The sequence below is a fragment of the Prescottella sp. D32 genome (genome assembly GCF_037287305.1).
Lineage (GTDB): Bacteria > Actinomycetota > Actinomycetes > Mycobacteriales > Mycobacteriaceae > Prescottella > Prescottella equi.
The window spans coordinates 225013-340355 of sequence record NZ_JARBSW010000003.1; the positions used below are offsets into that span (position 1 = coordinate 225013).

Consider the following 115343-nt stretch of genomic DNA (forward strand, 5'->3'; position numbering starts at 1 on the left):
AAGCGCGCCGCGGTGAGGCCGGCCCGGCCGACGTACCCGCGGGCCACGGCGTCGCCGGAGATGTAGATCTCGCCCTGCACTCCCGTGGGCACGGGGTGCAGCCGCGCGTCGAGCACGTCGACCCGGACACCCGGCAGGGGGCGGCCGATCACGGAGGCCGGGATGTCCGCGAGCACGTCCCGGTCGAGGTCCTCGGTGGTGTCGATCACGGTGGCCTCGGTGACGCCGTACATCTCCGCCACCCGGGCCCCACCCTGCGGAGACTGCGCGTACCAGCGTTCCACCTGCGCGGGGGCCAGTTCCTCGCCGCCGACGAACACGTACCGCAGCGCAAGCTCGACACCGGCGGCGTGATCGACCAGTTGGTAGAAGGACGCGGGCGTCTGGTTGAGCACGGTCACCGACTCCCGGCGCAGCAACTCGACGAATCGGCTCGGCGAGCGTGCGACCACCGGGTCGACCAGCACCGCGGTCGCGCCGATCGACAGCGGCCCCCACGTCTCCCACACCGAGACGTCGAAGGCGAAGGAGTGGAACAGCGTCCAGGTGTCGGTCGGCCGCAGGTCGAAGGTTGCGTGGCCGCCGGCCAACAACGCCACCGCGCTGCGGTGCGGCACCTGAACGCCCTTCGGCCGTCCGGTCGATCCGGACGTGTAGATCACGTACGCGGCGTTGTCGGGGTGCAGCGGGGCGGTGCGGTCGGCGTCGGTCACCGGCTGCGGCGACGCCGCGGCACAGGCCGCCCGCACCTCACCCGAGTCGACGAGGACGACGGGCGCCGGGAGGCTGCCCAGAGAGTGGGCCGTGTCCGTGGTGGTGAGCACGCACGTCGGCCGGGCCTCCCCGACGACGAAAGCGATTCGCTCCGCGGGGGATCCGACATCGACCGGCAGGTACGCCGCCCCCGCGAGCGTGGTGGCGATCATCGCGATCACCAGGTCGGCCGACCGGGGCAGCGCCAGCACCACCACGGTGTCCGGTCCCGCGCCGCGGGCGGTGAGCACCCGCGCCAGGCGGCTCGCGTCGGCGAGCAGTTCCTCGTACGTCGTGCGTGTCTCACCCGCGACGAGTGCCACGGTGTGCGGGTGCGTGGCGGCCGCCCGCGTGAACAGGGTGTCGAGCGTCGCCCCCGGCGCGCTCGCGGCAGCGACGTGTCCGGCCTCGATCGCCGACAGTTCGGCCTCGGTGAGTAGATCCACCTCCCCGACCGGGGCGTGTGGATCCGTCACGGCAGCAGCGAGGATCCGGCGCAGCCGTTCGGCGAACGTCTGCGCGGTCGATGCGTCCCACAGGTCGGTGGCGTAGGTGAGGTCCAGCCGCAGGCCCGCGGGTTCGCCGCGCCGCGTGAACGATTCGGAGACGCCGAGTTGCAGGTCGAACTTGGAGACCGCCGGCTCGCAGTCCACGGGTTCCACCTCGAGACCGGGCAGCCGCAGGTACCCGGACATGTCGGTCCGGTACTCGACGAGCACCTGGAACAGCGGCGCGTACGACGTCGACCGCTCCGGTGCCAGTTCGTCGACCAGGCGCTCGAACGGCAGGTCGGTACGGGAGAACGCGGTGAGATCGATGTCGCGGACCACGGCGAGGAGGTCGCCGAATCCGGCGCCGGTGTCGACAGGGGTGCGCAGCGGCAGCATGCCGACGAACATGCCGACGATGTCGTCGAGTCCCGCCTCACCGCGTCCGGACACCGGGGTGCCGATCACGATGTCGCGGGTGCCCGACAGCCGCGCGGCCAGCACCGCGAGCGCGGTGTGCGCGACCATGAACATCGTGGCATTGCCGTGGCGGGCGACCTCCGCGAGCCGGACGTGGTCGGCCGCGTCGATGTCGATGCCGACGACGGCGCCCCGGAACGACTGGCGCGACGGCCGGGGACGGTCGGTCGGCAGCGGGATCAGCTCGGGAATGCCGTCGAGTGTGGAGCGCCACTGCGCGAGCTGGCGCCGGTACAGCGACTCCGGGTCGTCGGGGTCGCCGAGAAGGTCGCGTTGCCACAACGCGAAGTCGACGTAGTCGAGTGCCGGTGGCGACCAGTCCGGTGGGCTGCCGCGACGTCGGGATTCGTACGCGCGCATCACATCCCGTGCCAGAGTCGTCATCGAGAACCCGTCCGCCGCGATGTGGTGGGCCACGACCGCCAGGACATGTTCGGTGCGCGACATCCGGAGCAGCTGCGCCCGCAGCGGCACCTCGCGGCTCACGTCGAAACCCCTACCGATCAGGCGCAGCAGGTGCGCGGGCAGGTCGGCGCCGAGCACCGACACCAGCTCGGGACCCGGCGCGGCATGGGGTTCGACGATCCGCTGCACGGGGCCGCCGTCCACGAGCGGGTACATCGTCCGCAGGGTCGGGTGCCGGACCACGACGTCGCGCACCGCGGCGACGAGCGCGCGTTCGTCGAGGTCACCGTGCAGGCGGACGGCCATCACGATGTTGTAGGCGTCCGACGCGGTGTCGAGCTGGTTGATCGACCACATGCGCGACTGCGCCGACGACAGCGGCACGACCTCCGGCCGGGGGTACGGACGCAACGGCGGACGGCTCTCGGACCGTCCGCCGTGGCGGATCCGCGCGGCCAGGCCGCGGACGGTGGGCGACTCGAACAGCGCACGCACGTCCAGGTCGGCGTCGAGGGCCGCGCCCAGCCGGCGCGTGACGCGGGTCGCCATCAGCGAGTTGCCGCCGAGGTCGAAGAAGCTGTCGTCCGGTCCGATCCGATCGATACCGAGCACCGCCCGCAGGTGCCCGGCGACGATCTCCTCGATCGGGGTGAAGGGCGCGGCGCCCGTGGCGTCGACAGCGGCCGGGAAGTCCGGTTCCGGCAGCGCCTTCTGGTCGAGCTTCCCGGACGGCGTCAGCGGCACCTCGGGTATCGGGACGATCAGCGCCGGGACCATGTGCGACGGCAACCGTCGCGCCACTTGTGCCAGCAGTTCGTCCGGCTCGACCGCCGGATCGTCCCCGGACCGCACGTACGCGACGAGGACGGTCTCGCCCGACGGCGCGGTCCGCCCGAGCGTGGCCGCGAAGTCCACCGCCGGGTGATCGGTGAGCGCCGCGTCGATCTCGCCGAGTTCGATCCGGAATCCACGCACCTTGACCTGGAAGTCGCTGCGGCCCAGATACTCGAGGGTGAGATCCTCCCGCCAGCGCACGATGTCGCCGGTCCGGTAGAGGCGGTCGCCCGGCAGGGTGCCCTCGTCCTCCGCGGTGGGCCGATCGGTGGGGGCGACGAAGGGACTCGCGACGAAACGTTGCGCGGTCAGCCCCGGCCGGTGGTGATACCCGCGTGCGATCGCGGGACCGCCGAGATACAGCTCGCCGGGCATGCCGATCGGCACCGGCTGCAGGTGCGCGTCGAGCACCAACTCGACGAACCCCAGCGTCGGACCGCCGATCGTGACGGGCTCGTCGGGCGCCAGAGGTCCGGCGATGTTGGACATGATCGTGGTCTCGGTGGGCCCGTACGCGTTGAACATGAGCCGCCCCGGCGCCCAGCGCCCCACCAGTTCCGGCGGGCACGCCTCCCCCGCGACGGCCAGCGAGGACAGCGCGTCGAGGTCGTCCGGTGGCAGCGAACCCAGGACGCTCGGAGTGAAGAACGCGTGCGTCGCGCCGCCGGTCGCCAGGCCGCGCGCCAGCTCCTCCCCGCCGTACACCTCGGGCGGCGCGATCATCAGGTGAGCACCGGAACCGAACGCCATGAGCAGCTCGAACACCGACGCGTCGAAGCTCGGCGACGTGAACTGGGACACGCGGGCGTCCTCGGTGACGGCAAGACTCTCCCGCTCGGCGGCAACGAGATTCGCCAGACCTCGGTGCGTCAGTGCGACACCCTTCGGGATTCCTGTCGAGCCCGACGTGTAGATCAGGTACGCGGGGTTGTCGACGCGGACGGGCGCACACCGGTCGGCATCGGAGAGCGGTTCGCAGGAGAGCTCGGCGACCTCGTGCCGGTAGCCGGCGGAGTCGATCGTGTGCCACGACACCGCGCCGGGCAACGTGTCGCGCCAGCGGTCGACCGTGAGCCCCACGCGCGCCCCGGAGTCGCCGAGCATGTGGTCGATACGCTCCCGCGGATACGTCGGGTCGACGGGGACGAACGCCGCGCCGGTCTTCGCGACCGACCACACGCCCAGCACGAACTCGATCGACCGCGTCACCCCGAGCGCCACGACGTCTTCCGGCCCGACACCGGCCGCGACGAGGTGCCTGGCCATCCGCGAGGACCGCTCGTCGAGTTCCCGGTAGGTGAGGACGCGGTCGGCGCACGACAAGGCCGCCGCGTCCGGGTCGATCCGGGCGGCGTCGGCGAGGATGTCGGGCAGTGTGCGGGGCCGGCGTCCGGCGCGGCCGTGGACAGGGGCGAGCCGGGCGTAGTCGGTGTCGGAGATCAGCCGCAGGCGCGCCAGTGTCCGGTCGGGCTCGGACGCGATCGCGTGGAGCACCCGCTCGAGACGGTCGGCGACGGTGTCGATCTCGTGCTCGTCGAACAGCGCAGGTGCGTAGTCGATACGGATCTCCAGCCCACCGTCGACGGATGCGGCCAACGCGAACGGGTAGTGCGTGGCGTCGTGGACGGCGACGTCCGCGACCCGCATCCCGGCGATGTCGGTGTCGGCGGTGAGCCCGCCCCGATCGATCGGGTAGGACTCGAAGACGGTGATCGTGTCGAACAGCGCCGCCGCCCCGGTCGCGCGCTCGATGTCGGCGAGACCGACGTGCTCGTGGTCGAGCAGGGCAGTCTGGTCGGCGTGGCAGCGAACGAGCAGTTCGCCGAGCGTCTCCGCCGGGTGCAGGGTCACCCGGACCGGGATCGTGTTGATGAACAGACCGACCATGTCCTCGATACCGTCCACCTCCGGGGGCCGGCCGGAGACGATCGCCCCGAACACCACGTCGTCGCGTCGGGTCCACGCGCCCAGCACGATCGCCCACGCCACCCGCACGATCGTGCTGAGCGTGACCCCGCGCACCCGGGCGAGCTCCTCGAGTCGCGCGGTCTCGCCTTCGGTGAGCAGCAGCCGATCGGCGCGCGGCACCGTCGGCAGCTGCCGGCCGCGCTCGAACGCGCCGACGAGCGTGGGTTCGTCGACCCCGGCGAGCTCCTCCACCCATCGCTCGATCGACGCCGCTCGGTCGACCGTGGCCAACCATGCGAGGTAGTCCGCGAACGATGCGGCCACCGGGACGTCGCGGGGGTCCGGTGTCGCGTACAGCGCGAGGAGTTCGCGGATCAACAACGGTACGGACCAGCCGTCGAGCAGGATGTGATGGTAGGTGAGCGCGAGTACGTACCGGTCGTCGGCGCCGCGAATCAGCAACGCCCGCAGGAGCGGTGGGATCGCCATGTCGAAGCGCCGGCGCCGGTCCTCGGCGAGCACCCGGTCGACGGAGGCGGGATCCGGCAGGTCGGCCACCGACCACGGCAACTCGACTCGATGCGGAACCGGTTGCAGCGGATCGCCGTCCGGCCCCGTGGCGAACGCGACCCGCAGGATCTCGTGCCGGTCGAGCAGCAGCTGGACCGCGCGGCGCATCCGGTCGCCGTCCACCCGCCCGCGCAGCTCGAGCGTCAACTGGACGAGGTAGGGATCGGTATCCGTGCCGGCGAGTTCGGTCTGGAAGAGCAGCCCGGCCTGCAACGGCGACAGGGGCCACACCGCAGCGAGATCCGGGTACGTGTCCTCGAGCTGCTCGATGGTCTCCTGGTCGAGGTCCACCAGCGGCACGTCCGACGGGGTCAGACCGCCGGCGTCCGGGGTGCGGGACGCGCTCGCGAGCTCCCGGCACGCCGAACGCCACAGGTCGCCGAGATCCTGAACCTCCTCGGCGTCGAACAGGCTCTGCGGGTACGCGATCGAGGCGCGCAGCGTCGGGCCGGTCGCCGTGTCGACAGTGAGGAGGTTGATGTCGAGGGCCGCCGCGACGGGCATCTCGGGATCCGCGGACGCCCCCAGGTCGCCCAGTTCGTCGACCGGCAGCCAGGCCCCGTCACCGCCGTCGGTCAACGTCGTACGCCCCAGATAGTTGATGCTGATCTGCGGCACGGGCGCTTCCTCGAGGTCTGCGCCGCCCCGGAGGTAGCGGAGCGCACCGTAGCCGATGCCGTGGTCGGGGGCCGCCCGCAACTGTTCCTTGACGACTTTCAGTGCCTCCAAGACGCCGCCGCCCGTGGCCCCGGTGGCGGCGGCGCCGGATGTCACGGCCTCGAGGTCGATCCCGGTGAGGTCCAGCCGCACCGGATGGACGGTGGTGAACCAGCCCACAGTCCGGGAGAGGTCGGCGCCTGGAATCACGTGTTCCTCGCGGCCGTGCCCCTCGAGCAGGACGAGGCACGACGTGGTCGCGACACCGCGGCGATGCCGCCATCGGGCCAGCGCGATCGCCAGCGCTGTCACGACGGCGTCGTCGACGCCGCCGTGCACGGTTTCCGGGACCGTGGTCGACAGCGCGGCTGAGACGCTCTGCGGCAGCTCGACGAGTCGGGTCGCGACGGCGGCGACGACGTCCCGGTTCGGGTCGAGGTCGCGACGGCCGGGCGGCGGATCGGATTCGCCGAGCACTCCACGCCAGTACCCGGTTTCGGCCGCTCGTTCCGGCGCCGTGGCCCACTCGGTCAACGCGTGCGCCCACGTCCGCATCGAGGTGCCGACGTCCGGCAGAGTCGGCGGCCGGGCGTCCCGCACCTGCTCCCACGCGGATGCTAGGTCCGGCAACAGGATTCGCCACGACACCCCGTCCACGACGAGGTGGTGGATCACGAGCAGGAGCCGTCCGGGCCGATCCGGCCCGACATCACACCACACGGCCTGCACCATCCGACCCGACGTCGGGTCGAGCCGACCGGTGGCGTCCTCGCGGGCAGCGGCGAGAACATCGGTGAGATTCTCCTCCGGGTCGACCGCGATCCGGCGGAGCACATCCGGTGCCGCGACGTTGCCCGGCGGCGGCACGTCGAACCCCGCGGTTTCGGTCCGGAACCGTGCCCGGAGCATGTCGTGGTGGTCGATCACGGCCTGCAGCGCACCGCGCAGATCGGCTCCCGAGATCCCCACCGGCAACGCCACACACACGGACTGCGCCAGGCGCGACCACGGTCCGCCGCGTTCGACCAGCCAGCGCACGATGGGCGTCGGCGGCACGTCGCCCACCCCGCCGCCCGGCAGCTCGGCGAGCACCTCCACCGGGTGGTCGACGGAGGTGGCGACCGCGGCGAGGCCGGACACCGAGAGTCGGTCGAACACGTCGCGGGGCGTCAGGGACAGACCGGCCTCGCGGGCCCTCGACACCAGCTGGATCGCCATGATCGAGTCGCCGCCCAACGCGAAGAACGAGTCGTCGGCTCGTACCGTCTCGACCCCGAGGACCTCCGTGAACAGACGCGCCAGCGCCTCCTCGACCGGACCGGCGGGCGCCCGACCCGCACCGGCAACAGTTCCGAAATCCGGTTCCGGCAACGACTTCCGATCGACCTTCCCGTTGATCGTCAGCGGTAGCCGCTCGACGACGGTGACGACAGCGGGAACCATATACGGCGGCAGGATCGCACCGATCCGCTCACGCACGGCGAGCGGATCGAGGACCGCACCCGCATCGGGCACCACGTACGCGGCCAGGCGCACCGCGCCGGCGTCCGACCAGCGCGGTACCACCGCGGCGTCGGCCACCCCCGGGCATTCGGCAAGCGTCGCCTCGATTTCCCCCGGCTCCACCCGGAACCCGCGCACCTGCACCTGGGAATCGCTGCGCCCGAGGAAGACCAGCCGCCCGTCCGCGTCCCACCGCGCGAGATCGCCCGAGCGGTAGAGCCGGTCGCCGGCGGAGAAGGGGTCGGCGACGAACCGTGCTGCGGTCAGTCCGGGCCGGCCGCCGTACCCGCGGGCCACTTGGCTCCCGCCGGCGTAGATCTCGCCGACCACACCGACCGGCACCGGGCGCAGCCGGCGATCCAGCAGGTGCAACCGCACCCCCGGCAGCCCGCGTCCCACCAGGTTGCCCGGCTGCTGCGCGCCGTCCGCGTCCATGACCACTTCGGTGAGGAAGACGGTGGTCTCGGTGATCCCGTAGACGCTCACGAGTACCGATGCGTCGTCGCCGTGGCGCTGCAACCAGGGCAGCATGCGGCGCTGGTCGTAGTCGTCGCCGCCGACACAGACCCGGCGCAGATCGGCCGGTGGCCGCGCCGCCGACTTCTCGGCCTCCGCGAACTGCAGGAACGCGGCCGGAGTCTGCCCCAGTACGTTAACGTGCTCGCGCCGCAGCAGGTCGACGAACGTGTCGGGAGATCGGGCGGTGTCCTGGTCGACCACGACGAGAGTTCCCCCGGAGGCGAGCGGCCCCCATATCTCCCACACCGAGAAGTCGAACGAGAAGGCATGGAACATCGCCCACACCGAGCCGTCCGCGGTGTCCAGCGCCTTCCGTGCGTTCGCCAGGAGCGTGCTCACGCTGGTGTGGGCGACCTGCACGCCCTTGGGGCGCCCGGTCGAGCCCGACGTGTAGATCACGTACGCGAGGTGCGCCGGGCGCAGGGGTCGTATCCGGTCGGCGTCGGCCACCGGCGCCCCGGAAAGTGTGCCGAGTCGCTCGGTGGTCGCGGCGTCGTCGAGCAGGACCACCGGGCCGACGACGGTCGACTCGGCGGCGACGTCGACGGTGGTCACCACGCAACCCACCGCGGCGTCGCGCAGCACGTAGTCACGACGCGAGGCCGGGGTGCGGGCATCGACGGGAACGTAGCTGCCGCCTGCGGTGACGACGGCCAGCAGTGTGACGATCAGATCGTCGGAGCGGTCCAGGACGACGCCTACCGGAACCTCCGGCCCCACCCCCAGGGCGATCAGCCGGCGCGCGAGCCGGTTCGCGCGAGAGGTCAACTCCGCGTATGTGAGCCGAAGGCTCCGCCAGACCACTGCGACCCGATCGGGGGACTCCGCGGCTCGGCGCGCCACCAGCGCGGGCAAGGTCTCCTCGACGTCGGCCCCCGGCCTCTGCCACGACGCCAGCCGGGCCGCGAGCGCCGCGGTGTCCACGAGCGGCAGTTCGCCGACGGGAGCCTCGGCGGGCGCGTTCAGCAAGGCGTGCAGCAGACGGGCGAACCGGTCGTGATGGGTGCGGAGGGTCGCGTCGTCGTAGAGTTCCGGATTGGCCTTGAAGTCGAGGCGAATCGGCCCGGCAGGCCCGTAGCGGTAGACGTTGACGAGCAGATCCTCGATCGGCCCGGAGGAGAGGACGTCGAGCGCGGTGCGGGTGTCGCCGAGGCGCAGTTCCTCCGGGAACAGCATGAGGTTCAGCAGCGGTCCCGCGAAGCCGCGGCCGGCGCCGTGCGCGCCGCGATCCCGACGCAGGTCCTCGTGCCGGTACCGCTGATGACGCAACGCACCGGACAGGGCCGCGGCCACCTCGGTCACCAGCTCCGCGACCGTCGTAGCGACGCCGACGGACACCCGCAGCGGCACGACATTCGCAAGCGTGCCGCCGGAGCGGCGCAGTACCGCCGTCGTGCGCGAGGAGACCGGCAGACTCAGCACTACGTCCTCGGCGCCGGTGTGCCGCGCCGTGTACGCAGCGATCGCCGATGCGACGAGAACCGCGATGCTCACGCCGTACCGGTCCTGGGCCTCGTGGAGAGCCGCTGCGGTGTCGGGCGCGACGACACCACCGACATCACGCCCGAGTGCCCGTGCCGGCGCGGACCTCTCCGCGAGACTGCACCTTTCGGGCATCCCCGACATCCGCTCCGCCCAGTAGTCGCGGTCGGTCCGCCAGCGCTCGGAACCGACGTACGCCGTATCCGCGGCATTGACGGCATCGAGATCGGCGGCCCGGGCGGAGGGCGGCTCCCGGCCCTCGACGGCCGCGTTGTACAGATCTGCGACCCGGTAGAGCATGGTCGCCGCACCCACCCCGTCGAGCGCGATGTGATGGGCCCGGGTGTACCAGAACCAGCGATCGTCGGCGATGCGGAGGAGTACCGATACCGAGAGCCGGTCACGCAGCAGGTCCAGAGGAGCCGTCACATCGGTCCGCATCCAGGTGTGCGCCGCCGCCTCCGGATCCGGCTCGCCGCGCAGATCGATGATCCGGGTGCCTGTATCGAGCCGGGGATCCAGGATCTGGTGCGGCCGAGAATCGATCAGTACCAGACGAATCAGACCCGAACCGAACTCGCGGGCCGCTCGAGAACCGGCCCGCGAGAGGAGGTCGACGTCGAGTCGGCCCGGCCCCTCGCCGATGTCCACGTACTGGGCCACGGACATCGGTACGGCCGGATCGAGCTGCTGCGCCAGCCACTGTCCGGTCTGCGCGGGCGAGAGCGGCATCGGCTCGGAGCACCCACCGCAACCGCTCTCGGGTTCCGGCAAGGCTCCGTCGGCGTCCGTCGTGCCGGGCGCTGCGGCGACTCGGAAGGGCAGTTCCATCAGCTCGGTACGCGGCGTTGCGTGGACTGGATGGTCCGACGCCCGCCGTCGCCTCAGTCCTGACCGGGAGAGTCGATCCTCGTCGCGCGAGCGCCGGAGGCGTTCGACGCGGAAGGAATTGCGTCGATGTTCGTCATTGCCCCAACGATACGACGGACGGTCACCGCCGAGCGAGTGACGATTTCGTGTAGATCACCACTGAGGTGCGGCGACGAGTACGAATATCAGTCCGGCGACGACGCCGAGGGCGCCGCTGAGAATGCCGAAGAGGGCCTCGAGCGACTTGGGTTCACTCTCCTCCGAACGGGACGCGACGACGCCCGCCGCGATGGCACCGAGCCCGAGCACGATGCCGAGACCGAACGTCCAGAAAGTGATGACGGACAGCGCGCCGAGCGCGATCGAGGTGTCGCTGCCGGACCGGCGCAGCCAGTCCGTGACGGCTGCGAGAGGCCGGGAACTGTCGGTGGTGGGGTCTGGATCCGGAACGGGACGATCGGCGACGACGGACATCACGGTGCTTTCTCGAACGAACTACTGGTTGACGCGTGGCATCGGTGGGCGCACCCTCCGATGGGTCTTTCGGTTCGAACCGGGCGAGCGTTTCCCTCGGCGGCCGCTGCCCGACCGGCGACCGATCGACCGTGACACGAAATTAGCACTCTTCATCCGTGAGTGCCAATCTTGCGTGAACCCGTGCAGTCCGGGCGATCACGCCGAAAGCGACTGGCGCGCAAGTGCACCGATCCCGAACCGGCGATCACTGTCGATCTCGACGGAAGAGCTTGTTGCCCAACCAGACGACCGGGTCGTAGCGCCGGTCCGCGACCCGCTCCTTCATCGGAATCAGAGCGTTGTCGGTGATGTGGATGTCTTCCGGACAGACGTCGGTGCAGCACTTCGTGATGTTGCACAGACCGAGGCCGAAGTCGTCCTGCGCGGCGTCTCTCCGGTCCGCGACGTCGAGCGGATGCATCTCCAGCTCGGCGACCCGCATGAGGTAACGCGGTCCCGCGAAGGCATCCTTGTTCTCGTCGTGGTCCCGCACCACGTGACACGTGTTCTGGCAGAGGAAGCACTCGATGCACTTACGGAACTCCTGCGAGCGCTGCACGTCGACCTGCTTCATCCGGTACTCCCCCGGCGCCAATCCGGGCGGCGGGGTGAACGACGGGATCTCCCGCGCCTTGGTGTAGTTGAACGAAACGTCGGTCACGAGGTCGCGAATGACAGGGAACGTCCGCATCGGCGTCACCGTGACGACCTCGTCCTCGGCGAACGTCGACATCCGCGTCATGCACATCAACCGGGGCCGGCCGTTGATCTCCGCGGAACACGATCCGCACTTGCCCGCCTTGCAGTTCCACCGCACCGCCAGGTCCGCGGCCTGCGTCGCCTGGATCCGGTGGATGATGTCGAGCACCACCTCGCCCTCGTTGACCTCCACCGCATAGTCCTGCAGGCCACCGCCCGACGCGTCCCCACGCCAGATCCGGAACTTCGCGTCGTATCCCATGTCAGGTCGCCCTCCCAGGATGAGCGTCGAGTTCGGCGTCGGTGTAGTACTTGCCGAGCTCGTCGATGTCGAACAGCGCCAGCAGGTCCGGACGCATCGGCAGCTGCTGTTCGCGGGTGACGATCACGTCGAGAACGGACGTGCCGTCCTCCGCGGCCCGGTCGTCGGCGACCGTGCTGCACACCAGCAGCGTCGACCGCCACTGCGGATCCATCGACGGGAAGTCGTCGCGGGTGTGCCCGCCGCGGCTCTCGGTCCGCATCAGCGCCGCGCGTGCCACGCACTCGCTGACGAGAATCATGTTCCGCAGATCCAGTGCGAGATGCCATCCGGGGTTGAACTGTCGATGCCCCTCGACCGTCACCCCGGGCAGGCGGGACTTGACGTCGGCGAGAGTGGCGATGGCCCGTTCGATCTCCGACTCGGTGCGAATGATGCCGACGAGGTCGTTCATCGTCTGCTGCAGTTGCGTGTGCAGCGTGTAGGGGTTCTCCCCCGCCCCCGGCACCGGCGGATCGAACGGCAGCAGTGCAGCCCGTGCAGCCGTCGCGACGTCGGCCTCCGCCACCGTCGGGCGCGCCTCCAAGGACTGGACGTAGTCGGCCGCGCCGAGGCCGGCCCGGCGCCCGAACACCAGCAGATCGGACAGCGAGTTGCCGCCGAGCCGGTTCGACCCGTGCATCCCGCCCGAGCACTCACCTGCCGCGAACAGCCCTGCCACCGTGGAGGATCCGGTGTCGGGATCGACCTCGATGCCCCCCATCACGTAGTGGCAGGTGGGGCCGACCTCCATCTGTTCCTTGGTGATGTCGACGTCGGCGAGTTCCTTGAACTGGTGGTGCATCGACGGCAGCCGCCGCACGATCTCCTCGGCGGGCATGCGCGACGCGATGTCGAGATAGACGCCGCCGTGGGGTGTGGAGCGACCGGCCTTGACCTCGGAGTTGATGGCGCGCGCCACCTCGTCCCGCGGCAACAGGTCCGGGGTCCGACGGTTGTTGTCGGGATCGTCGTACCACTTGTCGGCCTCTTCCGCCGTCTCCGCGTACTGGCCTTTGAACACCGCCGGAATGTACGAGAACATGAAGCGCTCGCCGTCGGAGTTCTTGAGCACACCGCCGTCGCCGCGGACGCCCTCGGTGACGAGGATGCCCTTGACGCTCGGCGGCCACACCATCCCGGTCGGATGGAACTGCACGAACTCCATGTTGATCAGGTTCGCGCCGGCGCGGAGCGCCAGCGCGTGCCCGTCGCCGGTGTACTCCCACGAGTTGGAGGTGACCTTGAACGACTTGCCGATGCCGCCCGTCGCCATCACCACCGCCGGCGCCTCGAACAGCACGAACCGGCCGGACTCGCGCCAGTACCCGAAGGCACCGGCGATCCGGTCGCCCTCCTTGAGCAGTTCGGTGACGGTGCACTCGGCGAACACCTTGACCCGGGCCTCGTAGTCCCCGGTCGCCGCGAAGTCCTCCTGCTGGAGGGCGACGATCTTCTGTTGCATCGTGCGGATCAACTCGAGGCCGGTGCGGTCGCCGACGTGGGCGAGCCGCGGGTAGGTGTGGCCGCCGAAGTTGCGCTGGCTGATGCGGCCGTCCTCGGTGCGGTCGAACAACGCCCCGTACGTCTCGAGCTCCCACACCCGCTCGGGCGCCTCGCGCGCGTGCAGTTCGGCCATGCGCCAGTTGCCCAGAAACTTGCCACCGCGCATCGTGTCACCGAAATGGACCTGCCAGCTGTCCTTCGAGTTGGCGTTGCCCATCGCGGCCGCGCAGCCCCCCTCTGCCATCACGGTGTGGGCCTTGCCGAACAGCGACTTGCACACGACCGCGACCGACAGCCCCCGCTCCCGGGCCTCGATCACGGCACGCAGCCCGGCACCACCGGCGCCGATCACCACCACGTCGTACCTGTGCCGCTCGACCTCGGCCATGCGCACTCCCCCTCTCGGTACATCCGTCCGGCGAGCGTCTCGGTGCCGACGCCGGAATCGGTGGAACTCAGTTGATCAATCGCAGGTCGGAGATCGTGCCGCTCGCCACCAGCATGATGTAGAAGTCGGTGACGATCAGCGTCCCGAGCGTGGTCCACGCCAGCTGCATGTGCCGGGTGTTGAGCCTGCTCACCCACGTCCACAGCCGGTAGCGGATCGGGTGCGCCGAGAAGTGTTTGAGCCGTCCGCCGGTGACGTGGCGGCACGAATGGCACGACAACGTGTACGCCCAGAGCAGGATCACGTTGCCGGTGATGATCAGACTCCCCACGCCGAGCCCGAAGCTGCCGTTCGGCCCCTCGTAGGCGCGCACCGCGTCGTACGTGTTGACGAGCGAGACCACCAGCGCGACATAGAAGAAGTACCGGTGGACGTTCTGCACGATAAGCGGAAAGCGGGTCTCACCCGAATACGTGGAGTGCGGTTCCGCCACCGCGCACGCGGGCGGCGCCAGCCAGATCGACCGGTAATAGGCCTTGCGGTAGTAGTAGCAGGTGAGCCGAAAGCCGAGCAGGAACGGCAGGACGAGGAATCCCAGCGGAATCCACATCGGCAGCTCGCCCACCCACGTCCCGAAGTGGCTGGCTCCCGGCACGCACGACTCGCTGATGCACGGCGAGTAGAACGGCGTCAGGTAGTGGTAGTCGTCGACCCAGTACGCGGTCCGCACGAACGAACGGACGGTCGCATACACGACGAAGACCGCGAGGCCGAGGGTGGTGAGCAGCGGCGCCAGCCACCACCGGTCGGTGCGCAGGGTGCGCGCACGGATGTTCGCCCGAGCCGGCGGCGGCGCGCCGATCTCGGTCACCCGCGGCGCCCTCACGTGTTCTCGTGGGGGTTGCCGCCGAGTCCCTCGTCGTCCGCGCCCTGCCACAGCGAGCGGTCGTACGGGGTGTCCGGCACCTGCACTCGCTCGGCGGTGGCGCCGGACGTCGGACGCGGCGGCGATTCGCTCAGATCGTGGGCGTCGATGTCGAGTCGATCGACGTCGTTGGCCAGTCGCCGCACGGCGGACGCGTCGCCGTACCTCTCTCGCAACGATCCGACGCACTGACGCAGATGCCCGATCGTGCGCTGCAAATCCATCACTTCGGTGGTGGTCATCCGTACCTCCGCACAAACGTCGGTCGGATCGGGTGGCGGCAGGGCTGCCTGTCGCGCCCGATCTGCCTACACGGTGTGATGCCACTCACAGTACGTCAGCCTCCGCGTCGACGCCGTCGATCGATCGAGATCCGCCGACGAGCTCCCGCGAACACCTTCCCACGCAGCGGGAGGAGCGCTGACATGTGATGCAGACCACTCCAGGATGGTGCGTCGGGGCGAACCCCGCCCCGGCACTCGATCGAAGGAGCCCGTCCGTGCGATTCACCTATGCCGAGTCCATGACCGATCCCGACTTCTACGTTCCGCTCGCGCAGGCGGCCGAGCGCGTCGGCTTCGACTCCATGACCATCGCGGACAGCATCTGCTACCCGGAGGAATCGGACTCGGTCTACCCGTACACCCCGGACGGCAGCCGTGAGTTCCTCGAGAACAAGCCGTTCATCGAGGCGATGATTCTCGCGATGGCGCTGGGTGCGGCGACCAGCACGCTGCGGTTCACGACCTTCGTACTCAAGCTCCCCGTCCGCCCGCCGGTGCTGGTTGCCAAGCAGGCCGCATCCGTGGCGTACCTGACCGGCAACCGCCTGCGCCTGGGCGTGGGTGTGAGCCCCTGGCCCGACGATTTCCAGATCATGGATGTGCCGTGGGAGCGCCGCGGGCGCCGGACCGACGAGGCGATCGACATCGTGCGAGGACTGACCGGTGGCGGATACTTCGAATATCACGGCGAGATCTTCGACGTACCGTCGATCAAGATCAATCCCGTTCCGACGCAGCCGATTCCGATCCTGATCGGCGGCCACAGTGACGCAGCACTGCGCCGGGCCGTGGTGCGTGGCGACGGCTGGACCCATGCCGGCGGCGATCCCGAAGAACTCGACCGGATGCTGGACCGGCTGCAAAAGATCCGGGCCGCCGAGGGCAAGTCGGACACTCCGTTCGAGATCCACGTCGCCTCCGCCGAGGCCTACACGGTGGACGGGATCAAGCGCCTCGAGGACAAAGGCGTCACCGATGTGATCGTCGGCTTCCGCAACTCCTACGACGTCGCCCCGGACGCCGAACCGCTCGCGCAGAAGATCGCGAACCTGGAGAACTACGCGGAATCGGTGATCGCCAACGTGCCCTGACGAGGCAGGACCGTCGACTCTCGCCGCCCGGGCGCCGGGCGGCGAGGATCGACGTCGACGCGCCGGTTTTGCCCGAAACCCCGCCTTCAGCATTGATAGGTAAAGCGTATCTATGAAATAGACCTCATAGATTGGAACTATCTATGATTCTTGGCTAACCTCTAGAACGTCTGGTATTCAACTTCGACCGAACAGAGGTTCAAATGGCCCTGATCAACAAGCAGATCAAGCCCTTCTCCGCGACCGCGTACAAGAACGGCGCATTCGTCGACGTGTCCGACGAGGACATCAAGGGCAAGTGGGCGATCTTCTTCTTCTACCCGGCCGACTTCACCTTCGTCTGCCCGACGGAGCTCGGTGACCTCGCCGATCACTACGAGGAGCTGCAGCGCCTCGGCGTCGAGGTCTTCTCGGTGTCCACCGACACCCACTTCACGCACAAGGCGTGGCACGACTCCTCCGAGACCATCGGCAAGATCCAGTACGCGATGATCGGCGACCCGACCCTCGAGATCAGCACCAACTTCGAGGTGCTCCGCGAGAACCAGGGCCTGGCCGACCGCGGTACCTTCCTCGTCGATCCCGACGGTGTCGTCCAGTTCATGGAGATCACCGCGGAGGGCATCGGCCGCAACGCCGCCGAGCTGCTGCGCAAGGTCAAGGCCGCTCAGTACGTCCGCTCGCACCCGGGCGAGGTCTGCCCGGCCAAGTGGGAAGAGGGCGAAGAGACCCTCGCTCCGTCGCTGGATCTCGTCGGCAAGATCTGACGTAAGTCGAATCAGCTGACGTAAGTCGCCACGGGCGGCGCGGGCCCGGACACCACGGGCCCGCGCCCCACCCCGCTTCCGGCTCGACCAGCACCACCTCGCACCCTGTCCGGACCGCAGGAGTAACAAGGTCCGCTTCCCCGATCACAGCCTTCCCCACGGATGGAGTAGATCCGCATGCTCGACGCCCCCCTCGCCGCCCAACTGAAGTCCCTCCTCGCGCGGTTGACCCTGCCGATCGAGCTCGTGTCCTCCCTCGACGACGGAGCCAAGTCGGCCGAACTCGCCGAACTGCTCACCGAGATCGCCGCGATGTCGGACAAGATCACCTATGAGCGTCTCGACGACGACGCCCGTCGCCCGTCGTTCGCCATCCGCCGCGTCGGCACCGACATCGAGGTCCGTTTCGCCGGCATCCCTCTCGGTCACGAATTCACCTCGCTCGCACTCGCATTGCTCCAGGTCGGCGGCTACCCGTCGAAGGAAGCCCCCGAGGTGCTCGAGCAGGTCCAGGGGCTCGAAGGCAAGTACCACTTCGAGACCTACTTCTCGCTGTCCTGCCAGAACTGCCCCGACGTCGTCCAGGCACTGAACCTGATGGCCGTGCTCAACCCCGGTGTCAGCCACGTCGCGATCGATGGTGCGCTCTACCAGGACGAGGTCGACGGCCGGCAGATCATGGCGGTGCCCACCGTGTACCTCAACGGTGAACTCTTCGGCTCCGGTCGGATGAGCCTCGCCGAGATCGTCAACAAGCTCGACGACGGCGCTGCCGATCGCGCGGCCGCCGCGATCGCGGAGAAGGACCCGTTCGACGTGCTCGTCGTGGGTGGCGGCCCGGCCGGAGCTGCGGCCGCGATCTACGCTGCCCGCAAGGGGATTCGCACCGGCATCGCCGCCGAGCGCTTCGGCGGTCAGGTCCTCGACACGATGGCGATCGAGAACTACATCTCGGTCCCCTACACCGAGGGCCCGAAGTTCGGCGCTGCACTCGAGAACCACGTGCGCCAGTACGACGTCGACCTCATGAACACCCAGCGTGCCGCGAAGCTCGTGCCGGCGGCCACCGAGAACGGCCTCGTCGAGGTCGAACTGGAGAGCGGCGCTTCGCTTCTCGCCCGCACGGTGATCCTGTCGACGGGTGCGCGCTGGCGCTCGATGAACGTGCCCGGCGAGACCGAGTACCGGAACAAGGGCGTCACCTACTGCCCGCACTGCGACGGTCCGCTGTTCAAGGGCAAGCGCGTCGCGGTCATCGGCGGCGGCAACTCGGGTGTCGAGGCGGCCATCGACCTCGCGGGCATCGTCTCGCACGTCACGCTCGTCGAGTTCGACTCGGTGCTGCGCGCCGACGAGGTGCTGCAGCGCAAGCTGCGCAGCCTGCCGAACGTGACCATCCTGCTCAGCACCCTCACCACCGAGGTTCTCGGCGACGGCAGCAAGGTCACCGGCCTCACCTACACCGACCGCACCACCGACGAGTCGCACACCGTCGACCTCGAGGGCGTGTTCGTGCAGATCGGCCTGCTCCCCAACACCGAGTGGCTGGACGGCAGCGTCGACCTGTCGCCGCGCGGAGAGATCGTCGTCGACGACCGCGGTCAGACGTCGGTGCCGGGCGTGTTCGCCGCGGGTGACTGCACGACGGTTCCGTTCAAGCAGATCGTGATCGCTGCCGGCGCTGGAGCGACGGCTGCCCTGTCCGCGTTCGATCATCTGATCCGCACCAGCGCTCCGGAAGAGGAGTCGGCGGCAGCGGTCGGCTGACGCTCTCCCCTGACGACCCCCCGGGTCCGGTGCCGTTTCGGTGCCGGACCCGGGGGTCGTTCAGGCCGACGGGCCGTAACCCTGTTCGGATAATCCATAGCTTCCGTCTCGCCCGAAGTTCCGTGTCGAGCTGCCGGCCCGACCAGTCGGTCGGCTGTGCGACGATGCCGACATGTCCGCTATCACCGACTATTTCTCCGCGCCGTCCGACGAGGCCGCGACGGCGGCTCTCGACGATCTGCTCGACCTCGATCCGGACGACATCGCCGCGACCGAGGAGCTCTACCGCACCTCGCCGGACGAAGCCACCCGCCCCCGGGTACGGACCGCCGCGAGCGGAACGCCGGTTCTGCAGGCGAAGGGGATCGACCCGAAGGTCTCGCTCGGGCAGCTCGAGGCGGTGCTCACCGGCCGCAGCTATGACGACGTCAAGACCGGCCCGAGGCGCGGATCCATGGTGGCGGACAGCGAGGACGGTGACGCGTTCGTACTGTCCGTCGCCGACGAATTGCGCACTGCACTGGCCGCTTCCGATCCGAGCGCACTGATCGCCGCGGCGCGCCAGTGGATCTTCGACGAAGATGCGGAGCCGTCGGAGGAGTCGGTCCCGTTCGTCGTCGCGCTGGCCGAACTGGCCAGCACTGCGGCATCCCGCGGCGAGCGGCTCTACTGCCGCATCATCGTCTGATCAACAGCGAGTCGAGCCAGTCGGGCTCGAACCACGTGGGCGCGGTCGCGGCGAATCCGGCGGCGTCCGAGCCCGCGACGCCCTCGGGCACGCGCCCGACCACCGCGGACCCGGTGACGGCGGGCAGATCGTGGAGGTTGCAGCGGGCCGCGAGATCCGGACGCCGAGGCCAGGATCCGACGACGAACCCGCTGCACTTCACGCCCGCAGCGGCAAGCGCTTCGGCCGTGAGCGCGCAGTGATTGAGGGTGCCCAGACCGGCAGCGGCCACCACGACGACGGGGGCACCGAGTTCGGCTGCCACGTCGCGCACGGTGAACCCGTCGACGCCGAGGCGCACCAACAGCCCGCCCGCGCCCTCCACCAGCGTCACGTCGTGTCGGGCGTCGAGATCGCGTGTCGCGGCGACCACCTCGGGTTGCGTCAGCATCGGCAGCGCAGCGCGGCGCGCGGCGGTGTCGGGAGCCAGCGGTTCCGGGTATCGCGCCAACTCGACGGTCGCGGTCACGCCGCTGAGCCTGGTCACCTCCGCCAGATCACCGGGTTCGTCGACCGTGACGCCGGTCTGTGCGGGCTTGCACACCCCAACCGACTGACCTGCGGCGCGCAACGCGGCGGCGAGCGCGGCGGTGACGACGGTCTTGCCGACGTCGGTGGACGTTCCGGAGATCACGAGAACACTCATGCCGGCACCCCTGCGCGACGCTCCGAGAGAACTTCTGCCAGAACGGATTCGATGACTGCCATATCGGCGGCATCGATCGTCGCCCGCGCCGTCAGACGCAGGCGCGACGTTCCCTCCGGGACGGACGGTGGGCGGAAACAGCCCACGTGCAGGCCGCGATTCCGGCAGGCGGTCGCGGCCGCGACCGCCACCTCCGGATCGCCCAGCACCACCGACACCACGGCCGACTCGGGGGCGGCGGCACCGGTGATGCGGGCGAGGTCGCGGGCGCGGTCCAGGACGGCGGTCGCCCGCTGCGGCTCTCGCCTGAGCACCGACAGCGCCGCCCGGGCAGCGCCCACCGCGGCGGGCGCCAGGCCGGTGTCGAAGATGAACGTGCGTGCCGCGTCGATCAGGTGTGCACGGACTTTCCGCGACGCGAGTACCGCACCACCCTGGCTCGCGAGAGACTTCGACAGTGTCGCGGTGACGACGACGTCCGGTTCCCCGGCCAGGCCCATCTCGTGGACGAGTCCGCGACCACCGCGGCCGCGCACGCCGATGCCGTGCGCCTCGTCGACGAGCAGGACGGCGCCGTGATCCCGGCACACCCGGTGCATGTCGGCCAGCGGAGCGAGGTCGCCGTCGGCGCTGAACACCGAGTCGGTGAGGACGAGGGCACGCTCCTCGGCTCGCTCGGCGAGTGCGCGGCGCAGGAAGTCGACGTCGGCGTGCGGCGCCACGACGACGCGGGCCCGTGACAGCCGGCACGCATCGACGAGTGAGGCGTGACAACCGGCGTCCGACACGATCAGCGCATCCTGGCCCGAAAGCGCGGTCACTGCACCGAGATTGGCGGCGTATCCGCTTGCGAACACCAGCCCGGACTCGGCTCCCACGAAGGAGGCGAGCTCGCGTTCGAGGAGTTCGTGGTCGGACGTCGTGCCGGTGACCAGGCGCGATCCGGTCGCTCCCCCGCCCCAGCGCCGGACGGCGTCGACAGCTCCGTCGACCACCTCGGGGTGCCGGACGAGACCCAGATAATCGTTGGACGCGAGGTCGACCACCCGATCGATCTCGCTGCGGGCCCGCAGCTCGCGGCGCAGTCCTGCCGCCCGCCGCGCCCTTTCGACGTCGTCGAGCCAATCCAGAGCCGCGTTATCGGTACCCACCCGCAGCACCATACAAGCTCACTTGAACGGTGTTCAAGTGAGCTTGTATCGGACCTCGTCGTCCGCGTTCGACCGCCCACCGCACCACCCGGATTCCGCCGCCGAGTGCGCCGACGGCGCCGACCGATGCCGTCACAGTGCACACCCGGACTGGAGCGACGAAGATCACATTTCGGCGCGACTCCGGGACTGGCTGCTCGCCGCCGCGACCATTCCGGCGGCGATGCGGTCGATCTCCTCGGCGGTGCACACATAGGGCGGCATCGCGTAGATCAGATTCCGGAACGGACGCAACCAGACGCCCACGGCGACCGCCGCCGCAGTCACCGTCGGCATGTCGACGGGTTCGGCGAGTTCGATCACGCCGATTCCCCCGAGGACCCGCACGTCCACCACGCCGGGCACGTCCCACGCGGGAGCGAGGCCGCGCCTCAGTCCCGTGTTCAGGGCCCCGACCTCCGCACGCCAATCGCGCGAGAGCAGCAACTCCACCGCGGCGACCGCCACCGCGCACGCCATCGGGTTCCCCATGAACGTGGGCCCGTGCATGATGCCGCCGCCCTCGCCGGCGCTGATCACCTCGGCGACCGCGGTGGTGCACAGGGTCGCGGCGAGCGTGAGGTAGCCGCCGGTGAGCGCCTTGCCCACACACATGACATCCGGCGCCACCCCGGCGTGGTCCCCGGCGAACAGTTCTCCGGTGCGGCCGAAGCCCGTGGCGATCTCGTCGAACACCAGCAGCAGACCGTGCTCGTCGCACATGCGGCGCAGTTCGCGCAGGTAATCGGGGTGATGGAACCGCATGCCGCCGGCGCCCTGGACGACGGGTTCGACGATGATCGCGGCGAGTTCGTCACGATGCGCCACCACCAGGGCCTCGAAATCGGCGACGTACCCGGGATCGAAGTGGCGCGGCGGGGCGGGCGCGAACAGTTGCCGGGCGAGCACGTCGGTCCACATCGCGTGCATGCCGCCGTCCGGGTCGCAGACGCTCATCGGTGCGAACGTGTCGCCGTGGTATCCGCCGCGCCACGTGAGCAACCGGTGCTTCTCGGGACGTCCGCGGCTGCGCCAGTACTGCAGGCACATCTTCACCGCGACCTCCACCGACACCGAGCCGGAGTCGGCGAGGAACACCTTGTCGAGTCCGGCGGGGGTGATCTCGACCAGGAGTTCGGCGAGGCGCGCGGCGGGCGCGTGGGTGAGGCCGCCGAACATCACGTGACTCATCCGTCCGAGTTGGTCGGTGACGGCGGCGTCGAGCACCGGGTTGCGATACCCGTGCACGGCCGACCACCACGAGCTCATCCCGTCCACCAGTTCCGTGCCGTCGGCGAGCGTGAGCCGTGCCCCTTCGGCGGACTCGACGACGAGCGACGCCGTCGACGCAGGAAACGCGCCGTAGGGGTGCCACAGATGGGTGGTGTCGATTTCGACGATGCGGTCGGCCGTCAGATGCAGGGAGTTCACGGCGCTCGACTGTAGGTGTCAAGCATCACGGGCGGGTCGGCAGGTACGTTGGACAGGTCCCCGCCGGCGGAATCCGCCGCGGTCGACCCCCTGTCGTCTGCCCGGGAAGATTCGCGTGTCCGTCCGCTCCACCGACCGAACCCTCTTCGGCGGGCCGTCGGCGTCGGCAACTCGTGGCCGCGCCGCGCACCGCCACGATCTCGACGGACTCCGCGGTCTCGCGATCGGTCTCGTCGTCGTCTACCACGTCTGGTTCGGTCGGGTGTCCGGCGGCGTCGACATCTTCCTCACGCTGTCGGGGTTCTTCTTCGTCGCCTCGCTGCTGCGGGCCGCGGAATCCGGCGGCCGGCTCGATCCGGTCCCGGTGGTCCGGCGGGTCCTGCGGAGGCTGCTGCCGCCGCTCGTTCTCGTGCTGGCGGCGGTGGTGGCGTTCACCGTCACGATGCATCCGGCCACCCAATGGTTCGACACCGCGCGGCAGGTGACGGCGTCGTTGACGTTCCTACAGAACTGGCACCTCGCCGACAGCGCGAGCGACTATCTCGCCGCCGACCCGTCGGTCAGCCCGCTGCAGCATCTGTGGTCGATATCCGTCCAGGGGCAGTTCTATCTGGCTGCGCTCGTCCTCGTGTTCGGGCTCGCGTGGCTGCTCCGCGCACGTGGCCTCACGGTTCGCGGACCGCTCGCGATGCTGCTCGGTGTTCTCGCGATCGCCTCGCTGACCTACGCGACGACCAGCGACCTGCCTCAGACGTGGCTGTACTACGACACCGCTGCCCGGATGTGGGAACTGCTCGTCGGCGGTCTGCTGGCCTGCGCGGCCCCGTATCTGCGGGTGCCACGGGTGTTGCGGGTGCTCCTCGCGGTCGCCGGGCTCGCGATCGTCGTCGCGTGCGGCATGGTGCTCGACGGACGAAGCCAGTTCCCGGGACCGTGGGGCCTCGTCCCCGTCGGTGCCGCACTCGCGATCATCGTCGCCGGGGCGCGGGGAGACGACGTCGATCCCTCCCCCACCCGACTGCTCGCGTCACCTCCCCTGCTTCGGCTGGGGTCGATCGCGTACGCGCTGTACCTGTGGCACTGGCCGGTCCTCATCGCGTACCTGGTCTGGCGCGAGGAGCCGGATGTCGGTTTCGCCGGCGGCGTCGTCGTCATCGGCCTCTCCCTTGTGCTCGCCGAACTCACCACCCGCCTGATCGAGACGCCGATCCGGCAGACGTCGGGCCCGCGCGCAGTGCGTGGCACGCTGATCGGCGTCATCTCGCTGATCACGGTCGCGCTCGCCGCGGCCTCGGTGACGTGGACCGGGTTCGTCGACCGCCGCACCGAGGAGTGGGCGCAGCAGACATCACTCGACTCCGCGGCGTACCCCGGCGCCGCCGCGCTGCTGTCCGGCGCCGACGTCGAGTTCGCGCGCGAGCAGCCGTCACGCTTCGTGGCGCACGCGGACCTGCCCGCGACCACCCTCGACGGATGCATGTCCCAGGACGGTCAGACCGAAGCTCTCAACTGCACGTACGGCGACACGGAGGCAGACCGCAGCATCGCGTTGATCGGCGGCTCACACGCCGAGCACTGGCTACCGGCGCTCGACGAGCTGGGCCACAAGCACCGTTTCCGAGTGGAAACGTACGTGAAGGTGGGATGCCCGGCAGTGCTCCCGCCGGGACCGGACGCCCCCGTCGGCGAATGCGAGGAGTGGACGTTCGACGTTCTCGACGCGGTGGCCGCCTCGCGCCCCGACATCGTGTTCAGCACCTCCACCCGTCCCCGCCCGGGTGCGGCCGGCGACTACACCCCCGACACCTACCTCGCGTTGTGGCAGGCCCTGACGGACCTCGACCTGCCGACGATCGTCGTGCGCGACACCCCGTGGCTGGAATCCGACGGCGTTGCCTACCGCGCATCTGACTGCCTGGCCCGACGCGGCGGCAACGCCGACACGTGCGGTATCGACCGGGCGCAGGCCCTCGACCCGATCGATCCCGCGCTGGACGCCTCGGCCCCGTTCCCCACCGTCTTCCCTCTCGACCTCTCCGATGCCGTGTGCCGGGAGGATCGTTGCCGGGTGATCGAGGGCAACGTGCAGATCTACCGGGACTCGAACCACCTCACCGCGTCTTACGTGAGGACCCTGACGCCGGTGATGGAGGACCGACTCGGCCCTCTGACGGGATGGTGGTCGGACGCGCCGGCGGACTACTGACTCCGGTTGTCAGTGCGCCACCGGGCACTTGCCGGCGTAGTCGACCTGTAGTTCCTTGATCCCGTTGATCCACCCGGACCGCAGTCGGCGCGGGTCGCCGAGCTTGGTGATGTCGGGCATGTGATCCGCGATCGCGTTGAACATCAACTCGATCTCCATCCGCGCGAGGTTCGCACCGATGCAGAAGTGCGCACCGGTGCCTCCGAAGGCGAGGTGGTCGTTGTCGGTGCGGGTGATGTCGAACCGCATCGGATCCTCGAAGACGTCCTCGTCGAAGTTGGCCGACGAGTAGAACATCACGACACGGTCGCCCTTGCGGATGGCCTGCCCGCCGAGTTCGGTGTCCACCAACGCCGTTCGCTGGAATCCGACGACCGGCGTGGCCCAACGGATGATCTCGTCCACTGCTGTCGCCGGACGCTCACGCTTGTAGAGCTCCCACTGGTCGGGGTTGTCCATGAACGCCATGATGCCGTGCGTAATGGCGTTGCGAGTCGTCTCGTTCCCGGCGACCGCGAGCAGAAGCACGAAGAACCCGAACTCCTCGGACGCCAGCCCGTCGCCGTCGACGTCGGCCTCCACGAGCGTGGTGACGATGTCCTGCGCCGGGCACTTGCGTCGCTCCTCGGCCATCGCGTACGAGTACGCGAGAATCTCGGCGGACGCAGTGGCGGACTCCTCCGCGAACTCGGGATCGTCGTAGCCCATCATCTGGTTCGACCAGTCGAAGATCTTGTGCCGATCCTCCTGCGGCACACCGATGAGCTCGGCGATGGCCTGCAGCGGCAGCTCACACGCCACCTGCTCGACGAAGTCCCCGGACCCCGCGGCCACGGCGTCCTGCACGATCTTCTCCGCCCGCGCCTTCAGCGCCGGACGCAGACCCTGGACAGCGCGCGGCGTGAAGCCACGGGCGATCACTTTCCGGAGCTTGGTGTGCTCGGGGGCGTCCTTGTTGATCAGCAGGTGCCGCATCAGCTCGACCGTCTCCCGCGGCATGTCGTCCGAGAACCGCGCGATCGCAGTGTTCTCCCAGGTCGAGTAGACCTCGCTGTTGCGGGAGACCTCCTTGACGTCCTCGTGCCGGGACACCGCCCAGTAGCCCTCGTCCGCGTACCCGCCCTTGGTCGGCGGCTGTGCCACCCAGTGCACCGGCGCCGATTTGCGCAGCGCCGCGAACTCGCTGATCGGCAACCGCCGCTCGTACACGTCAGGGTCGGTGAAATCGAAACCTTCGGGGACACCGGGAACTGTCACGCCGCACACCTTCTCTCGGGATCGAGGCGGACCGTTCGGCGATCCGCGTGACCATGATCACACGATCGCGCAGACCGCCGCTTGGGCATTCGGCACAGCACGGCGGTTGCGAATTGTGCTGTCGGCACAAACGCCACGCACGTCGATCGCGGCGAGCACCGATGGAGAGCACCTACCGGATTTCGCCGACCGGATCCTCGGGTGCGAGGCTGGGACGCATGGCGCCAGATACCCGCTCAGAGACTCTCCCGGCCGGGCGATCGGACTCCGGCGCACTGCTCGCGCAGTGGCAGGAGACCGACGACCAGGTGCTCGATCACCCGGTCCACTTCTCGCTGACCGGCGCTCACGCCCACCTCTCCCGCACCGTCGGTCGGGCGAATGCGTACGCCGACGAGGTGTCGACCTTCTGCTCGGTTCCGACCGACCCGCGACCCGAGGATTGGGAAGATCTCGCCCGCCTGCTCGGGGCCGGCGGCTTCGCCGATCTCTTCAGCTGCCCGGAACTCCCACCGGCACACTGGGAGCCGGTTTTCGTCCTCGACGGGTTGCAGATGCTGGCTCCGCCCACGGGCGTGCACCCTGCTACTGCCGAGGACGGGCTTGCCGCCGGATTCACGCTCGTCGAACTCGGTGACGCGGATCTGCCGGAAATGCTCGCGCTCGTGACGGAAACGCGTCCGGGTCCGTTCTGGTCGCGCACACCCGAGTTCGGAACCTACCTCGGGATCCGCCGGGACGGCGCACTGGTGGCCATGGCCGGTGAGCGCCTGCGCCCGCCGGGCTGGACGGAGATCAGTGCCGTCTGCACCGCACCGGACGCGCGCGGCCACGGCCTGGCCGCGCACCTGGTCCGAGCGCTCGCCGACCGGATCGCGGCCCGCGGCGAACGAGCGTTCCTGCACGTCGCCGCCACCAATGCCCAGGCGATCAGCGTGTACACCCGTCTGGGGTTCAGGCAACGGCGAAACGTGACGTTCCGCGGATTCCGAGTTCCCTGAGTAGCGCCGTGCATCGGGTGTCGCCGCCATAATCTCCGGATGGGCATTACGCGGTGTGCCGACCTGACGGTCGCGCGGTGGCTGGAGCGGTCGGACGAAGATTGGCGACATCTGGCGGCACGAGGTCCACGCGACTTCGAGAAGCACGCGCGCCTACGGTTCATTCCCGACCCGAGCTTTCCGGGGCAGTCAGAGGGCGACGTCCGGCGCGCCCCGGGCGCGCTGTCCGACAACGAACAGCTGGGCGTGACTCTCGCGGAGTTGACGCCCTACACGGCGACGCCCGACGACTGCTATTTCTGCATCTGGGAAGGATGGCCGAGCTTCTCCGGGGACGATCCGATGCCGAAAATTTCGATCCCGAACCGCGCCTACTTCCTCTTCCGCGGATCACTCGCCGACGTCGCCGACTGGGACTCACAGGTTTCGGAGCTGCTCCAGGACACGGTAGCCCCCACGCCCGCGTTCGTCTGGCCGGCCGATCACGCGTGGTGCGTCACATGCGACGTCGACCCACACTTCGCAACGATCGGCGCAAGCGCCGACGCGATCGCGCGGCTCGTCGCGGACACCCGCGTAGACGTCGTGGTCGACGATCCCGACACCGAGCCGCCGTACTACGGCTGAGGGCGCGCCTTTTCGACCTATCCTCGGAGGATGGCGTGCGAAGCGAGGCCGGTCCACGACCGAGGCTCCCTCGGCTGGGTTGTGTGGGTCAACCTCGCGGCGGCGGTGGCCGCGGCAGCGGTGATGACTGCCGTGGCGTGGCACCTCCCGTGGCCGTCCCCTTCCGACAGCGCTGTCGCACGCGCGAGTGCCCGCACCGCACTGGCGCTTTCAGCCGTGGTGGCGACCGTCGTCGCAGCCCTCATCGTGACGCGGCGTCGGCGCTGGACGTGGGCAATCGTGGCCTGGCTTCTCGTTGCCGGGTGCGCACTCGGCGCATCCACATTCGGCCGTCCCACCTTCGCGGACCATCGACGAGAGTTCGAAGAGGTTGCACACCAACTACTTCGCGAGCCCGAGAATCTTCGCGGCGGCCGCTACCAGCGCGACCTGAGAATCGGACGATTCGACGTCGCGTACGCCCATGTCGGCGGCGATGGCTCGGTGTACTTCCACGATGCACGAACGGGACTGTCGCCGTTCGACAATCCGGGATGGATCTACGCACCTCACGGCCTCTCCGAAGCCACCCTGAAACGCACGGCCTCACGCAACATCGGGGACGGCTGGTACACCTTCCCTAATCTCGTCGTCGACGACTACTGAGTTCGGCACAGAAGGACCGTGGGGTGATTCGAACCGAGGTCGACCTACATCCGCATCTTCACCTCGAAACGGGACCTTCGTCCGTCGCGACCTCGCCATACGCCCACCCACGCCGGCTCGCGTCCCGGCTCTTCAACGCCGGGACCTCCCGGAAAGTCTGGCGCAGGAGAAGCCCCATTGACTCGAACATATATTCGAACTAAACTCGTGTCATGAATCCGGGGGGACTCAATTCGCTGGTAACGGTCACCGCACCGCGACCGGAAGACGTGCACACGCTGCCAGAAATCCTGCTGGTACAAACCGGCCTCGACATCTGCCACGCGATCGAACAACTCGAAGCACTACGTGTAGCCACCGTCGCCGAAATCGACGAGCGCGCAGTCTCGTTCGACACCCTCGGATTTCGCAGTGTCAAGCAGTGGCTGGCCGCGAACACGTTGCTGGAAGTGCCGGCCGCCGCACGGATCCTCGCATTGGGCCGGATGCTGAGCCGGCAGCCCGAGATCGCCGACGCCTTCAATGCCGGCGATATTTCGGCCGAGCATGCTTCGTTGATCGGGAAGTTCTGCGAGACCCCGCCGCGCGGCATGCCGAACGAAGCGTTGGATTCTTGCCGGAAAGTGTTGCTGGACGCCGCATCCGATCCCGCCGCGACCACCACGACCGTTCGCACCTGCATCTCCCGGTTGGAGCGAATCTTCGAATCCGACGAACTCCCAGCCAGCGAAGACACCGAACGCAACGAATTCCACGCCTCGAAAACACTGAACGGACGCGTCGCGGTCAAAGGTGACCTCGATGCCGTGACCGGCGAGATGCTGTTGACGGCACTGTCATCACTGACCAAACCGAGGAATCCGGTCGACGACCCCGCCGAAAAACGCACCCCGGCACGGCAGCGAGCCGATGCCTTCGCCGAGATCCTGCGCCGCTACCTCGACTCCGGCGACGCCCCCACCGAGGGCGGCGAGCGGCCCCACCTGTCACTACACGTGAACGCCGCCGACCTCGCCCGCAGCGAAGCAGCGCACGAGTGGGTGAATCCAGACGGCGATTCGGACCTGTTCGGCGACAAAGACATCGCACGCCTACCCCACACCGGGCCACTGTCGATCGCGACCGCACGACGGATCGCCTGCGACTGCCACCTCACCCCCATCGTCATGGACGACGGCGTACCCATCAACCTCGGCCGCAGCAGCCGGACTGTGTCGAAGAAGCAGCGTCGAGCGTTGATCGCCCGCGACCACGGCTGCGCCTTCCCCGGCTGCGGCGCACCACCCGCCCACTGCGAAGGCCACCACATAAAGCACTGGGCAGACGGCGGACCCACCGACCTCGACAACCTCGTCCTACTCTGCCGCTACCACCACCAACTCCTCCACCACAGCCACTGGGACGTGAAAATCGGCGCCGACCGGCACCCGTGGTTCACACCACCGAGCACCGTCGACCCCTACAAGAAACCCGTCCCCGCCCACAACCGCGCCGGACCACACGCCGCATGACACGGCAGCCGGCACCCGAAACAGGGTGCCGGCTATCGCCGGATGAACAAACGCAGCTCGCCGTGTTGTGCTCTTCCTTCTCGCCGCTGCGCTACTGGCGGCGATTCTCGGATCACGTGCCGACCGAGCTCGGCATCCCGAAGCGGCGTCCGACCGGCAGTGAGTGTTTCATCGCGTGCCACCGGACAGCGATCTCCGTTATCCGCCGAATGCCTCGAAACACTCCAAGGCGAGTTCCAGTTTCAGCCTGCGCGCCAGAAGGTCGCCGCCGAGAATTTCTTCCGCCCGCTGCATGCGGTACCGGACGGTGTTCTTGTGGATTCCCAGCCGACGGGCTGCGGCCTCATGGTTGCCGTGACAGTTCATCACGGCGCGCAGGGTGTCCCGTAGACGCTCGGACGCGGCATCCTCACCGAGGAGACCGGCCAGCTCCCGGGCGACGAGGGCGCGCATCGCGTCGGGATCGGCCGACAACATCGAGACCAGTTCGACGTGGGTGTAGCTGGTCACGGCCTTTCGCTGCTTGCCGACCTCGGCGATCCGCTGCGCCGCGAGCGCCTCACGATGGCTGCTGCGGAATCCCTCGATTCCCGGAGCACGCTCACCGACCGCGAGGCGGACGCCGTCCGGAATCCGACACTGGTCGACGACCCACGGGTCGTCGCTGTCCTGCGCGATCCACGACCACACGCCGTGCGCACCCGACGGCACCGACAGGGTGCGCCGGCCGGCCGCAACTCGTGACATCACTCGGTCGAGGGAACCGGCGAACACAGTCGAGTCGTCGACCCACGCGACCACGGCGGTGTGTGTGAGTCGCAACGGGTAGCCGAGCAGTCCCGACGACTGCGCGACGCCCCCACCGCCGTCGAGGACCTCGCGCACCGTGGTCACGCGGGACGCGAAAGCGCCCTGCAGCAGCCGCTCCCGCTCGTCCGCGTACGTGACGGCAAGTTCGTCGAGCATCGCGTTGAGCAGTTCGCTGGTCTGCGACCACATCGTGGTGAGGACCTCGAGTTTGAACTGGGCGTCGAGGTCCTCCTGCTGCAGGAACTCGGTCGCGAACGACAACATGGCTCGGTGACCGGCGTGATAGAGCTGAGACAACACCCGCAGCTCGAGTCCCCGCTGTGCGACCGTGCGGGCGAGCGCGTGGGCCTCGACGGAGACCGGCGCCTCGGCCGATCCGTCGGCGGACTGTCCGGACGCACCGAGGAACGCGCCGAGCTGACTGCGCACCGCCGCTCGTAGGTCGCGTTGAAGTTCGGCGTCCGCGGCCAACTCGGGAATGTCCGTGGTGAACGACTCCTCGAGGCCCGACAGGAAGAGATCGAGGTCGTGCTGCGTCAGCGTGCTGGTGAGGTAGTTGCGCAGCCAGCGGTCTGCCGGTTCCCGCGCGTTCACTCGCCATCACACCTTTCCGGATCGAGCTCGCCGCCGACGATCGGCGGCATCCACCGTAGACGCGGCACCTGTAGTGCACAGCGACGAAACGCCGCGGACGGGCCGCTAGCGCAGATCTGCACCGGTCAGCCGCAGTGTGACGTAGTCGCTGTCGACCAGAGAAGAGTCGAACACGCGGTCTCCGTTCGCCAGCGATCGACGTCCCCCCGGCTCGAGGGCGTCCCACCAGGCGTCCAGACACTGACGGCGGACGAACAGGTAGTCCGACAGTGGGCCCTGGAAGATCGCGAAGTGCGGCACGTCGTCGTCGGAGGTGACGTAGCAGACGCTGTCGTCACCGCAGACACTGATGACCTGGCCGATGAACTCCGGGGGCACGAAGCCCTGCGGATTGCGAAGCAGCGCAAGTCGCGCCCGCTCCGACAGGCGGCCGTAGACGTGTTCGGGTTCCGGGATCGCGTCCCCCATGTCCTGCAACCTAACGCCCGGGAACGGGGCCTGTCCCCCGAGTCGGCGGATCCGTGCGATGCTCGAGGCGCGACACGTCCTCGACCGCGAGTGCCCATCGAACGCGAGAGCCCATCGAAGGAGTGCATTGTGAAGGCGATCCAGTACACCCGTATCGGGGCGGAGCCCGAACTCGTCGACATCCCGACGCCCGAGCCGAAAGCCGGTGAAGTGCTGCTCGAGATCACCGCTGCGGGCGTGTGCCACTCGGACGAATTCATCATGAGCCTGCCCGCCGAGCAGTTCGGCTACGAACTGCCGATGACACTCGGTCACGAGGGCGCCGGCCGGGTGGCCGCCGTCGGCGCAGGCGTCACCGACCTCGACATCGGCACGAACGTCGTCGTGTACGGGCCGTGGGGTTGCGGACGTTGCTGGCACTGCGCGCAGGGGCTCGAGAACTACTGCTCCCGCGCAAGGGAACTCGGCATCGCCCCACCTGGCTTGGGCGCGCCGGGCGCAATCGCCGAGTACATGATCGTCGACTCGCCGCGTCACCTGGTCCCGATCGGTGACCTCGACCCCGTCACCACTGTGCCGCTGACCGACGCCGGGCTCACCCCGTACCACGCGATCAAACGGTCGCTCGGCAAGCTCCGCGCCGGCTCGTACGCAGTCGTGATCGGCACCGGCGGTCTCGGACACGTCGGCATCCAGCTGCTCCGCCACCTGTCCCCTGCACGCATCATCGCCCTCGACGTCAACGACGAGAAGCTTGCGTTCGCCCGCGAGGTCGGCGCGCACGAGACCGTGTTGTCGAACGCCGACGCCGCTGCGAACGTCCGGAAGATCACGGGTTCGGCCGGTGCCGCGCTGGTCCTCGATTTCGTGGGTGTGCAGCCGACGCTCGACGTCGCGACCGCAGTGGCCGGAGTCGGGTCCGACGTCACGATCGTCGGGCTCGGCGACGGGAAGTCCGCGGCCCGGGTCGGCTTCTTCACCGGTGCGTACGAGACGAATGTCGCGTCTCCGTACTGGGGTTCACGCAGCGAGCTCATCGAGTTGATCGACCTCGCGCACCAGGGTGTCCTGGACATCGCGGTCGAGCGGTTCGCGCTCGACGACGGCGTCGAGGCGTACCGCCGACTCGCGGCAGGAACGTTGCGCGGTCGGGCTGTCGTCGTGCCGTGAGCCGTGCTGCGGATGTGCTCCGCAGGCTCGTCGGCGGTCTCTTCGTATTCACCGCCGGCATCCACGTCGGCATCGTCGCGGCAGACCCCGAGTTGTACCGACCGTTCGCCGATCGGACGTATCTGCCTCTCGTCCGGACTGCGTGGCGAGACGTCTTCATGGCCCACCCTGCCGGGTGGGGTCTGGTAGTCGCGGCCGGAGAGCTGGCGATCGGCGTGCTGACCCTCGCGGGCGGTCGGTGGACCAGGATCGGACTGATCGGCGCGATCGTCTTCCACGTGGCACTCATGATGTTCGGCTGGGGATACTGGATCTGGAGTGTTCCGATGCTCGTCGTGCTCGGATATCTGCTCCGGGAGAACCTCCGGCAGCCTCGGCGTCGTAGCGTGTAGGGACTAGCGCTCCGACCCGTCGAGCAGGGAAGCACCGGAGGCACCGTTGGACGTCGTGTTCCCGAGCACCCGGACGATCGCGCGTGAGGCCGTCCCCTCCGTCCTCGTGGGTGTCGCGGCCGCGGTCATCCCGATCGCGATGGTGCTCGTCACCGACCGGGTCACCGACCTGCTCTACAGCTGGATTCCCGATCTGATCGGGTTCGACGGTTACGCCCGATGGTGGATCTTCGCGGTACTCACCGGAATCGGACTGCTGGTGGGTGTGTTGGTGTGGAAACTGCCCGGGCACGGTGGACCCGACCCCGCCACCGCGGGGCTGGTAGGACCGCCGATTCCGCTCAGGTCGCTACCGTCGCTGGCGCTCGTCGTGGCGCTCGCGCTGGGCGCCGGGGTGAGTCTGGGTCCGGAGAATCCGCTCATCGCGATCAACGTCGCGGTCGCTGCCTGGATCCTCGGGCGGCTGTGGCCGACGATGCCGACCAAACGCGTCGTGTGGCTGACGACGTCCGCGACGATCGGTGTGCTGTTCGGCACCCCACTGGCAGGGCCGTTGGCGTTCGTCGAACTGGCCGGCCGCCGCCCGAAAGGCGAGCTGTGGGAGAACATGTTCGCGCCTCTCGTCGCGGCCGGCGCGGGCACCGCGACGATGTTCCTCCTCGATCGCCCGATGCTCGTCGTCGACGTCCCCGCATACCGCGCACCCACCATCGGGCACATCCTGATCGGCACGCTCATCGCAGTCGGTACCGCCGCCTTCTTCCTGATGGGCGTCCCCGCTTTCCACCGGATGCATGCGCTGTTCCACGCGCTGCCGAACCCGGTTCTCGCGATCGGGCTCGGCGGTGCGGTTCTCGGCGCGCTCGGCGCTGTGGGCGGACCCGCAACACTCTTCAAGGATGCCGAGAACATGGGGCGGGTCACCGCGAGCGCTGCCGACGAGTCGGTGGGCCGCCTCGCGCTCTACGCGCTGATCAACCTCGTGGCGCTGCTCGTCGCGTCCAGCTGCGGCTTCCGCGGCGGCCGGACGTTCGCGTCCGTATTCGTGGGCTTGAACGTCGGATTGCTGGTGCATGCCATGTTCGACACCGTCCCGCTCGCACTGTCGATCTCGTGTGCGGTCCTCGGCGCGCTCGTGGTGGCGGTGCGCAGTTGCTGGCTGGGCCTGTTCATCGGTGCGACGATGGTGGCGTCGTTCGGGGTGATTCCGGTGTTGTGCATCGCGGTGCTACCAGTCTGGCTGCTGGTGGTGCACCGCGGCCAGCTGGTCGTGGGTCCCAACACCGTACCGCTCGAGAAGCACGTCAGCTGACGGGGTCCTCGTCCGTACGGGCTTGTGGCGAGAGCGGTTCCGCGGCCTGCTGCACGTACCCCTCATGGCCTCCGATGGTGTCGGAATCCAGTGCGTCCAGCACACGCTCGACGTCGGTGTCCCGGACCAGCACCTCCACCTTCAGTCGCTGCGCGAGCGCGAGTTCACTGCGCTGGTCGCGCATCACCACCGTGTCGCGATGGGTGGAGGGGGCGTGAACTTCCGTCACGACGATCGACCGGGCTCCGGCCTCCCGCAGCGCGCTCTCGAGCGCTCCTGCGTCGATGGCCCGCACGAGCACCGTGACGAGGCGGTACTGGACGCTCGACGGCGCTGCGGCGATCCGCGTCGCCGTCAACGGCGGCTCGTCGACAGCACCCGACGCCAGCCCGGCCCCGGCAACGAACGACGGGGCGAACCGGTACGCGTCCATGCCCTGACGGCGGCGGTCCGAGCCGAACTCCTCGTCGGCGGGCAGGCGCAGGCCCACGGTTCGGTCTGCCGCGAACGCGATCACGAGTGTGACGACGAAGGAGAACGCGACCACCGCGACGACAGCGAGAGCCTGATTCCCCAGCAACGAGAAGCCCCCACCGAAGAACAACCCGTCCGCTCCGATCCCATTGATCGCCTTCTTCCCGAACAGGCCCAACAGGAGGGAACCGAGTACACCACCGACGAAGTGGACGGCGATCACATCCAACGCGTCGTCGAAACGGAACAGCACTTTCAGCCCTAGCGCCACCTGGCACACGAGCCCGGCGACCGCCCCGATCAGCAGCGCCGACGCAGTGTCGACGTATCCGGCGCACGGTGTGATCGTGGCAAGCCCGGCCACCGCCCCGGTCGCCGCACCCACCACGGTCGACCGCCCCTGCCGAAAGCGTTCCGCTATCGACCAGATCACCATCCCCGCTGCCGCCGCGACATGGGTGTTGATCAGGGCCTGCGCGGCAATTCCGTTTGCCTGCAGGACATCTCCCGCATTGAATCCGAACCAGCCGAACCACAGAATTCCGGCACCGATCATCGTGAGCGGCACCGAGTGCGGAACGGTCTCGGTGCCGGGCCAACCGGTCCGCCGGCCGACGACCAGGAGGATCGCCAGTGCGGCCGCCCCCGCCGACGCGTGGACCACCATGCCGCCCGCCCAGTCCTGCGCTCCCCGGACCGCGAGCCATCCCTCGGGGTCGAACAGCCAATGCGCGATCGGCGCGTACACGACGACAGGCCACACGGCGAGGATCACCACCCAGCCCGCGATCTTCAGCCGATCCGCCGTCGCGCCGGTGATCAGCGCGGGAGTGATTACCGCGAACATCATTTGATAGGCGACGAAGGCCAGGGTCGGGATCGCGATGCCCGGGACGACGACATGCAATGCCGGGCGCGGCGCTTCGTCCAGATTCTGCAGGGCGAACAGCTTCAGATCGCCGAACAATCCGGCACCGGTGTCCTCGCCGAACGCGATGCTGTGGCCGATCAGGATCCACACCACCGTCACCACGCCGAGCGCGACGAAGTTCTGCTGGATCATCACCAATGTGTTGCGGCTCTTGACCATTCCGGCGTAGAAGAATGCCAGTCCGGGAACCATGAACAACACCAGTGCGGCGCACACCAGCACCCAGGCGGTGTCGCCTCCGTCCATCGGATTCGACGCGGTCACCGAAAAGCACCTCCGGAGAACGACTCCGGTCGCCCCTTCGTCACGGAACAGGTTGCGGGACAATCCGTTCAAACGACACAGCCGAAGCGCCGGGTCGCCGGATCCTCAGTGTAGAGCGGCCACCGTGCGGCGGTAACCCCCGCGATCGACACGCGGTAGGGAGACGCGAGTCGTCAGCCCGGCAATGTCGAGGCCGGTGCCGTCGCCTCGTCGTCCGGCTCGTCCTCGGTGATCAGGCCGGTCTGCAGATCCACGTCGATCTCGCGCCGCTCGCCCTGCAGATTCACGTAGTCGATCTCCACCGTGGGGCGACCGTCCTCCTCGTCGAGTTCGACGCCCAGGATCGCAGGTCCCGGCGGCGTCTCCTGCGCCGCGGCGGTGCCGGCGCCGAGTACGAGTGCGCCGGATCCGACGACGGCGGAGCAGATCACCGCGATGGCCGACCCGGCTCCCCGAGAAGCTGCACGAGAATGGGAGAACACAGGACCTCACCCCTCCACTGGAAGTGCGACTTCGTCTCCACGCTAGACCGAACCACTCACCAGCGACAGGGTGAACGAACCTGCGATCGAACCCTTGTCACAATCCGGGTGCACCGGTCGGCTTACAGCTAGGGTTCAGCAGCATGGAGCGCAGCGGGCCCGGCGTAGCGCCGCCGATCGAGACGTGGCCGGGAGCCGCGTATCCGCTCGGCGCCACCTACGACGGGGGCGGCACCAACTTCTCACTGTTCTCCGAGGTCGCCGAGGCGGTGGACCTGTGCCTGATCGCGAGCGACGGCACCGAGACCCGCGTCCGGCTCGACGAGGTCGACGGCCACGTGTGGCACGTGTACCTGCCGTCCGTAGGACCTGGGCAGCGGTACGGGTTCCGGGTCCACGGGCCTTTCGACCCGGAGGCCGGGCTCCGGTGCGATCCATCCAAGTTCCTGCTCGATCCCTACGGCAAGGCTTTCGACGGCGTGTTCGACGGCCACCCGTCACTGCACGCGTTCGGCGAGGACACGCTCGGCCACACGATGACGACTGTCGTGATCAACCCGTTCTTCGACTGGGGCGCGGACCGGCCGCCGCGCACGCCGTACCACGAGACCCTCATCTACGAGGCTCACGTCAAGGGCATGACCGCGACCCATCCGGAGATTCCGGCCCAGCTGCGCGGCACCTACGCCGGGCTCGCGCACCCGGTGGTGATCGATCACCTCCGTGCGCTCGGGGTCACGGCGATCGAGCTGATGCCGGTACACCAGTTCATGCACGACCAGATCCTGCTCGATCAGGGGTTGCGAAACTACTGGGGCTACAACAGCTACGGATTCCTGGCACCACATGTCGAATACTCGTCGGCCACCGAGCCGAGCGGCGTGGTCACCGAGTTCAAGGCGATGGTGCGCGCGTTCCACGACGCCGGTATCGAGGTGATTCTCGACGTCGTCTACAACCACACCGCCGAGGGCGACCACCGCGGCCCGACCGTCGTCTTCCGCGGCATCGACAACGCCGCGTACTACCGACTCGACGACGACGATCCGTCCCGCTACAAGGACTACACGGGCACCGGTAACAGCCTCAACGCCCGGCATCCGCACACCCTTCAACTCATCATGGACTCGCTGCGCTACTGGGTGACCGAGATGCACGTCGACGGTTTCCGTTTCGATCTGGCGTCGACCCTCGCCCGCGAATTGCACGACGTGGACCGGCTTTCCGCGTTCTTCGATCTGGTGCAGCAGGATCCTGTGGTGAGCCAGGTGAAGCTGATCGCCGAACCCTGGGACGTCGGCGAGGGCGGCTACCAGGTCGGGAACTTTCCCGGGTTGTGGACCGAGTGGAACGGCAAGTACCGCGACACCGTCCGCGACTTCTGGCGCGGACAGCCGGCCACCCTCGGGGAGTTCGCGTCCCGCCTGACCGGGTCGTCGGATCTGTACGAGGCCACCGGGCGTCGCCCCAGCGCGAGCATCAACTTCGTGACCGCCCACGACGGTTTCACTCTCGCCGATCTCGTGGCGTACGAGGAGAAGCACAACGAGGCCAACGGTGAGGACAACCGGGACGGTGAAAGCCACAATCGGTCGTGGAACTGCGGCGTCGAAGGGCCCACCGACGACCCCACAGTCCTCGCCCTTCGGGGCCGGCAGCAGCGCAACATCCTCGCCACGCTGCTCCTCAGCCAGGGCACCCCGATGCTTGCCCACGGCGACGAGATGGGCCGCACCCAGAACGGCAACAACAATGTCTACTGCCAGGATTCGCCGCTGTCGTGGATGGACTGGTCACTGACGCGAACACACTCGGATCTGTTGGCCTTCGCCCGTCGTGCGTCGGCATTGCGGGCCGCGCACCCGGTCTTCCGCCGACGGCGCTTCCTCGCCGGCCGCCCCGTCCGCGACGAACACCGCCCCGACATCGCGTGGCTCACCCCGACCGGCCGGGAGATGACCACCGAGGACTGGGACAGCGGATTCGGCAAGGTCCTGGCGGTGTATCTGGGCGGTGATGCGATACCCGAACCCGATCACCGCGGGCGCCGTGTGGTCGACGACTCGTTTCTGCTGTTCTTCAACGCGCACGATGCCGACGTCGAGTTCGCGGTTCCGTCGGGCCCCGAGGAGAGCCGGTGGGTCGGCGAGCTGGACACCTGCTCGCCCACCGGGGCAACGGATTTCGCTGCCCACGCAGGAGACACGCTCACCGTGCCGTCCCGATCCCTGCTGGTGCTGCGGCGGGACCGGCCGTCATGAGACCGATCACCGCGACGTACCGACTGCAACTGCGAGGTGACGCCTTCACCCTCGACGACGCACGCCGACTCGCCGACTATCTCGATCGGCTCGGCGTCTCGCACGTCTACCTCTCGCCGATCCTGACGGCGATGCCCGGATCCACCCACGGCTACGACGTCGCCGACCCCACATCGGTGTCGTCCGAACTGGGCGGGCGTCCCGCACTGGTCGCGCTGTCCGCGGAACTGAGCGAGCGCGGCATGGGACTGGTCGTCGACCTGGTGCCCAACCATCTCGGAATCGGCCGGCCGCAGCACAACCGCTGGTGGTGGGATGTATTGACGAACGGCCACCGCTCCCCGTTCGCCCGGTTCTTCGACATCGACTGGCGGGACGACAACGGCACCGACGGGCGGATCGCGCTGCCGGTGCTCGCCGACGAACGTGATCTGCTGGCCCTGCAGGTCGATCGCACGGGCGGCACTCCCCTGCTGGCGCTGGGCGAGCAGCGCTTCCCGATCGCCCCCGGCACCGACGACGGCGACCCCCGGGAGATTCACGCACGACAGCCGTATCGGCTGGTGCCGTGGCGGGACGGCCGGGTCGGCTATCGGCGCTTCTTCGCGATCAACGATCTGGCCGCGCTCCGGCAGGAGGATCCGCGGGTGTTCGACACCACCCACCACCAGTTCGCATCGTGGGTACGCGACGACATGGTCGACGGTGTCCGGGTCGACCACCCTGACGGGCTGAGCGATCCCGCCGGATACCTGCGCAACCTCCGCGGGCTCATCGGACCCGATCGTTGGCTGGTGGCCGAGAAGATCCTCGCGGCAGGGGAACCGCTCGATCCCACTCTGCCGATCGACGGCACCACCGGCTACGACGCCCTCGCCGAGTACGGTGGCGTGTTCCTCGATCCGGCCGGGACGGCGGCGCTCACCGAGTTGGCGGCCCGTGCCGGCGCGGCCGGGGACCGTGCCTGGTTGGACGAGAACGGAACCGAATTGCGCCGCAGCGTCGCTCGCGGCGACCTCGCTCCCGAGTTACGCCGGCTGACCCGGGCGGTGCTGCGGGATTCACCCACGTTCTGCAATCCGGAGCAACTACGCGACGCCCTGGTGGAGGTCCTCGCACACATGCCGGTGTACCGGGCCGATTACGCGCCGCTCGCCGGCATCGTGCCGCGCATCATCGGCGAGACCGTCGACCGGCACCCGGAATGGCAGACGGCCCTGACGACGCTCGCGAGCGCCCTCGTCGACGGCTCCGAGTCCCGGATCCGATTCCACCAGGTGTGCGGTGCCGTCACCGCGAAGGCGGTGGAGGACTGCCTGTTCTATCGGACCGCTCGCCTCGTGTCGCTCCTCGAGGTCGGTGGCGACCCGGGTGTCGTCGGCTGCTCTCCTGCCGAGTTCCATCTGCGTGCCCACGAACGTGCACGCTTCTGGCCGCGCACGATGACCACCCTGTCCACTCACGACACGAAACGCGGGGAGGACGTCCGTGCCCGCATCGGGGTGCTCTCGCAGGTGCCGGAACTGTGGGCCCGCTGCGTCGCCGACTGGGAGATGTCGGCCCCCAGCCCGGACGGCGTCCTGGGACTGATGATGTGGCAGAACATGTTCGGGGTGTGGCCCGTCGACGGACCGTCCCCCGACGGTGCGGACCTGCGGCCGCGTCTGCACGCCTACGCCGAGAAGGCCGCCCGGGAAGCAGGGGTGCGCACGTCGTGGACCGCGATCGACACGAAGTTCGAGGACGCCCTGCACGAGTGGATCGACCGGGTTCTCGACGGTCCGGTGGGCCGGAGCATCGGTCGGATCGCCCAGCACCTGGCACCGCACGGTTGGTCGGACGCGCTGGGCCAAAAGCTGCTGCAACTGTGCGGGCCGGGCATCCCGGACGTGTACCAGGGCACCGAACTGTGGGAGGACTCGCTGGTCGACCCCGACAACCGGCGTCCCGTGGACTTCGCCGTCCGACGCGCCGTCCTGAAATCGATGGACACCCCCGGTGTCGAGGCCCCGCCGATCGACGCGTCGGGTACCGCGAAGCTGCACGTGACGCGCATTGCGTTGCGACTGCGGCGGGAGCGCCCCGACAGTTTCGTGGGCGGACACTACCGCCCCGTCTTCGGGGTCGGTCCGGCCCGGGACCACCTACTCGGGTTCGCGCGCGGGCCCGTGGGCGCTCCCTCGGACGTCATCGCACTCGCGACTCGGCACAGCGTGCTGATCCACGAGAACGGTTGGGGCAGTTCGAGCATCGCACTTCCGACCGGAAGCTGGTTCGACCGGCTGACAGGGGAACTCCACACCGGGTCGATCCCGCTGGCGAAGGTCTTCGGCCGGCTACCCGTCGCCCTGCTGGTCCGGCTCGACCGGCCCTGAACGACGCTCGGCCGCCGCTCGTCCTCCCGGTGACCGGGACCGCGCCGACACCGGTCGCCGCCGCTTCATATGGTCCAGATCACACGATCGTCGAAGACTGGAGGCAGTACCCATGAGCGCGAACCGTTTCGTCGGCAAGGTTGCATTCATCACCGGAGCGGCGCGGGGCCAGGGCCGCGCCGAGGCAGTGCGGCTGGCATCCGAGGGCGCCGACATCATCGCGATCGACGCGTGTGCCGACTTCGACTCCACCGCCTACGACGGCGCCACCGAGGCGGACCTCGCCGAGACCGTCGCACAGGTCGAGGCACAGGGCCGAAAGATCGTCGCCACCAAGACGGATGTTCGCGACTTCGCCGCGGTGTCCGAAGCGCTCGCAACCGGCATCGCCGCGCTGGGCCGACTCGACGTCGTCGTCGCGAATGCCGGCATCTGTTCGGGCGCCATGTCGTGGGAGATCACCCCCGAGCAGTGGCAGGAGACGCTCGACGTCAACCTCACCGGCGTGTTCCACACCTGCAAGGCCGCGATCCCGCACCTGATCGAGCAGGGCGAGGGCGGTTCGATCGTCATCACCAGCTCCGTGGCGGGTCTGCGCGGGCTGCCGTTCCTCGGCCACTACGTGGCCAGCAAGCACGGCGTCACCGGGCTCGCGAAGACGCTCGCCGTCGAACTCGGCGCGCACAACATTCGCGTCAACACCGTTCACCCCAACGGCGTCGACACGGGTATGCAGGTCAACGACATGCACGCGCTGGTGCAGGAGTACGCGACCACGCTGGCCCCGATCTTCATGGGCAGCCTGCCCGACCAGATCAGCCGGCCCGAGGACATCGCCAACGCCGTCGCGTGGCTGGCGTCGGACGAGGCCCGGCACGTCACCGGCATCCAGCTGCCCGTCGACCTCGGGACTCTCATCCGCTGAGAGACTGAGCGGCTGATCGACACAGGTCGGCTGCGGTGTGCACGCGATCGGGGCATGCTGATCACGTGCACACCTTCGAGGTCTGGGCCCCGATCCCCCGCTCGGTGCGCGTCCACGTGGACGGATCCGAGCACGAGATGACGCGCTCCGCCGACGGCTGGTGGCACGCCGACGTCGCCGCCGCGCCGGGGGCGCGGTACGGGTACGTGCTCGACGACTCCCCCGTCGTGCTCCCCGATCCACGCTCCCCGCGTCAGCCGGAGGGCGTACATCTGCCGTCCCAGCTGCACGAACTCGACCCGAACCGGTGGACGGACGCGGCGTGGACGGGCCGGCAGTTGGCCGGCAGCGTCGTCTACGAACTGCACATCGGCACGTTCACGCCGGAGGGCACGTTCGACGCCGCGATCGGCCGCCTCGATCACCTCGTCGACCTCGGCGTCGGCTTCGTCGAGCTGATGCCGGTTGCGGCCTGGGGCGGCACCCACAACTGGGGCTACGACGGCGTGCTCTGGTACGCCGTCCACGAACAGTACGGCGGCCCGGACGGGTTGCAACGGTTCGTCGACGAGTGTCACCGGCGCGGGCTCGCGGTGGCTCTGGACGTCGTCTACAACCACCTCGGACCGTCGGGCAACTACCTCGACAGATTCGGCCCGTACCTCGCCGATGGCGCCAACTCGTGGGGGCGCGACGTCAACCTGTCGGGTCCCGAGTCCACCGTGGTCCGCCGCTACGTCGTCGACAACGCGCTGCGCTGGTTCCGCGACTTCCACGTCGACGCCCTGCGGCTCGACGCCGTACATGCCCTGGTCGACAACTCGGCGACACACCTGCTCGAGGAGCTGTCGATCGAGGTCCACCGGCTGTCGGCTCATCTGCGACGCCCACTCACGCTCATCGCCGAGAGCGACCTCAACGACCCGCGGATCATCACGGCACGGGCCGCCGGCGGACTGGGTCTCGACGCGCAGTGGGACGACGACATCCATCACGCGATCCACGCCGCGGTGTCGGGCGAACGTCAGGGCTACTACGGCGATTTCGGCTCGCTGCAGGCCCTCGCCCGCACCCTCACCCAGGGCTACTTCCACAACGGCACGTACTCGACGTTCCGCGGGCGAATCCATGGGCGCCCCATCGACATCCGGAGGATCCCCGCCGACGCGCTCCTGGCATACACGTGCACGCACGATCAGATCGGCAACCGCGCCACGGGCGACCGCCCGGGCACGTACCTGTCCGACGGGCAACTCGCGGTCAAGGCGGCGCTGGTCCTGTGCTCCCCCTACACGCCGATGCTGTTCATGGGCGAGGAGTGGGGCGCCCGAACACCGTTCCAGTACTTCACGTCGCACCCGGAGGCCGACCTCGGTGCGGCGACGGCGGAGGGACGTCGCCGTGAATTCGCCGAGCACGGGTGGACCGCGGACGCCGTGCCGGATCCGCAGGAGCCCGCGACGTTCGAGCGCTCCAAACTCGACTGGAACGAGCCGACGCGTCGCCCGCACGACCGCCTGTTGGAGTGCTATCGGGCACTGATTGCGCTGCGGCGCAGACGATCCGAGATCAGCGACCCGTGGCTCGAGCACCTCGGCATCGAGTACGACGAGGACACGCAGTGGATTGCGATGATTCGCGGGTCGCTGCGCGTGGTGTGCAACCTGGGTCCCGACCCGGTGACGGTGCCGATCGGCGGGATCCCACTGCTGTGGTGGGACGAGCCCACCGTGGACGCGACAGCCTCCGCGGTGGTGTTACCGGGACATTCGTTCGCCGTCCTGGACGCCGATCCGGTTGCCCGGATCAGAACGGGACGGCGGTGACCACCACGTTCTCGAGGTAGGTGCCACGTCCCTGGGCGTCCTTCACGATCTCCCCGCCACACGTGACGACGTGCAGTTCGCGCGGGCCGCCCGGACCCTGGAACGCCCAGTCCGGCAGCGCCTGCTTGACGAACCGCTCCATCTTCGTGATCTTCCAGCGCGTCACGACGCCGTCCTTCGTCACGTACACCGCGTCGCCGGGATACAGCGTGTGCATCCAATACAGGGCACCCTCACCCTGATTCGCGTTGTCGACGTGACCGGCCACCAGGATCCCTCCGTCCGGGGCATCGATCGGCGCCGAACCGGTCCAGTACGTCACCTGGCTCACATCCCGCGGCAGCAACAGGCTCTGATCCGGCGCCAACCCGAGCGGATCGAGCGTGGTCTGCACCCCGATCGCCGGGATCACCACACTGTTGTCGGGCAGCGGTCCGGCGGGCACCTGTGGTCGGTCCGACGGATTCTCCGCCGCCGGTCCGGGTTTGCGCGTCTGCCCACCGGCACCGATCCCCGGCAACGCGCCGTCGACCGGATCCGCGACGCCGTCGGGGGGCAGTTCGAACGTCGATCGCGGTACCGGCGCGGCCGCCGCAGGATCTGGCTGCAACCCACGGAAGACGAGGAATCCGCCACCCGCGAGCAGGACGAGCGCGACGACGACCATCAGGATCGTCCCACCCCGACCTGCTCGTCGCGCGGCCTCGTGCCTACCCATGAACGCCATCCTCCCTAGACGGTGACGTCAGAGTAGGGCATCTGCGCCGACACCCAGGGGAAGACGACTTCCATGAGGAGCAGCACGAGCGCGACCGCGATGAGGATCGCGAGCGCGGCCTTCACCGGACGGGGTCCGGGGAGGGCGCGCCAAAGGTAGCCGTACATCTGTCTACTCCTGCAATGCCGCGGGGAGGGTTCCCGCGGACTTCGACACGGATTCGACGCGAACCGCGTGCACGATCATGCGTTCGGTGTTCGAGAACAACGGATGGCACGTGGTGAGCGTCAGGGTGCTTTCGAGCCCGGAGTGCGGTTCGACCCACGGGGCCCCGGGCAGCGGGTTGACGACCTCGACGTCGTCGGGGGTGGTGATGTGCCGCCCCACGACGTGGGCATAGTCGCCGTCGGCGACGCGATCGACCTGCTCCGGGCTCAGACAGGCAGCCGCCTCGGCGCGGCGCCCGAGCTGATCGTTTCCGAGTGGGAGAACCCGATACGTGATCCATCGGAACTCGGTCTCCACGACCACGGCATCACAGGTGTCGAGTCGATCCAGGTGCTGGAATACCGCACCGGTACCGATGCGATGCCCGGCGAGCGCGAAATTTCCCGGCTCGCCGGGCATCTGGGTGTCGACGTAGTGGCCGGGGCCGGCCCGCAGGTCCTCGTTGCGCGTGCCCTCGACGACGGCGTAAGCGGCATCGAGGGCGGGAATGTGCACGCGCGCAAACCCTTCGCCCAGCGCGGGAGGCGCCGGGGCGACCGACTCGTCGCCGGTCGCCCCGTTGCTCCAGGACTCCGTCAGGCCGCTGTCGACCTCGTCTTGCAGCCGCGCCGAGACGATATTGGTCCAGAACGCCTCGTAGAAGACGTACAGCAGGAGGACGGCCCCCGCAGTGAGGAGCAGTTCGCCGATGACCCGGCCGCTGTTCGGCCGGGCCCGTTCCGGACCCGGAACTTCGGTGTCGCGCATGGGCCGGAGCCCCTTCCACAGGTGTCGAACCGGCTAGCTACCCACGTTGATCGCAGCGCTGCCGGCGCCACCGAGCAGGTCGTAGAGAAGCACGGACAGCCGACCGAGCCCGTCGATCACGGCAGAGCCGGTGGTCTGGACGTCGAAGGTGAGGGAGAGCGGGAGGACTAGCACGGAAGTTTCTCCTTTTCGAGGGCGACCGAATCATCGGCCGCGATATTCCTGGTCCGCTGTGGAGCGGTGTTCGATTCGAGCGAACTGCGGCGCGGGGCGGATGCGACAGACGAGGTCGCACCCGCCCCACCAGCCGGGTGCCCGAGGGAACTATCCCTCGCCGGACACCCTCCTGCGGCTACGCAGAGTCAGCCATCCACCACCGGCGATCAGCGCGAGCGCTGCACCGGCGAGCCAGACGACGTTCGCACCCGTCACGGGCAGCGACGACGACTGGTCCGGCGCCGGCTTGCTCGGCGCAGGCTTGCCCGGAGCACCGTTGTGGCCGGTCTCCCCCGCATTCTCCGGCGAGGCAGGTCCACCCGGTTGCGCCGGCCCGCCCGGCTCACCCGAGACCGGCGGCGTCGGCCACTCGGAGCCCGACCCCGGCGGGGTCAGCGATCCGTTCCACGGCGGCAACGGAATCGGGAGCGGGATGATGATCAGACCGTTGCTGCTGGTCTTGTTCTCGAGTCCCAGCACCACCGGCTCGTTCGAGTCACCGGTAAGGGTGACCGAGACTCCGGTCGGCTTGCCGTCGATCGCCGCGACGTCCGCACTACCTTCCTCCACACCCCAGACGACCTCGCCCCACTTGACGTTGGTCACGTCGGTGTAGGCGCCGGTCTCGGCGAAGGTGATCTCGGTGCCCAGCGGGAACTGCACCCGGCCGTCGACGACCGGAGCGTCACAGTCCGCCGTCGGGGTGGCCGGAGCGCCCGGCTTCACGTCGAGGACACAGGAACGGTTCTCGTCGTCGACATCCGTCCACGAGGCCGTGACCTGGAAGATCGTCGAACCGTCCTTGGCGACCTGATTGCCCTTCGGACCGCTCACGATCTTGTCGATGTCCACGTCCGCCGTGGGGATCGGTCGGTTGCGGATCTCCACCACGGATTCGTCGCCCGCAACGATCTGGACCGTGTTGCGGTCACCGGGCTCACCGGCATCCGCGGCCACGTAGTAGAACGGCCGCGCCCAATCCATTCCGGGCAGGGCGGCGGGATCGACCTCGGAGAAGGTGATCACAGTGTTCCGCGGCAGAACGTCGCCGGACTTCCAGCTCCAGCCGTTTGCGGCGTCGAGGGTGATGGTCTCACCCACGGCCGGGAAGTCGGTTCCTCCCGGAAGTGCCGGATCGATGCCCTCGATCCGGACCTCGAACGCCGCACCGTCGGGCAGGTCGGCCTCTGTGGCGGGGACGGGATCCTCACCGTCGAAGACGAACTTGGTGAACTCGACGGAGCCGTTCTTCCACAGCGCCTCGTTCGACAGCGTGATCAGACGGCCGTCCGTCGGGTCGTCGGAGACGATTCCGGTCGCGGTGCCACCGGGATTCGTGACGAGCCACGATTCGCCGTTCGGGTCCGTGCCCCACGAGATCGTGCCCCATTCGACTCCGGCGATCTCGGGACGCCCGGTCTCGGTGAAGGTCACCTCGGTACCGACGGGGAGGTCGACACCGAGCGACGTGGCCGCGCCCTGCTTCACGGTCAGGTCCTTGGTGACGTACTCGGTGCCGTCCTTCCAACGTGCCTGCACCGTGAACTCGGCGTCGTCACCGACCGCCTCGGCGGCCTCGCCGCCGACCTGCTTGGCGATGCGCAGGGTGCCGTCGTTCTTGTCGACGTAGTTCGTCACCTCGACCTTGCCCGCGTCCTTGCCGATGGTGACCGCGGCCGAGCCGTCGTCACCGATCGTCACGTTCCCGGAGTACGAGGGCACGCCCCACGCGAGGCCGTTGCCGTTCGCCGGAACCGTCTCGGTCAGCGTGACTTCGGTACCGCCCGGCAGATTCGCACCGAACGGAACCGCGGTGCCGTCGGCCGGGAGCGTGAGCGTCTTGGACTGCGGCGCTCCGTCCGCGTTCCAACTGGCGATCACGTCGAACGTCTTCGGCACGGACTTGTCGAATGCCTCGGGACCCGTGAGCTTCTTGCTGACCGCGAAGGTGCCCATGGTGACCTTGGCCTCGTTCGTGACGGAGACCCTGTTCGCCGTGGCATCGGTGCCGATGGTGAGCGTCTTCGGCTCGATCACCGGTGCCGACCACGTCACCCGATCGGTGTTCAGCGGCAGTACCTCCGAGAAGGTGACCTTCGCTCCGATAGGTAGATCTGCCAGCTCGAAGTGCTGGCCGTTCCGCAGGGTGAACTGGCGCACCTCGTCGCCGGTGGTGTCGTCGTCGTCGGCGATGTGTGCGTCGATGACGAAGGACTCGTTGCCGGTGAGACCGCCGAGCCCGTCACCCACGACGGCCTTGGTGATCGTCGCCTTGCCCAGGACGGCGTTGTTGACCAGGGTGACACCGATGTTGGTCTTCGGTGCAATGGTCACGACCGCCTGGGTCTGATCCGCGTTCAGGGTCACGCCCTCTGCCGGACGGAACTTGCCCTGCTCGAAGTAGACGCCGTCGACGGTGGGCAGATCGATCTCGGACAGGCGGATCTGCCAACCGGTACCGCGGGGGTTGACTCCGCTGACGGGTGTGCCGTCCGCCTTCACCTTGACGTTGTACGAGCTGTCCGGCTTGTCGGTCGCCGGGTTCTTACCGGGGGCGAACTCCTCGACCTTGACGGTGAACTCGGTTCTCTGCGGGAACGGCTTGGAGAAGGACGCGACCTCCTTCAACAGCGAGAACGAGCCGCGCGACACGCCGGTGCCGGTGCCGCCGCCACCCCACTCCTGTCGGACGCTGCTCGTGATGGCATCGCGGCCCTGGTAGGTGAGCGAGTTTCCGTACACCGTGCCACGCCCGTCGAGACCACCGCTGGCGGTGCAGAGGGTGTAGTCGATGTAGTACCGGGTCTCACGGTCGTACTCCTCCAACGGCAGGGTGAAGTCGACCCCGCCGGCCGTGCGCACGACGCCGGTGGTGGCGGTGAGGTCCCGCTCGGCAACAGCCTTGTCGCCGAGGAAGTCCCGCGCGATCACCCGGAGATTGAGGTTTGCCTTGATGTCGTTGCCGACGTCGCAGACGGTCAGGGTGCCCGAGAAGGTGTCACTGATGACCGCCGGTTCCGTCAGGCCTTCGAGGTGACGTCCGGGAATCTCCACCTTCCAGTCGAGGGTGGTGCCGGCCGGCTGCTTCTCACCGGCGACATCACGCTCGGTGGTGTTGAGCTGGCCGCTCTTGCCGCTCTTGAACTCGGGGCCCCTCACCGAAGCGGTGACCGGGGGGCGGCCGTTGAGGCTCGCCGAGTTGGCGAAGACCTCGGTGTTGTCCGGGACCCTGTCCTCGGTGAGGCAGGTCCGGTAGCTCACGTAGTAGTACTGCTCCGGGTCGAACGCGGCGACGTCCTTCGGCGTGATCGTGACACTGATGTCCTTGGCGCCGGGGGCGGCATCGACATCGATCGTGAACTGGCCGGTGACATCCGTCCGCCCGGGGCTGTTGCCGCTGGCGTCGGGCAGGTAGTTCGCCTTGGCGATCTTCACGACGAGCCCCGTCGCGCAGACGGCGTGGTTGCCCGTGAGGGTGTCGGCGATGGACACCGTATGGTCGGCGCTGCCGGCGATGAACGTGCCGGGGACCATGATGGTCCAGGCCGCCTCCTTGTAGCGCTTGGCCTTGTCCAGGCTGCCGGACTTCGACGGCGCGGTCTGCGGCGTCCAGTCCTGGCCGACGCCGGTCGACGGCACGTCCTTGTTGCCGATCGTCACGGCGTTGTCGTAGACGGTTCCGACCGGGTCCACCTGTCCACTGGCCGTGCACGAGGTGTACTCGATCCGGTACAGCAGGTTGCTGTCGAACGCCTTGCCGTTCGTGAGCGCGATCGAGACGGGTTCGCCCGCGGCATTCTGGGTGACGGTGACGCCACCGCTGACCGCCTTCAGGTCGCCCGGGCGACCGGACTGCAGCGTCGCGTTGAGCCGACCGGTGTCGCAGAGCTTCATGTTGGCCGAGAGCGCGTCGTTCAGGGTCACCGAACCGGTACCGGCTGCGTCCAGAGCGGCCAGGTCCTTGCCGGGAATGTCGATGGTCCACCGCACGGCCTGCTTGTCCGACTGCAGCTTTCCGGACTTCTTGGCAGCGCCGAGATCCTTGCCGTCGCTGATGCCGCCACCGCCGGGCAGCGGGTACGACTGCGTGAACTCGCCGTTGAGGACGAAATCGATGTTCTCGGCCGTGGTGTAGGCAACTGCCTTCGTGTAGACCTCGAAGTCGCCGTAGACGTCTTCGGGCCTGTCCGCCACCGCATCGGTGAGCACGCAGGTCATGAGGTTGGTGGCGGCCACCAACTCGCAGGTGCCCCAGACAGTGCCGTCGCCGACCAGATCGATCCTGGGGTTGGCGTCGAGTTTGAGGACCTCAGGGAACCGGACGGTGAACTGGTCGCCGGGCTGAGGAGCGGCGGTCCGCGCGTCCCACTTGCCCTTCACCGAGACGGAATCGCCGACCTTGATCTGCTGGCCGTTCGCCCCCTCGACCTGGACGTCGGTGATCTCGACGGTGATCTTGTCGTTGACTCCGCGCGGGGTGACGGCTGCGGCACGCTGCTGCGCCGTCGTGGTCGGCACGCTCGTCGTGGTCACCGGCGACGTCGACTCGGCCGGGGCCGTCGTCGTGGTCACCGGCGCCTGCGACGTGGTGGTCGTCGGCGCCTTGGTCGTGGTCGTCGGTGCGATCGGAGCGGAGCTCTGTCCCGTCGTCGAGGGCGAGCTCTCGGCGGTGCGCGTCGGAGCGGAGGTGGTCGATGTTTCGCTCGGGTTCGCCGAGGCCATCGGGGCGATGGAGAACGAGGATAAGACCAGAGTCAGAACCGCAAAGATCATCCCGAGCGCCGCCCACCGTGACACCACCTCCCCTCCGGCACGACGCAGGAACACACGTTTACGCATGAAGGACACCTCTCGTTCGACACATCCGATTTGCCGCACGCCTGACGAGGGGCCGGCGACCGACTACGGAAACAGGACAAACACCTCATATACACGAAGTGATGACACGAAAAGTGACACAGAAACTCGTTCACACCGGGGATGGGGCCTCGGGCGCGAGCGCGCAGTCATAACGAAATGGCATGCGCTGCTGACCAATTCGGAGTTGCGCCGCGATCCGATCGACACGGACCGGCGATGACCGGACACTTGCGTGCCGATCGGAATCTCACCCTCGAAATCATCCACCTCTCGGCCGAAAGGTGACCCACCGCACACCTTCGCGGTCCACCGGAGACCCCCCGTTCCGAGGGCGGTCGATGCACGCGAAGTGTGTCGTACACCACTGTGCCGCAACCGGTCCGCAGCCGCCAGCCGAAGCGGGGCGAAGGCGCCACCCGATTGCCCGACGGGGCCGAGCCGAAGCAAGGGTGGCCCGAGACGATTCCGTCTCGGGCCACCCCGTCAATCGTCAGGGTTCATCACAGGTCCGTGACATCACCGTCCTCGGCCCTGCGCCTGCGCAGTGCCACAACCAGCACACCGCCTGCGGCGATCAGCAGTGCCAGTCCGCCGGCGACGAGACCGGAGTTCAGCCCGCCGTCACCGTCGGCGCCCAGACCGGAGTCGATCAGCCCGCCCTTGGGATTCGAGGCCTGGGTCTCGGCGTCCGTGCCCGACTCCGTGCCCCCCTGTCCCGGCTGGTTGCCTTCACCGGTGGGGTTGCCGTCGATGACCGGCGTGTCCGTACCCGCCGGCTCGCCCGCAGGTCCGGTCGACCCGGTCGAGCCGAGCGAGCCCGTCAGGAGCCCCGGGATGATCGGGATGATGATCAGACCCGGGAAGCTCGACTTGTCCGGTGTCACCGTCTCGTTCGACGGCTCCGACTCCACCTCGTCGCCCTTCGGGTTCGTGCCCGACGCGGTCGCGACGTTGTCGATGCGTCCGTTCTTCACGTCGGCCCGCGTCACGACGTAGGTCGCGGTGCATGCCACCGAGTCCTTCGGCGCCAGCGACTTCGCCTCGTCGGGGCAGGTGATCGCCGACATCGTGCCGGTGCCCGTGAAGTCGCCCTCGTTCACGGTGACGTCCTTCAGGGTCACGTCTCCGACATTGGTGATCACGAACCGGTAGGTCACCTCCTGCCCCAGCTTCACCTTCTCGCGCGGGTTCGCCTTCTTGACGATGCTGATGCCCGGGTGCGGATGGCCCGGCAGCGACACCTGCGACTCCGGCGACTCGATCGGCTCCTTGCCCGGCGGGGTGCCGGTCGCGGTCGCGACGTTGTCGAGCGTGCCGGCATCGATGTCGGCCTGCGTCAGCGTGTAGTTCGCGGTGCAGGTCACCGCGTCGTTGGGCGCCAGTGCGCTCGCGCCCGCCTCGCAGACCGGATCGGACATCGGCCCGGATCCGGTGAACGACTTCTCGTTCGGGCGAACGTCGGTGAGCGTGACGTCACCGGTGTTCGTGATCACGAACGAGTAGGTGATCTCCTTGCCCACCGTGAACTCGGACGAGTCGGAGATCGACGCAGTCTTCACGATCGACAGGTCCGGGTTCGGGTTGCCCTCGATGCCGCCGTCCGACGGCGGGGACTCGATCGGCTCCTCGGTACCCGGTGGCGTGCCGATCGCGGTGGCCGTGTTCTCCACCTTGCCGGCATCGACATCGGCCTGGGTCAGCTCGTACAGCGCCGTGCAGGTCACCTGCGCACCCGGAGCCAGCGACTTCGCCTCCTCCGGGCACGAGAGATCGGTGATCTTGCCGGTACCGGAGAAGTCGCCTTCCTTGATCGAGACGTTCGCCACCGTGACGTTGCCCGTGTTGGTGACCGCGAACGAGTACTTCACCTTCGCGCCGGCCTTGAAACCGTCCAGGCTCGTCAGTGAGGCCGACTTCACGACCTCGAGCTGGGGCGCCTGCGCACCGGTGACGTCGACGTCCGACGGATCGGACTCGATCGGCGTTCCCGACGGCGGGGTACCCGTCGCCGTGGCAGTGTTCTCGACCCTGCCCACGTTCATGTCCTCGACCGTGAACGTGTAGGTGGCCTCGCAGGTCACCGACTTCCCGGGATTCAGCTCCTTCGCATCGTCCGGGCAGCTGATCGCGGACAGCGTTCCCTTGCCGGAGAACTCGTTCTCCTTGACGCCGACGTCCGTCAGGGTCTGATCACCGGTGTTGGTGATCGTGAACTTGTAGGTGACGGTGTCGTTCACCTGGACGTTCTCCCGCGGTTCCGCGGTCTTCTCGAGCTTCAGTCCCGCCTGGGGATCACCGGCGAGGTTCTCCTCGTCCTGCGGGGACTCGATCGGGGTGTCGGCGCCCGGGGGCGTGCCGACCGCGGTCGCGACGTTGTCGAGCTTGCCGGCGTCGATGTCCTTCTGCGTCAGCTCGTACGTTGCGGTGCACGACACCTCGGCACCCGGCGCCATGGACTTCACTTCCTCCGGGCAGGACACGTCGGAGAGCTCACCGCTGCCGGAGAACGCTCCCTCGACGACCTTGACGTCCGTCAGGGTCTGGTTGCCCGTGTTGGTGACGTCGAATGTGTAGGTGACCTTCTGGCCGACCTTGAAGTCCGAGACACCCTTGGGCGACGCTGTCTTGACGATCTCGAGGTTCGGCTTCTGGTTACTCGTCAGCTTCGCGTCGTCCTCGTCGGACGTGACAGGACCACCCGATGGCGGGGTGCCCGTCGCCGTCGCGGCGTTGTCGAGCTTGCCCCGGTCCACGTCCGCCTGGTCGAGCGTGTACGTGGCGGTGCACGTCACGGATTCGTTGGGTGCCAGCGACTTCGCGGCATCCGGGCAGTCGAACGCCGAGATCCTGCTGCTCTCACCCGTGAAGGCGGTCTCGTTCGGACGCACGTCCTTCAGTGTCACGTTGCCCGTGTTGGTGATCGTGAAGCTGTAGGTGACGGTCTCGCCCACCGCGAACTTGTCCGGGTCCGTCGGCGACGCCGACTTCTCCAGGGCGATCGCGGGCTTCGGCTCGCCCGAGAGCGTCTTGTCCGACGGCTTCGAGGTGACCGGCTCACCCGACGGCGGCGTACCCGTCGCGGTCGCGGTGTTCTCCAGCTTGCCGGCATCGATGTCGGTCTGCGTCAGCGTGTACTTCGCCGTGCAGGTCACCGACGCACCCGGCGCCAGCGACGCCGCCCCTGCGGGGCAATCGAACGTCGACATGTCGCCCGAACCCGAGAACTTCGTCTCGTTCGGATGCACGTCGGTGAGCGTCACGTCGCCCGTGTTCTTGATCAGGAAGGTGTACGAGATCTCCTGGCCCACCTTGTAATCCGCGGTGGTCGACGGCGATGCGTCCTTCACGAGAGACAGTGACCGGGCTGGATTGCCCTCGACGATCTCCTTGCCCGGCGGGGACACGATCGGCGTGTCCGTGCCCGGCGGCGTGCCCGTCGCGGTCGCGGTGTTCTCGATCCTGCCGTTGTCGATGTCCTTCTGCGTCAGCGTGTACTCCGCGGTGCACGTCACCGATGCCTTCGGCCCGAGCGCCTTCGCCGTGTCGGGGCACTCGACCGCCGACAACGGACCGGCGCCCGTGAACGCGCCCTCGTTCACCCCGACGTTCCGCAGCGTCACGTCACCGGTGTTGGTGATCTTGAAGCTGTACTTGATCGTCTGACCGAGCTTGTAGCTCTCTGCATCCTTCGGCGACGCGGACTTCACGATCGAGATGCCGGGCGTGGCCGGACCACCCTTCAGCGGCACCTTGGACTCGGCGGAGTTCACCGCCTTGCCACCCGGATCGGTGCCGGTCGCGCTCGCGGTGTTGTCGACGGTGCCGCGGTCGATGTCCTCCTGCTGGAGCACGTACGTCGCGGTGCACGTCACGGAAGCCCTGGCGGCCAACGATTTCGCGCCCTCAGGGCACGAGAAGTCGGACATCTTCGCCTTACCGGAGAAGTCCTTCTCGACCGGCTTGACGTCCTTCAACGTCACATCGCCGGTGTTGGTCATCTTGAAGCTGTAGGTGATCGTGTTGCCGACCGTGAAGTCGGCTGCGGTGTTCGGCGCAGCCGTCTTCTCCAGCGCGAGACCGGACTTGCGTGAGCCGTTGGTGAAAGTGCAGCTGATGCTCTTGCCGGCGGAACCACTGGGAACCGCCACGGTGCCCGTCGCGCCGTCCCCACTCGAGATCGTGGCCGACGTCTTCGCGTCGACGCACTCCCACGTGGTGCGGTAGTTCGAGAGATCGGCTCCGCTCTTCGCAGTCTCCTTGATCGTGTACGACTTGCCCGAGAGTCCGAGCACCGGCCCCGCCACCGCGTCCTGAAGCCCCTTCTTGTCGCCGGACGTCGTTGCCGTGTTTCCGGTGCTCAGACCGTTGCCGGTGATCTCGAGGCCGAATTGGTCACCGGATGCGACGCGGCCGTCGGGGAGGTTCTTGTGAAGCTCGATGGTGACCGGATCGGTGCACGAACCCATGTCGGTCATGTCTCCTGCTTGGGAGAACGACGCCACCTGGCCGCCGGTGCTCGGATCGACGCGCACCAAACTGCTGCTGCTGCCGACGTACAGGTAACCGCTGGGACCGAAGGCGATCGAGTTCGACTTCTTGAACGCGCTGGTCTGCTCGGTGACAGCAGTACCCGTCAGGTTGTTCGAGCTCGGAGTGATCGGCCCCGCGATTCGGTACACACGGCCGTTGGAGTCGCCACCCGCGACGACGTACATGTTGCCCGTCGCATCGAAGGCCAGGTCGCCGTTGCCTCCGGGTGCACTCGGCAGCGATGCGGTGATGATCGAGTTCGACACCACACCGGTGCCGGGGTTGTAGGAACCGAACTTGAACGTGTCACCGCCGTCACGACCGCCGAAATAGAAGATTCCGGTGGTGGGGTCGATGGCGCCGTGGGTCCCCGAAAGGCTCAGCTTGTGTGTGGCGCTCGTGGTCTTCTCCGTCAGGGCGTCGTACTTGTAGATCGTCTTCCCGGAGGTGTAGACGGCGTACGCGCCGCCCGGCGCGATGCCGAGCTGGTTCGCCTCGTTGCCCGACACCGGGAAGGATGACGTCGCAGCTCCGGTGTTCGGGTCGATCCGCTTCGCAGCATTCGAACCGTCGTCTACCGAGTAGAGAACGTCGCAGCTCAGCGGTGTTCCCGCTGCTGCCGCCGTCCCCGCCCCGACCGTTGCGGTCGTAATCGTGACCATGGCGGCCAACATGGCCATGACCACAGTTCGGATGACGCCCCTGCGCAGGGCGCCGCTCAACCTCACCATTTGAGGCCCTTCTTATGGACGCCCGGCCGGATTCGGCTGCGAGCGATGGATGACATGGACAATCACCCCGACGCGGGACATACAAACACAATCGGTAGTACACGTCCTTCATCCCCGGAGCGCCTCGAACTGCTTCACCCGAGCGTTCACCCCCGCGAAAACACAAGCACCGCAGCGTCTTTCATGCAGGGCATGTACCGAGGGTGAGAAGCCAGGGTGATAGCGCAAGATTCAACCATTTCACCCGCAGATTCATACCTTTGTACTGCAGTCCAAAATCGCTGCGCACCAGAGGTATTCGACCGGAACGACGCGGACCGGTGCACGACTGCGGGCCGGCCCCCTACTCTGCTGTGACGCTTGATAATTCCCGTTACTCGTGTGACTCGATGCGCACACGAGAACGGCCCGCTCGATCATCAATCGAGCGGGCCGCTGTGGCGTTACGGATCAGCGACGGCCGAGCATGCGCACCACGAGGATTGCCGTGATCAGGAGCACGATCGCAGTTGCGCCGGCCGCGATGTGCATGCCGTCGACGAAGGCCGCCTGCGCCCCGTCGACGAAGGCCTCGGCTTGCGGCGCCGGCATCCCCTTGGAGACCTCGACAGCGCCACCGAGCGTGCCCTGCGCGACGTGCGCCTGATCGGGGGTGAGTGCCGAGACGTCCATTCCGCGGCGGAAGATCGCCAGTACGACACTGCCGAGGATGGCCACACCCAGCGCCACGCCGAGTTCGTATGCGGTTTCGGAGACCGCGGACGCTGCACCGGCACGTTCCGGCTCCACCGAGCTCACCACCAGATCCGACGTCAACGTGAGCGCCACACCGACACCGGCGCCGGCGAGCACGAATCCGATCACGAAGGCCTGCGGGCCGCTGTCCGGCTGCAGTGCGATCATGACGGCGGCACCGATTGCCGCGATCACCAGACCGATGCTCAGCACCCGGTTGGGCGCCCAGCGGCGGACGAGCCACGCCGCAGCCAGCGAGGCGAACGCACTGACCAGGGTTCCCGGCAGCATCAGCAGTCCGGCCTCGAGCGGCCGGTAGCCGAGCACCAACTGCAGGTACTGCGACCCGAAGAACAGCACGCCGGCGAGCGCGAAGATGGACAGCAGGTTCGTCAGGACGGCCGTCGAGAACGCGGGCCGGGCGAACAGCGTCAGGTCGATCATCGGATCGGCCAGCGTCTTCTGCCGGCGCACGAACGCCCAGCCCGCGGCGAGTCCGACGACACCGACAGCGGTGAGTACCCAACTCGGCCCGTGGACCGCGGTCTCCTTGACCGCGTACACCATCGGCACCATGGCCAGCATCGACAGTCCGGCGCTCACCAGATCGAAGCGGCCCGGGGCCGGATCCTTCGACTCGGGAATCACCAACGGCCCGAGAGCGATGAGACCGATCATGACCGGGATGTTGACGAGGAAGACCGAACCCCACCAGAAGTGCTCGAGCAACCAGCCACCGACCAGCGGTCCGGCCGCCGCGCCGCCACCGGCCATCGCGCCCCACACGCCGATCGCGGTGGTCCGCTGACGAGGGTCGACGAACATCGTGCGGATGAGCCCGAGGGTCGCGGGCATCAGCGTCGCACCCGACACACCCTGGAGCACACGCGCCGCGATCAGCATCTCCGGACTCGACGACCACGCCGCGATCAACGACGCCAGGCCGAAGCCGGCCGCACCGATCAGCAGCAGGCGGCGGCGCCCGATCCGGTCGCCGAGGGTGCCCATCGTCACCAGCAGACCCGCCAGCACGAACGAATAGACGTCGATGATCCACAGCAACTGCGTGCTGCTCGGCTCGAGGTCCTCACTGATGAACGGCAGCGCGAGGTCGAGGACCGTCGCGTCCACCGAGATGAGCAGCACGGCGAACGCGAGCACGACGAGGCCGAGCCAGTCCTTCCGGCTCGCCGTCACGTCGTGCGAATCCCGCACGGTGCCCACAGACATGCTTCCACTCCCACACGAACTGGTTGATGAACAGGAACCGACCGGGGAGTTAACCGTCCAGCCGGTACAGTAGTGAACTCCAGAATAGCAGTCGACCGTCCAGCCGGTACAGTGATTTTCATGGCATCCGACACACGCGATCGCATCCTCGACGCACTCGAGAGCCTTCTCCTGACCCAGGGACTCGCGCAGGTCACCCTCGAGGCGGTGGCGGCGGAGGCAGGCGTCTCCAAGGGCGGTCTGCTCTACCACTTCCCCAGCAAGGAAGCACTCCTGGCCGGGATGGTGCGACGACTCGGCGACCGCTCCGACCAGCAGCTGGCCGACGCCGTCGCCTCCGGGCGGACCGTCTCGGAGATCTATCTGCAATACCCGCCGGCCGAGTCCGCCGACGAGATGACGCTGTATCGGTCGATGCTGGCCGCGATGCGCAGCGCCGACGGCCGGCACGACGAGGTGCAGCAGGCAATCGCCGACGTGATGCGGTCGTGGGACGACGGGCTGCTGGCCGAGATCGACGACCCGGTGCATGCCGAGATCGTCCGCCTCGTCGGCGACGGCATCTATCTGGCGGCCCTGCTCGGACTCCCGGAATCCGACCCCGATCTGCACCGCCAGGTCGTGAACCGACTACTCGGCACCGACCCGGCGGGCAGAGATCGTTCGGACGAGACGCCCGCTACGTGAGGTAGCGGTACGCCGGCGAGCCCGGCTCGAGCTGCTCGACGACGATGCGCGACGTGCGCATCCGATCGAGCAGATCCGACAGACCGTCGGCCGACCCCAGTTCGATACCCACGAGCGCGGCACCGGTCTCACGGTTGTTGCGCTTGACGTACTCGAACAGCGTGATGTCGTCGTCCGGGCCCAGGACCTCGTCGAGGAACCGGCGCAGCGCGCCCGGCTCCTGGGGGAAATCGACGAGGAAGTAGTGCTTGAGCCCCAGGTGAACCAGCGATCGTTCGAGGATCTCGCCGTAGCGGGACACGTCGTTGTTGCCACCCGAGACGAGACACACCACGGTGCTGCCGGGCGCGACGTCGAGCTGACCCAGCGCGGTCACCGAGAGCGCCCCGGCAGGCTCGGCGATGATGCCCTCGTTCTGGTAGAGCTGCAGCATCGCGGTGCAGATCGCGCCCTCGTCGACCTGCGTCATGGCGAAGCGCTCGGGTCCGCGCCCCGCACGAGTACCGGCGACCAGGGGCAACGACGCGTGCGAGACGACGCTCGCCCCCAACCCGGCAACCACGGCGTACGGCAGATCGCCGACCCGCTTGACCGCGGCACCGTCCACGAACGGGTCGACCTCGGGTAGCGTGACCGGCCCGCCCGCCACCAACGCGGCGGTCATCGACGCGGCACCGGCCGGCTCGACGCCGATGATGGTGGTCTCGGGCGCACGCTCGTGCAGGTAGGTGGCGATACCGGCGATGCAGCCGCCGCCGCCGACCGGTACGACGACACTGTCCGGTGCCTCTCCCAGCTGCTCGAGGATCTCGGCGGCGATGGTGCCCTGACCGGCGGCGGTGCGGGCGTCGTCGAACGGCGGCACCATGGTGGCACCCGTCCGCTCGACATCCGCGGCCGCGGCCGCGGCCGCGGCATCGTAGGTCTCGCCCGTCGGGATCAGTTCGACGAACCCGCCGCCGTGCACCATGATCCGGTCGCGCTTCTGCTTGGGGGTGTTGGCGGGCACGTAGATCCGGCCACTGATCTCCATCGCCCGGCACGCGAACGCGACACCCTGGGCGTGGTTCCCGGCGCTGGCCGCGACCACGCCGGCGGCGCGCTCGGCGTCACTGAGCTGCATGATCAGGTTGTAGGCACCGCGGAGTTTGTACGAGCGCACCACCTGCAGGTCCTCCCGCTTGAGGTAGACCCGGGCTCCGGTCAGCGCCGACAACCGCTCACTGAACTGCAGCGGTGTCGCATCGATAATGTGTGCAATTCGCTCCGCAGCGGCGTCGATCTCGTCCGCGGTGAGCGCGGGCGAGGTTACCTTCAGATCTGCGAGTTCCGGCGAATTAGACACCCATGCATTTTCCCACTACAGGCGGGCGGGCGCGCAACCGCCCCACCGTTCGCCGGACGCGATGTCCGCGCAGTCACCCTCGCGGCGAGAACTGGGACGGTCGCGGCACGTTGCGCAGATTCGACTTGGCCATCTGAACCGCTTCGGCCACACCGCCGTTCATCACCATCTTGGACATGGCCAGTGCGAACCCTCGGACCTGACCGCCGGTGATCGAGGGCGGCAGCGACAGCGCGTTCGGATCGGTCACGATGTCGATCAGAGCGGGTCCGTCGTGCGCGAACGCCTCTCGGAGCCCCGACTCCAGATCGGCAGGATCCTCGATCCGGCGTCCGTAGAGCCCCAAAGCCGTTGCAACAGCGGCATAGTCGACGGAAGGGACATCCACTCCGAAATCGGGCAAACCATCGACGAGCATCTCGAGCTTGACCATGCCGAGGGTGGAGTTGTCGAACACGACGATCTTGACCGGCAGTCGGTACATCGCGACGGTGATCAACTCGCCCAGCAACATCGACAGCCCGCCGTCACCGGACATCGCGACCACCTGCCGACCGGGTTCGGCGAACTGCGCGCCGATCGCGTGCGGCAACGCATTGGCCATCGACCCGTGCAACGCCGACGACAGGAACCGGCGACGGCCGTTCGGGTTCAGGTAGCGCGCAGTCCACACGTTGCACATTCCGGTGTCGGCGGTGAAGACCGCGTCGTCGGCGGCGATATCGTCGAGGATCGAGGCGGCGTACTCGGGGTGGATCGGAACGCGCTGTTTCGCGGGTTCGGTGTAGGCACCGACGACCTTCGTCATGAGCTTCTCGTGCCGGTCGAGGGTCTTCTCGAGGAAGGTGCGACTCGACTTGCGGTGCACGAGCGGTTGGAGGGCGCGCAGCACGGAGCGGGTGTCCCCGTGAACGGGGAGGTCGACACCGGTGCGCCGGCCCAGCGTCTGCGCCGCGACGTCGATCTGCGCGGTCCGCACGTCACCGGGCAGGAACTGGTCGTACGGGAAATCGGTGCCCACGAGAATCAGCAGGTCCGCGTCATGGATCCCGTCGTGCGCGGCCCCGTACCCCAGCAGCCCGGTCATGCCGACGTCGAACGGGTTGTCGTACTGGATCCATTCCTTGCCACGCAGCGTGTGACCGATCGGCGCCCCGACGGTGTCGGCGAGGGCGAGAAGTTCGTCCCGGGCACCGCGCACTCCTGCACCAGCGAAGATCGCGACGGCGGAAGCCTCGTTGACGGCGTCCGCGAGAGCCTGGACGTCCTCGTCCGCCGGAACGAGCGACGGGGTACCCGTGCGGGCGAGCGGGGGCGCGGTGCCCTCGGCCGGCTCCTCGGCGATATCGCCCGGCAGCGTGATCACGGCGACGCCCGACTGTGCGATCGCGTGCTGTATCGCGCTCTGCACCACCCGCGGGGATTGCGCGGGAGTGCTGATCATCTCGGTGTAGCGCGAGCACTCGACGAACAGCCGGTCCGGGTGGGTCTCCTGGAAGTAGCCCATCCCGATCTGGGTGCTGGGGATGTGGGAGGCGATGGCGAGCACGGGCGCTCCCGAGCGGTTCGCGTCGTATAGACCGTTGATCAGGTGCAGGTTGCCCGGTCCGCACGATCCCGCGCAGACCGCCAGTTCGCCGGTGACCTGCGCGTCCGCTGCGGCCGCGAAGGCGGCAGCTTCCTCGTGCCGGACGTGGATCCAGTCGATGCCACCCTCAGCCGCCCCGCCTGTTCTGCGGACGGCGTCGACGACCGGATTGAGACTGTCCCCCACGATGCCGTAGATCCGCCGCACGCCCGCTTCGACGAGTTGGGAAACCAATTGATCTGCAACAGTTTTCGACGCCATCCCAAGCCTCCGGCCACGGTTCCGAGTGTGGTTGTTCCTGCTTCGCAGGCTACTCGGAACCGGGCCCGACGGCTGGGGGACGGCGACGCCGCCCGCTACTTCTGGGGGGACAGAACGAAGACCGGGATCTGCCGATCGGTGTTCTGCTGGTACTTGGCGTAATCCGGCCACGCCTCGACCGCACGCTCCCACCAGACGGCCTTCTCGTCGCCGGTGACCTCACGCGCGACCATGTCCTGCTTGACGGGGCCGTCCTGCAGTTCGACGCGGGGATCGGCCACGACGTTGTAGTACCAGACCGGGTTCTTCGGGGCACCGCCGAGCGACGCGACGACGGCATACTCGCCGTCGTGCTCGACGCGCATCAGCGGCGTCTTGCGCAGCTTGCCGGACTTGGCACCGACGGTGGTCAGGATGACGACGGGTTTGCCCTCCATCGTCGTTCCCTCGGTTCCGCCCGAGCGTTCGTAGAGGTCGACCTGGTCCGCGGCCCAGGACGAGGGGCTGGGTTCGTATTCACCGGTGAGAGGCATGCCCTCAAGTGAACACCCCACACTTGATCTTGACCACCCGATCGGCCGGACGACGGGATTTCCGTCACACGTCGCAAATTGTTCGTTGCGCCGAACTTCGCGACGTCGGTAAGCTGAACACACCGGCAGGATGACCCGAAACCACGCGAGAGAGGTGCACGCAATGACCACCGCTGCACTCCCCCGCCGCTCCCGCGGCCGGTCCGGCGCCACCGTCGATCTCGCCGGCACCGCCTGGCCGCTCTACAAGCTCGAAGCCCTCGCCGCGGGACTACTCGTCTTCGTTCTGGTTCTCGCCGTGACGCAGGTGCTGCAACCAGCAGTTCTGACGGCGGCGGGCGTGGCCGTCGTCGTGTGGTGGGGGCGGCGCGTCATGCTCGCGCGCCAGTCGACGACACCTCTCCGCTGAGCTTCCCCGGACCGGTTTCTCGGACCGGTTTCCCGGACCGACCGGACCCGTCCCCACGCGACGCGGCCGGCGCCGTGACCCCCTCGCGGATCGCTTCGTCCGGCGCGGTCGCCGTCGACGCCCTACGCTCGGGCGATGCGCACACGCCGATTGCTCGCGCCCCTCGTCGCTGTCGGAGCGGCCTTCACGCTCCTGAACCCCGCTCACGCCTCGGCCGACACCGCGGTGGCCACCGCGTGCGGAACGCCGTTGAGCTCGAACGAGATCGACGCCATCGTCGCTCTGAGCGATACGTCCACATTGTCCGGCACCGGTCTACCGCGACTCGAGTCCGCGATCGACCGACACCACCGGATCACCGAGATCCTCGTCGACCACCGGGACCGGCGCGGGCTGTTCTCGATCGGGCTGGACGCCGTCGAGTACGCGGCGGTCCTGCCTCTCCAGCGCGACCCGGTCGCGTTACCGGACCGCACCTGGTCGCCGACCATCAGCTACAACCTGCTCACACGCTATCTGCGCAATCTGCACGCCGAGTTCACCGGCGCGCCGGTCGATCCGGCGTGGTTCCACTACTTCGCCCTGACCCGGCAGTGCGCGCAGAGCCCGGCCCGGGTCGCGATGGCCGGCTACAACTCCCACCTCACCGTCGACCTCGCGCACGCAGTCGACACCAGCGGCACCCGACCCGAACATGTCCCCGACTTCTATCGGATCGTCGATTCGATTGCACTCGAAGGCGATTCGATCGTGACCCTCACCAAGGACCGGTACGGCGCCGACCTCGGACCACTCTGGCGCTTCTACTTCGTAGGTGAGGGCCTCGATCGCCTCGCCGGCAACGACCAACCGTCGCGGACGCTGCTGCGTGCCGCCGACAGCGGCTACAACACCGTCACCCTGGCGAACGGTTTCGCGCTCCAGAACCCGCAGGTGCGGCCGTCCGCCGAACAGGAGATCGACGGCCTCTGGCGAGTGACGGACACTGCCCTGCAGACCCTGTCCGACCTCGGCGGCCTCTGACCGATCGGAGGTTTGCGGGCACCCGGGTCGGATCCACCGCCACCTTCTACCAGGAGGAAGTGCTGCGATTTCGTAGTGCCGTCCGTAGCCCACTCCGGCGCGATTCTGCACTCGACGAAGCGGATCGCACACCCGCTCTCGACTGCGCGCGAAACTTCGACTCGGAGGCCGTCTCCGGTGCGTCGTCGGCGGTTGCGACCAACAGGCAGTCCGGGAGTGCCAACTTCAGGATCGTCCGGAATGTCTGCCAGTACTGTCGCGCGAGCGGACCGGTCGTGTACGGCAGATCGTACTTCTCACACAGCGGCCGCACGCGAGCGGCGATCTCGGCGTACCTGTTACTCGGCAGGTCCGGGAAGAGGTGATGCTCGATCTGATAACTGAGGTTGCCGCTCAGGAACGCCAGCACCGGGCCGGCACGAAAGTTCGCGGTCCCGAGCATCTGCCGCAGATACCACTCCGACGATGTCTCCCGCTCCAACTCTTCGAGCGTGAACTTCTCCGCCCCGTCCGGGAAGTGGCCGCAGAAAATCACCAGATACGCCCACACGTTGCGCAACAGGTTCGCGGTAGCGTCTGCGGCGAGCGTCCGTCGCCACCGCCTCCCGCTGAGCGCGGGGAACAGCACGTAGTCCTTCGCCGATTGCCGAGCAATCTTGACCGCGACGGCGCGGACACCGCTGCGTTGGTGGATATCGACGTCATGCACGGCCACCCCCCACTCGAACGTGGCGGCCAACACCAGATTCTGGATCGGTTGCAGCAGGTGTCGAGGACGCCAGCGCTGATCCCTCGTCACCCTCATCACGCCGAAACCGACATCTTCGTCCATACCGACGACATTGGTATACCGATGGTGGACGAAATTGTGGGCGTACTTCCACTGCGTCGATGTGCCGGCCATGTCCCATTCCCAAGTGGTGGAATGGACTTCCGGATCGTTCATCCAGTCCCATTGGCCGTGCGACACGTTGTGCCCGATTTCCATGTTCTCGATCGACTTCGCGACGCCCAGGCCAGCCACGCCGAGGACCCACCCGATCCGCCCGCGACTCAGAGCGAGCAGCAACCGCGACGACGCGTCGAGCGCTCGCTGGAACGCGATGGTGCGTCGGATGTATCGGGCATCGCGCCGACCCCGCGAATCCTCGACATCCCTGCGAATGGTTGTCAGTTCCACTCCCAGCGCCTCGATGTCATCCCTGCTGAGGTGTGCGTACTCGTCGATGTTCGTAATAGCCACCGCGTTACTCCCGTCCTGAGCCGGGCAGGACGCGTCGACATCCGATACGGCGGCCCGTATCAGCGTGCCGACGCTCCACCCTCGCCGTCCCACCGACTTTCCGCGAGCTCACGGTCCGCCCGACTCGTGGCGCGGCGGACGTCGGCCATCAGAAGATCGTCTGCGGTGGTCGCGTTGTTCGGCGCGGCGGCACGCATCATGGTCCGATGCGAGTACCCCGGATCGGTTTCCGGCGCCAAGACCAGCAGGGTCAGCCGGTCGCGATTGACTCCGACCACATACACCGTGTTCATCGGCTGGTAGTGGTATCCGTCCAGGCGAACCGAACGACCCAGTGCCACAATTCGATCGGGCGTCCGAAACCAGTTGGCCAGGCTGTAGACCACGCGCTCGATCGGCCCGAGTCGCACCGAGAGCACGGCCAGAAGATCCGGGAGCTCGTCGACGAGACTTCGCGAGTGCGGCCACCACGCACCGTCCACATACCCGGTGCCCGGCGCCTTGGGCTTCAACCTCAAGCGCGGCGTGTACCGCGGACCGTCCACCCCTCGATGCATGGCCGGTCCGGGCCGGGACTCCGCCACTGGCTCGAACTGGGCGCGCTGCAGCGTCATGACGACGCTCCTACCTCGGCCGAGAAATAGGCCGGATCATTTCAATCGACAGGCGACGCAGTCTCGAATGCCCACGTGCGAAATGCCGTCGATACAGTCCAGCCTACGCTCCCACGCGCCGGCGGAGAGAATCGCCGAAGCGTGGACGCGGGTTCCTCGTCAGCCCGCCAGGCAGCTCGGCCCGAGCAGTGCTTTGAGGTCACCCATCAGCGACGACGACGGCTCCACCCGGAGCACCTCGTCCACCTTCCATAGTGTGGTGCCCCGCGATCCGATCAGCTTGACGTGCACGTCCGCCGTCCCGGGATGCTTCGACAGCACCTGCCGCAGGGCACCGAGCTTCTCCTTGGTGCACTGGCGCACCGGCAGGCTCACCGACACCGGCTTCGCCACGCCGATCGCCGACAGATCGGGCACCGCGAGATCGTTGGCGATGAGGGACACCCGGTCGTCTCGAATCGACACCCTGGCCTTGACCAGCACGACCGAGTCCTCGACCACGTCCATGCCGTACACCGAGTACGCCTGCGGGAAGAACAGCACCTCGATGCCACCGGAGAGGTCCTCGAGCTGAGCGGACGCCCAGGTCAAGCCGTTCTTGTTGATCCTGCGGTTCACCGACGCGAGGATGCCGCCGACGGTGACCTGGGTCCCGTCCTTGATGTCTCCTTCGAGGATCACCGGGATGGACGTGTCGGACTGCGCCGCCAGCACGTGCTCGACGCCGTTGAGGGGATGACCGGAGACGTACAGGCCCAGCATCTCCCGTTCGAGGGCGAGCTTGTGCTTGGTGTCCCACTCCTCGTCTGGCACCTTGACGTTGAACACCGAGGTGATCGACTCGTCGGCGTCGTCGCCGCCGAACAGGTCGAACTGACCCATCGCTTCGGCCTTCTTGGTGCCCATGACCGCGTCGATCGCGTCGGCGTGCACCAGCATCAGACCCTTTCGTGGATGCCCGAGTGAATCGAATCCGCCTGCCTTGATGAGGGATTCGGTGACCTTCTTGGAGCAGGCGAGCGCGTCGATCTTGTTGAGGTAGTCGGAGAAGTCGGTGAAGCTGCCCTTCTCCTCGCGGGCCGCGATGATCGACCCGACCACGTTGGCGCCCACGTTGCGGACCGCACCGAGGCCGAACCGGATGTCCTCTCCGACGGACGCGAAGTCGACGCGGGATGCGTTCACGTCCGGCGGCAGCACGGTGATGCCCATCTTCCGGCAGTCCGAGAGGTACACCGCGGCCTTGTCCTTGTCGTCACCGACCGAGGTGAGCAGGCCCGCCATGTACTCGGACGGGTAGTTCGCCTTGAGGTAGGCGGTCCAGAACGAGACGAGGCCGTAGCCGGCGGCGTGCGATTTGTTGAACGCGTAGCCGGCGAACGGCAGAACCGTGTCCCACAGTGCCGTGATCGCGGCCTGGGAGAAGCCGTTGGCCTTCATCCCCTCCGCGAAACCGTCGTAGGCCTCGTCGAGGATCTCCTTCTTCTTCTTACCCATCGCTCGGCGGAGCAGGTCTGCCTGTCCGAGCGAGTAGCCGGCCACCTTCTGAGCGATCTGCATGATCTGCTCCTGGTAGACGATCAGACCGAAGGTGTCGGCCAGGATCTCCTTGAGCGGCTCCTCGAGTTCCGGGTGGATCGGCTTCACGTCCTGCCGGCCGTTCTTGCGGTCGGCGTAGTCGTTGTGCGCGTTCATGCCCATCGGGCCCGGGCGGTACAGCGCCAGGACGGCGACGATGTCCTCGAAGCCGGTGGGCTGCATGCGCCGCAGCAGATCGCGCATCGCGCTGCCGTCGAGCTGGAACACGCCGAGCGTGTCGCCCCGCGCGAGCAGTTCGTACGTGGCCGGGTCCTCGAGCGGCAGCGTGTCGAGGTCGATGTCGATGCCGCGGTTGGCCTTGATGTTCTCGATGGCGTCGCCGATGACCGTGAGGTTGCGCAGACCGAGGAAGTCCATCTTGAGCAGACCGATGGCCTCGCACGACGGGTAGTCCCAGCCGGTGATGATCGCGCCGTCCTGCGCGCGCTTCCACACCGGAATCGCGTCGGTGAGCGGCTCCGACGACATGATGACCGCGCAGGCGTGCACGCCTGCGTTGCGGATCAGGCCCTCGAGGCCCTTCGCGGTCTGGTAGATCTTCGCGACGTCCGGATTGGAGTCGATGAGGGCGCGAACCTCGACGGCTTCCTTGTACCGCTCGTGCTCGGGGTCGGTGATACCCGACACCGAGATGTCCTTCGCCATGATCGGCGGCGGCAGCGCCTTGGTGATCTGGTCGGCGATGGCGAAACCGGGCTGGCCGAACTGGACTCGCGCGGAGTCCTTGATGGCGGCCTTGGTCTTGATGGTGCCGAACGTGATGACCTGCGCCACCTTGTCGCTGCCCCACTTGTCGGTGGCGTAGCGGACCATCTCGCCGCGGCGGCGATCGTCGAAGTCGATATCGATATCGGGCATCGACACGCGTTCGGGGTTGAGGAACCGCTCGAACAGCAGCCCGTGCGGGATGGGGTCGATGTTGGTGATGCCCATCGCGTACGCGACGAGCGAGCCGGCCGCCGAGCCTCGACCCGGGCCGACGCGGATCCCGACCTCGCGGGCGTGGTTGATGAGGTCGCCGACCACGAGGAAGTAGGCGGGGAAGCCCATCTGGTTGATGACGCCGATCTCGTACTCGGCACGCTCGATGTACTCGCGCGGCGGCCCGGCCGGGAAACGCCGGTCAAGGCCCCGCATGACCTCCTTGTGCAGCCAGCTCGCCTGCGTCTCGCCCTCGGGCACCGGGAAGATCGGCATCCGGTCTCGGTGCTGCCACACGTCCTCGTACGGCTGCACTCGCTCGCCGATGAGCACGGAGTTGTCGCACGCGCCGGGAACCTCGGAGTCCCAGATCGCCCGCATCTCCTCGGCCGACTTGAGGTAGTAGCCGTCCCCGTCGAACTTGAAGCGGGTGGGGTCCGAGAGCGTCTTACCGGTCTGGATGCACAGCAGTGCCTCGTGGTTCTCGGCGGCGTCCTTGGTGACGTAGTGGCAGTCGTTCGTCGCGAGCGGCGGGATCCCGAGCTGTCGGCCGATCGAGAGCAGGCCCTCCCGGACGCGGCGCTCGATGGACAGCCCGTGGTCCATCAGCTCGAGGAAGAAGTTGTCCTTGCCCCAGATCTCCTGCCATTTCGCGGCGGCCTCGAGCGCCTCGCGGTCGTGGCCGAGCCGCAACCGGGTCTGGATCTCGCCCGACGGGCAGCCGGTGGTGGCGATGATGCCCTCGGCGTGGGTGGCGATCAGCTCCTCGTCCATGCGCGGCCACTTGCCGAGCTGGCCCTCGATCGACGCGAGCGACGACAGCTTGAACAGGTTCCGCAGACCGGTCGAGTTCTCGGCGACCATCGTCATGTGGGTATACGCGCCGCTGCCGGAGACGTCGTCCGACTTCTGGCTCGGGTCGCCCCACAGCACGCGCTTGGTGTTGAACCGCGACTCGGGCGCGACGTACGCCTCGATGCCGATGATCGGCTTGATGCCGTGCTTCTTGGCCGAGTTGTAGAACTCGCTGGCGCCGTACATGTTGCCGTGGTCGGTCATGCCGACCGCGGTCATGCCGAGGCGTTCGGCTTCCTTGAACAGCGGGCCGACTTTTGCCGCACCGTCGAGCATCGAGTACTCGGTGTGGTTGTGCAGGTGAACGAACGAGTCAGCCACGCGTGCCTCTCTGTAATTCGGTAGATCCCAGGCAAGCCCAGAGTCTATGCCCTGTCACCGACGGTCTCGGGCAGCCGTGACCCGGCCCTGCGCGTCCGCCGTGCACGAGCCAGTGCGTCCGTGGTGAATACCACCAGGGCGACCCAGATCAGGGCGAATCCGACCCACCTCGACGGTGGCATCACCTCGTGCATCACGACCACTCCCCAGACCATCTGCAGGGCTGGGGTCAGGTACTGCAACAGGCCCAGCGTCGTGAGGGGAATGCGCTGCGCGGCGAGGCCGAACAGCAACAGAGGCGCCGCCGTGACCGGTCCGGCCGCGACGAGCAGCAGGCTGTGGCCCACGCCGTTACCGAGGAACGACCCGGTGCCGGAGACCAGGAGAACGACGAGGTAGACGATCGCGAACGGCGCCGCGACCAGACCCTCGGCCGTCAGACTCGTGCGCGGATCCAGCGGGACCACCTTCTTGACGACCCCGTACAGCGCGAACGACAGCGCCAGAGTCAGTGCGACGACCGGTGGCCGGCCGTAGTCGACGGTGATGATCACCACGGCGATCGCTGCCAGGACCAGTGCCGCGATCTGGGCGGCACGGATCTTCTCGCGGAAGACGAGCACCCCGATCAGCACGCTGACGAGCGGGTTGACGAAATAGCCGAGAGCGGCCTCGACGACATTGCCGGAGACGACCGCGTAGATGTAGACGCCCCAGTTGACGGCGATCGCGACGGTGGCCGCCGTCACGAGCCCCCACGTCCTCGCGGACAGGCCGCGCAGCGATCCCAGCTTGCCGAGGACGAGCAGGACGGCGAGCATCAGCAGGACTGTCCACACCATCCGGTGCGCCAGCACCTCGAGGGAACCGGCGGGGTCGAGGAGACCGAAGAAGATCGGGAACATTCCCCAGATCAGGTACGCGCCGAACCCGGCCGCCAGTCCGGTGGAATCCTCGGTTCTACCCTGCGGTGTCACGTATGCCGACGATAGCCCTCCGGCTACTGTGACTCGTCACACGCCGAATCCCCCGAGCCAGGAGGACTGCACCTTGACGATCGGTGACCGGACGCTCCGACGGATCCTGGGCGCGGCCGGCCTGCTCGCCGGCAGCGTCGTCGCGTTCGCCGCCGGCCCGTGGCCCGGGGCGCTGGTCGTGCGCACCGTGTTCGGCCGGGACGCGCGCAGGACGACGGAAGCCCTGCGCAAGCACGCTCCCGGAGGAGTCGCGTCGATCACCGCGCAGCGGTACCGGGCGGGCGACGACGACGCCCACCTCGACGTGTACTTCCCCGCCGAATCGGGAGGCGCCACGCACGCCCTGCCCACGGTGATCTGGACCCACGGCGGCGCCTGGATCTCGGGGCACCGGACGAACTGCGCGACCTACTACGAGCTCATCGCCGCGGCGGGCTTCACCGTCGTCTCGCTCGACTACTCCCTCGGACCGCGCCACCGGTACCCGACGGCCGTCGAGCAGTTGCGCGACGCCCACGCCTACATCCTCGCGAATGCCGAACGCCTGCACGTCGATCCGGACCGAATCGTCCTGGCCGGTGACTCGGCCGGCGCCCAGTTGACGAGCCAGCTCGCGACGATGGCCACCGACGCCGCCTACGCCCGCGCGATCGGGATCGAGTCGGCGCTGCGACCCGAGCAACTGCGCGGCGTCGTCCTCAACTGCGGCATCTACGAGGTGACCGACATGGTCGGCGGCCCCGGCATCCTGGGCTGGGGCACCTCCGAGTCGATCTGGGCCTACACCGGCACCAAAGACGTCGCGAACTCGCGCGCCGTCGCCGAGATGTCGACGCTGCGCCACGTCACTGCGGACTTTCCGCCTACCTACATCTCGGGCGGCAATGCGGACGGGCTCACCGAGAAGCAGTCGAAGGCGCTCGCGGTGAAGCTCACCGATCTCGGCGTCGACGTGACGACCCTCTTCTACCCGGACGACCACGAACCGCCGCTGGCACACGAGTACCAGTTCGACCTCGACAACGCCGACGGCCGGCACGCACTGGATCGGACGATCGAGTTCCTGCGAAAGCACACCGGCGACGCCCCGGTGGACTGACGAGCCGTCAGCCGGAGACCGCGCCGCACACCGACCGCAGCGCCCGCACCAGACCGGCCAGATGCAGCACGTCCGGTCGCTCCGCGCCGACGACTTCGGCCGCACCGGCGACGAGGTCCGACAGGCACCGCGGATCGGCCAGTACGTCCTTCTCCTCACCGGTCCGCGTCACGATCTCGGCGTTCAGGCGATCCAGCACAGGCCGCACCGCTGCGAGGTCGGGCCGCGGCTCGGGCACCGCCTGTGGCACGACGTCCCAGTACGCGAACAGGCCGCGCTGCACGTCCTTACTCGCCTCGATCTGATCGCGGAAGATCTGCGTGACCCGGGCCGGGTCGAGGCCCTGGCCCCGCGCCTGCTCGGCGACCGCACGGAGCACATCGGCCTCGCGTGCCGGGTCGTCGATCGGCTTGCCGGTCCCCCACTTGGCCGCCGCGACCGCATCGGCGATCGCCAGGCGTTCGGAGAGCGCGGAGATCAACGGGACCAGGTCCGAGCTCGGCGCCGCCGACGACGACTCGGCCGCAGCCGTCGCCGTCCCCACCGACGACATTGCGGCACCTACGGCGAGCACCACCGTCAACGCTCGTATCGACATGGATTTCCTCGGCATTGCGACATTGTGCCGCCGCCCCCACGCGGGTGGTCGGATTCGACCGAGGGCGGGCGCGTCAGCCGAGGGCGGGCACCGGGCCGTCGTCCGGCCCCGGAACGACAGAGGTGGACTGCGTCGGCAGCAGTGGGTTGACCGAGAACGCCCCCGCGATCGCGTCGGCGGGCAGGGCCTCCACCGCCCGCACCCCCGGGACCGCCGCGAGCGCGCGCAACCGGTCCAGCGAGCCCCGCACCGTCGCGCCCACGACGCACGCACAGTCCGCGGACAATCGGCTCGCCGAGTAGGCCGCGATCTGGGCACCGCGATCGTTCCCGACGGCTCCGGCCTGTAGACGTGCCGCCGCGACCGACGGCGCGCGGTGCACCGCGACATCGTTGGCGGGGACCGGTACCGCGACGATCGGTGTCTGGACTCGATCGACAGGGACCCGGAAGAGCACCTGGGACACCCGCACGTCCGGCGTGTCGGTCAGCAACTGCGAGGTTGTCACCGGGGCGTCGAACGACACCAGCGCCCACCGTGGCCCGGCGTCGGCGGAGTCCGCGGCAGAGGCGTCGGTGAGCGAGGCGGCGGCCCGCGCCAGGTACTCCGCGACCAGTTCACCCGATTCGGGACCGAGTGCATCGGTCCCGACACGCCCCGGCTGCGGCGGATTCGCCACCCCCAGGCCCACCACGACAGCCGCCAGCGCGACCGTCGCGGCGACGGCCGGCCACGTGCGCGAACTCATCTCACGCGCCCCGCAGGACTCCGAGCGCGTGCTGCAGGTCCTTCGGGTAGTCGCTCGTGATCTCGACCCAGTGCCCGTCGGCCGGATGCGCGAATCCCAGCGAGCGGGCATGTAGCCACTGCCGCTCCAGGCCCAGCCGCTCCGCCAGGCGCGGGTCGGCACCGTACGTGAGGTCACCGCAGCACGGGTGGCGCAGCGCCGAGAAGTGGACACGGATCTGGTGCGTGCGGCCCGTCTCGAGGTGGATGTCGAGCAGACTGGCCGCCTGGAACGCCTCGACCGTGTCGTAGTGCGTGACGCTGGGCTTGCCGTCCGCCGTCACCGCGAACTTCCAGTCGTTGCTGCGGTGGCGACCGATGGGCGCGTCGATCGTGCCGCTGCTCGGATCCGGGTGTCCCTGCACCAGTGCGTGGTACCGCTTGTCGATGGTGCGCTGCTTGAAGGCGCGCTTGAGGACGGTGTAGGCGCGCTCGGACGTCGCCACGACCATCACGCCGGACGTGCCGACGTCGAGGCGGTGCACGATGCCCTGGCGCTCGTGCGCACCCGACGTCGAGATGCGGAACCCGGCGGCCGCGAGGCCACCGATCACCGTCGGCCCGGTCCAGCCGACGCTCGCGTGCGCCGCGACACCCACAGGCTTGTCGACCGCGACGATGTCGTCGTCGGCGTAGAGGATCTCCATGCCCTCCACCGGCTCGGCCTCGATGGTGAGCGGGCGAGGCGGCTCGGGCAACTCCACCTCGAGCCAGGTGCCGGCCGAGAGCCGATCCGACTTGCCGGCGGCGGCGCCGTCGACCAGCACCGCGCCCTCCTCGGTGAGGGTGGCCACGGCGGTCCGCGAAAGCCCGAGGAGCCGCGCGAGGCCGGCGTCGACCCGCATGCCGTCGAGCCCGTCGGGCACCGGCATCGATCGTGTCTCCCTCATTCCGCATCTCCCTTCCGCGAGACCTTGTCGCCACTGGGTTCGATGCCGAACAACGTGAGCGCAACCAACAGGACGGCGCCGCAGACGATCGACGAGTCCGCGACGTTGAAGACCGGCCACCAGCCGACCGAGACGAAGTCCACGACGTGACCCTGGAGCGGACCCGGCGAACGGAATATCCGGTCGATCAGGTTGCCCAGCGCACCGCCGAGAACGAGACCGAGGCCCAGGGCCCACCACGGCGAGCGCAGGGTCCGCCCGATTCGGATGACACCGATCACGACACCGACCGCGACGAGCGTCAACAGCCAGGTCATTCCCGTCGCCATCGAGAACGCGGCACCGGGATTGCGGATGAGGGTCAGGGTGACCGTGTCGCCGATGATGCGGACCGGATCCCTCGGGTCGATCAACGCGACCGCCAACACCTTCGTCAGCAGATCCAGCGCGAGCACGACGACCGCGATGACCACGAGCATCCGCATGCGCCGAGGGCGTGCCGCCACGGTGCCGGAGCCGGAATCGGCGGGCGGCACGGAGGCGTCACCGGGGTCGGGGACGGGTGGATCGGGAATCGGTTCACCTTTCACGGCGGCGTCGTCGCTGTCGGTGCGGTCGTCACTCACCACGCCATCATCCCTTACGCGGGAGACAGACCGGTCATGCCACCCGCGCCGACTAACCTGTTGGCGTGCCAGTTGCGTCGAAAGTCTTCCGTTCGGGAACCGCGGTCGTCGCGGCCACCCTCTCCCTCACTCTCCTCGCCGCGTGCGGCAACGGCGGCGAGGCTGCGCCCGTGAGCCCCGACGCGGTCGGGGCCGCCTCCGACGAGGTCACCGTGCCGGTGACAGCCGCGACGACCGAGATCGTCGACGCCGGCGCCGAACCGCGATCGGTGGTCCGGTTCCGGCCCGCGCAGGGCACGCGCCAGGAAGCACAGCTGGTCACGACCGCGACGGTGATGCAGCAGATCGACGAGCAGGCCGTCCAGGACGTCTCGACGCCCGCCCTGACCATGCCGCTGACCGCACTCGTCACGCAGGGCGCATCCGACAGCACACCGGCGACGACCGTGGACCTCACGCTCGGCGAACTGAGCACACCCGACCCGGACGTCGACGAGGTACTCGCCCCGGCGACCGGCTCGCACGCGGGGTTCACGATGAACCTGTCCGGCGCCGTCACCGCACTGCGCCTGCGCCCCGACCCCGATGCCCAGAACAAGGCGCGGGCCATGATCGAGCAGGCGTTCTACCAGGCGGTGTATCGCACGGTCGCGTTCCCCGAACAAGCGATCGGCGTGGGCGCCGAATGGAGGATCCGCCAGCAGGTGATGGGCGCGATCGCCGTCGACCAGGTGACGACCGCCAAGCTGGCCGCACGGGACGGCGACCGTCTCACCATCGACGTGCAGGTGGAGCAGACGCCCACCACGGCGCTCTTCCAGCTGCCCAACGGGGCCGGGGCGCTGGACGTCGACTCCTTCGCCCTCCGTGGGTCCGGCAACGTGGTGGTCGACCTGAGCGTGCCGCTGCCGGTCGCCGGATCGATCACCGCCGAGGGCAGCCAGTCCTTCAGCGATCCGACCGACACGATGCACCTGCGCCAGACCACGAGCGAGCGGGTCGAATGGAACGGCTGACGCGCGTGGTCGTCACGGCCGCTGCCATCGCGCTGGCCGGCGGGCTGGTGGCATGCGGATCGTCCGACCCGGAACCCGGATCGTCGACCGACGCCTCGCCGTCGGCGCCGTCGGATCTCGGTCCGGCCGTGACCGCGCCCGCTGCGCCCGGCGCGGGTCCGATCACCGACCCGGCCGCGCTGCGGGCCGCGCTTCTCGCCGCCCCCGACCTACCGGTGGGCTTCGTCGCACTACCCGCCGCCGAGAGCCCGGACGAGACGACCGGCGCCGGCACTGCGCCGCCGACGACCAACCCCACCCGGTGCGCGAACGTGCTCGACACGGTCGCCCGCCAGGCTCGCGGTGCGGTCGCCGACGCCGAGTCGAACTTCTCCGGGCCCGACTTCACGAGTATCGACATCGATGCCGCGAGCTACCCGGGAAGCGGTGCGGCCGAAGCTTTCTCGACGATCCAGGCCACAGCGCGGCAGTGCACCACCTACTCCGGCACCGACGGCGAGGGCGTCGGGGTCGACTACCGCGTCGAACCGCTCGCGACTCCCGCTGTCGGTGACGCGTCCACGGGAATCCGGCTGATCACCACGAGCGACGGATTCTCCCTGGTGTCCGACGCGGTGCTCACGGTCGTGGACTCGACCGTCGTACAGGTGGTCGCGACGGGACCCGAACCGATCGACGCCGGGGTTCTCGCGGGCATCGCCCGCAGTTCCGCCGAGCGGATCCACGCGGCGGCGCCGACGCGCTGAGCCCGGAACCGACCGGGACCGAACACGCCGATGCCGTCGTCACACGGGGTGACGACGGCATCGGCGCAGGGACCGTGAGCGCTTACGCGGGGCAGGCCGGCGAGGAGAGCTGAGCCATGGTGACGAGCTGGCAGGCGTACGACTTCGACATCTTCCAGACGCCGTCCTCGGCGACGAAGTCGACCGTGGCCGGGTTGTTCTGGCCGTTGATGACGAGCTCCACACCGGCGGTGACGGTGTCGTCACCGGTGGGGGTCACGTCGACGACGTTGATCGTGGCGCCGGCATCCTTGGCGGCCTTGGCGACCTGGTTGATCAGCTCCGGATCGGCCTCGGCGCCCTGGACGAGCTGCGCCTTCTGCTCGACCGGCACGCTCTCGTCGAATGCGGTGGCCAGAGCGGCGTTGAGCTCGGCGGCCGTCGGCGGTGCGAGCGTCGGCGTGGCCGCCGCGGTCGTCGTGGTCTGCTGCGCCGTGGTGCGCTCGGTGCTTCCGCTGTCGTCCGAGCAGGCCGTCATGGTCAGAGCAGCGGCGATCGCCACACCAGCGATGGTCATCTTCCGGAGCTTCAAGTGCTTGTCCTTTACATTCTCGGTCGAACACATTCTCGGGTCGAACACGATTCGGGTTTGGCCGGGATGCGGACGACGATAACCGCCCACCCCAGCTGTCACGTACGTTCACAGCAACAATACCGGCGGTGAGGACGACCTCACGCCAGGCTGTCGATCACGTCCGCGACGACCAGATCACAATCGGTGTCATCGAATGTACGTGACGGCCCCCGCCCCGTGCTGCGCGTCTCGAACCGGACCGTCACCACACCGTGGCCCGCGCCCTGCACCCAGCCGTGCCCGTACTCCGGGTGCGAGACGTCCATGCCGGGCCGCCAGCGGACCGTCGTGTCGGAGCCGTCCTCGGCGATGGCGTCCCCCTCGGCCTCGGCTACGTCGTCCTCGGCGGGCACTGCCTGATCGAGCTCCGGGAACAGCGAACCCTGGCTCACCGCCGACAGGCCCCCGAACCCCACTCCGACGAGGCGGATCGGACCGAGCTCGAGCGGATCGATCACCTGCCGTTGCGCTGTCGCGGTGAGGATCTGCAGATCGGTCGTCGCGTACGGCAGCGTGAGCGATCTCGTGACGATGCTCATGTCCGACTTACGGAGCTTGAGGACGACGGTGCGGGCAGCGCGCCCGTCCCGGTCCAGGCGACGGTGCGCGGCCGCGGCGCTCGCGTCCACCGCACGGCGCAGCCCGGCCAGCGTGACGATGTCCTCGGCGTACGTGGTCTCGGCACTGACCTGCTTGGCGTCGGCGCGTTCGGCGACCGGCCTGTCGTCGATCCCCCGGGCGAGCCGGTGCAGGCTCGGCCCGATCGTTCCGCCGAGCACCGACACCACTTCGGCGTCGGGAAGCGCGGCGAGAGCGCCGATCGTGTCGATGCCGAGCCGCTTGAGTTTCTCCTCCGCCACGGGCCCCACTCCCCACAGCTTGCGCACCGGCAGCGCACTCATCAACTGCTGCTGGACATCCGGGGACACGACGGTGACGCCGTTGGGCTTGGCGAGCCCCGACGCGATCTTGGCCACCTGCTTACCGGCCCCGGCGCCGATGGACGCGACCAGTCCGGTCTCGGCCAGCACGAGGGCCCGCAACTCCTCGCAGTAGCGTTCCACCTCCGCCTTGCCCACGCCCGCCAACTCGGCCGGCTCACCGAACGCCTCGTCCATCGAAAGCTGTTCCAGCACCGGCATCCTCACGCGCAGCGCATCGAACACCTGACGGCTGACGTGCCCGTACAGGGAACCGCGCGGCGGCAGCACGACAGCGGCGGGGCCGACCAACCGTCGCGCCTGGTGCATCGGCATCGCCGAATGCGCCCCGAACACCCGAGCCTCGTAGCTGGCACCGGCCACCACTCCCCGACCGCCCAGCCCGCCCACGAGGACCGGACGGCCGCGCAACGTGGGACGGGTCAGTTGCTCGACGGACGCGAAGAACGCGTCCATGTCGAGGTGCAGGACCCACCGGCGGCTGCGGGTGGGGTCGGCGGAAACCATGTCTGAAAACTACGCCGGGCGGACGACAGGAATTTCGTCGTCCGCCCGGGGCGCCTCGTCCGGTCAGGCCTTGACGATCACGGCGCGCACACCCTCGCCGAGATCGACGACCGCGTCTCCGCTGACGGCACCGAGCTCGAGCGACGTCGCGAGGATCTCCCCCGCGATCAGCTCGCGGTGCCGAGCGGCCCACTCCAGCCGGTCCACCGGGACCTCCAGCGTGACCGAGATGCGGTCGGAGACGTCGAGTCCCGCGCTGCGGCGGGCGTCCTGCAACTCGCGGATGCGGTCCTTGGCCCAGCCCTCGGCCTCGAGCTCCTCGGTCACCCGCGAGTCCAGCACGACCAGGCCGGCGCCGTCCGGCAGTGCCGCCGTCGACTCGGGCTCGGCCGCGACCAGACGCTGGGTGTACTCGGACGGCAGCAGGTCGATGCCCGCGGCGCTGACGACGCCGTCGGTCTCGGTCCAGTCGCCGGCCTTGACCGCCTTGATGACGGTCTGCACGTCCTTGCCCAGACGCGGACCCGCGGCGCGCGCGTTGACGACGAGCTCGAAGCGGCCGTGCACGTCCACGTCGTCGGTGAGGTCGACCTTCTTGACGTTGACCTCGTCGGCGATCAGACCCAGGTACGGCCGCATCTTCTCGGCGTCCGGCGCCGCGACCGTCACCTCGGGCAGCGGCAGGCGCACGCGCAGGTTCTGTGCCTTGCGCAGTCCGAGCACCGTCGAGCAGACGCTACGGACGTCGTCCATCGCGGCGACCAGCTCGGCGTCGGCCGGCAGCTCGGTCTCGGTCGGCCAGTCGGTCAGGTGCACCGACCGCCCACCGGTCAGCCCGCGCCAGATCACCTCGGACGCCATGGGCAGCAGCGGCGCCGCGAGCCGGGTGACCACCTCGAGCACGGTGTGCAGCGTGTCGATCGCGTCGCGGTCCTCGTCCCAGAACCGGCTGCGCGAGCGGCGCACGTACCAGTTGGTGAGCGCGTCGCAGAACGTGCGCAGCTCGTCGCACGCTCCAGCGATGTCGGTCACGTCGAGCGCCTCGGTGATCGCGTTCCGCGTGGCCACCAGCTTGGCGAGGATGTACTTGTCGAGCACGTTCGGCGAATCGGTGCGCCACTGGCCGGGCTTGGACGCGTACAGCTGCAGGAAGCTCCACGCATTCCACAGCGGCAGCAACGCCTGGCGGACACCCTCACGGATGCCCTGTTCGGTGACGATCAGGTTGCCGCCGCGCAGGATCGGCGACGACATCAGGAACCACCGCATGGCGTCCGAGCCGTCGCGGTCGAAGACCTCCTTGACGTCCGGGTAGTTGCCCTTGGACTTGCTCATCTTGAGACCGTCGTCGCCGAGGACGATGCCGTGCGCCGCAACGCATTTGAAAGCCGGGCGGTCGAACAGCGCGGTCGCCAACACGTGCAGCGTGTAGAACCAGCCGCGGGTCTGGCCGTTGTACTCGACGATGAAGTCGCCCGGGTAGTGCGAGTCGAACCAGTCCCGGTTCTCGAACGGGTAGTGCACCTGCGCGTACGGCATCGAGCCCGACTCGAACCAGCAGTCCAGCACCTCGGGCACGCGACGCATCATCGACTTGCCGGTCGGGTCGTCCGGGTTGGGGCGGACCAGCTCGTCGATCATCGGCCGGTGCAGGTCGGTCGGGCGGACACCGAAGTCCGCCTCCAGTTGGTCGAGCGAACCGTAGACGTCGACTCGCGGGTACGACGGATCGTCCGACACCCACACCGGGATCGGGCTGCCCCAGTAACGGTTACGGCTGATGTTCCAGTCGCGGGCGCCCTCGAGCCACTTGCCGAACTGGCCGTCGCGGATGTGCTCCGGCACCCAGGTGATCTCCTGGTTGAGTTCGACCATGCGATCGCGGAACTTGGTGACGGCCACGAACCACGACGGCACCGCCATGTAGATCAGCGGCTGGCCCGAACGCCAACTGTGCGGGTACGAGTGCTCGATCGTCTCGTGCCGCAGCAGCTTCCCGGCGGCCTTGAGGTCCTTGATGATGACCGGGTTCGCGTCGAACACCTGCAGGCCCTCGTACGGCGGAACCATCGAGGTGAACTTGCCGCCCGGATCCAGCGGCTGCACGATCTCGATGCCGTTGGCCGTCGCGCACTCCATGTCCTCTTCACCGAATGCCGGCGCGAGGTGCACCACGCCGGTACCGGAGTCGGTGGTGACGTAGTCGGCGGACAGCACGCGGTGCGCTTCCTCGTGTCCCTTGCCGGGGCCGTGGAAGAAGTCGAACGGGGGAACGTACTTCAGCCCCACCAGGTCGCGGCCCTTGTACTCGCCGAGCACCTCGGGCGCCTCACCGAGTTCGCGCGCGTAGTGCCCCACCCGCGCGGCGGCCAGCACGTAACGCTTGCCCGCGCCTTCAGACCCTGCCGCCCGCACCTGCACGTAGTCGACATCCGGATGGACCGCGATCGCGAGGTTGGACGGCAGCGTCCACGGCGTGGTGGTCCAGATCAGTGCGTTCGCGCCGTCGAGCGGCGAGCCGGGCGCGGTGAGCAGCATGTCGACGGTGACCGCGGGGTCCTGACGCATCTTGTAGGCGTCGTCGAGCCGGGTCTCCTGGTTCGACAGCGGCGTCTGCTCGTACCAGCTGTACGGCAGGACGCGGAAGCCCTGGTAGATCAGGCCCTTGTCGTACAACTCCTTGAAGGCCCACATGACGGACTCCATGAAGTCCAGATCGAGGGTCTTGTAGTCGTTGTCGAAGTCGACCCAGCGGGCCTGACGGGTGACGTAGTCACGCCACTCGTCGGTGTAGCGCAGGACGGACTGCTTGCAGTAGGCGTTGAACTCGGCGAGGCCCATCGCGTCGATCTGCGACTTGTCCTTGATACCGAGCTGCTTCTCCGCCTCGAGCTCGGCGGGCAGGCCGTGGCAGTCCCAGCCGAAACGGCGGTCGACCTTCTTGCCACGCATGGTCTGGAAACGCGGGACGACGTCCTTGACGTAACCGGTGAGCAGGTGCCCGTAGTGCGGCAGGCCGTTGGCGAACGGCGGGCCGTCGTAGAAGACGAAATCCTCGGCACCGTCGCGATTCTCGATGCTGGCGCGGAAGGTGTCGTCCGCCGCCCAGGCCGCGAGCACCTTCTGCTCGAGGTCCGGGAAGGAGACGGATCCGGTGGCGCGTCCGCCGACGATGTCGACGCGCGGGTACCCGTCGTTCGTCCGGGGAGAGGTGGATTCGTTACTGGTCACCGTTTGGCTCCTCGTGCCCTACTACCGGCACGGGGACGACGACGGCGCCCTGTGCGCCGTGACCGCGGTACCACCCCGCTTGCCCGCCGCGCGGACGCGGCGAACCTCTCGACCTCGGGCTGTGACGGGCCCACCCGTTCGGTTCTAGTGAGCCGGAACCCGGTGGCGCTTGCGCCCCCACCGAGTACCGACCGTTCTTCCGAAGGCTCCCCGGTGATGGCCGGATCGACGCCGAATGTGCGTTCAGTCTAACCCTGCGTCGAATCGCTTCCGGAATCGCCGTGGTCGGGCAGATCCGCGGTCCCGGTCTCGCCGGGGGGATTCTGCGCCCCCGTCTCGCCGGGCACCGCCTTCCTGCTCGCCAACGCACTGACGAGCAGGAGGACGGCGCCTGCGACACAGACCAGGATGCAACCCCACGCCCAGATGACGGAACCCGTCATCAGAGCGATCACCAGCAACGCGAATCCCGCCGCGGCAAGGACCAACGTCATGACCAGCACGATTCACCCCCTGCTCGGGAGCCGGCCGGGCGTCGACTCGGGGTCAGTTGTTTCCTTTGGCGTACGACTGGGTGAAGCCGGCCTGAGAGCCCGGACCGAAGGTGTCCTGGCCGCCGTCGACCGGAACCGCCGAGCCGCGCTGCTCGAGCTCCTCGAGCTGAGACTCCAGGTACGACTTGAGACGCACCCGGTACTCGCGCTCGAACGTTTTGAGCTGCTCGATGCGGCCTTCGAGGACCGAACGCTGCTGGTTGATCGTCGCCATGATCTCGGTGTGCTTCTTCTCGGCGTCCGCCTGCAGCGCGTCGGCCTTCTCCTTGGCCTGACGCAGCTGGGTCTCCGAGCGGGTCTGGGCATCGGACAGCAGCGACTCGGACTTCTGCTTCGCATCCGCGACCATCGTCTCGGACTTCTGCTTCGCGTCCGCAACCATCGTCTCCGACTTGGTGCGCGCGTCGGTCACCAGTCGCTCGGAGTTGGTGCGGGCATCGCTGAGCAGCTGCTCGGCCTCGGTCTTGGCGTCGCCGGTGAGGCGGTCGGCCATCTCCTGGGCCAGACCCAGCACCTTCGCGGCCTGCATGTTGGCGTCCTCACGCGGCGCGGCCGCGGGGGCCGGTGCAGGCGCGGGCTTGGGGGGCTCGACGACGCGAACCGGCTCGGGCTCCGGCGCCGGAGCGGGCGCGGCTGCCGCCGCGGGACGCGGGGCCTTCTTCGCCTCGGCCAGCTCCTGGTCGAGCTCGCCGACACGCTGACGGAGGTCTGCGTTCTCCTCGATGAGGCGCGACAGCTCCTGCTCGACGAGGTCGAGGAAGGCGTCTACCTCGTCCTCGTTGTAGCCACGCTTCCCGATCGGAGGCTTACTGAACGCAACGTTGTGCACATCAGCTGGAGTCAGCGGCATGGAAGGATCCCTTCACGCATCTTTTGGCGGTCTAGCACGCATTCGGTTCTAGCGCGTTGCGCGTACTCGTTAACCATTTCGTTACCAGTCACACTGTAACTGCGGGCCATTCTGTCACACGAAACCTGCGGGTGAAGCCAGTCCTGCGACCACCTGCATCAGGATGAAGAGCAGGAACAGCAACACCATGATCGAGAGATCGAGCCGGACTCCGCCGAGCGAGATCGGCGGGATCAGTCGGCGCAGGAGCTTCACCGGTGGGTCGGTGACCGTGAAGATCGCCTCGAGGACGACCACCACGAAGCCCGTCGGCCGCCAGTCACGGGCGAAGACTCTGATGAACTCGACGATGATCCGCCCGATGAGCAACAACCAGAAGATGAACAGGATCACGTAGATCACCGAGAACACGGCCACACCTTCACTCTGCCTGACAGGAACCAGTCGATCAAAACCAATGGGGAAGCCGAGCCGCGTGTCACAATCCCGCGAAGCAGCCGACCGGGTCACACGATCCGGCCGACCGCGCCCAGGTCACTTCTGGTTGTAGAAGCCGGTCTCCGCGATCCGGCGGCGCTCCTCCGCGGAAACATCGATGTCGGCGGGCGAGAGCAGGAACACCTTGGTGGCGACCTTGTCGAACGATCCCCGCAGCGCGAAGGCGAGACCGGCGGCGAAATCGACCAGGCGCTTCGCATCGGCGTTGCTCATCTCGACCAGGTCCATGATCACCGGCGTGCCGTCACGGAAACGCTCGCCGATGGTGCGCGCCTCGCCGTAGTCACGGGGACGGAGCGTCGTGATCTTGGACAGCGGGCCGCTCTCGTCGACGGCGGAGCGGCGGCTCTCGACCCGATCGAGCCGCGGGTCGACCGCGAGTGAACCTCGGGTCGGTCGCGGAGCGACTCCGCGCGGCGCGATCGATTCGACGCGCTGATGGGACGGCCGGGGCGCGGGCTCGTAGCGATCGAAGTCGCTGTCGACGTCGTCGCGACGCGCCGACGCGTAACCCGGTTCCGCGTATTCGCGACGGCCCTGACCGGGCTCGTCGATGTAGTCGTCCTCGAAGTCCTCGAGGGGAACCATGCCGAAGTAAGCCTTGAACTTGTGCAGGCTGCTCATTGATCGACCTTCCTGGGCGCGGCGGACTGGTACTGGCTAATCCTGCGGTCGACCGCAGAAATCCGGGTGTGACTGGTGTTCCATGTGTGACTGGTGATCATTTCGAGACTATCGGTCGAGAGCCGAGCAGCGCAGTTCCGACACGCACGCACGTCGAACCGTGGCGGACGGCGGACTCCAGATCCCCGGTCATCCCTGCCGACAGCGTCCCCGCACCCGGATACACGCGCATCAGGTCGGCGTGCACCTCGTGCAACTGCGCGAACGCAGCATCGGGGTCCGCGCCGAGCGGCGGAACCGCCATCAGGCCGGCCAGTTCGAGACCGGGTGCGGACGCCACCCGATCCGCGAGACTCTCGAGGTCCGCGACCGGGACACCACCACGCGACGGATCACCGTCGAGACTGACCTGGACGAGAACCTCGACGGCACGTGAACGCTCCCCCGCGTCCAGCGCGGCAGCGACGGCGCCGGACAGCGCATCGGTGAGCCGGCCGCTGTCGAGCGAATGGACTGTGTCGGCCCAGCGCACCACGGACTTCACCTTGTTCCGCTGGAGCCGGCCGATCATGTGCCAGCGCACGGGTTCGGTGACGGCGGGATCGGCGGAGAACTCGGCGACCTTGGTACTCGCCTCCGGTTCCCGCGACTCACCGAACGCCCGGCACCCGAGGTCGTAGAGAACCCGCACATCCGATGCCGGGAAGAACTTGGTCACGGGCAGCAGGGCGACCTCGGACGGCTCCCGACCGGCGTCCCGGCAGGCCGCATCGAGCCTGGCGCGCACGCGCGTCAGGGCCGACGCAACTTCTTCGTGCCTACCCATCCCGACAGTCAACTCTCTTCCGTCACTCCGACCCGGACGGATCCATCCAGATCACGGCGGCCAGCCTTCCGGTCGGTGCGCCCCGACGATGGCTGAACAGTGTCGGATCCTCGATCGTGCAGCGCGGGTCCTCCGCGACCCCGGAGACTCCCGCGGCGAGAAGCTGTCGCCGCAGGCCCGCCCGCAGATCGAGGCCCGGGGTGCCCTTCGCCGTCCGCGTCGCGCTGCCCGGAAGGAACTTCTCGACATCTGCCTGCATCGCGGCCGGCACCTCGTACTGGCGGCCACTGGCCGCGGGTCCGAGGAACGCTCCGATCCGCTCGGGACGCGCGCCCTGCTCGATCATGGCGCCGAGCACCTTCGGGACGATGCCGATGCGGGCACCGATGCGGCCGGCGTGCACCGCGGCGATCACGCCCGCCTCGTCGTCGGACAGCAGGATCGGGACGCAGTCGGCACTCAGCGTCACCAACGCCAGGCCGGGCACCTTCGTCACCAGCGCATCCGTCGCCGGCACGGGGCCGTCGACCGGCCCGTCGACGACGGTCACGTTGCGACTGTGGATCTGCTCCATCCAGACCAGCCGCTCGAACGGCAGGCCGATGCCTTCGGCCAGTCGACGGCGATTGGCCTCGACCGCCGCGGGATCGTCGCCGACGTGGTCACCGAGATTGAACGAATCGTAGGGTGCCGCGGAGACCCCGCCGGATCGACTCGTGACGACCCGCCGGACCCGAACACCCGTCACAGCTGCCCCGCTCAACGGCGCATGAAGGAAGGCACGTCGACGTCGTCGTCCTCGCCGTCCTCGTTACCGACCGGCACGGCACGCGACCCCGTGGATCCGAGCGGCGGAAGGCTGGATCCGGTGGGCGTACCGACCGGCTCACGCGGGGCCACCGGCGGGGCCGGCGCCGGCTCGGCGGGCGCCGCCGGAGCAGCCGCGGCGGGGCGCTCGGACTGGCCGACCTCACCGGCACGACCGGCACCGATGTTGCCGCGACCGATCGCGGACTGGACCTCGAGCGGACGCTTCACGGGAGCGCCGCCGTCGAAGCCCGCCGCGATGACCGTGACCCGCACCTCGTCGCCGAGCGAATCGTCGATGACCGTTCCGAAGATGATGTTGGCGTCGATGTGCGCGGCCTCCTGGACCAGCGACGCGGCCTCGTTGATCTCGAACAAGCCGAGATCCGAGCCGCCCGCGATCGACAGCAGCACGCCGCGTGCACCTTCCATCGACGCCTCGAGGAGCGGCGAGTTGATCGCCGTCTCCGCAGCCTTGATCGAGCGGCCCTCCCCGCGGGAGGAGCCGATGCCCATCAGCGCGCTGCCGGCACCGGACATGACGCTCTTGACGTCCGCGAAGTCGACGTTGATCAGACCCGGCGTGGTGATGAGGTCGGTGATGCCCTGGACACCGTTGAGGAGAACCTCGTCGGCGCTCCTGAACGCGTCCATCAGGCTCACCGCGGCGTCGCCGAGCTGGAGCAGACGGTCGTTCGGGATGACGATCAGCGTGTCGCAGGACTCGCGGAGCGCGGAGATACCGGACTCCGCCTGCGAGCCACGACGCTTGCCCTCGAACGAGAACGGACGAGTCACGACACCGATCGTGAGAGCACCGAGCTTGCGGGCGATGCTCGCGACGACGGGCGCGCCACCGGTGCCCGTACCGCCACCCTCACCCGCGGTGACGAAGACCATGTCGGCGCCCTTGAGGACCTCTTCGATCTCGTCCTTGTGATCCTCGGCGGCCTTGCGGCCGACCTCCGGGTCGGCGCCGGCGCCGAGGCCGCGGGTGAGCTCGCGTCCGACGTCGAGCTTGACGTCGGCGTCGGACATCAGCAGAGCCTGGGCGTCCGTGTTGACCGCGATGAACTCGACTCCCTTGAGTCCCTGCTCGATCATGCGGTTGACCGCGTTGACGCCGCCGCCGCCGATACCGACGACCTTGATTACGGCGAGGTAGTTGTGCGGGGGCGTCATGGGCTCTCGCCTTCCGTGAGTGGGTTTCGCGCTCGTACTAAGGGGGTGATTGCCGGAAAACCCTCAACCTCAACCACAGGGTCAAGGTTATGTCAAGTAGTCCCTCGAAGCGAAACGCTATGCAGTGGCACAGCGATCCGCCAGCAGGCGCGCCGACACGCGCCAAGTTTTTGCGGGCGTTGGTTGCCGCTGACCTGGATTGCGGTGTGCGGCCCCAGGATCACCCATCACTTTACTGTGGGCAACTCGGGACTCGACACATCGAAGATCCGGCCGGGCTGCGTCAACAGCACGGACACCACCGCCGACTTCCTCTCGGAGCCGTCGGCACTGCCCCACACCACGACACGGCCGTCCACAAGAGTAACCGAGACACTCGAAATCGTCGGCGCGGCAACCTCGGAGACCTGGAAGCGCACGGACTCCGGTAGAGCCCCCAGCACCTCGAGCGCAGCCTGCGTCGCGTGGTCGTCGCGTCCCGGGGTGGGAGTCACCAGACGCACCACACCGAACGGCGGAGGCTCGATCGCGAAATCGACGCCGTTCTCGTCCATGAGGTGGGTGCCCTCCGGGGAATCGAAGAACACCACCGGAATCCGCTCGGTGACCGAGACCACGACGGTCGACGGATACTCGCGCCGCACCCGGGCCTCCGCGACCCGCGGCATGCCGGCGACCCGCTGCGCTGCCGCGGCCGTGTCGACCCGCAGCAACGGCCTGCCCTCCTGGATCCGGGCCTGCGCCAGTACTTCCTCGGACGAGAGCACGCCGTCGCCGACGAACTCGACGCTCCGCACCGACATCAAGGGGCTGAACCACAACGTAGCCGTGAGCGCGACGATCAGCACCGCCACGGTTCCGCCGATCAGGAAGACCTTGCGACGCAACGACCTGGCACGTGCCCGATCGACGGATCCCCGGCCCGACCGCTCCGCCGGCTCCGGCGAATCGACCTGCACGGACGAGCCCTGCGGAACCTGCTCGCTCGGTCGGGAGCGCACCCGGCGGTCCCGCCTGGCGTCGCTTCGTCCGCCCCGCGAGCGACTCCGGCGATCGGAGGTCACATCCGCTCCGAACCGGATCCCGCTGCCGCCGAACGACTGCCGTTGGGGCGAGCCCGCAGTGCGTCGAGGATCTGACCACCGAGCATCGTCACGTCGCCCGCACCCATCGTGATCACGACGTCACCCGGTTCCGCCAGGCTCGCGACCTGACGCGGCACCTGCGACCGATCCGGCTGATAATGAACGGGTTTCGTCACCGACTGCGCGACCAGTGCCCCGCTCACCCCCGGCAACGGCTCCTCGCGGGCGCCGTAGACGTCGAGCACCACGACCTCGTCCGCCAGATCGAGCGCCTCACCGAATTCCTGCGCGAACGTGACCGTCCGCGAGTAGAGATGCGGCTGGAACACCACGACGACCCGGCCCGGCTGCCGGTCGTCGTCGACGAGATCGCTTGCCGCACCGAGGACGGCGCGCACCTCCGTCGGATGGTGCGCATAGTCGTCGAACACCCGAACGCCCCGCTCACGCCCGGTGAACTGGAATCGGCGATGGACTCCGCCGAACCCGGCGAGCCCCTCGAGCAGTTCGTCGATCGACGCCCCCGCGCCGCGACCGGCGAGCAGAGCGGCAAGCGCGTTGAGCGCCATGTGCTTTCCGGGGACCCCGAGGCGCAGAGTGCGCGCGGCGTCCTCACCGGCGAACCTGATCTGGGCCACTCCCCCGGTATCGCGGGCCTCCCACGACACCAGCTCGACGCCGACCGGCACGGGACCGGCGGCGGCCACACCGTCCGCGGTGCCGTAGCCGACGACACGGACGTCGTGGCGGCCCGCCTCGATCGTTCGGCGTGCGAGCGCCGCCGACCCGGGGTCGTCGAGACACGCCACCAGCAGGCCGCCCGGCGCGATCCGCGCGACGAAGTCGTCGAAGACCTGGACGTATGCGTCGCTGGTGCCGAAGAAGTCGAGATGATCGGCCTCGACGTTGGTGACGATCACCACGTCGGGGTCGTACTGCAGCAGCGAGCCGTCGCTCTCGTCCGCCTCGGCGACGAAGACGTCACCGGTGCCGTGGTGCGCGTTGGTGCCCGCCTCGTTCAGCTCACCGCCGACCGCGAACGACGGATCGAATCCGCAGTGCTGCAGAGCGACCACGAGCATCGAGGTGGTCGACGTCTTCCCGTGCGTGCCCGACACGAGGAGCGTGCGGTGGCCCTGCATGAGGGACGCGAGCACCGCCGGCCGGAGGATCACCGGGATCCCCCGAGCCGCCGCCTCCACGAGTTCGGGATTGTCCTTCGGGATCGCGGCGTGGGTGGTGACCACAGCGGTCGGCCCGCCCGGCAACAGGTCGAGTGCGCTCGCGTCGTGGCCGATCCGCACCACGGCGCCGCGGGCGCGCAACGACAGCACCCCGCGGCTCTCCTTCGCGTCGGAACCGGATACCTGACCGCCGCGAGCGAGCAGGATCCGCGCGATGCCGGACATGCCCGCACCGCCGATCCCGACCATGTGCACCCGCTCGAGCCCCACGGGTAGCTGCTCACTCATCGGTTTCCCCTTGCTACGTCGACAACGATCTGCGCGACCGCAGCGGCTGCACTGCGGTGACCGGCGCCGGCGGCGCAGCGACCCATCTCGTCGAGTCGCGCCCGGTCTCCGAGCAGCGGTACGACGGTGTCCGCCACGAACTGCGGCGTCAGCTCCGCGTCTGCCACGATCATCCCACCACCCGCAGCGACGACGGGCCGGGCGTTCAGTTCCTGCTCACCGTTTCCGTGTGGCAACGGCACGTAGACGGCGGGCAGACCTACCGCGGACACCTCGGCTACCGTCATCGCACCGGAACGGCAGATCACGGCGTCCGCCGCGGAGTACGCGAGATCCATCTGCTTGAGGTACGGCACCGCCACGTAGGGCGCCGCCGCCCCCGATTCGACGTCGACCGAATTCTTGGGCCCGTACGCGTGCAGCACCGACACACCCGCCGCGGCGAGCTGCGGCGCGGCGCCGACGACGGCCTCGTTGAGCGACCGCGCACCCTGGGAACCGCCGAACACCAGCAGCACCGGTCCTTCGGCGGGCAGACCGAAATGCTCGCGCGCCTTCGCCCGCAGCGCCGCCCGGTCCAGGCCCGTGATCGACGAGCGCACCGGAATACCCACCACCTCGGCGTCCGCCGCTCCCCGGGCCGCGACGCCCGAGCCGGGGACCGCCGCGAGCACGCGTCGGGCCCGGCGGGCGCCGATCTTGTTGGCGATACCGGCACTCGCGTTGGCCTCGTGAATGACGATCGGAATCCTCCGGCGCCGCCGCAGTAACCCGGCCCCGGCCGCCAGGTAGGCCGGCAGCGCGACGTACCCGCCGAACCCGACTATCACGTCGGCGTCGGTGCGGTCGAGCACCTCACGGGTGGCGGCGATGGAGCGTCGCAGCCTGCCCGGCAGGCGCAGCAGGTCCATCGTCGGTTTACGCGGCAGTGGAACCGGCGGGATCAGTTCGAGGGGGTAACCGCGCTCGGGGACGAGAGTGGTCTCGAGTCCGCGCTGCGTGCCCAGCGCCGTCACCACGGCGGACGGGTCGAGCGCGCGGACCGCGTCCGCCACGGCCATCGCCGGCTCGATGTGTCCGGCGGTCCCGCCGCCGGCGACCACCACCGAAAGGGCAGTGTTCCTGCCGTTCCTGCCGTTCCTGCCGTTCACGCCGTTCACCTACGTATTCCTCGCTCTCCTGGACGCGGGTCGCGCGCACGCGTCGCGCGCCCCCGCTCCGTCATGGGGCTTCGCCCCTCGTTGTCGTCCGACCGTCGGCCCCTGGCCGGCGGCGTTCGGCGGGCCGTGTCGTGTCCACGCCCCTGTGGCTGTCCGTACGGATTGCCGGTGCCGATCCGCTCGGTCCGAGCGGGGGCCCGCTCGCCGCGCGCCGGCTGGATCTTCCGATTCTCCTGCCCGCGGACCACCGCGGCGCCCCGCTTCCGAGGCGGGATGTACGCCGCCGGCTTCGGCAGCCGGAGCAGGCGCGCGACGCGGCCGTCCTGACCGCTGTGCAGCGCCGACACCGCCTCGGGTTCGTGCCGGGCCGCGTTCGCGACGAGGCCGAACATCAGTAGCGTCGTCGCCGTCGACGTGCCGCCCGCCGACACCAACGGCAACTGCAGACCCGTCACCGGCAGGACGCCGACGACGTAGCCGATGTTGATGAACGCCTGGCCGGTGATCCACGCGGTGGCGGTCGCGGTCAGCAGCTGCAGGAACGGGTCGGCCGACCGGCGAGCGATTCGCAGGCCGGTGTAGACGAACAACGCGAACAGTCCGATCACGGCGCCGGCGCCGATGAAGCCGAGCTCTTCGCCGATGATCGCGAAGATGAAGTCGTTGTGCGCGTTCGGGAGATAACTCCACTTGGCGCGGCTCTGGCCGAGTCCTTCGCCGAACAGGCTGCCGTCGGCGAGCGCGTACTTGGCCTGCCGCGCCTGGTAGCCCGCGCCCTGGGCGTCGTCACCCGGGTTCAGGAAGGACTGGACACGCGCGGATCGATACCCCGCGGTGAGCGCCAGTGTGGTCGCGGCAGTCGCGCCGGCCACCAGCAGGGACAGGAAGATCTTGAGCGGCAGACCGGCGAACCAGAGCAGCGCCAGCAGGATGATCGCGAGCGAGATGGTGGTGCCCAGGTCGGGCTGCAGGACGATCAGGAAGAACACCACCAGCGCCGCCGGCACCAGCGGTATCAGCATCTCCCTGAGCGGGGGGTTCTCGCGCCGCCGCGTAGCGAGGAGATGCGCACCCCACACCGCGAACGCGATCTTCGCCAGCTCCGACGGCTGCAGGGAGATCGGGCCGATCACGAACCAGCCACGCGTGCCCTGGGACTCCGTACCGATACCCGGAATCAACACCAGCACGAGCATCACGATGGTCACGCCGAACGCGGGCAGCGCCCACTTGCGCAGCAGGCGCACCGGAACGATCAGCGCGCAGTAGAAGATCACCAGACCGACCGTGGCGAAGATCAGCTGTGAGACGAACTTGCCGTACGCCGAACCGTCACGAGCCACCGACTCGACACTCGACGACGACAGAACCATCACCAGACCGAGGACGGTCAGCAGCATCGCGATCGTGACGACGAGATGGAACGACGTCAGCGGACGCGCAAGCCACGCACCGATCCTGGTGCGCGGCGCACGTTCGCCGGCCGTGGTCATCCCTCGATCCCCCGGCCGGTGTCGGCAGCGGTCAGCGCCGCGGCCGCCGCGGCGAAACTGCGTCCACGGTGCCCGTACGAGTCGAACATGTCGAGCGACGCCGCCGCGGGCGCGAGCAGGACGACGTCGCCCGGCGCAGCCAGCGCCGCAGCGGTCCGCACCGCCTCCGCCATCACGGTGTCCGCGTCCGCCGCGGGAAGATCGAGGTGAAGCGCCGGCTCGGCGCCTTCCTCGGGCCCGTCCACACCCTCATGGCCCCCATCGTCGCCCGCGCGGACGAGAACGACCGGAACCTCGGGGGCGTGTCGTGCGAGCGCGTCCGCTATCGCCCCGGCATCACGGCCGATCAGGACCGCCCCGGCGATCCGCTCGCCCACCTCGGCGACGAGGTCGTCCACGCGGGCGCCCTTGAGCAGGCCGCCGGCGATCCACACGACCGAATCGTGCGCGACGATCGACGAGCGCGCCGCATGCGGATTGGTCGCCTTCGAGTCGTCGACGAACGTGATCTCCGCGAGCGTGCGGACGACCTGCGCTCGGTGCGGGCCCACGCGATGCGCACGCAGTCCCGCGGCAACCGCATCGGTGGTGACACCGATCGCGCGGGCCAGCGCAGCGGCCGCCAGCGCGTCGGACACTCCCGCCGGCCCCGGCGGGCTGATCTCGTCCGCTGGAACGAGGGCTGCGCCGTCCGCGAACGCGCGATCGACGAGCACGCCGTCGACGACGCCGAGTTCGTTCGGGTCGGGTTCGCCCAGGCGGAATCCGATCGTGCGCCCGTCCCGCGAGCGGTCCGCCAGCGAGGCCGCCACCGGGTCGTCGAGCCCGACGACCGCGACGGCGCCCGTCAGAGCCTGTGCCTTGGCGTCGACGTATCCCGGCATGCCGCCGTGCCAGTCCAGGTGGTCCTCGGCGATGTTGAGCACGACCCCCGCCGCGGGCCGAACCGACGGCGCCCAGTGCAGCTGGAAGGACGACAGCTCGACGGCCAGCACCTCCGCCCGCGGCTGCGCCCGCAGCGCATCGAGGACCGGAAGACCGATGTTGCCGCACGCGGCGGACACGAAACCGGCCGCCTCGAGGATCGAGTGCAGCATCGACGTCGTGGTCGTCTTGCCGTTGGTCCCGGTGACGACCAGCCACTGCCGCGGCGGTCCGTACATCCCCGACCGGTCGACGTGCCACGTGAATTCGATGTCGCCCCACACCGGAACCCCCGCGGCCGCGGCGGCGGCCAGCACGGGTGCGTCGGGCCGGAAGCCCGGGCTCGTGACGACGAGCTCGAACTCGGCCATCCGCCGAGGATCCGCCGCCAGGTCGTCGACCGGCACCGTGGACGCCCCCGCCTCCGCGCAACGCGCGAGCGCGTCGGCCGCGGTGTCGGTGACCGTCACGTGTGCTCCGAGGTCGTGCAGCGGTGCGATGACTGCCCGACCGGAGATGCCCGCGCCGGTCACCAGGACCCGGGCACCGCGCAGCCCGTCCAGGTTCGCAGGATCGATCGGCATGGATCAGTCCCCGATCGCCGCGAGGTACTCGCTGTAGAACAACGCCAACCCGATCGCGGACGCGATCGCCGCCAGCAACCAGAATCTGATGATCACCTGGGTTTCCGCCCAGCCACCGAGTTCGAAGTGGTGATGGAACGGTGCCATCCGGAAGACCCTTCGGCGACTCGATCGGAAGACCGCCACCTGGATGACCACCGACGCGGCCTCGGCGACGAACAGCGCGCCGATGACGACCATCAGCAGTTCGGTGCGGGTCGTGATGGACAGACCCGCGAGCATGCCACCGAGAGCCAGCGAACCGGTGTCGCCCATGAAGATCTTCGCCGGCGCGGCGTTCCACCACAGGAAGCCGATGCACGCCGCGGCACCCGCCGCGCACAGCAGCGCCAGGTCCAGTGGGTCGCGGACGTCGTAGCAGCCCTTGGCGGGTCCGGCGGTGACCGGCCCGCCACTGCACGCGTTGCGGTACTGCCAGAACGTGATGATGACGTAGGCACCGAGCACGAGGCTCATCGAGCCCGCCGCGAGACCGTCGAGCCCGTCGGTGAGATTCACCGCGTTCGACCACGCGCTCACCAGCAGGTACACGAACAGGATGAAGACGATCGAACCCATGCTGACGGTCGCGATGTCGCGTACGTAGGACAGGTGCACGCTGCCGGGTGTCAGACCGTTGCCACCGCGGAACTGCAGCGCCAGGATCGCGAAGACCACGGCAGCCACGAGCTGGCCGACCAGCTTGGCGGTCTTGTTCAGGCCCAGGTTGCGCTGCTTGCGGATCTTGATGAAGTCGTCGAGGAAGCCGACCGCGCCGAGCGCGGTCGTCAGGCCGAGCACCAGCAGACCCGACGCCGTCGGGCCCTCCGCGTCGTAGCCGATGCCGATCAGGTGCGAACCCCAGTAGCCGGCCCACAGACCGGCCAGGATGGCGACACCACCCATCGTGGGCGTCCCCCGCTTGGCCTGGTGGCTCGCGGGCCCCTCGACCCGGATCTCCTGCCCGAAGCCCTGCCGCGAGAAGACCTTGATCAAGACCGGTGTCAGCAGGATGGAGACGGCGAGCGCGATGCCCGCGGCGAAGAGGATCTGCCTCACTGCGGCGCCTCCTCGCCGGTCACCGAACCCGCCACGGGCGCCGCGAGCACGGCATCCGCGACCTCCCACAGACCGATCGACTGCGACGCCTTCACCAGCACCAGATCACCGGCCCTCAGTTCCTGCTCGAGCAGTGCGATCGCGCTCGCACCGTCGGGCACGTGGATCGCCTCGTCACCCCACGAACCTTCCATCACCGCTCCCTGGTACATCGCGCGGACGGGCCGGCCCGGTCCGACGAGGATCAGCTTGGTCACGTCCAAGCGCACCGCGAACCGTCCGATCGCGTCGTGCTCGACCACTGATTCTGGCCCCAGTTCCGCCATTTCACCGAGGACCGCCCACGTCCGGCGCGCCGGACCACGTCCCGACCGCGCCATGGACACCAGCGCCTTGATCGCGGCGCGCATCGAATCGGGGTTGGCGTTGTACGAGTCGTTGACGACGGTCACGCCATCGGACCGGTCCCGGACCTCCATGCGGCGGGCCGACACGGGCGCCGCGCCGCCGAGAGCCGCAGCGATCTGATCGAGGGTCGCACCGCACTCGAGTGCGACGGCGGCCGCCGCGAGCGCGTTGCCGACGTGGTGCTCGCCGTGGACCGCGAGAGTGACCGGGACCGCCCCGGCCGCGCACGTCAGCGTGAAGCTCGCGCGCGCCTGGTCGTCGAGGCGCACGTCGGTGGCGCGGACGTCGGCGTTGCCCGACAGGCCGACCATCACCACGCGCGCCTCGGTCCGGTCCGCCATCGCCGCGACCAGCGGGTCGTCGGCGTTGAGGACCGCCACTCCGCCGTCGGCCGCGGACGGCAGCGACGCGGGCAGTTCGCCCTTGGTCTCCGCGATCGCCTCGCGCGAGCCGAACTCGCCGAGATGCGCGGTACCGACGTTGAGGACCACTCCGATACGGGGTGGTGCGATCTCCGCGAGCGCCGCGATGTGGCCACGGCCGCGCGCGGACATCTCGAGCACCAGGAACCGGGTGTCGGCGTCGGCGCGCAGCGCGGTCCACGGATGTCCCAGTTCGTTGTTGAACGACCCGGGGGGCGCGACGACCGATCCCAGCGGCGACAGCACCGCGGCGAGCAGGTCCTTCGTGGACGTCTTGCCCGACGACCCCGTGACGCCCACGACCGTCAGCCCCGACTCGGTGGTGAGCCGGTCGACGCTGGCGCGGGCCAGCTTGCCGAGCGCCGCCAGCACCGCGGCCCCGGACCCGTCACGATCGTGTTCGAGGGCCAGTGCCCCGTTGCCCGACGTGCCGAGCGGCTCGACGACGATCGCGGGAACCCCGACGGGACGCGCCGCGAGCACCGCGACCGCACCGGCCGCGACCGCACCGGCCGCGTGGTCGTGGCCGTCCACCCGCGCACCGGGCAGCGCCAGGAACAGGCCACCCGGGGTGATCTTGCGGGAATCGAACTCCACCGTTCCCGAGACGGTTGCCGACGGATCGTCGACGTCGTGGAGCGTCCCGCCGACCGCCTGAGCGATCTGAGCGAGCGTCATCGGGATCATGCGTTTCCTCCGTGTGCGCGATCCTCGGGAACGATCCGTGCGATCGCCGCTGCCAGGACCTCGCGGTCGTCGAATGGGTATTTCACCCCGTGGACCTCCTGGCCCGACTCGTGCCCCTTGCCGGCCACGAGCACCACGTCACCGGTCCGCGCCCAGCGGACCGCCGCGGCGATGGCCTCCGCGCGGTCACCGATCTCGCGGACCTCCCCGCGCTCGGCGTCCGGAACGGCCACGGCTCCGGCGAGCATCTGTGCGCGGATGGCGGCGGGGTCCTCGGTGCGCGGATTGTCGTCGGTGACCACCAAGAGGTCGGCGCCGCGGGCGCCGGCCTCGCCCATCAGGGGCCGCTTGCCGCGGTCACGGTCACCGCCGGCACCGACGACGACGGCGATCCGCCCCTTCGTCTGCCCGCGCAGGGTCGCGATGACGGCTTCCAGTGCTGCCGGCTTGTGGGCGTAGTCGACGACTGCGAGGAAGTCCTGGCCCCGCTCGACGCGTTCCACCCGACCCGGGACGTCGACGTTCGCGATCCCGGCCAGAGCGGCGTCCACGTCGGCTCCCGCCGAACAGCAGATCGCGGCGGCCAGCGCGGCGTTGGCGACGTTGTAGTGGCCGGGTAGGCGAAGTGTCGCGGTGCGCGGCGTGCCGTCGGGACCGGTGAGGGTGAAGACCTGGTTTCCGGTGTCGGACGACGACGTGGCGGTGGCCGTCCAATCGGCGGGCGGGTGCGTGGACACGGTCTCCACCGCGTCCGCGTCAGCGGGATGCGCGTGGCGGGCGATCTCGGCCATCCGGACGCCCCACCGGTCGTCGGTGCAGATCACTGCGCGCTGGGCGCACACCGCGGAGTCGGCGGCGAACAGCCGACTCTTGGCGTTGAAGTAGTCGTCGAAATCCTTGTGGAAGTCGAGGTGATCCTGCGACAGGTTGGTGAATGCCCCGATCGAGAATCGGACGCCGTCGACCCGGCCCAGCGCCAGCGCGTGACTCGACACCTCCATGACGACCGTGTCGATGCCGCGTTCACGCATCGCCGCGAACAGCGCGTGCAACTGCGGCGCCTCCGGCGTCGTCAGGGCGCTCGGCACCCGATGCCCCGCCACCCGCGTCTCGATCGTGCCGACCAGGCCGATCGTGTGCCCGGCCGCGGCGAGACCCGCTTCGACCAGGTACGACGTCGTGGTCTTCCCCGAGGTGCCGGTGATTCCGATGATCTGCATGTGCTCGGACGGGTGCCCGTAGATGGTCGCCGAGGCCTCGCCGAGGACCTGCCGCGGATCGGGGTGCACCAGCACCGGCAGCGACGCGTCCGACTCCCCGGTGCGCACAGCGAGCATCGCGACGCCGGCGTCGTCGGTGAGAACGGCGGACGCACCGGCAGCGATGGCGACACCCACGAACTCCGCCCCGTGTGTGTGGGCCCCCGGCAGCGCGGCGAACAGGTCGCCCCGGCGCACCGCCTGCGCCCGCAACTCGACGCCCGTCACGTCACCGGCGTCGGCGCCGGGCGACCCGATCCACTCGAGTCGGGCACCGATCCGCGCCGCGAGGTCGGTCAGGGCAGTGAACGGTGGATTCTCCGGCCGGAGACCACCCACCGCCGCCGCGTCCGGCGTTGACGGCTGCGGACTCGGATGCACAGGCAGTAGGTCCTCTCGGGTCGCTTCGGATCGGGTATCCGATGGATTTCTTTCGGAACTTCACGCGGGTCACCGCGCGATGATCGACATGTCAGATTACCGGCGGCGACTCCCGCTGCACGAGTCAGCGTGCCCGGCACACGCCCGTCCGTGGGAATCGTCACGCCGACCGCCTCGTCAGTCCGCCTGGAGCACCAACCGCCGACCCGGATCCGGCGACATCGGAACGCTGTCGCGTTGCAGCAGCCACGACGCGATGTTGTGGAACAGCGGCGCCGCCGACTGGCCACCGCCGCCGTCGATCCCCCGCACCGGCGCGTCGAGCATGATGCCGATGACGTAGCGCGGATCATCGGCCGGAGCGATACCGGCGAACGTGATCCAGTAGTTCGAGTTGGAGTAGCACCGGCAGGCAGGATCCACCTGCTGGGCCGTGCCCGTCTTGCCGGTGATCTGGTAGCCCTCCACGGCCGCCTGCGGGCCCGTGCCCTGCTGGTAGCCCATCGGATCCTTCTGGGTCACCGAACGGAACATGTCGCGCACCGTACGCGCCGTTTCCTCACTGATCGCGCGTACGGGCTCGGGACGTTCGGTCTCGGTACGGGTGCCGTCCTCGTCGACCACAGCCTTGACGATCCGCGGAGAGATCCGTTCACCATCGTTCGCGATCGCTTGATACATGCCGGTCATCTGCAACAGGGTCATCGAAAGACCCTGCCCGATAGGCAGGTTCGCGAAGGTACCCCCCGACCAGTCCTCCAGGGCCGGGACACTGCCGGCACTCTCGCCGGGCAGCCCGACATCGGTGACCTGGCCGAGCCCGAAGCGGTGGAGCATGTCCGCGAAGCGTTCCTCACCGACACGTTCCGCGAGCATCAGGGTGCCGACGTTGGACGACTTTCCGAAAACCCCGGTGCTGGTGAACGGCACCACGCCGTGCGCCCACGCGTCCTTGACGGAGACGCCGGCCATCTGAATGGTGCCCGGAACCTGGAGTACCTCGTCGGGGGTGGTGAGGCCGTACTCGATCGCCGCAGCGGCGGTGACGATCTTGTTCACCGAACCCGGCTCGAACGGCGAGCTCACGGGAAGGTTGCCCATCTGCGCGGTACGCGGGTTGTTGCCCACCCCGATCGCCGGATTGAACGTGCCGTCGTTCGCCATCGCGAGGACTTCGGCGGTCTTCGTGTCGAGCACCACGACGGACGCGTTCTTCGCGCCCGACAGGTCCTTGGCCTGCTGCGTCTGTTGCTGCACGTAGTACTGCAGGTCGGAGTCGAGCGTGAGTTCCACCGTGGACCCGTCGACCGCCTCGCGGAGATCACGCCGGCTGCCCGGGATGACCGCGCCGTCCGAACCCCGGTCGTGGGTCTCCGAGCCGTCCTTCCCCGCCAGCGTCGAGTCGAGGGACGCCTCCAGACCGAGCAGTCCGTGGCCGTCCCATCCGGTCGCCCCCACGACGTTGGCGGCGAGCGAACCTCCCGGATACTCGCGGATGTCCTGCCGTTCGAGCCCCACCTCCTGGAACTCGTCGCCGATGTCGGCGGCGATCGCCGGGTCGACGCTGCGCGCGAGATAGACGAAGGTCTCGTCGCTGCGCAACTTCTCGAGCAGGTCGCTCTCGGAAACGGTGTCGCCGAGTCGCTCGTGGATACCCTCCGCGATCTCCTGCAGCCGCTCGTCGGGCTCGGGCTTCTCCGGGTTCTCCGCGTGCGCTTCCTCGAGCCTCTTCCGTTCGGCGACGGGCTGGAACGTGAGAGCCTTCGCGTCGAGGGTGTAGGCGAGCTTGTTGCCGTTGCGATCGACCACGGCGCCGCGGACCGCGGGCAACGTCACGGTCGTGGTGCGCTGATTGGCGGCCTCGGCGGACAGCCGCGGAGCCGCGATGCCCTGGACCCAGAGCAGTTGGACCGCAACGATGGCCAGCGCGCCGAGCATCACGAGGCGCCCGCCACGGAGACGGAACTCGAAGGAATCGCCGCGCTTCGTGCGCCCCCGCTTCGGACGTCGAGGCGGGGGTGCCGGCCGGCGACGCCGCGGAGCGGAGCCGCTCACTGGCGCGCGCCCACCGGAGGTTGGGTGATCACCGTCACGGGTGTCAATTGTTCACCCTGTGCCTGGATGCGGCCGTCATTGCTCGGCTGCGGCGTGGCGGGAGTACCCGGCGACGTGGTGCTCGGCGGCGTGGTCGGCGGGGCGGTGGTCGTCTGCTGCCGAGGACGCTCGGGGGCGACCGTCGGCGCCGGTGTCCGGTCCAACGGAGCGACCGGCTTGCCCTCCGCGGGCTTCGGCGTGCCGATCACCTGGACCGAGCCGTCCGACGCCTGCAGCAGCCGCGCCGGATCCTTCGCGGGAATCAGGCCCAACTCGGCGGCCTTCTGCGCGAGAACGGGCGCCGAGTTGCCGGCCTCCACCTCGCGCTTGAGGTCGACAGCCTGCTCACGAAGCGTCTGATTGTGCGCGCGCGTGGCGGCCAGCTCGTACGAATCCTCCGCCGAGCGCGTCGTGAGCAGCAGCGTGGCCGCGAGTCCCAGACACAGCAACCCGATGATGGTGGCCACGAACGGAATCCGGGCCACGACGTCCTTGGGTGTCGTCACGACCGAGGTGACACGCGTGTCCGACGCCGACGGGTGGCCCGCCACGGTGGCACGCTGCCGGCGGCGTTCGTAGGCACGCTGCGCGGCATCCGACCGGCGAAGACTCGCGGACCCGACACCGACGGGAGTCATCTGCACAGTCATGCGCTACGCCTTCCTCGCGATTCGTTCCGCTGCCCTCAGGCGGACCGGTGCCGCTCGTGGGTTGTCTTCGATCTCGGCCTCGGAGGCCCTCTCCGCACCACGGGTGAGGATCTTGAACTCCGGACCCATCCCCGGCAGCTCCACGGGGAGCCCCTCGGGCGTCTTCGATTTCGCGCGCGGAGCGAGTTCCTGCTTGACGACGCGATCCTCGAGCGACTGGTACGACATGAACACCACACGCCCACCGACCGCGAGCGCATCCAGCCCCGCGGGGATCGCGTCGCGCAGCGAATCGAGTTCGCCGTTGACTTCCACCCGCAGCGCCTGGAAGGTCCGCTTGGCAGGGTGTCCCCCGGTGCGCCGGGTGGCGGCCGGGATGGTGTCGTAGAGGAGTTCCACCAGCGCAGCGCTGGTCGTGAACGGCTGCTTCTGGCGACGGCGCACGATCTCGGACGCGATCCGGCCGGCGAATCGCTCCTCGCCGTACGTGCTCAGGATCCGCGCCAGTTCGCCGTGGCTGTACGTGTTGAGGACCTCGGCGGCCGTGATGCCCGTCGTCGGATTCATCCGCATGTCCAGCGGCGCGTCGATCGAGTATGCGAAGCCCCGATCGGCCTCGTCGAGCTGCATCGAGGAAACCCCGAGATCGAACAGGATCGCGTGCACCGATCCGACGGGATCGAGGCCCGCCTGACCGAGGGCCTCGACGATGCCGTCGTAGCGGGTGTGCACGAACGTCGTCCGGTCCGCGAAGGGCGCGAGACGGTCCGACGCGATGCGCAACGCCTCGGGATCTCGGTCCAGGCCGATGAGATGCAACCCGGGGTAGGTGCGCAGGAAATACTCCGAATGCCCGCCGAGACCGAGGGTCGCGTCGATCATGACGGCGCCGTCACCGCGCGGGTTGTCGGCCGTGATCGCCGGACCCAGCAGGTCGTCGGCACGATTGAGCAGTACCGGGACATGACCGAACTCGCCGGGGACCTTGCCGTCCTCGCCGTCGACCATGATTCCTCCGACTCTTCCGCGGTGTGTTGCTGTGCAGGGTGGGCGAATGCCTCGGGGTCCCTGTCCGATCGGGGACCTGGCGCTGGGGAAGTGCGTCAGGGTCCCGGCGGCGAACCTGACACTGGGGAAGTGCGTCAGGGTCACCTTCGGGCAGAGGCCTCGCGGCACTCGCCGATGGCGTCTCCGGGCTAGAAGATCCCTTCGAGCGCCTCGTCTCTGGCTTGCGAGTAGCTCTCCTCGTGCTCCGCGAGGTAGGACTCCCACGCTCGGGCGTCCCAGATCTCGAGGAATTCGATCTGACCGATCACCACACAGTCCTTCGACAGCCCCGCGTAGCGACGGTGGTCGGCGGACAGCGTGATCCGGCCCTGACCGTCGGGGTGCTGCTCGTCCGTCCCCGATGCAAGTCCGCGCACGAATGCACGGGCCTGCGGGTTGGTCCGGGAAGCCGCAGCAGCACGACGCGCGACCGCGGTGAACTCCTCGCGGGGGTACACCGCAAGGCTGTGGTCCTGACCTTTCGTGACCATCAACCCTCCAGCCAACGCGTCCCGGAACTTCGCAGGCAACGTCAGTCGCCCCTTGTCGTCGAGCTTCGGCGTGTAGGTACCGAGAAACATCTCGTCACCTCCCGCCGGAGCCCCTGTGGCGAATCTGTTGGGACCTCACCGGTTGGTGCGACCCAGCATTCATGCGGGTCGCTCCCACGATCCGCTGCGCACCACAGTACCCCACTTTCCCCCACCACGACTCCAAACTCGGGGCCGATTTGACAAGTTTCGAAAGATAACTGCAGTTCACACGCATGGGTCGAAGTGGGGGACGCGGCGAACGTGACCGCAAACACCCGGCCAGGCACGCGACATCCCTCACGGGGGCCACCCGAAAGCCGCCGAAACGCCCAGGTCGGAGCGCTCAATCACCCCGACGGGCGGCACCCTTTGCGGCCGGCCACGCTCGGTGGGGAACTGTGGGGACCCCGGTGGGTCGATGTGGGGGCACGGGTCGGACCGCGGCCACACACGCAAACGGCGGCGGCGCGACCCATGGGTAGCGCCGCCGCCGTTCGGAAAGTGTGCCGGCCTATTCCTGTTCGAATCTCTTGCGGAACCTGTCTTCCATCCGCGACGAGAATCCGCCGGACTTCTTACCTCCGTGCGGCTTGCGTTGATGCGAGCCGCGGTTGGCATCTGCCCCACCGGAGCCTGAGTCGTCTCCGTCGGGAACCGCCGCCAGATGGCTCTTTCCTCCGCCGACGAGGAAGAGAACACCGGCACCGAACATCACGACGAACCCGATCACACTGACGATCGGGAAATCGCCCAACCTCAACACATCGACAGCCACACCCACGATGAGAAGAACGAGACCCAGAACGAACAGGGCCGCCGCCTGCAATCGGCGCTTGCTGGAGGCGACGCGAATACGTCCGCCCCTCACTGTGGACGCGAACTTGGGATCCTCGGCGTAGAGAGCGCTCTCGATCTGGTCGAGCATGCGCTGCTCGTGCTCGGAGAGTGGCACGGTACCTCCCCCGGCACTAAGAGTTGGCACCTCACCGCGGTGCGGAGAGGCGGGTAACGGACTGGCGGTTACCTGGATTCAATAATACGAGTAGAACCAGCCCCCCACCACCTACTCCATCGACGAGTTCTCATCGAATAGGTGACTATCTGGGGCAGCCCGGCGGGTGGACGCCCGGAGGTGTCCGGAATCACCCGCTCGCGCACGCGGATCGGACCCGGCGGCACCTGCGGAAACCGGCACGGTAGTCAGCGCCCGAGAAGGTCCTCGACGTCGAACAGGAACCTCCCGACCTCGGCGTAGAAGCCGTCCACCTCCTCCGCGTCGACGGTGCGGGTGATGCCCGCCTCCAGGTCCGCACGCAGTCCCGAGTAACCGGCGAAGTAATCCGCCCACGCACCGAAGCCGGGTTCGGCACGCGCCATCAACACCCACGCGCTGCGGGAGCGGGGTCGGCGCGCCCCGCCGGCCGACGTCCCCTCGCTCGCGGCCAGCACGGCCGCTGCGCCACGCAGTGCGCCGACGTACGCGGTGCAGAACCTCTCGGCGGGATGGGACGCACCGGCAGCCTCCGAGAGCAAGCTGTCGGCCCGGCGCAACAGATTCACCGCCTTGGCAGGCGCCGACAGCGGACCCCGCACGGACGCCCCGCCCTTGGGGCCCGACATCCCTGAAGGCACCGAGGACACCGACCCCGACGCCGCCCCAGACGACCCCCGCACCCTCACTCTCGGACCTGATGTCCGCGACTGGACCTGGACCACGATTCGCGCACCTCCCAGAAGTACGAACCTCGGGACCGGTGAGCCGGTGATGTTCGCTTCCCTCGAACATCACCGGCATCACCGGATCACCAATATCGAACATGCGTTCGACCTATTCAATATAGCTGGCCCCACCGACACGTCGTCAAGAGAGAGAAGGGTGAGCCCACTCATGGATGCGAACCCCGGCGAGAGTCCCGGTATCGACCCGGACCCGACGCCGGTCGTCGTCGACCTGTCGGTATCCGACATGCGTGCCCGCTTACCGGAGGCCCTGTCGATCTACGTCGAAGCCATGAACTACCCCCGCGGGACGGAGTTCCACCGCGCGCCGCTGTGGACCGAACACACGCAGCGCCCGGGATGGCGAGCGGTCGGTGCCGTCCGTCCCGATCCGGCGCAACCCGATCGGCCCGGTCCGCTCGTCGCGATCGCCTACGGGTATCGCGGCGCCCCCGACCAGTGGTGGCAACAGCAGGTCCGCCACGGAATGCAGGCGACGGGGTGGAGTCGGGACCAGATCGAGTACATCCTCGGCAGCTACTTCGAACTGACCGAACTGCACGTGCACCCGAGCGCCCAGGGGCATCGTCTCGGTGAACGACTGCTGCGCCGACTCCTCGCCGACCGCCCCGAACGCGGGGTCCTGCTGTCGACGCCCGAGGTGTCCGAGGAGGACAACCGGGCCTGGCGCCTGTACCGGCGTACCGGATTCCGAGACGTCGTCCGGCACTTCACGTTCGCGGGCGACCGCCGCCCGTTCGCCGTCCTCGGAAGGGGTTTGCCGCTGTGAACGGACAACCGCAGGAAATCCGTCGGCGCTCGGATGCGGCCCTCGACACCGTCGTGATCGGCTCCGGGCACAACGCACTGGTCGCCGCCTGCTATCTCGCGCGGGACGGCTGGTCGGTCGAGGTGCTCGAGCGCGACACCGTCGTGGGCGGCGCCGTCTCGACGGTCGAGCGATTCCCCGGGCACAAGGTGGATCGGGGCTCGTCGGCGCACATCATGATCCGGCACACCGGGATCATCGAGGAGCTCGATCTCGCGGCCCACGGCCTGCGCTACATCGACTGCGACCCCTGGGCGTTCGCGCCGGCGCCCGCGGGCTCCGAGCGACCCGGAATCGTCTTCCACCGCAGCCTCGACCGCACGTGCAGGTCGATCGAAGAATCGTGCGGACGCGCCGACGCCGACGCCTACCGCCGCTTCGTCGGCACGTGGGGTCCGCGGTCCGAACGCGTGATGCGCTCGTTCTCCGCGCCGCCCACCGGCGGTCACCTGCTGCGTTCGTTCTGGGGCCTCGACACCGGAGACGGCGGTGCGGCCCTGTCCCGCGAGTTCCTCGCGTCCGGCGACGCGCTGCTCGACGAGTACTTCGACAGCGAACCGCTCAAGGCAGCCCTGGCCTGGTTCGGGGCCCAGTCCGGTCCCCCGATGTCCGAACCCGGCACGGCGCCGATGGTCGGCTTCGCCGCACTCATGCACACGCTGCCCCCCGGTCGCGCGGTGGGCGGCAGCGGCGCCCTGACCGCGGCGCTGTCGGCACGACTGACGGCGGACGGTGGCACCGTCCGCCTCGGCGACGGCGTCACCGAACTGTGCCGGACGGCGGACTGCTGGACGGTCGTCACCGAATCGGGCCGGCGCGTGCGCGCCCGGAACGTCGTCGCCGGCTGCCACATCCTGACCACCCTCGATCTGCTCGAGCGCGGCGGCTACGACCGCGCCACGCTCGACGGCTGGCGGCGCCGGATCCGGGTCGGCCCCGGCATCGGGATGGTGCTGCGGCTGGGCACCGATGCCCTGCCGTCGTATCCGAGCGCACCCGCCGACGCGTCCGCGACCACCACGACGTCGGGCCTGCAACTGCTGGTCTCCGATCGCGCACAACTGCGCACCGCCCACGGCGCCGCGCTCGCCGGCGAACTCCCGCCCGAGCCCGCGGTCCTGGCGATGAGTTTCAGCAGCATCGACCCCAGCATCTCCCCTGTCGGCGAGCACCAGGTGACGTTGTGGTCGCAATGGCATCCGTACCGGCTGTCGGGCGGACGGGACTGGGCGAGCCTGGGCGAGAGCGAGGCCGACCGGATCGTGGCGGGCGTCGACGCCCTGGCACCGGGGTTCGCGGACAGCGTCCGGCACCGTCACGTGCAGACACCGGCGGACATCGAACGCGAGATGGGGTTGCTCGGTGGCAACGTCATGCACGTGGAGATGTCGCTCGACCAGATGATGCTGTGGCGGCCGCTGCCCGAACTCGCAGGCCAACGCGTGCCCGACGCCGACAACCTCTACCTCACGGGGGCATCGACGCACCCCGGCGGAGGCGTGTCCGGGGCCAGCGGCCGCAGCGCCGCCCGGATCGCGCTGTCGGACGCGCGCGGGGGCCGGTGGCGTCGGGCGCTGCGCAAGAAACTCCGGTGAACACCACCGTGCGGCGGGCCTCGGCCGTCGTCGCGATCGCCGCCGTGGGCGCCCAGATCGCGTACCCGCTGGTCCACAGCGGTCCCCGCGACGCCGTCACGGTCGCCGTGGTGGCCCTGCTCGCCGCCGCCTCGATCCTGCACGCGATCGCCGTGCGCGGAAAGCTCTGGGCGGCGGGCATGGTCGCGGCGACCGCAGGTATCGGTCTGCTGTCGGAGGTGGTCGGCACCGGGACCGGCATCCCGTACGGCTGCTACGAGTACGCCACCGGACGTCTCGGCTGGTCGATCGCCGACGTCCCGCTCGTCGTTCCGTTCGCGTGGACGGCGGGCTTCTACCCGGTGTGGTGCGTCGCGTCGCGACTGACGCGGCAGCGGCTCTCGCGGATCGTCCTCACCACGGTCGGCGTCGTCGGCTGGGACCTGTATCTCGACCCGCAGATGGTCGCGGACGGTCAGTGGCAGTGGTGCGTCACCGACGCCGGTCTGCCCGGCGTCGCCCACATTCCGCTGACCAACTACGCGGGCTGGCTTCTCGTCGCTGCGGTGATGGCCGTCCTGGTCGATCTGCTCGATCGCCGAACGGAGACCGTGTCCGCGTCCGACGCGGTCCCGATCGCGCTGTTCCTGTGGACGTGGCTCGGGTCGGCGTTGGCTCACACCGTCTTCCTCGACGCGCCGGAACTGCGTTACTCGGCGGTCTACGGAGCCGTCGCGATGGGTGTCCTCGGAGTGCCGCTCCTCGTGAACCTCACCCGCACACGCCGAGCCGAGCAGCACAACACCCCTACCGCCTGACACGTATCCCGGTGCCTGGCACGATGATCGCTGTGCAGCCGCCTTCCCGCCCGACTCCCCCACTGTCGTCCCGCCGCCCCCGCACGCGGGTGCTCGGTGCCGCTGTTCTCGCGCTGCTGCTCGTGCCGCTGCTGGCCGGCTGCCTGCGGGTGCAGGTCTCGATGGGTGTCTCGGCGGACGACAAGGTGTCGGGCCAGATCGTCGCAGCCACCGTCCCGAAGGACGACGACGACAAGGGGCCGCAGCTGACGCCACCCGACTCGCTCGCCGACCGGATGAGGGTGCAGGAGTACGACAAGGACGGTTACGTCGGCACCCAGGTGTTCTTCAGTGGACTGTCGTTCGGCGAGGTACGTGATCTCGGCTCGATGTCCGCCGACACCTCCGGCGTACTGCAGTTGTCGCTGCAGCGAGCCGGCGACCTGGTGAGCCTCGACGGCCGCATCGATCTCGAGGACGTTCCGGCGCAGGGCACCGACGTCCAGTTCACGATCGCGTTCCCGGCCCGCGTGGCCACCACCAACGGCACCCGGGACGGGGATTCGACCGTCACGTGGAAGCTGCCCGCGGGAGAGGTCACCAATCTACGCGCCGAGGTTCGCTACGCGGACCCCAGCACCCGCAGCTTCGCCGGCTGGGCCGGCATGTCGGCGGGCGTGGCGATCGGTGTCGCGCTGATCGTGGGCGGCATGGCCTGGCTCCACCGCAACCGCAACACTCCGCCGTGGCCGCAGCGCGACAGATCCCTGGAGACGTCGACGCGGTAGCCGGTCCACTCCGATGGCAGCCCCACTCCGTCCACTGCGTTCGTCCCTGCTCGTGACCCGGAGCGCGGCGCTCGTCGCGCTGTCGGGGGCGGCGATCGCGGCCGTCAACGCCTGCACGATCCCCCGTCTCCACGCACGCCGCGTCACCGAACCCGTCACGGTGGTGGTGCCCGCCCGGAACGAGGAGAGTCGCATCGGCGATCTGGTGGCAGATCTTCGGCGGCAGACTCTCCTCGACACCCTGCGCGTGATCGTCCTCGACGACGAGTCGGCCGACCGCACCGCGGCGGTCGCGACGTCGGCGTTCGCGGGCGACGGCCGGTTCGCCCTCGTCCCCGGCGACGGTCCGCCGCCGGGATGGCTCGGGAAGAACGCGGCGTGCCACGAGGGCGCCACCCGCGCAGCCCGTCTGATGGACCCGGCCCGGCCCGGCGTGCTGGTCTTCCTCGACGCCGACGTGCGTCTGGCGGCCGACGCCCTCGCCGCGGCGGTGACCGCGCTGCGCGACTGCGGAGCGGACCTCGTCTCACCGTGGCCGCGGCAGGATGCCGCGACGGTCACCGAGCGACTGATCCAGCCCCTGCTGTGCTGGTCGTGGTTCTCGACGCTGCCGGTGACCGTCGCCAATCGCAGTACCCGCCCGTCGACCGTCGTCGCATGCGGACAGTTCCTGGTGTTCGACGCCGCCGCCTACTACCGCATGGGCGGGCACGCTCCTGTCGCCGGCAGCCACACCGAGGACCTCGACATCGCGCGCGCCGTGCGCCGCCGCGGCGGCCGCACCGTCGTCGCCGCCGCGCAGGAGCGGGCGCACTGCCGGATGTACACGGACGCGGACGCGCTGCGGGACGGGTACACGCGCTGGCTGTGGACCGCCTTCGGGTCGCCCGCGGGCGCGGCCGTGGTGACGACCCTGGTCGCGGCGACCTACGCCGTCCCGCCGCTCGCGATGCTGTTCGGTAGCGGCCGCACCCGCGTCTGGGGCACCGCCGGCTACCTGGCCGCGATCGCCTCACGCATCACCGCTCGGGCCGTCGAACGCGGTTCACCGCCGAGTGGCCGGGATGTGGCCGATGCGGCGGCACATCCGGTGTCCGTCGCCGCCTTCGTGCGACTGGTCGCGGTGTCGCACCGCGACCGCCGCCGCCGGCGACTGCAGTGGAAGGGTCGACAGCTGACCTGACGGTCAGACCGACGCCGAGGCCGACATCCCGAGGTTCGCCAACACCTCGCCGGTGGCCCGCGCGAAATTGAGCGTGATGAAGTGCAGGCACGGCGCGCCCTCGGCGATGAGCCGCTCACTCATCTCGGTCGCGACCTCGATGCCGATCTCGCGCACCGCGGCCCGGTTCTCGTCGGGTCCGTCGCCCGCGGCGCGGGTGAGACGTTCCTCGAGCGCGGGCGGCAGACTCGAACCCGACAGTTCCAGGCTGCGCCGCGCCGAGCGCAGCGACGTGATCGGCATGATCTCGGGGATGATCGGCTTCTCGCCCTGCTCGCGGTCGTACGCGACGACGCGGTCGCGCAACCGCAGGTAGTCCTCGACGTCGAAGAACATCTGGGTGATCGAGTACTCGGCACCCGCTCGCAGCTTCTGCACCAGGTATTTGGTGTCGTGATCGAGGTCGGGCGCGCGGTAGTGGCCCTCGGGGAAGGACGCCACACCGACGTGGAAGTCGCCCATGTCGCGCACCAGACGCACCAACTCCTCGGCGTACTCGACGCCGTCGGGGTGCTTGACCCAATCGCCGAGCGGATCGCCCGGCGGATCCCCACGCAGAACCAGGATGTTGCTGATGCCGCGGTCGGCGTACGCCCCGCACATCGCGCGCAGTTCGTCGATGCTGTGCCCCACCGCGGTCAGGTGCGCAACGGGCAGAAGGGTGGTGTCGTCCGCCAACTGACCCGTGACGCGGACGGTGCGGTCACGCGTCGACCCGCCGGCGCCGTAGGTCATCGACACGAATGCCGGTCCGAGTCGCTCGAATTCGCGAACCGCACGCCACAGCCGCGCTTCGGCGGCCTCGTCGCGGGGCGGCGAGAACTCGACGGAGAAGGGAATCCGACCGCTCTTCGAAGCTTCGGACGAGCGGATCCGGTCCACGATCGAGGGGGTCTGAGTCACGAATCCCGCGCTGTTGCGCCCCCGGACGGCATCGAATGTCACCCGCCAAGCATAGGTTCAGTGCACTGGTCGGACCGCATCGCGTCGGCTCCCCGTCTCACGTGCCGGGACCTGGGCAGCACCCGACGCGACCGTGGAGAGGACCACTAAGGTTGGTCGGGAGGCTTTTCGAGAACTCGATTTGGAGGCTGTCCTGTCCGCTGGAGCCGGTGAGTCCACTCGCCCTTCGCCGTCCGTCCCACCGTTCACCGATACCGTCGAGGACGCCTTGCGGGAGTTCTTCGCCTCGCGCGCCGGCACGGTCGAGACCGTCGGCGGCGGCTACGCCGAGGCGGTCGCCGCGCTCGAGAGTTTCGTGCTGCGCGGCGGCAAGCGGGTGCGTCCCATGTTCGTCTGGACCGGCTGGCTCGGGGCCGGCGGGGACGCCACCGGGCCCGAAGCGCCGGCGGCGCTGCGGGCCGCGTCGGCCCTCGAACTGGTGCAGGCGTGCGCACTGGTCCACGACGACATCATCGACGCCTCGACGACGCGGCGCGGCTTCCCCACCGTGCACGTCGAGTTCGCCGACCAGCACAGTGCCCACCACTGGATCGGCGGATCGGCGGAGTTCGGCCGGGCAGTCGCCATCCTGTTGGGCGATCTGGCGCTGGCATGGGCAGACGACATGATCCGGGAGGCGGGACTGTCGCCCGACGCCCAGGCGCGTATCTCGCCGGTGTGGTCGGCCATGCGCACCGAGGTACTCGGCGGCCAGTTCCTCGACATCAGCAGCGAGGTCCGGGGAGACGAGACCGTCGAAGCTGCGTTGCGGGTCGACCGATACAAGACCGCCGCCTACACGATCGAACGTCCGCTGCACCTGGGCGCGGCGCTCGCCGGCGCGGACGACGCTCTCGTCGCCGCTTACCGGACGTTCGGCACCGACATCGGCATCGCGTTCCAGTTGCGCGACGACCTGCTCGGTGTGTTCGGCGACCCCGAGGTCACCGGCAAGCCGTCCGGCGACGATCTCCGCGCCGGCAAGCGCACCGTCCTGTTCGCGGAAGCGCTGCAGCGGGCCGACGCGTCCGATCCGGCCGCCGCGGCGCTGCTACGCGAGTCGATCGGCACCGACCTGTCCGACGCCCAGGTCGCGACACTGCGCTCGGTCATCACCGATCTCGGCGCCGTCGACGACGCCGAGCGGCGCATCAGCGAGCTCACCGACAGCGCTCTCAGTGCGCTCGACGGCAGTACCGCCACCGACGAGGGCAAACTGCGCCTGCGGGAGATGGCCATCGCGGTCACCCGACGAGACGCCTGACCGCGGTGGTCGGCGTGCGCGTCGTACCCGGGGCGACGGACCGGGTCGTGGTGGTGGGCGCCGGGCTGGCGGGATTGGCCGCCGCCCTCCATCTGCGCGGCAGCGGACACGAGGTGACGGTCCTGGAACGGAGCGATCATCCGGGCGGCCGGGTCGGGACGTACCGATTCGCCGACCACGTGATCGACAACGGCGCGACCGTGCTGACCATGCCGGAACTGGTCCGCGACGCCCTCGCCGCGGTGGGCGCCGACTTCGATACGACGACGCCTCCCCTGCGTCTGCACCGCCTGTCGCCCGCGTACCACGCCCGGTTCGCCGACGGCTCCTCGATCGACGTGCATTCGGACCCGGATCGGATGGTCGCGGAGGTGACCCGGGTCTGTGGGGCGGACGAGGCGCGCCGGTACCTGGAACTGCGCCGCTGGCTCGGTCGCGTGTTCGACGCCGAGTTCGACACGTTCATCGACGCGAACTTCGATTCCCCACTGGACCTGTTCGCCACGCGCGCCTCCGCGACGGACCTGGCCAGGCTGATCGCCGCGGGGGGCTTCGGCCGCCTGGGCAATCAGGTCGCCCGCCGGATCCGCGACCCGCGCCTACGCCGGATCTTCACGTTCCAGGCCCTCTACGCCGGGGTGGCGCCGGCGAAAGCTCTCGCCGTCTACGGCGCGATCGCCCACATGGACACCTCGATGGGCGTCTCCTTTCCCGAGGGCGGGATGCACACCATCGCCGAAGCGATGACCGACGCGTTCACCTCGGCAGGTGGGCGGATCGAGTTCGGGGCGGAGGTGGTGGCACTCGAGCAGTCCGGCGATCGGGTACACGCGGTGCGCACCGCGGCCGGAGAGACGTTCGGGTGCGACGCCGTGGTGCTCACTCCCGACCTGCCGATCGTCGACGACTTGCTCTCCGCCCGCCGGCCCCGACGGCTGCGGATCTCGCCGTCCGCCGTGGTGCTGCACGGCACCGTCCCGTGCGACGTCTCGGCAGCCTGGGGCGCACCGCACCACCACACGATCGACTTCGGCGCCGAGTGGGAGCGCACGTTCGCCGAGATCGCGGCGCGGCCGGGTCGCGGCCGGTTGATGAGCGATCCGTCGCTGCTGATCACCCGACCCGCGGTCACCGATCCGGGTTTGCTGGTCGAACGCGACGGCGTCCGGCACGAACCGCTGTCGGTGCTGGCACCGTGCCCCAATCTCGACAGCGCCCCGTTCGCGTGGGACACCCTGGCCGGGCCGTACGCCCGTGAACTGCTCCGCACCCTCGAGCAGCGCGGCTACCGCGGCATCACCGGCGGTTATGTCGTTGATCACATCGACTCGCCCGCGACGTGGGCCGCGCAGGGCTTGGCGGCAGGCAGTCCGTTCGCCGCCGCCCACGTGTTCCGGCAGACCGGGCCGTTCCGTCGTCGAAACCTGCCTCGACACCCGGTCAACGCCGTTCTGGCGGGCTCCGGCACGACGCCCGGTGTGGGCGTCCCCACGGTGATCGTGTCGGGGAAACTGGCCGCCGAACGCATCGACGGACGCGGACGGAAGCCGCGTTCCGGACTGCATGCCGAACATTCCGGTGGGACACACTAAACTGACTAGCCGTCCAGTACCGCGCGGCCGTCCAGCGTCGGCCGACGGTGATCGAGCACCTCATCCGGGGGAGGAATCTGTACCGATGTCGGCCCCTTCCGGACCCCTCGACACCGCGTCCGACCGTTCGTGGCTGCGCGCCGCCGGCGACTATCTGCGCACTCCCGAAGGCCACGCCACCGTGCTCGGGTTCATCGGCGCGCTGATGATCACGTTCGGCGGCTTCGGTGCCGGCAGCGTGCGCCGGCACGACCCTCTGCTCGAGGACGCCAACCTGTCGTGGCTGCGGTTCGGGCACGGCTACGTGTTGTCCACGATCGTCATCTGGGCGGGCGTCCTCGCAATGGTTGCCGCCTGGGTGCGACTGGGCCGCTCCGCGATCAAGAGCCGGGTCGGGGTTCGTGCCCTCATGTGGACGGTGCCGATCTGGACCGCCCCGATGCTCCTCGCGGTGCCGATGTTCAGTCGCGACGCCTACTCGTATCTGGCTCAGGGCGCGCTCCTGCGGGACGGGTTCGACCCGTACGCGGTGGGGCCGGTCGCCAACCCCGGCATCCTGCTCGACAACGTCAGCAATGTGTGGACCACGACGACCGCGCCGTACGGGCCGATCTCGCTGCTGCTGGGCCAGGGCATCACCAGCCTCACCGGCGACAACGTGATCGCCGGCACCATGATGCTGCGCCTGACGATGCTCCCGGGCCTCGCGCTGATGATGTGGGCGCTGCCCCGCCTCGCCCGGCAGTTGGGCGGCAACCCGGCGATCGCGCTGTGGCTCGCGGTGCTCAATCCACTGGTCCTCATCCACCTCGTCGGCGGCGTCCACAACGAGCTGCTCATGGTCGGCCTCATGGTCGCGGGCGTCACGCTGGCCCTCGATCGCAAGCATGTTCCGGCGGTGGCGGTCATCGCGATCGGAGTCGCGGTCAAGGCGATGGCCGGGATCGCGCTGCCGTTCATCGTGTGGATCTGGATGATCCACGAACGCGAGCGCGCCCAGGCCGAGGGCCGCGAGCCCGCCACCCCGCTGGCATCGTTCGTGAAGACGGCCGGCATCGGTGTCGCGGTGTTCGTCGCGGTCTTCACCGCGGCGTCGGCGGTCGCAGGTGTCGGGCTCGGCTGGCTCACGGCGCTGCAGGGGTCCGCGAAGATCATCAACTGGCTGTCGCTGCCGACGATCATGGCGCATCTCGTGACCGTCGGCACGGGCTGGTTCACCGGCGCGACGCTGGCCCCGGTCCTCGAGGTCACCCGCGCCATCTGCGCGGTCGCCCTCGTCACGACCCTCGTCTGGGTGTGGTGGCGCTTCCGGCGCACCGAACGCGACGCGGTACTGGGCATCCTCATCGCCCTCGTCGCGATCGTGATCCTGTCCCCGGCCGCCCTGCCCTGGTACTACTCGTGGCCGCTCGCGATCGCAGCGGGCTTCGCGATGTCGACCCGCACCCTGCAGGTCCTCGTCGGCCTGTCGACGTGGCTCATGCTCGTCTTCCAGCCCGACGGATCGATCGGCCTCTACACATTCCTGCATGTCGCGCTCGCGACGTTCGTCGCGGTCGTGGCCGCGGTGTCCCTCAAGACGGTCGATCCGCTGCGACTGCGGTCGGTCGCCGAGCCGACACCGGACATCCGCCTGCCGGAGGCACCGGAAGCCACAGCCGTCTCCGAGGCACTGGTCAGCGGTCCCGATCGGCGCCCGTCACCGCTGTGACACCGCCACGGGACTCCGATCTGGGCGCGGCCTATCGGATGTGCCGTGAACTCGCCGCCGAGCACGGTAGGACGTACTACCTCGCAACGCGACTGCTGCCCGCGGATCGGCGGCCGGCGGTGCACGCCCTGTACGGGTTCGCCCGCACCGTCGACGACGTCGTGGACGTGAACAGTGCCGACAACGCGGCCGACCCGGCCGCCGAGCGGATCGCCGCGGTCGACCGAATCGAGGCCGAGCTCGCCGCCGCGCTCGCCGGACGTCCGGTGACCGACCCCCGGTCCGGGCCGGTCGTGCGGGCGGTCGCGGACACCATCGACCGGTACGCGATTCCGGTCGAGTACTTCCGCGCATTCCTCGCTTCGATGCGGATGGACATCCCGGGCACCCCGGACTTCCAGGACGTGTACCCGGACATGGCGACATTGCGGCGCTACATGTACGGATCGGCGGTCGTGATCGGGCTGCAGATGCTGCCGGTCCTCGGCACCACGACACGTCTCGACGAGGCGAAGCCGCATGCCGCGGCGCTCGGCGAGGCCTTCCAGCTGACGAACTTCGTGCGCGACGTCGGCGAGGATCTCGCGCGGGGCCGGGTGTATCTG

General features: G+C 68.8%; 89 protein-coding genes (2 of these 89 only partly in view). 32 read left to right on the forward strand and 57 right to left on the reverse strand.

Annotation, left to right across the window (positions count from 1 at the left end; all coding sequences use genetic code 11):
- From PSS76_RS15795 to PSS76_RS15820, 6 genes are all read right to left on the reverse strand, one after another.
- On the reverse strand, positions 1–10331 hold the 5' portion of the coding sequence (locus PSS76_RS15795) for a non-ribosomal peptide synthetase (RefSeq protein ID WP_337456336.1). 6013 nt of this gene lie to the left of the window's left edge; 10331 of the gene's 16344 nt are visible here — the first part of the coding sequence; the start codon lies at positions 10329–10331; its stop codon lies beyond the left edge, outside the window.
- A gap of 291 nt (positions 10332–10622) precedes the next feature.
- Positions 10623–10943, reverse strand: coding sequence for a hypothetical protein (locus tag PSS76_RS15800; protein WP_005512623.1), 321 nt, complete (start codon positions 10941–10943; stop codon positions 10623–10625).
- 247 nt (positions 10944–11190) lie between these two features.
- Positions 11191–11946, reverse strand: a complete 756-nt coding sequence (locus tag PSS76_RS15805; protein ID WP_013416316.1) for a succinate dehydrogenase/fumarate reductase iron-sulfur subunit — start codon at positions 11944–11946, stop codon at positions 11191–11193.
- 1 nt (position 11947) lies between these two features.
- A complete protein-coding gene (locus PSS76_RS15810) occupies positions 11948–13879 on the reverse strand; it encodes a fumarate reductase/succinate dehydrogenase flavoprotein subunit (RefSeq protein WP_337456337.1) in 1932 nt (643 codons plus the stop codon).
- 67 nt (positions 13880–13946) lie between these two features.
- Complete coding sequence (gene sdhC / locus PSS76_RS15815) at positions 13947–14750, reverse strand: succinate dehydrogenase subunit SdhC (protein WP_087586973.1); 804 nt, start codon at positions 14748–14750, stop codon at positions 13947–13949.
- 11 nt (positions 14751–14761) lie between these two features.
- The gene (locus PSS76_RS15820; protein ID WP_005512616.1) at positions 14762–15046 is read right to left on the reverse strand and encodes an Rv0250c family protein; all 285 of its coding nucleotides are present in this window, start codon (positions 15044–15046) and stop codon (positions 14762–14764) included.
- Between the two features lie 257 nt (positions 15047–15303).
- Between PSS76_RS15820 and PSS76_RS15825 the strand changes: the two genes are divergently transcribed.
- From PSS76_RS15825 to PSS76_RS15840, 4 genes are all read left to right on the forward strand, one after another.
- Positions 15304–16179, forward strand: coding sequence for a TIGR03619 family F420-dependent LLM class oxidoreductase (locus PSS76_RS15825; protein ID WP_013416319.1), 876 nt, complete (start codon positions 15304–15306; stop codon positions 16177–16179).
- A gap of 203 nt (positions 16180–16382) precedes the next feature.
- On the forward strand, positions 16383–16946 hold the full coding sequence (ahpC, locus tag PSS76_RS15830) for an alkyl hydroperoxide reductase subunit C (protein ID WP_005512614.1): 564 nt from the start codon (positions 16383–16385) through the stop codon (positions 16944–16946).
- Between the two features lie 177 nt (positions 16947–17123).
- Positions 17124–18713, forward strand: a complete 1590-nt coding sequence (gene ahpF / locus PSS76_RS15835) for an alkyl hydroperoxide reductase subunit F (RefSeq protein WP_337456338.1) — start codon at positions 17124–17126, stop codon at positions 18711–18713.
- Positions 18714–18885: 172 nt separating this feature from the next.
- Complete coding sequence (locus tag PSS76_RS15840) at positions 18886–19401, forward strand: hypothetical protein (RefSeq protein ID WP_005512611.1); 516 nt, start codon at positions 18886–18888, stop codon at positions 19399–19401.
- Here the strand turns inward: PSS76_RS15840 and bioD are convergent.
- From bioD to PSS76_RS15855, 3 genes are all read right to left on the reverse strand, one after another.
- On the reverse strand, positions 19391–20086 hold the full coding sequence (gene bioD / locus PSS76_RS15845; RefSeq protein ID WP_337456339.1) for a dethiobiotin synthase: 696 nt from the start codon (positions 20084–20086) through the stop codon (positions 19391–19393). The two genes, PSS76_RS15840 and bioD, sit on opposite strands and share 11 nt — an antisense overlap.
- Positions 20083–21249 carry an 8-amino-7-oxononanoate synthase gene (locus PSS76_RS15850; RefSeq protein ID WP_221277998.1) on the reverse strand — a complete coding sequence of 389 codons (1167 nt, stop codon included), beginning with the start codon at positions 21247–21249 and terminating at the stop codon, positions 20083–20085. Before PSS76_RS15850 ends, bioD begins: the two co-directional genes overlap by 4 nt.
- Before the next feature lie 153 nt (positions 21250–21402).
- Positions 21403–22707 carry an adenosylmethionine--8-amino-7-oxononanoate transaminase gene (locus PSS76_RS15855; protein ID WP_084845875.1) on the reverse strand — a complete coding sequence of 435 codons (1305 nt, stop codon included), beginning with the start codon at positions 22705–22707 and terminating at the stop codon, positions 21403–21405.
- Between the two features lie 115 nt (positions 22708–22822).
- Between PSS76_RS15855 and PSS76_RS15860 the strand changes: the two genes are divergently transcribed.
- Positions 22823–24913 (forward strand): acyltransferase family protein, encoded by a 2091-nt coding sequence (locus tag PSS76_RS15860; RefSeq protein ID WP_221277999.1) that lies wholly within the window; start codon positions 22823–22825, stop codon positions 24911–24913.
- A gap of 9 nt (positions 24914–24922) precedes the next feature.
- Here PSS76_RS15860 and PSS76_RS15865 read toward each other — a convergent pair whose 3' ends face one another.
- Positions 24923–26170 carry a cytochrome P450 gene (locus PSS76_RS15865; RefSeq protein ID WP_084845873.1) on the reverse strand — a complete coding sequence of 416 codons (1248 nt, stop codon included), beginning with the start codon at positions 26168–26170 and terminating at the stop codon, positions 24923–24925.
- Positions 26171–26388: 218 nt separating this feature from the next.
- Between PSS76_RS15865 and PSS76_RS15870 the strand changes: the two genes are divergently transcribed.
- The 4 genes from PSS76_RS15870 (at position 26389) to PSS76_RS15885 (ending at position 29954) form a co-directional block, all read left to right on the forward strand.
- Positions 26389–27171, forward strand: coding sequence for a GNAT family N-acetyltransferase (locus PSS76_RS15870; protein WP_081122212.1), 783 nt, complete (start codon positions 26389–26391; stop codon positions 27169–27171).
- A gap of 39 nt (positions 27172–27210) precedes the next feature.
- Entirely contained in the window at positions 27211–27798 is a 588-nt protein-coding gene (locus tag PSS76_RS15875) for a hypothetical protein (RefSeq protein WP_081181697.1), read from the forward strand.
- Positions 27799–27828: 30 nt separating this feature from the next.
- Positions 27829–28443, forward strand: coding sequence for a hypothetical protein (locus tag PSS76_RS15880; protein WP_064078016.1), 615 nt, complete (start codon positions 27829–27831; stop codon positions 28441–28443).
- A 212-nt stretch (positions 28444–28655) separates the two neighbouring features.
- Complete coding sequence (locus tag PSS76_RS15885; protein WP_064078017.1) at positions 28656–29954, forward strand: HNH endonuclease signature motif containing protein; 1299 nt, start codon at positions 28656–28658, stop codon at positions 29952–29954.
- Between the two features lie 198 nt (positions 29955–30152).
- Here the strand turns inward: PSS76_RS15885 and PSS76_RS15890 are convergent, their stop codons facing one another.
- Positions 30153–31358: a PucR family transcriptional regulator gene (locus PSS76_RS15890; protein ID WP_084845870.1), complete on the reverse strand. Its 1206-nt coding sequence runs from the start codon at positions 31356–31358 to the stop codon at positions 30153–30155.
- Positions 31359–31463: 105 nt separating this feature from the next.
- On the reverse strand, positions 31464–31826 hold the full coding sequence (locus tag PSS76_RS15895) for a hypothetical protein (protein ID WP_337456340.1): 363 nt from the start codon (positions 31824–31826) through the stop codon (positions 31464–31466).
- Between the two features lie 129 nt (positions 31827–31955).
- On the opposite strand from PSS76_RS15895, the gene PSS76_RS15900 reads away from it, so the two are divergent.
- Genes PSS76_RS15900 through PSS76_RS15910 form a run of 3 tightly spaced genes read left to right on the forward strand, consistent with a single transcriptional unit; the run spans position 31956 to position 34700 of the window.
- The gene (locus PSS76_RS15900; RefSeq protein WP_005512597.1) at positions 31956–32996 is read left to right on the forward strand and encodes an NAD(P)-dependent alcohol dehydrogenase; all 1041 of its coding nucleotides are present in this window, start codon (positions 31956–31958) and stop codon (positions 32994–32996) included.
- A complete protein-coding gene (locus PSS76_RS15905) occupies positions 32993–33388 on the forward strand; it encodes a hypothetical protein (RefSeq protein ID WP_226347345.1) in 396 nt (131 codons plus the stop codon). Before PSS76_RS15900 ends, PSS76_RS15905 begins: the two co-directional genes overlap by 4 nt.
- 55 nt (positions 33389–33443) lie before the next feature.
- On the forward strand, positions 33444–34700 hold the full coding sequence (locus PSS76_RS15910; RefSeq protein WP_233282391.1) for an ion channel protein: 1257 nt from the start codon (positions 33444–33446) through the stop codon (positions 34698–34700).
- Here the strand turns inward: PSS76_RS15910 and PSS76_RS15915 are convergent.
- Together PSS76_RS15915 and PSS76_RS15920 are read right to left on the reverse strand one after the other, a co-directional pair.
- Entirely contained in the window at positions 34693–36369 is a 1677-nt protein-coding gene (locus PSS76_RS15915) for an ammonium transporter (protein ID WP_221285479.1), read from the reverse strand. The two genes, PSS76_RS15910 and PSS76_RS15915, sit on opposite strands and share 8 nt — an antisense overlap.
- Before the next feature lie 173 nt (positions 36370–36542).
- Positions 36543–36851 carry a PepSY domain-containing protein gene (locus tag PSS76_RS15920; protein ID WP_050804406.1) on the reverse strand — a complete coding sequence of 103 codons (309 nt, stop codon included), beginning with the start codon at positions 36849–36851 and terminating at the stop codon, positions 36543–36545.
- Positions 36852–36994: 143 nt separating this feature from the next.
- On the opposite strand from PSS76_RS15920, the gene glgX reads away from it, so the two are divergent.
- From glgX to treZ, 4 genes are all read left to right on the forward strand, one after another.
- Complete coding sequence (glgX, locus tag PSS76_RS15925) at positions 36995–39112, forward strand: glycogen debranching protein GlgX (protein ID WP_084968409.1); 2118 nt, start codon at positions 36995–36997, stop codon at positions 39110–39112.
- The gene (gene treY, locus PSS76_RS15930) at positions 39109–41487 is read left to right on the forward strand and encodes a malto-oligosyltrehalose synthase (RefSeq protein WP_337456341.1); all 2379 of its coding nucleotides are present in this window, start codon (positions 39109–39111) and stop codon (positions 41485–41487) included. The genes glgX and treY overlap by 4 nt, the downstream gene beginning before the upstream one ends.
- A 112-nt stretch (positions 41488–41599) precedes the next feature.
- Complete coding sequence (locus PSS76_RS15935; RefSeq protein ID WP_005512588.1) at positions 41600–42412, forward strand: mycofactocin-coupled SDR family oxidoreductase; 813 nt, start codon at positions 41600–41602, stop codon at positions 42410–42412.
- Positions 42413–42477: 65 nt separating this feature from the next.
- Positions 42478–44238: a malto-oligosyltrehalose trehalohydrolase gene (treZ, locus tag PSS76_RS15940; protein ID WP_337456342.1), complete on the forward strand. Its 1761-nt coding sequence runs from the start codon at positions 42478–42480 to the stop codon at positions 44236–44238.
- Here the strand turns inward: treZ and PSS76_RS15945 are convergent.
- From PSS76_RS15945 to PSS76_RS15965, 5 genes are all read right to left on the reverse strand, one after another.
- On the reverse strand, positions 44219–44956 hold the full coding sequence (locus PSS76_RS15945; protein ID WP_231812212.1) for a class F sortase: 738 nt from the start codon (positions 44954–44956) through the stop codon (positions 44219–44221). The two genes, treZ and PSS76_RS15945, sit on opposite strands and share 20 nt — an antisense overlap.
- A gap of 14 nt (positions 44957–44970) precedes the next feature.
- Positions 44971–45123, reverse strand: a complete 153-nt coding sequence (locus PSS76_RS15950; protein ID WP_005512585.1) for a hypothetical protein — start codon at positions 45121–45123, stop codon at positions 44971–44973.
- A 4-nt stretch (positions 45124–45127) separates the two neighbouring features.
- Complete coding sequence (locus PSS76_RS15955; protein WP_081181719.1) at positions 45128–45931, reverse strand: class E sortase; 804 nt, start codon at positions 45929–45931, stop codon at positions 45128–45130.
- A 33-nt stretch (positions 45932–45964) separates the two neighbouring features.
- Complete coding sequence (locus PSS76_RS15960) at positions 45965–46105, reverse strand: hypothetical protein (protein ID WP_005512581.1); 141 nt, start codon at positions 46103–46105, stop codon at positions 45965–45967.
- A 150-nt stretch (positions 46106–46255) separates the two neighbouring features.
- Complete coding sequence (locus PSS76_RS15965) at positions 46256–50680, reverse strand: DUF5979 domain-containing protein (RefSeq protein WP_337456343.1); 4425 nt, start codon at positions 50678–50680, stop codon at positions 46256–46258.
- Here PSS76_RS15965 and PSS76_RS15970 point away from each other — a divergent pair.
- Positions 50655–51227 (forward strand): hypothetical protein, encoded by a 573-nt coding sequence (locus tag PSS76_RS15970; protein WP_233282394.1) that lies wholly within the window; start codon positions 50655–50657, stop codon positions 51225–51227. The genes PSS76_RS15965 and PSS76_RS15970 overlap by 26 nt on opposite strands.
- A gap of 280 nt (positions 51228–51507) precedes the next feature.
- On the opposite strand, the gene PSS76_RS15975 is transcribed toward PSS76_RS15970, so the two are convergent.
- Entirely contained in the window at positions 51508–56268 is a 4761-nt protein-coding gene (locus PSS76_RS15975) for a CLIPPER-2 domain-containing protein (protein ID WP_337456344.1), read from the reverse strand.
- Positions 56269–56718: 450 nt separating this feature from the next.
- Entirely contained in the window at positions 56719–58233 is a 1515-nt protein-coding gene (locus PSS76_RS15980) for an MFS transporter (RefSeq protein WP_041674294.1), read from the reverse strand.
- Positions 58234–58353: 120 nt separating this feature from the next.
- Here PSS76_RS15980 and PSS76_RS15985 point away from each other — a divergent pair, with 120 nt between their 5' ends.
- Positions 58354–58920, forward strand: a complete 567-nt coding sequence (locus tag PSS76_RS15985) for a TetR/AcrR family transcriptional regulator (RefSeq protein WP_238773015.1) — start codon at positions 58354–58356, stop codon at positions 58918–58920.
- Here the strand turns inward: PSS76_RS15985 and ilvA are convergent.
- The 3 genes from ilvA to PSS76_RS16000 form a co-directional block, all read right to left on the reverse strand.
- The gene (gene ilvA, locus PSS76_RS15990) at positions 58913–60265 is read right to left on the reverse strand and encodes a threonine ammonia-lyase IlvA (protein WP_005512575.1); all 1353 of its coding nucleotides are present in this window, start codon (positions 60263–60265) and stop codon (positions 58913–58915) included. The two genes, PSS76_RS15985 and ilvA, sit on opposite strands and share 8 nt — an antisense overlap.
- A 73-nt stretch (positions 60266–60338) precedes the next feature.
- A complete protein-coding gene (locus tag PSS76_RS15995; protein ID WP_005512574.1) occupies positions 60339–62114 on the reverse strand; it encodes a pyruvate dehydrogenase in 1776 nt (591 codons plus the stop codon).
- A gap of 95 nt (positions 62115–62209) precedes the next feature.
- The gene (locus PSS76_RS16000) at positions 62210–62647 is read right to left on the reverse strand and encodes a nitroreductase family deazaflavin-dependent oxidoreductase (RefSeq protein ID WP_005512572.1); all 438 of its coding nucleotides are present in this window, start codon (positions 62645–62647) and stop codon (positions 62210–62212) included.
- A 163-nt stretch (positions 62648–62810) separates the two neighbouring features.
- On the opposite strand from PSS76_RS16000, the gene PSS76_RS16005 reads away from it, so the two are divergent.
- Together PSS76_RS16005 and PSS76_RS16010 are read left to right on the forward strand one after the other, a co-directional pair.
- Positions 62811–63056 (forward strand): hypothetical protein, encoded by a 246-nt coding sequence (locus PSS76_RS16005; RefSeq protein WP_064079630.1) that lies wholly within the window; start codon positions 62811–62813, stop codon positions 63054–63056.
- Positions 63057–63191: 135 nt separating this feature from the next.
- Complete coding sequence (locus PSS76_RS16010; protein ID WP_337456345.1) at positions 63192–64079, forward strand: DUF5995 family protein; 888 nt, start codon at positions 63192–63194, stop codon at positions 64077–64079.
- A gap of 46 nt (positions 64080–64125) precedes the next feature.
- On the opposite strand, the gene PSS76_RS16015 is transcribed toward PSS76_RS16010, so the two are convergent.
- From PSS76_RS16015 to rarD, 4 genes are all read right to left on the reverse strand, one after another.
- Positions 64126–65322: a fatty acid desaturase family protein gene (locus PSS76_RS16015; protein ID WP_337456346.1), complete on the reverse strand. Its 1197-nt coding sequence runs from the start codon at positions 65320–65322 to the stop codon at positions 64126–64128.
- Positions 65323–65381: 59 nt separating this feature from the next.
- Positions 65382–65879, reverse strand: coding sequence for a DUF5994 family protein (locus tag PSS76_RS16020; RefSeq protein WP_064058715.1), 498 nt, complete (start codon positions 65877–65879; stop codon positions 65382–65384).
- Between the two features lie 216 nt (positions 65880–66095).
- Positions 66096–69632: a DNA polymerase III subunit alpha gene (gene dnaE, locus PSS76_RS16025; RefSeq protein WP_081181734.1), complete on the reverse strand. Its 3537-nt coding sequence runs from the start codon at positions 69630–69632 to the stop codon at positions 66096–66098.
- Positions 69633–69676: 44 nt separating this feature from the next.
- A complete protein-coding gene (gene rarD, locus PSS76_RS16030; protein ID WP_005512567.1) occupies positions 69677–70609 on the reverse strand; it encodes an EamA family transporter RarD in 933 nt (310 codons plus the stop codon).
- Between the two features lie 73 nt (positions 70610–70682).
- Between rarD and PSS76_RS16035 the strand changes: the two genes are divergently transcribed.
- Positions 70683–71708 carry an alpha/beta hydrolase gene (locus PSS76_RS16035; protein ID WP_022596512.1) on the forward strand — a complete coding sequence of 342 codons (1026 nt, stop codon included), beginning with the start codon at positions 70683–70685 and terminating at the stop codon, positions 71706–71708.
- 7 nt (positions 71709–71715) lie between these two features.
- Here PSS76_RS16035 and PSS76_RS16040 read toward each other — a convergent pair whose 3' ends face one another.
- The 4 genes from PSS76_RS16040 to lspA are packed head-to-tail and all read right to left on the reverse strand — an operon-like array spanning position 71716 to position 74611.
- A complete protein-coding gene (locus PSS76_RS16040) occupies positions 71716–72321 on the reverse strand; it encodes a chorismate mutase (protein ID WP_233281770.1) in 606 nt (201 codons plus the stop codon).
- Positions 72322–72379: 58 nt separating this feature from the next.
- Entirely contained in the window at positions 72380–73054 is a 675-nt protein-coding gene (locus tag PSS76_RS16045) for a hypothetical protein (protein WP_005512564.1), read from the reverse strand.
- Position 73055: 1 nt separating this feature from the next.
- Entirely contained in the window at positions 73056–73982 is a 927-nt protein-coding gene (locus tag PSS76_RS16050) for an RluA family pseudouridine synthase (RefSeq protein WP_013416350.1), read from the reverse strand.
- Positions 73979–74611: a signal peptidase II gene (lspA, locus tag PSS76_RS16055; protein ID WP_005512562.1), complete on the reverse strand. Its 633-nt coding sequence runs from the start codon at positions 74609–74611 to the stop codon at positions 73979–73981. The genes PSS76_RS16050 and lspA overlap by 4 nt, the downstream gene beginning before the upstream one ends.
- A gap of 62 nt (positions 74612–74673) precedes the next feature.
- On the opposite strand from lspA, the gene PSS76_RS16060 reads away from it, so the two are divergent.
- Together PSS76_RS16060 and PSS76_RS16065 are read left to right on the forward strand one after the other, a co-directional pair.
- On the forward strand, positions 74674–75624 hold the full coding sequence (locus PSS76_RS16060) for a hypothetical protein (protein WP_081186649.1): 951 nt from the start codon (positions 74674–74676) through the stop codon (positions 75622–75624).
- Complete coding sequence (locus PSS76_RS16065) at positions 75612–76370, forward strand: sensor domain-containing protein (protein WP_081205742.1); 759 nt, start codon at positions 75612–75614, stop codon at positions 76368–76370. Before PSS76_RS16060 ends, PSS76_RS16065 begins: the two co-directional genes overlap by 13 nt.
- A gap of 82 nt (positions 76371–76452) precedes the next feature.
- On the opposite strand, the gene PSS76_RS16070 is transcribed toward PSS76_RS16065, so the two are convergent.
- From PSS76_RS16070 to PSS76_RS16185, 24 genes are all read right to left on the reverse strand, one after another.
- Complete coding sequence (locus PSS76_RS16070; protein WP_022596520.1) at positions 76453–76941, reverse strand: WKL family lipoprotein; 489 nt, start codon at positions 76939–76941, stop codon at positions 76453–76455.
- A gap of 140 nt (positions 76942–77081) precedes the next feature.
- Entirely contained in the window at positions 77082–78431 is a 1350-nt protein-coding gene (locus PSS76_RS16075) for a DNA polymerase IV (protein WP_005512556.1), read from the reverse strand.
- A 63-nt stretch (positions 78432–78494) separates the two neighbouring features.
- Positions 78495–81662: an isoleucine--tRNA ligase gene (gene ileS, locus PSS76_RS16080; protein WP_337456347.1), complete on the reverse strand. Its 3168-nt coding sequence runs from the start codon at positions 81660–81662 to the stop codon at positions 78495–78497.
- Positions 81663–81910: 248 nt separating this feature from the next.
- Positions 81911–82165: a hypothetical protein gene (locus tag PSS76_RS16085; RefSeq protein WP_013416355.1), complete on the reverse strand. Its 255-nt coding sequence runs from the start codon at positions 82163–82165 to the stop codon at positions 81911–81913.
- Between the two features lie 43 nt (positions 82166–82208).
- Positions 82209–83066 carry a DivIVA-like cell division protein Wag31 gene (wag31, locus tag PSS76_RS16090; protein WP_005512552.1) on the reverse strand — a complete coding sequence of 286 codons (858 nt, stop codon included), beginning with the start codon at positions 83064–83066 and terminating at the stop codon, positions 82209–82211.
- A gap of 114 nt (positions 83067–83180) precedes the next feature.
- Positions 83181–83483 carry a YggT family protein gene (locus PSS76_RS16095; protein WP_005512551.1) on the reverse strand — a complete coding sequence of 101 codons (303 nt, stop codon included), beginning with the start codon at positions 83481–83483 and terminating at the stop codon, positions 83181–83183.
- A 117-nt stretch (positions 83484–83600) separates the two neighbouring features.
- The gene (locus tag PSS76_RS16100) at positions 83601–84188 is read right to left on the reverse strand and encodes a cell division protein SepF (RefSeq protein WP_005512550.1); all 588 of its coding nucleotides are present in this window, start codon (positions 84186–84188) and stop codon (positions 83601–83603) included.
- Positions 84189–84285: 97 nt separating this feature from the next.
- The gene (locus PSS76_RS16105; RefSeq protein WP_337456348.1) at positions 84286–85014 is read right to left on the reverse strand and encodes a YggS family pyridoxal phosphate-dependent enzyme; all 729 of its coding nucleotides are present in this window, start codon (positions 85012–85014) and stop codon (positions 84286–84288) included.
- A gap of 22 nt (positions 85015–85036) precedes the next feature.
- Positions 85037–85762, reverse strand: coding sequence for a peptidoglycan editing factor PgeF (gene pgeF / locus PSS76_RS16110; protein ID WP_005512548.1), 726 nt, complete (start codon positions 85760–85762; stop codon positions 85037–85039).
- An 11-nt stretch (positions 85763–85773) separates the two neighbouring features.
- Positions 85774–87003 carry a cell division protein FtsZ gene (gene ftsZ / locus PSS76_RS16115; protein WP_013416358.1) on the reverse strand — a complete coding sequence of 410 codons (1230 nt, stop codon included), beginning with the start codon at positions 87001–87003 and terminating at the stop codon, positions 85774–85776.
- Between the two features lie 227 nt (positions 87004–87230).
- Positions 87231–88004, reverse strand: coding sequence for a cell division protein FtsQ/DivIB (locus PSS76_RS16120; protein WP_013416359.1), 774 nt, complete (start codon positions 88002–88004; stop codon positions 87231–87233).
- A gap of 59 nt (positions 88005–88063) precedes the next feature.
- On the reverse strand, positions 88064–89560 hold the full coding sequence (gene murC / locus PSS76_RS16125; protein WP_238781068.1) for a UDP-N-acetylmuramate--L-alanine ligase: 1497 nt from the start codon (positions 89558–89560) through the stop codon (positions 88064–88066).
- Positions 89557–90711 carry an undecaprenyldiphospho-muramoylpentapeptide beta-N-acetylglucosaminyltransferase gene (murG, locus tag PSS76_RS16130; RefSeq protein WP_064078477.1) on the reverse strand — a complete coding sequence of 385 codons (1155 nt, stop codon included), beginning with the start codon at positions 90709–90711 and terminating at the stop codon, positions 89557–89559. Before murG ends, murC begins: the two co-directional genes overlap by 4 nt.
- Positions 90712–90716: 5 nt before the next feature.
- The gene (gene ftsW / locus PSS76_RS16135) at positions 90717–92213 is read right to left on the reverse strand and encodes a putative lipid II flippase FtsW (RefSeq protein WP_081205745.1); all 1497 of its coding nucleotides are present in this window, start codon (positions 92211–92213) and stop codon (positions 90717–90719) included.
- Positions 92210–93721 (reverse strand): UDP-N-acetylmuramoyl-L-alanine--D-glutamate ligase, encoded by a 1512-nt coding sequence (gene murD, locus PSS76_RS16140; RefSeq protein ID WP_337456349.1) that lies wholly within the window; start codon positions 93719–93721, stop codon positions 92210–92212. Before murD ends, ftsW begins: the two co-directional genes overlap by 4 nt.
- Before the next feature lie 3 nt (positions 93722–93724).
- Entirely contained in the window at positions 93725–94819 is a 1095-nt protein-coding gene (mraY, locus tag PSS76_RS16145; RefSeq protein ID WP_005512540.1) for a phospho-N-acetylmuramoyl-pentapeptide-transferase, read from the reverse strand.
- Entirely contained in the window at positions 94816–96336 is a 1521-nt protein-coding gene (locus PSS76_RS16150; RefSeq protein ID WP_013416362.1) for a UDP-N-acetylmuramoyl-tripeptide--D-alanyl-D-alanine ligase, read from the reverse strand. The genes mraY and PSS76_RS16150 overlap by 4 nt, the downstream gene beginning before the upstream one ends.
- On the reverse strand, positions 96333–97976 hold the full coding sequence (locus PSS76_RS16155; RefSeq protein WP_069856490.1) for a UDP-N-acetylmuramoyl-L-alanyl-D-glutamate--2,6-diaminopimelate ligase: 1644 nt from the start codon (positions 97974–97976) through the stop codon (positions 96333–96335). Before PSS76_RS16155 ends, PSS76_RS16150 begins: the two co-directional genes overlap by 4 nt.
- Positions 97977–98153: 177 nt before the next feature.
- A complete protein-coding gene (locus PSS76_RS16160; protein WP_226347352.1) occupies positions 98154–100031 on the reverse strand; it encodes a peptidoglycan D,D-transpeptidase FtsI family protein in 1878 nt (625 codons plus the stop codon).
- Entirely contained in the window at positions 100028–100720 is a 693-nt protein-coding gene (ftsL, locus tag PSS76_RS16165) for a cell division protein FtsL (RefSeq protein ID WP_064057663.1), read from the reverse strand. Before ftsL ends, PSS76_RS16160 begins: the two co-directional genes overlap by 4 nt.
- 3 nt (positions 100721–100723) lie before the next feature.
- Positions 100724–101728 (reverse strand): 16S rRNA (cytosine(1402)-N(4))-methyltransferase RsmH, encoded by a 1005-nt coding sequence (gene rsmH, locus PSS76_RS16170; protein ID WP_064078044.1) that lies wholly within the window; start codon positions 101726–101728, stop codon positions 100724–100726.
- 188 nt (positions 101729–101916) lie between these two features.
- A complete protein-coding gene (gene mraZ / locus PSS76_RS16175) occupies positions 101917–102348 on the reverse strand; it encodes a division/cell wall cluster transcriptional repressor MraZ (protein ID WP_005512527.1) in 432 nt (143 codons plus the stop codon).
- A 463-nt stretch (positions 102349–102811) separates the two neighbouring features.
- The gene (locus tag PSS76_RS16180; RefSeq protein WP_005512526.1) at positions 102812–103252 is read right to left on the reverse strand and encodes an SCO2097 family morphological protein; all 441 of its coding nucleotides are present in this window, start codon (positions 103250–103252) and stop codon (positions 102812–102814) included.
- A 248-nt stretch (positions 103253–103500) separates the two neighbouring features.
- A complete protein-coding gene (locus tag PSS76_RS16185) occupies positions 103501–103932 on the reverse strand; it encodes an SAV_6107 family HEPN domain-containing protein (RefSeq protein ID WP_064078120.1) in 432 nt (143 codons plus the stop codon).
- A gap of 256 nt (positions 103933–104188) precedes the next feature.
- On the opposite strand from PSS76_RS16185, the gene PSS76_RS16190 reads away from it, so the two are divergent.
- Genes PSS76_RS16190 through PSS76_RS16210 form a run of 5 tightly spaced genes read left to right on the forward strand, consistent with a single transcriptional unit; the run spans position 104189 to position 109190 of the window.
- Positions 104189–104809, forward strand: a complete 621-nt coding sequence (locus tag PSS76_RS16190) for a GNAT family N-acetyltransferase (RefSeq protein WP_005512524.1) — start codon at positions 104189–104191, stop codon at positions 104807–104809.
- Positions 104806–106443, forward strand: a complete 1638-nt coding sequence (locus PSS76_RS16195; RefSeq protein ID WP_064078467.1) for a phytoene desaturase family protein — start codon at positions 104806–104808, stop codon at positions 106441–106443. The genes PSS76_RS16190 and PSS76_RS16195 overlap by 4 nt, the downstream gene beginning before the upstream one ends.
- The gene (locus tag PSS76_RS16200) at positions 106440–107240 is read left to right on the forward strand and encodes a carotenoid biosynthesis protein (protein ID WP_337456350.1); all 801 of its coding nucleotides are present in this window, start codon (positions 106440–106442) and stop codon (positions 107238–107240) included. The genes PSS76_RS16195 and PSS76_RS16200 overlap by 4 nt, the downstream gene beginning before the upstream one ends.
- A gap of 32 nt (positions 107241–107272) precedes the next feature.
- On the forward strand, positions 107273–108007 hold the full coding sequence (locus tag PSS76_RS16205) for an LppM family (lipo)protein (protein WP_443147377.1): 735 nt from the start codon (positions 107273–107275) through the stop codon (positions 108005–108007).
- Between the two features lie 13 nt (positions 108008–108020).
- Positions 108021–109190 (forward strand): glycosyltransferase family 2 protein, encoded by a 1170-nt coding sequence (locus PSS76_RS16210; protein ID WP_337456352.1) that lies wholly within the window; start codon positions 108021–108023, stop codon positions 109188–109190.
- Between the two features lie 3 nt (positions 109191–109193).
- Here PSS76_RS16210 and PSS76_RS16215 read toward each other — a convergent pair whose 3' ends face one another.
- Positions 109194–110132 carry a methylenetetrahydrofolate reductase gene (locus tag PSS76_RS16215; protein ID WP_013416372.1) on the reverse strand — a complete coding sequence of 313 codons (939 nt, stop codon included), beginning with the start codon at positions 110130–110132 and terminating at the stop codon, positions 109194–109196.
- Positions 110133–110313: 181 nt separating this feature from the next.
- On the opposite strand from PSS76_RS16215, the gene PSS76_RS16220 reads away from it, so the two are divergent.
- The 4 genes from PSS76_RS16220 to PSS76_RS16235 form a co-directional block, all read left to right on the forward strand.
- Positions 110314–111435, forward strand: coding sequence for a polyprenyl synthetase family protein (locus PSS76_RS16220; RefSeq protein ID WP_269151766.1), 1122 nt, complete (start codon positions 110314–110316; stop codon positions 111433–111435).
- A gap of 14 nt (positions 111436–111449) precedes the next feature.
- Complete coding sequence (gene crtI / locus PSS76_RS16225; RefSeq protein WP_337456353.1) at positions 111450–113027, forward strand: phytoene desaturase family protein; 1578 nt, start codon at positions 111450–111452, stop codon at positions 113025–113027.
- Positions 113028–113112: 85 nt separating this feature from the next.
- On the forward strand, positions 113113–114738 hold the full coding sequence (locus PSS76_RS16230; protein ID WP_005512512.1) for an alpha-(1->6)-mannopyranosyltransferase A: 1626 nt from the start codon (positions 113113–113115) through the stop codon (positions 114736–114738).
- Positions 114739–114776: 38 nt separating this feature from the next.
- On the forward strand, positions 114777–115343 hold the 5' portion of the coding sequence (locus tag PSS76_RS16235; protein ID WP_084962956.1) for a phytoene/squalene synthase family protein. The gene runs 354 nt beyond the window's last position; the window shows 567 of its 921 coding nt (coding positions 1–567); the start codon lies at positions 114777–114779; its stop codon lies beyond the right edge, outside the window.

Coding starts and splice junctions, on each gene's coding strand:
- PSS76_RS15800 (WP_005512623.1), bottom strand. CDS start 10,943: ATGTCCGTCGTCGCCGATCGTCCCGTTCCGGATCCAGACCCCACCACC.
- PSS76_RS15805 (WP_013416316.1), bottom strand. CDS start 11,946: ATGGGATACGACGCGAAGTTCCGGATCTGGCGTGGGGACGCGTCGGGC.
- PSS76_RS15810 (WP_337456337.1), bottom strand. CDS start 13,879: ATGGCCGAGGTCGAGCGGCACAGGTACGACGTGGTGGTGATCGGCGCC.
- PSS76_RS15820 (WP_005512616.1), bottom strand. CDS start 15,046: ATGACCACCACCGAAGTGATGGATTTGCAGCGCACGATCGGGCATCTG.
- ahpC (WP_005512614.1), top strand. CDS start 16,383: ATGGCCCTGATCAACAAGCAGATCAAGCCCTTCTCCGCGACCGCGTAC.
- ahpF (WP_337456338.1), top strand. CDS start 17,124: ATGCTCGACGCCCCCCTCGCCGCCCAACTGAAGTCCCTCCTCGCGCGG.
- PSS76_RS15840 (WP_005512611.1), top strand. CDS start 18,886: ATGTCCGCTATCACCGACTATTTCTCCGCGCCGTCCGACGAGGCCGCG.
- bioD (WP_337456339.1), bottom strand. CDS start 20,086: ATGAGTGTTCTCGTGATCTCCGGAACGTCCACCGACGTCGGCAAGACC.
- PSS76_RS15850 (WP_221277998.1), bottom strand. CDS start 21,249: ATGGTGCTGCGGGTGGGTACCGATAACGCGGCTCTGGATTGGCTCGAC.
- PSS76_RS15870 (WP_081122212.1), top strand. CDS start 26,389: ATGGCGCCAGATACCCGCTCAGAGACTCTCCCGGCCGGGCGATCGGAC.
- PSS76_RS15875 (WP_081181697.1), top strand. CDS start 27,211: ATGGGCATTACGCGGTGTGCCGACCTGACGGTCGCGCGGTGGCTGGAG.
- PSS76_RS15880 (WP_064078016.1), top strand. CDS start 27,829: ATGGCGTGCGAAGCGAGGCCGGTCCACGACCGAGGCTCCCTCGGCTGG.
- PSS76_RS15885 (WP_064078017.1), top strand. CDS start 28,656: ATGAATCCGGGGGGACTCAATTCGCTGGTAACGGTCACCGCACCGCGA.
- PSS76_RS15895 (WP_337456340.1), bottom strand. CDS start 31,826: ATGGGGGACGCGATCCCGGAACCCGAACACGTCTACGGCCGCCTGTCG.
- glgX (WP_084968409.1), top strand. CDS start 36,995: ATGGAGCGCAGCGGGCCCGGCGTAGCGCCGCCGATCGAGACGTGGCCG.
- treY (WP_337456341.1), top strand. CDS start 39,109: ATGAGACCGATCACCGCGACGTACCGACTGCAACTGCGAGGTGACGCC.
- PSS76_RS15935 (WP_005512588.1), top strand. CDS start 41,600: ATGAGCGCGAACCGTTTCGTCGGCAAGGTTGCATTCATCACCGGAGCG.
- PSS76_RS15945 (WP_231812212.1), bottom strand. CDS start 44,956: ATGGGTAGGCACGAGGCCGCGCGACGAGCAGGTCGGGGTGGGACGATC.
- PSS76_RS15950 (WP_005512585.1), bottom strand. CDS start 45,123: ATGTACGGCTACCTTTGGCGCGCCCTCCCCGGACCCCGTCCGGTGAAG.
- PSS76_RS15955 (WP_081181719.1), bottom strand. CDS start 45,931: ATGCGCGACACCGAAGTTCCGGGTCCGGAACGGGCCCGGCCGAACAGC.
- PSS76_RS15975 (WP_337456344.1), bottom strand. CDS start 56,268: ATGGTGAGGTTGAGCGGCGCCCTGCGCAGGGGCGTCATCCGAACTGTG.
- PSS76_RS15980 (WP_041674294.1), bottom strand. CDS start 58,233: ATGTCTGTGGGCACCGTGCGGGATTCGCACGACGTGACGGCGAGCCGG.
- PSS76_RS15985 (WP_238773015.1), top strand. CDS start 58,354: ATGGCATCCGACACACGCGATCGCATCCTCGACGCACTCGAGAGCCTT.
- PSS76_RS15995 (WP_005512574.1), bottom strand. CDS start 62,114: ATGGCGTCGAAAACTGTTGCAGATCAATTGGTTTCCCAACTCGTCGAA.
- PSS76_RS16000 (WP_005512572.1), bottom strand. CDS start 62,647: ATGCCTCTCACCGGTGAATACGAACCCAGCCCCTCGTCCTGGGCCGCG.
- PSS76_RS16005 (WP_064079630.1), top strand. CDS start 62,811: ATGACCACCGCTGCACTCCCCCGCCGCTCCCGCGGCCGGTCCGGCGCC.
- PSS76_RS16010 (WP_337456345.1), top strand. CDS start 63,192: ATGCGCACACGCCGATTGCTCGCGCCCCTCGTCGCTGTCGGAGCGGCC.
- PSS76_RS16020 (WP_064058715.1), bottom strand. CDS start 65,879: ATGCATCGAGGGGTGGACGGTCCGCGGTACACGCCGCGCTTGAGGTTG.
- PSS76_RS16040 (WP_233281770.1), bottom strand. CDS start 72,321: ATGCCGAGGAAATCCATGTCGATACGAGCGTTGACGGTGGTGCTCGCC.
- PSS76_RS16045 (WP_005512564.1), bottom strand. CDS start 73,054: ATGAGTTCGCGCACGTGGCCGGCCGTCGCCGCGACGGTCGCGCTGGCG.
- PSS76_RS16050 (WP_013416350.1), bottom strand. CDS start 73,982: ATGAGGGAGACACGATCGATGCCGGTGCCCGACGGGCTCGACGGCATG.
- PSS76_RS16065 (WP_081205742.1), top strand. CDS start 75,612: ATGGAACGGCTGACGCGCGTGGTCGTCACGGCCGCTGCCATCGCGCTG.
- PSS76_RS16075 (WP_005512556.1), bottom strand. CDS start 78,431: ATGGTTTCCGCCGACCCCACCCGCAGCCGCCGGTGGGTCCTGCACCTC.
- wag31 (WP_005512552.1), bottom strand. CDS start 83,066: ATGCCGCTGACTCCAGCTGATGTGCACAACGTTGCGTTCAGTAAGCCT.
- PSS76_RS16100 (WP_005512550.1), bottom strand. CDS start 84,188: ATGAGCAGCCTGCACAAGTTCAAGGCTTACTTCGGCATGGTTCCCCTC.
- PSS76_RS16105 (WP_337456348.1), bottom strand. CDS start 85,014: ATGGGTAGGCACGAAGAAGTTGCGTCGGCCCTGACGCGCGTGCGCGCC.
- ftsZ (WP_013416358.1), bottom strand. CDS start 87,003: ATGACGCCCCCGCACAACTACCTCGCCGTAATCAAGGTCGTCGGTATC.
- murC (WP_238781068.1), bottom strand. CDS start 89,560: ATGAGTGAGCAGCTACCCGTGGGGCTCGAGCGGGTGCACATGGTCGGG.
- ftsW (WP_081205745.1), bottom strand. CDS start 92,213: ATGACCACGGCCGGCGAACGTGCGCCGCGCACCAGGATCGGTGCGTGG.
- murD (WP_337456349.1), bottom strand. CDS start 93,721: ATGCCGATCGATCCTGCGAACCTGGACGGGCTGCGCGGTGCCCGGGTC.
- PSS76_RS16150 (WP_013416362.1), bottom strand. CDS start 96,336: ATGATCCCGATGACGCTCGCTCAGATCGCTCAGGCGGTCGGCGGGACG.
- ftsL (WP_064057663.1), bottom strand. CDS start 100,720: ATGACTGTGCAGATGACTCCCGTCGGTGTCGGGTCCGCGAGTCTTCGC.
- rsmH (WP_064078044.1), bottom strand. CDS start 101,728: ATGGTCGACGGCGAGGACGGCAAGGTCCCCGGCGAGTTCGGTCATGTC.
- mraZ (WP_005512527.1), bottom strand. CDS start 102,348: ATGTTTCTCGGTACCTACACGCCGAAGCTCGACGACAAGGGGCGACTG.
- PSS76_RS16190 (WP_005512524.1), top strand. CDS start 104,189: ATGGATGCGAACCCCGGCGAGAGTCCCGGTATCGACCCGGACCCGACG.
- PSS76_RS16210 (WP_337456352.1), top strand. CDS start 108,021: ATGGCAGCCCCACTCCGTCCACTGCGTTCGTCCCTGCTCGTGACCCGG.
- PSS76_RS16230 (WP_005512512.1), top strand. CDS start 113,113: ATGTCGGCCCCTTCCGGACCCCTCGACACCGCGTCCGACCGTTCGTGG.